Below are 115,343 nucleotides of genomic sequence, written 5' to 3' on the forward strand. Positions count from 1 at the left end.
CCAGCGCCAGTTCGCGGTCGCCGAAGCCATAGGCGTCGGCCGTACCGCTTTCGACCAATGGCAGCGCCTGGATCGCCTTCACCGCCGAGCGCGGAAACACCGGGCGGACCGTCTCGCCGATTTCGAGCAACGGCTTGCCGTCAGCATCGAACACGGCGACCGCGCCGCGATGGGCGCTTTCGACCACCGCGCCGCGCAAAACCTCGACCAGAACCGGATTTGACATGCTGCCTCCCGCACGCGCGCGCCCAGAGGGCGCCGCTTTAAATGCGGGCCGCTTCTACCTGATCCGGTCGAGAATGGAAACGTAGTTGGCAACGGCAGCGCCACCCATGTTGAAGATGCCGCCGAGCTTGGCGCCCGGCACCTGGATGCCGCCCGCCTCGCCGGTGAGCTGCATGGCGGTCAGCACATGCATCGACACGCCGGTGGCGCCGATCGGGTGGCCCTTGGATTTAAGGCCGCCGGAGGGGTTGACCGGCAGGCGGCCGTCCCTGGCCGTGGTGCCGTCCAGCGCCAGCTTCGCGCCTTCGCCTGGCTTGGCCAGCCCCATCGCCTCGTATTCGATCAGTTCGGCGATGGTGAAGCAGTCATGCGTCTCGACGAAGGAGAGGTCGTCGAGCGTCACGCCGGCCTTCTTCAGCGCCTGGTTCCAGGCCTGCTCGCAGCCCTCGAAGGCGAGGATGTCGCGCTTCGACATCGGCAGGAAATCCTGGACGTGCTCATTGGCGCGGAAGGTGACGGCGCGGCGCATCCTGAGCGCCGTCGCGGTGTCGGTGAGCACAAGCGCGGCGGCGCCGTCCGAAACCAGCGAGCAGTCGGTGCGCTTCAAGGGACCGGCGACGAACGGGTTCTTCTCGCTTTCCTGGCGGCAGAATTCAAAGCCGAAATCCTTGCGCATCTGCGCGTAAGGATTGTCGACGCCGTTCTTGTGGTTCTTGGCGGCGATCATGGCGAGCGCATCCGACTGGTCGCCATAGCGCTGGAAATAGGCCTGCGCGATCTTGCCGAAGACGCCGGCAAAGCCGGCGGGCGTGTCGCCATCCTCCGGCAGGTAGGAGGCCTTGAGCAGGTTTTTGCCGATCTCGGGGCCGGGCGTGGTGGTCATCTGCTCGGCGCCGACCACCAGCACAATGCGGGCCGCATTGGCGTCGATGGCGCGGATACCTTGCCTCACGGCGGCCGAACCGGTGGCGCAGGCGTTTTCGACGCGCGTCGCCGGCTTGAAGCGCAGCCGGTCGTCGGCCTGCAAAACCAGACTGGCGGTAAAATCCTGCGCGGAGAAGCCAGCGTTGAAATGGCCGAGCACGATCTCGTCGACATCGTCGGGACCAATCCCGGCATGGTCGAGCGCCTCGACGGCGACCTTGGTGATCAGGCCCTCGAGCGTCTCGCCCTCGAGCTTGCCGAAGCGCGAATGCGCCCAGCCGACGATGCATGCGGTCATTACAGCCTCCATTTGCCGCGCAGCCTGGCGTGTGGATCCTCAGGTGATGCCGGCCTGACCTGAACCTCCACACACGCTAGCACGTCCTGTCGCGGCATGAGATTCAATATTGTTCAACAGTGAACTTTTTTCCAGCCCAGGGGATGGGCCAGACCAACAGGATCGTTTGATGCCAGCATCGATTTTTTGTTGATTGATCCGTCAATAAAAAATAATCTTATATCGAGCCCGGATCCCAAAATGCCGAAAATCGGAATGGAACCCTTGCGCCGCAAGGCGCTCATCGATGCGACGATCTCGGCGATCGGCGAGCGCGGCTCGCTGGACGTGACGATGTCGGAGATCGCCGGCCGCGCCGGCGTGTCGTCGGCGCTGGCGCACCATTATTTCGGCGCCAAGGACGAGCTTCTGTTCGCGACGATGCGGCACATACTGTCGGAGCTCAACACCGACACCAGGCGTGCGCTGCGGGCCACCGGCACGGCGCGCCAGCGCGTCTCGGCCGTGGTCGCCGTCAGTTTCTCCGACGACCAGTTCCAGCCCGAGACCATCGCCGCATGGCTTGCCTTCTATGTCGAGGCGCAGAAGTCGTCGGCCTTGCGGCGCCTGCTCAAGATCTATGCGAGGCGACTGCATTCGAACCTGATGAGCGGGCTGACCGGCATCCTGTCCCGACGCGAAGCGGATCGCGTCGCCGAAGCGACGGCGGCGCTGATCGACGGGCTCTACATCCGTCGCGCGCTGAAAGACGGCGTGCCGGACGCGGCGACGGCCATCGCGCTCGTCGAAGACTATCTCGAAACCAAGCTCAGCGGACGGAGCCTGCCTTGACGAGCGGACGGCCCAATTTCCTGATCGTCATGGTCGATCAGCTCAACGGCACGCTGTTCCCCGACGGACCGGCGGAATTCCTGCATGTGCCGCATCTGAAGGCACTTGCCGCCCGCTCGGCGCGCTTTGCCAACAACTACACCGCCTCGCCGCTCTGCGCGCCCGGCCGCGCTTCGTTCATGAGCGGGCAGTTGCCGTCGCGCACCGGGGTCTACGACAACGCGGCGGAGTTCACGTCCTCGATCCCGACTTTTGCCCATCACCTGCGATCTGCCGGCTACTACACCTGCCTGTCTGGCAAGATGCATTTCGTCGGGCCGGACCAACTGCATGGCTTCGAGGAGCGGCTGACCACCGACATCTATCCGGCCGATTTCGGCTGGACGCCAGACTATCGCAAACCCGGCGAGCGCATCGACTGGTGGTATCACAATCTGGGCTCGGTGACCGGCGCGGGCGTCGCCGAGACCACCAACCAGATGGAGTATGACGACGAAGTCGTGTTCCTGGCCACGCAGAAGCTCTACCAGCTTTCGCGGGAGCAGGACGATGCGGACCGGCGGCCCTGGTGCCTGACCGTTTCGCTGTCGCACCCGCACGACCCGTACGTCGCGCGCAAGCAGTATTGGGACTTCTACGAGAATTGCCAGGCGCTGGACCCCGAAACCGGGTTCATCGCGCATGACGAGCAGGACGCGCATTCGCAGCGGCTCTACCACGCCAGCGACTATTCCGCTTTCGCGATCACAAGCGACCAGGTGCGCCGTTCGCGGCGCGGGTATTTCGCCAACATCTCCTATGTCGACGACAAGCTCGGCGAGCTGCTGGACGTCCTCGGCCGCACGCGCATGCTCGACGACACCGTCATCCTGTTCTGCTCGGACCATGGCGACATGCTCGGCGAGCGCGGGCTGTGGTTCAAGATGAGCTTCTTCGAGGGTTCGGCGCGCGTACCGCTGATGATCGCCGGCAAAGGCGTGCCGGCCGGGCTGATCGAGGCGCCGGTCTCCAATCTCGACGTGACGCCGACGCTGTGCGACCTCGCCGGCATCGACATGGGCGCCATCGCTCCGTGGACCGACGGCCAGTCGTTGCTGCCGCTCGCCAATGGCGGGCAGCGCACCGCGCCCGTGTTGATCGAGTATGCCGCCGAAGGCTCCTACGCGCCGCTGGTGGCGATCCGCGACGGCAAATACAAATTCGTCCATTGCGAACTCGACCCGCCGCAATTGTTCGACCTCGAAACCGATCCGCTCGAGCGTGACAACCTCGCCGACGACCTGGCCAACGCGGCGCTGGTCGCGGCGTTCATGGACAAGGTCCGGGCGCGCTGGGACATGGCCGCTTTCGACGCCGCCGTGCGCGAGAGCCAGGCGCGCCGCTGGGTGGTGTATCCGGCGCTGCGCAACGGCGCCTATTACCCCTGGGATTTCCAGCCGCTGCAGAAGGCGTCCGAGCGCTACATGCGCAACCACATGAACCTCGACAATCTCGAGGAGAGCAAACGGTATCCGCGAGGCGAATGATGACAACGCTCGTCCCCTCACTCGACCATCTCAAAATGGCCTATGCCCTCACCTCGGCCGCAACGCAGGTGACGCCATTGCTGGAGTCGACGGCGCTCGCCAGGGAGACGGGCGCGGCGCGTGTCTTCGTCAAGCCGGAATCGCTGCAATGGGCCGGCTCCTTCAAGGTGCGCGGTGCCTATTGGCGGCTGAAGCAGCTGTCGCCGGATGAGGCCAAGAAAGGCGTCGTCGCCTACTCGTCCGGCAATTTCGCGCAAGGGCTGGCCGCCGCCGGCCAGGCGCTCGGCATTCCCGTCACCATCGTGATGCCGATCGATGCGCCGGCCGCCAAGCGTGAGGCCACCGCCGGCTATGGCGCGCGCGTCGTGCTCACCGACCATGGCGATCGCGCACGCGAGGAAGTGGCGGCCGCCAGGGCGCGCGCGATCGCCGAGACCGAAGGACTCACGCTGCTGCATCCCTTCGACGATCCGGAGATCGTTGCCGGCCAGGCCGGCGCCGGGCTGGAGGCGCTCGACCAGTTGGCGGCGAAGAACGCGCATGCCGACCTGGTGTTCTGCTCCGTCGGCGGCGGCGGGCTGATCGGCGGCGTGTCGCTCGCTTTCCACTATCTGTCGCCCCAGACCGAAATCATCGCGGTCGAGCCGGAAGGCTTCAACGGCATGGGTTCCTCACTGGCGCACGGCGCCATCGAGACGATGCCGATCGGGCCGAAATCGATCTGCGACGGGCTTATGGCGAGGCAGCCCGGCGAAGCGCCATTCGCGGCGGTGCGCGCGGCCGGCGTGCGCGGCGTCACCGTCGACGATATCTCGGTGCGGCGCGCCATGAAGATCGCCTTCGAGCGGATGAAGCTGGTGCTGGAGCCGTCGGGCGCGGCGTCGCTGGCGGCGCTGCTTGGGGGAAAGGTGAACGTGGCGGGAAAAACCGTCCTTGTTGTGGCTACCGGCGGCAATGTCTCGCTCGCCGATTTCATCTCGCATATGAACGATGGGCGCATATGAACAATGCTTGAAGCGGACTTCGTGATCATCGGCTCCGGCTCCGCCGGCTCGGCCATGGCCTACAGGCTGTCGGAGGACGGCAAGCACTCGGTGATCGTCATCGAGTTCGGCGGCACCGATATCGGGCCGCTGATCCAGATGCCGTCGGCGCTGTCGATCCCGCTCAACATGAGCCTCTACGACTGGGGCTTTGCCAGCGAGCCGGAGCCGCATCTCGGCGGCCGCGTGCTCGCCACCCCGCGCGGCAAGGTGATCGGCGGCTCGTCCTCGATCAACGGCATGGTCTATGTGCGCGGCCATGCGCGCGACTTCGACCACTGGGCCGAACAGGGCGCAACCGGCTGGGGCTTCGCCGACGTGCTTCCCTACTTCAAGCGCATGGAGGATTCCGACGGCGGCGAGGATGGCTGGCGGGGCAAACGCGGCCCGCTGCATGTCCAACGCGGCACGCGCAGGAACCCGCTCTACGGCGCCTTCGTCGAGGCCGGCCGCCAGGCCGGTTTCGAGCTGACCGACGACTACAACGGTTCGAAGCAGGAAGGGTTCGGCCCGATGGAGCAGACCATTCTCGGCGGCCGCCGCTGGTCGGCGGCGAACGCCTATCTGAAGCCGGCTCTGAAACGCAAAAACGTCACCTTGGTCAAGGGCTTCGCTCGCCGCGTGGTGATCGAGAATCAACGCGCCATCGGGGTCGAGATCGAAGCTAACAAACAGATTCAAATCGTTAAGGCGCGACGTGAAGTGATCGTCGCGGCATCGTCAATCAATTCGCCGAAGATCCTGATGCTGTCGGGCATCGGCCCGGGCGCGCATCTGCAGGAAAACGGCATCCAGGTCGTTGCCGACCGGCCAGGCGTCGGCCGCAATCTGCAGGACCATATGGAACTCTACATCCAGCAGGAATCGACCAAGCCGATCACGCTGAATTCGGTGCTCAACCCCTTCTCCAAAGCGTTGATCGGCGCACAGTGGCTGTTCTTCAGGACCGGCCTCGGCGCCACCAACCATTTCGAGGCCGCGGCTTTCGTGCGCTCGCGGGCCGGCGTCGACTATCCGGACATCCAGTACCACTTCATTCCGGCGGCGGTGCGCTATGACGGCAAGGCGGCAGCGAAGTCGCACGGCTTCCAGGCGCATGTCGGGCCGATGCGCTCGAAGTCGCGCGGCTCGGTGACGCTGCGCTCGCCCGATGCGAAAGCGAAGCCGGTGATCCGCTTCAACTACATGTCGCATCCGGACGACTGGACGGAGTTCCGCCACTGCATCCGGCTGACGCGCGAGATCTTTGGGCAGAAGGCTTTCGACAGTTTCCGCGGCAAGGAGATCTCGCCCGGCAGTCATGTGCAGTCGGACGAGGATCTGGACGCCTTCATCAGGGATCACGCCGAGAGCGCCTATCATCCTTGCGGCACGTGCAAGATGGGCCGCGCCGACGATCTGACGAGCGTGGTCGATCCGGAATGCCGGGTGATCGGCGTCGAGGGCCTGCGCGTCGCCGACTCCTCGATCTTCCCGCGGGTGACCAACGGCAATCTCAACGCGCCCTCGATCATGACCGGCGAGAAGGCTTCAGATCACATCCTTGGGCGGATGCCGCTGGCGCCGTCCAACCAGGAACCATGGATCAATCCGCGCTGGCAGGCGGCGGATCGATAGGGCATTGTGAGGCTGGCGCCCTCCCGCCCAGCGACCATCAATGGAGAAGACCATGCGCGCCCAGCCCACGGCATCGCACTATGTCAACGGCCGCTACATCGAGGACGAGGGCGGCGCGCCGCTGCCTGTGATCTATCCGGCCACGGGCGAGACAATCGCCACGCTGCATTCCGCGACGCCGAACGTGCTGGAACTGGCGATCGAGGCCGCGCGCGCCGCACAACCGGCCTGGGCTCGGCTGAAGCCGGTCGAGCGCGGCCGCATCCTGCGCCGCGCCGCCGACATTCTTCGCGCCCGCAATGCCGATCTCGCGCGCATCGAGACGCTGGACACCGGCAAGGCTATCCAGGAGACGCTGGTGGCGGACGCGCCCTCGGCGGCGGATTGCCTGGAATATTTCGGCGGCGCGGTCGCCGCCTTCAACGGCGAGGCGGTCGATCTCGGCGGGCCTTTCGCCTACACGCGGCGCGAGGCGCTTGGCGTCTGCGTCGGCATCGGCGCCTGGAACTATCCGATCCAGATCGCCGGGTGGAAATCCGCCCCGGCGCTCGCCATGGGCAACGCCATGGTGTTCAAGCCCTCGGAGAACACGCCGCTGTCGGCGCTGGCGCTGGCCGAGATCTACTCGGAGGCCGGCCTGCCCGACGGTCTGTTCAACGTCGTGCAGGGCTATGGCGATGTCGGCGCCGGCCTCGTCGGCCACGATGTCGTCGCCAAGGTTTCTGTGACCGGCTCGGTGCCAACCGGACGCAAGGTGCTGTCGCTCGCCGGCTCGAAGATGAAGCACGCGACGATGGAGCTCGGCGGCAAGTCGCCGCTGATCGTCTTCGACGACGCCGATCTCGAAAACGCCATCGGCGGCGCCATGCTCGGCAACTTTTACTCGACCGGTCAAATCTGCTCCAACGGTACGCGTGTCTTCGTGCAGAAGGGCATCCACGACCGTTTCGTCGACCGTCTGGTAGAGCGTACCAAGAAGATCCGCATCGGTGACCCGCTCGATCCAGAAACGCAGATGGGGCCGCTGGTCAACAAGGCGCAGCAGGAGAAGGTCGTCTCCTACATCGCGACCGGCAGGCAAGACGGCGCTGCCCTCGCCTGCGGTGGTAGCGTGCCCTCGCTGCAGGGTTTTCAGGGCGGCTTCTTCGTCGAGCCGACGGTATTCACCGGCGTCACCGATACGATGCGCATCGCCCGCGAAGAGATCTTCGGGCCGGTGATGAGCGTGCTGAAGTTCGACAGCGAGGACGAGGTGATCGAGCGCGCCAACGACACCGAATTCGGGCTCGCCGCCGGGGTCTTCACCCGCGACCTGCCGCGCGCCCACCGCGTCATCGCCGAACTGCAGGCCGGCACCTGCTGGATCAACGCCTACAATCTGACGCCGGTGGAAATCCCCTTCGGTGGGGTGAAGCAGTCGGGCATCGGGCGGGAGAACTCGCTTGCGGCGCTGGCACTCTACTCGCAGCTGAAGGCGGTCTATGTCGAGACGGGGGACGTGGCGAGCCCGTATTGAGGGGCTGGCGCGAGGCACGCCTAATCTCCCCCCTTGAGGGGGAGATGTCGCCGAAGGCGACAGAGGGGGGTCGCCGCGCGTGGGGCGCTAGCCTTATCCTGTCGCAAAAGAAGGTCGCGTCCAGTCGAACCGACCCCCTCTGGCCTGCCGGCCATCTCCCCCTCGTGGGGGGAGATCGGCGGCTTCAGCCTCCCTCCCCGGCCGTTCCATCCAGATACTGCGTCAGCGCGCAGACGAGGTGGTAGAAAATGCTGGCCGGCACGTCGGTCGCCAGCGAGCGGCCGCGTTCGTCGATGCGGTCGATCCAGAGGCCGAGCGGCGCCGGGTCGATGTGCCAGCGGAACAGGCGGCCGACGCGCGCCTCGATCTCCGGCTTGAGGTCCGGCCCGCCCGTGCCGTCCAGCGCAATCGCCGCCTTGACCGCTTCGGCCTGCGGCCAGCTGCGCGACACCCGGTCGAGCGGCAGGCCTTGCCTGGAGACGGCGCCGTAGGACAGGCCGGTGGCGCGGTTGAGGCCGTTGGCGACGGCGGAGGCATAGAGCTTGCGGGCAAAGGCGGTGAGCTCGGTCTGGCCGCTGCGGCCGGCGAAATCGACGAGCAGCGAGGCCCATTCGAAATGATGGCCGGGCTCGGTCCAGCTGCCCTTCTCGCCGGCCACCGGCTTCCAGCCGTCGTCGAAATGTTCGCCGAGCGTCCAGCTTTCCGGATCGAAAAAGTGGCTGCGGAAGAGGTCGATGATCTGCGCCGCGCGGCGCAGATAGGCGCGCTCGCCGGTCGCCTGATGCCAGGCGAGGAAGGCTTCGAGCAGATGCATATGCGGGTTGGAGCGCCGCTCGCCTTCGCCGTCGGACGTTTCGAGGAAGCCGGTCATGCGGCTGTCCTCGAGATGGGCGTCGAGAAAAGCAAAGGTCTCCTCGCCGAGCCGGAGCGCGTCGGGATGACCCGATATATGGGCGTGCGCCAGCGCCAGAAGCACGCAGGAATGGTCGTAGGCGTCCTCGGCCGGGTCGGCGACCGAGCCGTCGATGTTGAGCGTGCGCACCCAGCCGCCCCTTGCGGTGCGGCCCTTGCCGGTCATGAAATCGATGCCATGGGCGATCAGCCGGTCGGCCGGGCCGGTCCAGCCGCGTTCCTTGGCCACCGCGAAAGCATAGACCTGGCGCGCCTGCGTGCGCATGCGCTTGGGCTTCATCAGCGGCGAGCCGTCGAAGCCGAGCGCCTCATGGAAGCCGCCATGACGCTCGTCGACGCCCGACGTCGACCACAGCGGCAGCGTCTCGTCGAACAGCCAGTGATGTACGCGCTGCCGCCAGGCGCCGCTTTCGATGACGCGGTCATGCGCCGGCGTGAAGCGGGTTTCCAGGCGACCCGACTTCTCCAGCTGCTCGACGATCTTCTTGACGTGCTGGCTGTGGCTGACCGGCGCCACGAAAGTGGCGTCGGCGGTCGAGACGATGGCGACGTCCTTCATGCCGATGGCCGAGAGCAGCCGGCCCTCGCCGCGAATGTAGGAATTCTCGCAATCGATGGCGACGACATCGCCGACGATGACGTTGCCTTGATTGTCGGAGGGCCCGACATCGAGCAGCGACTGCCAGGAGCCGAGATCGTTCCAGCGGAAGCCGGCCGGCACCATGGCGATGCCCTTGGCACGCTCCATGATGGCGTAGTCGATCGAGGTCGATGGGATGGCGGAATAGAGTTCCAGCGGCATATAGAGACCGGAAAGATCCGATGTCGCCGCCTTATAGGCGGCTTCGGTGGCCTGCCAGATATCAGGCGCGAAAGCCGCGAAGGCGTCGCGCATGGCGCCGGCGCGAAACAGGAAGATGCCGGTGTTCCAGTAGAAGGTTCCGGCTTCGAGATAGGTTTGCGCGGTGGCGAGGTCGGGCTTCTCGACGAAACGCGAGACATCGAACACACCGTCCCTGTCGGCGGCGACCTCTATATAGCCGTAGCCGGTCTCGGGCTGGGTCGGCTTGATGCCGAACACCACCAGGCGGCCGGCATGAGCCGCCACGGCCCCGGCTTCAACACTGCGCCAGAACTGCTCCGCGGTCGAAATCTCGTGATCGGACGGCACCACCAGCACCAGGCTGTCGCCGAATTCGGACAGCGTGCGCAATGTGGCGAGCGCGACGGCGGCCGCGGTGTTGCGTCCGGTCGGCTCGAACAGCGGGCCGCCGCCGGCAAGATCGAGGCCTGCGAGGTCGGCATGGACGCGCTCGGCGTGGCGCTCGGCGGCGATCAGGAAGATCGGCGTTTCGCCGGCCGGCCTTGCCGCCAGCCGGCGCAGGGTCTTGGCCAGCATCGAACCGTCGCCGGAAAAATCGTGGAACTGCTTGGGATTGTCCTCGCGCGACAGCGGCCAGAGCCGCGAGCCGACGCCGCCACTCATGACGAAACTGACAATGCGCTCGCTCATCCGGGTCTCGCAATCAGAAGTTGGTCGCATGGGTACGCACAGCTTTATGCACTGTTTACCCGATTCGAAATCCGCTCGGTCGCCAGATCGATGAACGCCTTGACCAGGGGCGACAGGTGGCGGCTGCTCGGATAGAGGACGTAAAGACCGCCGGCCGGCGTGGTGTGATCCCCAAGGACGCGGCGCAGCCGCCCCTCGCCGATCAGCGCGTCCGCCATTCCGTAGGGCAATTGAGCGATGCCGTAGCCGGCAATGGCGGCGGCGACGACAGCCTGCATCTCGTTGGCGGCGAAGCGCCCGGATACCGTGACCGTCTCCTGGCCTTGCGGCCCGTCCAGGACCCAGTGAGCGCCGGCTGCCGAGGGGCCGGCAATGACGCAGTGGTGATGAGCGAGATCCGCCGGCGCTTCCGGTGCTCCATGGCGCGCCAGATAGTCCGGGCTGGCGCAGAGATGCCTGTGCGTCGAGCCGAGCTTGCGGGCGATCAGCGTCGAATCCTGCAAGACGCCAGTGCGGAAGGCGAGATCGATCCCGTCCTCAACCAGGTTGAGCTTGTCGTCGGTCAGGCGAAGCTCGACCTTGGTCTTCGGATAGATCTCGAGAAACTCGACCACGGCGCGGTTGAGGAAATAGGCGCCGAAACCGACGGGCGCCGAGATACGGATCGTGCCCGATGGTTCCGCGCTCGCCTCGGCAAGGCGCAGATTGGCCTCTTCGATCGCCCGCAGTGCCTGGCTGCTCTGCTCGTAATAAAGGCGCCCAGCATCCGTCATGTTGAGGCTGCGGGTCGTGCGCTGCAGCAGGCGGACGCCGAACTCGCGCTCGAGCGCGGCAATGCGGCGGCTGACCGTCGTCTTTGGCATGGCAAGCAGGCGCGCGGCGGCGGTGAAGCTGCCGGTTTCCACAACGCGGGCAAAAACCGCGATGTCGTTGAGGTCGATCATTGTATCCAAGAGTGGGACAAAGTTTTCCAATTATAGGTGATTATGCATCAATGCCGCAAACCCTAACTTTGCTCCACGCAAACACGGAGCAAACAGATGACCATCAAAAGAGACATTCTGGTGACCGGCGCCACCGGCCAGCAAGGCGGCGCGGTCGCGCGCGCTCTTCTTGCCAAGGGCCACGGCGTCAAGGCGTTGACGCGCTCGCCGGACGGCAAGGCGGCGCGGCAACTGGCGACCGCCGGCGCCGAAATCGTGGCCGGCGATCTATCCGACGCCGCCTCCATCATCAAGGCTGCGAGCGGCGTCGACACCATGTTCCTGATGGGCACCATGACCGAGGCCGGCATGGAGGAAGAGACCCGCCAGGGTATCCTTGCCGCCGACGCGGCGAAGGCTGCCGGCGTCGGGCATCTCGTCTATTCGTCCGTCGCCGACGCCAACAAGAAAACCGGCATCCCGCATTTCGAAAGCAAATATCTGGTCGAGCGGCATATCGAGCGGCTCGGCATCCCCTATACGATCAGCGCCCCGGTCGCCTTCATGGAGAATTTCGTCGCCCCCTGGTCGATCGGCGCGCTGGCCCAGGGCACGCATGCTTTCGCGGTGCCCGCCAAGCGCAGGCTGCAGCTGGTCGCGCTGGCGGACATCGGCGCCTTCGTCGCGGCGCTGATCGAGCGTCGCGAACGGGTATTCGGCAAGCGCTTCGATTTCGCCGGAGATGAATTGTCCGGCGAAGAGCAGGCGAAAATCCTGTCGCAGGCCATCGGCCGCCCGATCGGCTACCAGGAGGTCCCGATCGCCATGGCCCGCCAGCAGAACGAGGATGCGGCGTTGATGTTCGAATGGTTCGACAGCGTCGGCTACGACGTCGACATCCCCGGCTTGCACAAGGAATTCCAGGAGGTGCGCTGGCACAGCTTTGCCGACTGGGCGCGCGCGTTCGACTGGAGCATGCTCGATCGGTCAGCCGCCTGATTGCGCTGGGTTTCGGCAAGCGGATCAGCCAGCCCATCGTGCTGGTCCGCTTGCCCTTTTCGCGCAGCGGATCGCTGAGCCAGCCCGAAGATTTCAACAGTCCGCGGCGAATGTGACGAAATGCGACAGACGTACTGCCATTGGCGCTTGCAGGATCGAAAAGCGGCGGCTATAAGCCCGCGGTCTGGTCACGGAGTGTAGCGCAGTCTGGTAGCGCACATCGTTCGGGACGATGGGGTCGCAGGTTCAAATCCTGCCACTCCGACCAGAAAAACAAGCACTTGGCTGCTTGTTGCCTCCCGCTCCCGAAATCACCCGTCTGCGCCGCAAATCGAGCGGAACGGCCTCTGGCCTTCCATTGTGCTCGACAACAGGCTCTCGCTTTGACCTAATGGCGCCCTACCCTGGTTCGACGGGCGTGCGGGACTGAGGAACGGCGAGAGCAGGTGAAAGTATGAAGTCCGCGCCGACGGCAGCACTCCTGTTTACTTTGATCACCGTGCTGCTCGTTGCGGTTGGCTGCTCCTCGAGGCTTGCCTCGATCGATTCGGACAAATACGACCGCATGAGCTGCCCGGAACTCAACGTCGCGCTCGGCGACACCGCCACCGGGATCTCGCAAACCGCCATCGCACGCGGCAAGGTCGCCAATACCAGCGTGCCGAACTGGCTGCTCGGCGGCGAGCGCGTGAAGACGGTCGTGGCCAACCGCGAAACGGCCAGGATCGAACGGATGCAGCAACAGCAGCAGGCGATCGTCGCGGCAAGAAAGCGGCAGTGCACGTCGTAGCGTTGTGCGGCTGGGCACAGGGCCGCTGCCTTACGCGCTCATCCGAAATCGCGCCGTATCGATCGCGGCGTTCATCAGCGTCTGGGTGTAGCCGGCCTGCGGATTGCTGAAGATGTCTTCCGTCGGCCCTTCCTCGACGATCTTGCCCTGCTTCATGACGATGATGTAGTCGGCCATGGCGCGGACCACGGCGAGGTCGTGGCTGATGAACAGGTAGGACAGTTCGTGGTCGGCCTGCAGCTTGCGCAGCAGCTCCACGATCTGCTTCTGCACCGAGCGGTCGAGCGCCGAGGTCGGCTCGTCAAGCACCACCAGCCTCGGCTTCAGGATCATGGCGCGGGCGATGGCGATGCGCTGGCGCTGGCCGCCCGAGAATTCGTGCGGATAGCGGTTGCGCGAATTGGGATCCAGCCCGACTTCGCGCAGCGCCTCGACCGCGCGCTGGTCGCGCTGCTTGCCGGTGAGCGACGGCTCGTGCACCAACAGCCCTTCGGTGATCACCTGGCCGACGGTCATGCGCGGCGACAGCGAGCCGAACGGATCCTGGAAGACGAGCTGCAATTGCCGCCTGAGTGGCCGCATCGCCTGGCGGTCGGCGTCGGAGATGTCGCGGTCGCCGAAGCGGATCAGGCCCTCGCTGGGCAACAGCCTGAGCAGCGCGCGGCCGAGCGTCGACTTGCCGGAACCGGATTCGCCGACGATACCGATCGTCTGGTTGCGTTTCAGGCGGATCGAGATGTTGTCGACGGCGCGCAGCATCAGCGGCTCGCCGGCGAGGAAGCCGCCGCCGATCCTGAACACCACCTCGACATTGCGGCCCTCGAGCAGCACCGGGGCACCGGCCGGCGGCGGCGCCTTGGAGCCGGTCGGCTCGGCCGCCAGCAGCATCTTGGTGTAGGCGTGCTGCGGGTTGGCGAAGAGCGCTTCGGCCTCGCCCTCCTCCACCACCTCGCCCTGGCGCATGACATAGACGCGGTCGGCGAAGCGCCTGACGATGCCGAGATCGTGGGTGATGAAGACGATGGCCATGCCGAGCTTGCGCTGCAATTCGGCGAGCAGCATCAGGATCTGCGCCTGGATGGTGACGTCGAGCGCCGTCGTCGGCTCGTCGGCGATCAGGATGTCGGGATCGTTGGCCAGCGCCATCGCGATCATGACGCGCTGGCGCTGGCCGCCGGACATTTCGTGCGGATAGGATTTCATCCTCCGTTCGGGATCGGGAATGTGCACGAGCCGCAAGAGCTTCAGCGCCTCCTCGCGCGCTTCCGCCGCGCCCAGCCCGCGATGCCTGCGGATCGGTTCGATCAGCTGGTTGCCGATCGAATAGAGCGGATCGAGCGAGGTCATCGGCTCCTGGAAGATCATGCTGATCTTGCGGCCGCGCACCTTGTTGAGCTCGCTCTTGCTCATCGTCAAAAGGTTGCGGCCGCGATAGTCGACGGCGCCTGTTGCCTCGCCGTTGGAGGCCAGCAGGCTCATCGCGGCCATCATGGTCTGGCTCTTGCCGGAGCCGGATTCGCCGACCACGGCGACGGTCTCGCCGGCCCTGACGTTGATGTTGATGCCCTTGACCGCCTCGACCGCACCGTCGAGGGTGCGGAAGCGGACGCGAAGGTCCCTGACGTCGAGGATCGTTTCGGCAGCGGCCATGTCAGCGGTCCTTCGGGTCGAGCGCGTCGCGCAGGCCGTCGCCGACGAAGTTCAGCGCGAACAGCGTCGAAACGAGGAAGAAGGCGGGGAACAGAAGCAGCCAGTTGGCGCTGCCGATGTTCTTGGCGCCGACCGAGATCAGCACGCCCCAGCTGGTCATCGGCTCCTGCACGCCGAGGCCGAGGAAGGACAGGAAGCTTTCCAGGATGATGACCTGCGGCACCAGCAGGGTCATGTAGATCACCACCGGGCCTAGCAAATTGGGGATGACGTGACGCATCAGGATGCCGCGCTGGCCGACACCCATGGCTTCGGCGGCCTGGACATATTCCTGCCTTCGGATCGACAGCGCCTGGCCGCGCACGATGCGTGCCATGTCGAGCCACAGCACGGCGCCCACCGCCAGGAACATCAGGACGAAGTTGCGGCCGAAGAACACCACCAGCATGATGACGAAGAAGATGAAGGGCAGCGAATAGAGCACGTCGACGATGCGCATCATCACCTCGTCGACCCGGCCGCCGGCAAAGCCGGCCGCGGCGCCGTAGAGCACGCCGATCACCACCGCCACGACGCCCGCCAGAAGGCCGATGGCCAGCGATATGCGCCCGGCCATCAGCGTGCGCGACAGCAGATCGCGGCCGGTGTTGTCGGTGCCGAAGTAGAAATATTGCTGCTTGATGGCGGCACTCATCGTCACTTCGAGCCCGTCGGGCGATTTGCTATCGATCTTTGTGTCGTCGAAGGCGTCGGACCGATCGAGATAGCGGATGTAGCGGTCGTCTATCGGCTTCTTCGACGTGACGGTCACGATGACGCGGCTACCGTCCTGGTGCCATTCATTGATGTCGACGCGCATGCGCTTGATGGCGTCGGTCAATGCGGTCTGGATCATGTCGGGCTTGGGGTATGCCGAGAAGCTCGGCGGCGTGCGCACATAGTCGCCGTAGATCGTGGTGTATTCGTGCGGCACCAGGGATGGACCAAACACGCTGATCAGCGCGATGAAGGCAAGATAATAGAGGCTGAACATGGCGGCGCGGTTGGCCTTGAGGCGCGCCCAGGCGTCGCCCCAGAGCGAGCGGCCAACGACTGCGGGGGCTGCGGCTGCGATATCAGTCATAGCGCACCCTCGGGTCGACGACAGCGTACATGACATCGACGATCAGGTTGAAGACGATGGTGAAGATGGCGATGACCACCACAGTTCCCATGACCAGCGTGTAGTCGCGGTTCAGGGCGGCATCGACGAAATAGCGGCCGACGCCCGGAATGGAAAAGATGGTCTCGACGATGACCGAGCCGGTGAGCAGCGCCGCCGCCGCCGGGCCGGTGAAGGAGACGATCGGCAGGATGGCGCCGCGCAGCGCGTGCTTGACCACCACCGACCAGTCGGACAGTCCGAGCGCGCGGGCGGTGCGGATGTGATGGGAGCGCAAGCTCTCGATCATCGAGCCGCGCATCAGCCGGGCGACGATCGCGATCTGCGGCAGCGCAAGCGTCAGCACCGGGCCGACCTTGTTGATCAGGGCGCCGTCGCCCCAGCCGCCGATCGGCAGGAGCTTCCAGGTCAGGCCGAACAGGAGCTGGATCACCGGCGCGATGACGAAAGTGGGAATTGTGCTGCCGGCCGTCGCCAGCGCGATCACGGCATAGTCGCCAAGCTTGTTCTGGTTGAGCGCGGCGACGGTGCCGAGCACGCCGCCGAGCAGCAAGGCCAGCAGCAGCGCCGAGGACCCGAGCTGGACCGAGATGGGCAGCCCCTTGGCGAACAGCTCGGTGACGGTGAAATCCGGCATGTTGTAGCTCGGGCCGAAATTGCCGCGCAAAAGGTTACCGAGATAGTGGGCATATTGCAGCCAGAGCGGATCGCCCAGGCCGAACTGAGCTTCGAGATTGGCCCTGATCTCAGGGCTCAGTCCCCGCTCCTGGTTGAACGGGCCGCCCGGCGCGACACGGATCAGGAAGAACGCCAGCGTCACGATGACGAATAGCGTCGGGATGGCGGTCAACAACCGCCGGAAGACATAACGCAGCATCGGCGCCCCGCTTCAGCCAGGGTGACGGCTCTCCAAACGAAGACCCGCAACGCCGGCATCTCTGATCTTCGCACCGGCATTGCCGAAAATCCAACCCGACTTTCGGCCCGGTACGACGACAGACCGCGGCCGCCGCTGCCCAAAATGGCAGCGGCGGCACGGCCAAGGTTTCTTGTCAGTCCTTGGAGATGAAGCGGGACGGATGGATGTCCATCACATTGTCGTCGAAGCCATGCAGCTTCGAGGAAACGATGTCGTGGAAGCTGTAATAGAGAAGCGGGATCTGGCCGACGTCGTCAACGAGGACGCGCTCCGCCGCGGCCAGCTCCTTCATGCGCTCCTCGGGCTTGCCGCCGGCGGCGGCTGCCTTGTCCATTGCGGCCTCATAGGCCGGGCTGTTGTAGTCGGAGTAGTTGTTGCCGCTCGCTTTGCGCGAGATGCCGAGGAAGGTTTCCGGATCCTTGTAGTCGGCGATCCAGGCGGCGCGGGCGACGTCATAGTTACCCTTCTGCTCGAGGAAGCCATAGTGGGTCTTGGTGTCGGTGTTGAGCAGCGTCACCTCCACGCCGAGCGGCTTCAGCTGCTCCTGGATGGCGACCGCCGTGTTCTTGTGGTTCTCCGAGGTGTTGTAGCGGATCTCCATCTTCAACGGATGCTCGGGCGTATAGCCGAGTTTCTCGAGGATCTTCTTGGCAGCGTCCTCGCGGTCGATCTGCGGCATGTCGGCGTATTTGGCCACTGCCGGCGTATAGCCCTCGATGCCCGGAGGCACCATCGAATAGCCGGGCAGCATCGAGTTCTGCCAGACTTTCTCGGCGAGGAAGTCGCGATCGATCGCCATCGAGATGGCGTTGCGCAGCTCGACATTGTCCCACGGCGCCTTGTCGGTCTTGATCGCGTAATAGTAGGTGCCGAGATATGGACCGACGCGGACCTGGTCGCCGAACTTGGTCTTGAGATCGGCAAGCTGTTCGGTCGGCAAGTCACCATAACTGTCGAGTTCGCCGGCCTCGAAGCGTTTCATCGCAGACGAGCGATCCTCGGTCGGGATGTAGTTGACGACGTCCATTTTGACGGTCCCGGCGTCCCAGAATTTCGGATTCTTGACCAGCTTGAGATGGTCGTTGGGCACCCATTCGGCCAGCGTATAGGCGCCGTTGGAAACCAGCTTGCCCGGCTTGATCCAGTCGGCGCCGAGCTTGTCTATGGACGCCTTGTTGACCGGATAGGTCGCCTGGTGGGTCAGCATCTCCAGGAAATAGGGCGTCGGCGCCTTCAGCGTCACTTCCAGCGTGTTGGCGTCCACCGCCTTCACGCCCATGTCCTCTGCCTTGCCCTTCTTGGTGTTGAAGTCCTCAGCGCCCTTCACCGGATAGAGCATCGAGGCGTATTCGGCAGCGGTGGCCGGGTCTTCCAGCCGACGGAACGAATAGACGAAGTCTTCCGCCGTCACCGGGCTGCCATCCGACCAGAGGCCGTCCTTGCGCAGCTTGAAGGTGTAGACAGTGCCGTCGTCGGACACGGTCCAGCTTTCCGCGGCGCCCGGGATGAGGTTCGTCTTCTGGTCATGCATGACCAGGCCCTGGAACATGTCGCGTATGATATCGGCTTCGTAGACCGTCGAGGTCTTGTGCGGATCGACGGTCTCCGCCTCGGCGGCGGATCCGCGGTTGTAAACGGTCTCGGCGAAAGCCGGCGTGTAGAAGGTGCCCGCGGCCAAGGCCATGGTCGTGGCGAACACCGTCGCCTTCAGCACATTTTTCAGCATGAAGTTCTCCCTGTCGGCGCGGCCCCTCAGCCACACCTATTACGTGTTGACGCCCCTGAACCAATTTTGGTCGTTTTTGGGCGTGCCACCGATCGCTTCCGGCGGCTGGTGGCAGGACACTAGACAGACAGATATCCGATTTCAACCGAGTCGTGCTGTGTGCACGCTTGACGCTAAGTTAGCGCGCAATCGCTAAAACAGCGGCGACTTAAGCAAAAACAGGACGTTCAACTTGCTGCACCTAGCGGTTGCTCCATCCGTTTTCTGTTTTTGCAGTGCGGATTTGGCATGCTCCGCACTATGCTGCAGGACCCAAAAAGCCGTGTTTCGTGGTCTCGTTTCCGGGCTGACGCCGTCGGGACAACGGCGGTCGAATTCGCCATGCTGGCGCCGCTTTTTATCCTGCTTCTGCTCGGCATGGTTGCATATGGCATCTATTTCGGAGCCAGCCATTCGGTCCAGCAGATCGCCGCCGACGCGGCGCGAACGGCGATAGCCGGGCTGAACCAGACCGAGCGGCAGGCCCTGGTCACCAATTTCATCAATCACGACGTCGCCGGCTATCCGTTCGTCGACCCGCACAAGCTGACGGTCGATGCCAAGGACAGCGCCATCGACGGCAGCCAGTTCGTCGTTTCGGTCAGCTACGACGCGCGCGAGCTGCCGATCTGGAACCTGCTGGACAGCCTGCCGATGCCATCGATGACGATCAAGCGCCAATCGACGATCCGCGTCGGGGGCATATGATGCGCGCCGCTGCCGCCGCGATGCTGCGATCGGGCAGCCGGCTGATCGCCGACAGGCGCGCCAACTTCGCCGTCATGGCGGCGCTGAGCGCGCCGGTCGCGCTGGCGCTGACAGCCTTCGCGGTTGACGAAGGCGCGCTGTTCAACGAGCGCCGCGCGGCACAGTCGATCGTCGATCTCGCGGCGATCACCGCCGCGGCCAACATCAACAATGCCGAGAAGGCGGTGCTGACCACGCTGAAGGACAACGGCTTCAACTCGGTCGCCGTCCAGAAGCAGGGGACGATCATCGAGCCGACGGCCAGCAAGGCGGTCGTCCAGGTGGTGCCCGGCCGCTATTCCGGCGTCAGCGCGATCGCCGCCGGAAGCCGTTTCGAGGCCGGCAAGCTGCCCTATAACGCCGTGCAGGTGTCGCTGAAGAAGAAGGGCACGCTCTATTTCGGCGCGATGATGATGAAGCCGCCGGTGATCGGAACGACGGCCACCGCCAGCGCCCAGGCGGAAGCCGCGTTCTCGGTCGGGTCGCGGCTCGCCAGCCTCAATGGCGGCGTGCTCAACGCGCTGCTCGGCGGCCTGCTCGGCACCAACATCTCGCTCAGCGTGATGGACTACAACGCGCTGATATCGGCCGATGTCGACGTGCTCTCCTTCACCGACGCGCTGGCAATGCAACTGCATCTGACGGGCGTGAGCTATTCGGACGTGCTGGCTTCGAAGGCCACCGTCGGCCAGATCGCCACAGCCATGGCCAATGTTCCGGGGCTTGACCGCACCTCCAAGCTGGCACTGCAGACGATGGCCGCCGGCGCCACCAACACGGTCAAGATCCCGCTCAGCCACCTCATCGATCTCGGCTCCGTCGGCAGCCTCGGCGTCGGCCAGAAGCCGGCGGGGCTTACCGTCGCGACGAGCGCCATGAGCATGGTGACGGCGGCGGCGGCACTTGCCAACGGCACCAACCAGGTACAGGTCAATCTCGGCGCCACCATACCGGGGCTGACCTCCACCACGCTCAGCATCGCCATCGGCGAGCCGCCGCAATCCTCGCCTTGGCTGAGAGTCGGCGAGGCCGGCACCGTGGTGCGCACCGCGCAGACCCGCATCAAGCTGAATGCCAGCGTCGGCATCGGCAGCGGCAACAATGGGAACGGCAACTCCGGCGTGAATTTGGGCGGCGGCATCAAGCTGCTCGCCGTCAACCTGCCGCTCAATGTCGAAGTGGCCTACGCCGAAGCGAAGCTCACCGAAGTTAGCTGCCCGACCGGGCGTCCCGACAGCCTGAAGGTCGCGATCGCGGCACAGCCCGGCGTCGTCGCCGCGCATCTCGCCGACACCAACGCCAGCGGCTTTGCCGATTTCACCAAGCCGCAATCGTTCAGCGACGCCGAAATCGCCGACGTCAGCGTCAAGCTTTTGCTGGTCAACCTCAGCCTGCTGCAGATCAACGGATCTTCGGCGTTCTCGGTTACCAACATGGCGCCGACGAACCTGACCTTCAACGCCACCGAAATCGCCGCCAAGACGATGAAGACCGTGTCGACGAAGAACCTGACGCAGTCGCTCTCCACCTCGCTGGACAACAACCTGTCGCTGTCGGTCAAGGCGCTCGGTGCCGGCCTCGACGTCACCGCCCTGCTCGGCACCGTGAAGCCGGCGGTGGTGACGGCGCTCAACGGCGTGACCGCGCCGGTCGACAGCCTGGTCTACAACGTGCTTGGTGCGCTCGGCGTTCATGTCGGCGAAGCCGATGTCCGGGTCACCGGCGGGACCTGCGGACGCTCGGTGCTGGTGCAGTAGTTAGGTCGTAGAGATAATCAAATTTGCCTCTTCAAAGAGATTCAGGCCATCGAAGTCGACGTATATGGTCTGGCCTTGCACATCTATTTGATCAAGCATCGCTGAAATCGCGCCAGCGTGTTCCTTAGACAAGGATATCAATACCTTTCCGTCTTGAATCCTCACTAAGTGCTCATTCTCAGTGACAATCTTGACCTGAAAGCCAGATATCCCACCCGAAAAATTTGCGTTGAATCCAGACGACATGTCGACAACATCGCGGAGCAACAATTTCGAAGACAGCTCTCGTACCTCACGAAGCGTGCACAACACAATTACGGATGGCGGTGGCTCCCCGAACGCGACTTCGTTCGTATATTCGATGAGCATCACCGAGCCTCGCTGGACATTGACGGGCTGGCCGTCAAGTTGGTTCGCCCCAGAAAGCAACCCAGCGGCGGCAGTGACAATGCGTCTTCGGCAATGACCGCGCCGGGGCCGAGATCGACCGCTTCAACAGGCCCCAGAGCCGGCGGCAAGGGCCAGACCGCCTGCTCGTCGGCGAAGTTGAAGACGCAGACCAGCCTCTCGCCCTCACCCTCGCGGACGAAGGCAAGAACATCGCCTTCGGCATCCAGGAAGCGGATGGAGCCGCTGACCAGCGCTGGGTGCCGCTTGCGCAAGGCAAGCATCGCCCGGTAGGCGGCAAGCACCGATCCCTCCTCGCCGTTCTGGACATTCACGGCGCGGGCGCGGTGGCTGGCCGGCAGCGGCAGCCAGGGCTTGCCCGTCGTGAAGCCGCCATTGTCGGCGCCGGCAGCCCAGGCCATCGGTGTGCGGCAGCCGTCCCTGCCCTTCACGCCCGGCCAGAAGCGGATGCCGAGAGGGTCGCGCAGATCCTCGAAGGTGAGTTCCGCTTCCTCCAGGCCGAGTTCCTCGCCCTGGTAGAGGCAGATCGAGCCGCGCAGGCAGGCGAGCAGCGCGATCGAGAATTTCGCCACCCTGTCCGGATCGCCGCCCGGCCGCGTCCAGCGGCTGACATGGCGCACGACATCGTGGTTGGAGAAGGCCCAGCAGACCCAGCCGTCGGCGACGGTGCCTTCGAAAGCCTCGACGCAGCCGCGTATGTGCGCCGCCGAGAATTGCGGCCCGAGCAGGTCGAATGTGTAGCACATCTGCAGCCTGTCGCCGCCGGAGGTGTAGGCGGCGAGCGTCTGCAGCGAGCGGTCCTCGTCACCGACCTCGCCGACCGCGGCGCGGTCCTGATACTCGTCGAGCAGCGCGCGGAAGCGGCGGAGGAAGTCGAGGTTCTCCGGCCGCGTCTTGTCGAACAGATGCTCCTGGAAGGCATAGGTGGTCGTGGCGCCGTTGGTGCCGGCGACACTTTCCGCCAGGGGCGGGTTGTCGCGCAGCCAGCGGTCATGGAAATAGTAGTTGACCGTATCGAGGCGAAAGCCGTCGACGCCGCGCTCCAGCCAGAAGCGCACCGTGTCCAGCACCGCGTCCTGAACCTCCGGATTGTGGAAGTTGAGGTCGGGCTGGGCGGCGAGGAAATTGTGCATGTAGTACTGCCGGCGGGTGGCATCCCACTCCCAGGCCGGCCCGCCGAACAGCGACAGCCAGTTGTTGGGCGCATTGCCGTCGGACCTGGCATCGGCCCAGACGTACCAGTCGGCCTTCGGGTTGTCGCGGCTGGCGCGGCTCTCGACGAACCATTCATGCTTGTCGGACGAGTGCGAGATCACCTGGTCGATGACGACCTTCAGGCCGAGCCGGTGCGCCTCGGCGACCAGCGCGTCGAAATCCTCGAGCGTGCCGAACATCGGATCGACATCGCGATAGTCCGATACGTCGTAGCCCATGTCGGCCATCGGCGACTTGAAAAATGGCGACAGCCAGATGGCGTCGACGCCGAGCGAGGCGACATGGGCGAGCCTGGCGGTGATGCCCTTGAGATCGCCGCTGCCGTCGCCCGTCGTGTCCTGGAAGGAGCGCGGGTAGATCTGGTAGATGACGCAGCCGCGCCACCAGTCGGCCCCCCGCTCCCCATTGCCCTCAGTCATCCCTTGTCCTTCCCGCTGCGTGCCCGGCCGCCGGCCTTGCGCTCGATCATGAATACCACCGTCCGTCCCGGCACCGGCCGCGACAGGTCGCCGCCGCCATCCGCCGCCTCGATGGCGGCATGCCAGCGGAACCCGGTCCGTTCCGGCAGCGTGAAGACGCATTGGCGGCGGTCGCCGTTGACGACGACGGCAAGGCGGCCATCGCCGGCGCCGCCGAGCACCATGGCGAGGCGGTGCCGCCGCGCGTCGTTCCAGTCGGCCTCGCCGAGCGGCGCGCCGGATTCGGTCAGCCATGCAACATCGGGCACGTCGGAGCCGGCCGGCGGCCGACCGCTCAGGAAGCGCGTATCCGAAAGCGCCGGCACGGCGCGGCGCAGCGCGCTGAGCGCTGCCGCGTACCGCTCCAGCGCCTGATCGCGGCCTGCCCAGTCGAGCCAGGTGATGGCATTATCCTGCGCATAGGCGTTGTTGTTGCCGTCTTGCGTGCGGCCGAACTCGTCGCCCGCCGTCAGCATGATCGTGCCGCGCGAGGCAAACAGCGTAGCAAGCAGCGCGCGCCGATCGCCGAGCCGCGCCTCGACGATCGAGGCATCGTCGGTCCCGCCCTCGACGCTATTGTTCCAGGACAGGTTGTCGCCGTGGCCGTCGCGATTCTGCTCGCCATTGGCCTCGTTGTGCTTTTCCTCATAGGCGACGAGGTCGGCCAGCGTCATGCCGTCATGCGCGGCGATGAAATTGACCGTGCGGCTCTTGTCCTGCGCTGCCCTGGCAAAGACGTCGGACGAGCCGGCGAGCCGCGTGGCCAGCGTGCCGAGCGTGCCGGCATCGCCGCGCCAGAAGCGCCTGACGTCGTCGCGGTAGCGGTCGTTCCATTCGAGGAAGGGTCGAGAAAAATTGCCGAGCTGATAGCCGCCCGGGCCGATGTCCCAGGGTTCGGCGATCAGCACCCGGTCGGCCAGCAGCGGATCGCCGGCGATGGCTTGAAGCAGCGGCGCTTGCGGGTCGAACGTGCCGTCGACGCGGCCGAGCACTGGCGCCAGGTCGAAGCGGAAACCGTCGACGCCGGCATGGCGGACGAAATGGCGCAGCGTGTCGAGCACCATTTCGCAGACGACCGGATGGTCGCAGGCGATGGTGTTGCCGGTGCCGGTGTCGTTGACCAGCCTGCCGTCCGGCTCGTGCCGGTAGTAGGCCTGCGCATCGAGGCCGCGCAGCGACAGCGTCGGACCGAAGCGGTCGCTCTCGCCTGTGTGGTTGAAAACGAGGTCGAGGATGGTGCCGATGCCGGCCTTTCGCAAGGCGGCAACCGTGTCGCGCAATTCGGCTAGGCCGCCCGGCGCCAGGCGCGGATCGAGCGCCATGAAGGTGACGGGATTGTAGCCCCAGGCGTTGTGGAGCCCGAGCGGCGGCAGATGCCGCTCGTCGATCGAGGCGGTGATCGGCATCAGTTCGACAGCGGAGACGCCGAGACGCCTCAGGTGCTCGATGATTGCCGGATGAGCGAGCGCCGCGACTGTGCCGCGCTGCGCTTCCGGCACGTCCGGGTGCAGTTTGGTGAAGGAACGGACGTTGAGCTCGTAGATGAGGCCGCCGGGCTGGAACAATGGCGGCTGGGGCGACAGCGGTTCCGGCATCGCGACCACGATCGCTTTGGGCATCAAGGCGGCGGTATCGGCACCTTCGTTGCGTTTGGCCGCGAGCCGCCAGTGGTATTGATAGGGACGATCGATCTCGATGGCGTAAGGATCGGTGAGCAGCTTGTCCGGGTCGAACCACAGGCCCTTGTCGGGGGCATATGGGCCATCCGCGCGAAAGCCATAGCGGGCGCCGGCTTTGATGTCTTGTACGAAGCCCTGAAACAGCACCCTGTCCTCTGTGAACTGGAGCGGCGTTCGCTCCAGTTCTACTCGCTGGATCTCGGTTGCTCCGGCCGGATCAAACACGGAAACCCAGCCGCGCGTTGCACTCTGCGAGGCAAAAACGAAGTGAACGCCCTTACGTAGAACGTTAAACGATAGCTTGGCGCCCAGATTGCTCACGCTTGCCAGCCTCGCGGCACGTTGCAAACGTCGGAGACTAGCCGAAGCCTCGGCGACGTCGTCATCCCAGGGCGAAGCAGGAGCGAAGCTCCGTCGCGGAGACCCTGGGATCCATGCCGTGGCCTCGACCGAAGGGCGCAGCGGAGCAGAATTCTAGACCGTGGCGTCGCCGCGACGTCACGGCATGGATCCTCGGGTCTGCGCCGCGTCGCTGCGCTCCTTGCTCCGCCCGTGGATGACGATGGAACGAGCGTATCTGCCAATCGCCAAGGTGGTCGATCCGGCCAGCACCCCTCGTCCGTCTCGGCGCTGCGCGCCGATCCACCGCCTGGGGGCGAGCCACGGGTCTCGCCCCGTCCTTCGGACCCCACAAGGGGAGAAGGAAAGGCGCGCCGCGCCAGCCTCAAGTAATCACGCTCGGTTTGTCGCGGCCGGTGTGGCTCTTGATGCCAGCGATGTCGTCCGCCGCGGCGATGAGGTCGGCGAGCGCTTCCTGGGTGTCGAGATCGTGCCTTGCCTGATCCGGCTCGTAGCGCTCGATATAGACGCGCAGCGTGGCGCCGGAGGTGCCGGTGCCGGAGAGGCGGAAGACGACGCGCGAGCCGCCCTCGAACAGGATCCTGATGCCCTGGTTCTTGCTCACCGAGCCGTCGACCGGATCGTGATAGGCGAAGTCGTCGGCGGTGGCGATCTTCAGGCCGCGCACGCTCGTGCCAGGCAGCGAGGCGAGCTTGGCGCGCAGTTCATCGACCAGCCTGTTGGCGCGGTCGGTGTCGACCTCCTCATAGTCGTGGCGCGAATAGTAGTTGCGGCCGTAAGTCGCCCAATGCTCGGTGACGATCTGCTTGGCGCTCTCGCCGCGCACGGCGAGGATGTTGAGCCAAAGAAGCACCGCCCACAGTCCGTCTTTCTCGCGCACGTGGTTGGAGCCGGTGCCGGCGCTTTCCTCGCCGCAGATCGTCGCCATGCCGGCGTCGAGCAGATTGCCGAAGAACTTCCAGCCGGTCGGCGTCTCGTAGATGCCGATGCCGAGCTTCTCGGCGACGCGGTCGGCGGCACCGCTGGTCGGCATCGAGCGGGCGATGCCCTTGAGGCCGTCCTTGTAGCCCGGCGCCAGATGCGCATTGGCGGCGAGCATCGCCACCGAATCCGACGGCGTGACGAAGATGCCCTTGCCGATGATCAGGTTGCGGTCGCCGTCGCCATCGGAGGCGGCGCCGAAATCCGGCGCGTCCGGGCCCATCATCTCGTCATAGAGATGCTTGGCGTGCACCAGGTTCGGATCCGGATGATGGCCGCCGAAGTCCGGCAGCGGCTTGAAGTTGCGGCAGGTGCCGCTCGGCGCGCCGAGCCGGCGCTCGAGGATCTCCTTGGCATAGGGGCCGGTCACCGCATGCATGGCATCGAAGCGCATGCGGAAGCCGTATTTGAAATTGGCGCGGATGGCATCGAAGTCGAAAAGGTTTTCCATCAGCTCGGCATAGTCGCTGACCGGATCGATCACCTCCACCGTCATGCCGCCAGCCTTGACCGTGCCGATTTTGTCGATGTCGATCGCGCCGATGTCGGCGATCTTGAAGCTCGAGATCGTCTTGGTCTTCTCGAAGATGGCGTCGGTGATCTTCTCCGGCGCCGGGCCGCCATTGCCGGCATTGTACTTGATGCCGAAATCCTCGTGCGGGCCGCCCGGATTGTGGCTGGCCGACAGGATGATGCCGCCGAAGGTCTTGTATTTGCGAATGATGTTGGAGGCGGCCGGCGTCGAGAGGATGCCGCCCTGCCCGACCATCACCTTGCCGAAGCCGTTGGCGGCAGCCATGTCGATGGCCTTCTGGATCACCTCGCGGTTGTAGAAGCGGCCGTCGCCGCCGATCACCAGCGTCTCGCCCTCGAACCCTTCCAGAGCGTCGAAGATCGACTGGATGAAGTTCTCCGCATAGTGCTCCTGCTGGAACACAGGCACCTTCTTGCGCAGGCCGGAGGTGCCGGGCTTCTGGTCAAGATAGGGTTTGGTGGCGACGGTCCGTATCATGATTCAGGCAACCCTTTTCGAAAGCAGCAGGCGATAGAGTTCGACATATTTCTCGGCGCTCCTGTCCCAGGAGACATCGGCCTTCATGCCCTGGCGCTGGATCGAGCTCCAAACGGCGGGATTGGCATGCGCGCTGACCAGCCGGTGGATGGCATGGACGAGCGCGCCGCCATTGTTCGGCGCGAACTGGAAGCCGGTCGCGACACCCGCCGATATCGCCGCTTCGTTGGCGTCGATGATGGTGTCGGCGAGCCCGCCGGTGCGGGCGACGACCGGCACGCACCCATAGCGCAGGCCGTAGAGCTGGGTCAGCCCGCAAGGCTCGAAACGCGACGGGATGACGATGGCGTCGCAGCCGCCCTGCATGATGTGCGAGAGCGCCTCGTCATAGCCGACGACGACGCCGATGCGGCCGCGATGGCGGGCGGCGGCGGCAAGCAGCGCGCCTTCGAGGCCGGCGTCGCCGGAGCCGAGGATGGCGAGGCGCGCCCCGGCCGCGACGATGCCGTCGACGACCGCAGCCAAAATGTCCATGCCCTTCTGCCAGGTCAGCCGGCTGACGACGCAGACGATCGGACTGTCGTCACTCTCGAGATTGAAACGGTCCTCCACCGCCTTGCGGTTCTTGGCCCGCGCAGCAAGCGTCTCGGCCGAATAATTGGCCACAAGATGCTTGTCGGTCTCGGGATTCCAGATGTCGACATCGATGCCGTTGACGATGCCGTGGAGATCGATGGCGCGCATGTTGATCAGCCCGTCGAGGCCCATCCCGAATTCCGGCGAGCGGATCTCCTGCGCGTAAGTAGGGCTCACCGTGGTGATCGCCCAGGCGGCCTGCAGGCCGGCCTTGAGATAGCCGACGCCGCCATAGTATTCGACGCCGTCGAGCGCCATCGCCACGCCCGGCAGGCCGAGTTCGCCGAAGATGCCGGCGCCGAACTGGCCCTGGAAGGCGAGGTTGTGCACGGTGATCAGCGACGGCACGCCGACCGCCTTGCCGTAGCGCATATAGGCAAGCGCCATCGCCGACTGCCAGTCATGGGCGTGCACGATGTCGGGCTGGTAGCCGGAGATGGCGCCGCCGGCGATGTCGCCGCCAACCTGGCTGAGTGCGGCGAAGCGTCGCCAATTGTCTGGCCAGTCGGCGCCGGTGGCATTGCCATAGGGGCCGCCCGGCCGGTCGAACAGATGCGGCGCGTCGAGCACGAAGAGGTCGAGTCCGGCGATCTGAACGGCATGGATGGAGGCTTTGCCACCCTGCAGCAGCGGATACTGGTAGACGGCCTTCTTTTTCTTGAAGGCGGCCATCACCTGAGGGTAGCCGGGGATGAGGGTGCGCATGGCGACGCCCTTGCCGGCCAGCGCGATCGGCAAAGCGCCGGTCACGTCGGCAAGCCCGCCGGTCTTGATCAGCGGGAAGATTTCGGGCGTGACCGACAGAACCTGCATGCGCTTAATGATCCCATCCTGTCTACAGTTTAAGCTTGTCGAGCATGTCCTGGGTGACGAGGCAAATGCCCTTCTCCGAGACGCGGAAGCGCTTGGCGTCGAGGGCGGCATCCTCGCCCACCACCAGCCCTTCCGGGATGCGCACGCCATGGTCGATGACGACGCGCTTCAGCCTGGCGTTACGGCCGACATGCACGTCCGGCAGCATGACGACTTCTTCGAGCGTCGAATAGGAATTGATGCGCGCGCCGGTGAAGATCAGGCTTTTCTTCAGCGAAGCACCGGAGACGATGCAGTCGCCCGAGACCAGCGAGGAAACCGCGGAGCCGCGCCTGCCATCCTCGTCATGCACGAATTTTGCCGGCGGCTTCAATTCGGCATAGGTCCAGATCGGCCAGTCGCGGTCGTAGAGGTCGAGTTCGGGCGTGACGTCGGTCAGGTCGATATTGGCCTCCCAATAGGCGTCGACCGTGCCGACGTCGCGCCAGTAGGCCTCGTTCTCGGCCGTCGAGCGCACGCAGGATTTGGCGAAGCGGTGCGCGATCGCCTTACCGTGCTGGACGACATAGGGGATGATGTCCTTGCCGAAGTCGCGGCTGGAGCCGGGCTCGGCGGCGTCGCGGCGCAGCTGCTCCATCAGGAATTTGGTCTTGAACACATAGATGCCCATCGAGGCCAGGGCGAAGTCCGGCTTGTCGGGGATGCCGGGCGGGTCGGCCGGCTTCTCGATGAAGGAGATGATGGTGTCCTTGGCATCGACATGCATGACGCCGAAGCCGGTCGCTTCCATGCGCGGCACTTCGAGGCAGCCGACGGTGACGTCGGCATTGGCGTCGACATGCTGGCGCAGCATCAGCTCGTAGTCCATCTTGTAGATGTGGTCGCCGGCCAGGATCACCATGTATTCGGGGCCGTAGGCCTCGATGATGTCGATGTTCTGGTAGACCGCATCGGCCGTGCCTTCATACCACTGCGTCTCGGAGACGCGCTGGCTGGCCGGCAGGATGTCGAAGCTCTCGTTTCGCTCGGGGCGCAGGAAGTTCCAGCCGCGCTGCAGGTGGCGGATCAGCGAATGCGCTTTGTACTGGGTGGCAACGCCGAGGCGGCGAATGCCGGAGTTCAGCGCATTGGACAGCGCGAAATCGATGATGCGCGTCTTGCCGCCGAAATAGACCGCGGGCTTGGCGCGGCGGTCGGTCAGTTCCTTGAGACGGCTGCCGCGCCCGCCGGCCAGCACGTAGGCCATGGCATCACGTGCCAGCGGCTGGGTTCTTTTCAAGTCTGCCATTTTTACCCTCCCAAATTACCAGTGTGCGGCATCGTTCAGTCCGGGACAAATTCAAGCATGATCGTCGACAGTGGCGGCAAAAGCATCGTCGCCGATACGCCTCCACCTTCCGCCCTGGCCTCGACCACGCCGCCATTGCCCTTGCCCGAACCGCCATAGGCCGAAGCGTCTGTGTTGATGATCTCGCGCCATTTGCCGGCCTTCGGCAGCGGCACGCGGTAATTTTCCCGCGGCACCGGCGTGAAGTTGGAGATGACGGCGATCGGATTGCCGTCTGGCGCGCTGCGCAGCCAGGCGAACACCGAATTCTCGCTGTCGTCGACGATCAGCCAGGAAAAGCCCTCCGGTTCACAGTCGCGCGCATGCAGCGCCGGACGCGAGCGGTAGAGATAATTGAGGTCGCGCACTGTCTGCCAGATACCGCGATGCGGAGCGTGGTCAAGCAAGTCCCAGTCTAGGGCCCGCGCCTCGCTCCATTCGCGGCGCTGGGCGAATTCCTGGCCCATGAACAGGAGCTTCTTGCCGGGGTAACCCCACATGAAGGCGTAATAGGCGCGCAAGGTCGCGAATTTCTGCCAGTCGTCGCCGGCCATCTTGCCCAGCAGCGTGCCCTTGCCGTGCACGACCTCGTCATGGGAGAGCGGCAGGACGAAGTTCTCGGAGAAGGCGTAGACAAGGCCGAAGGTGATGTCGTTGTGGTGATGCTTGCGGTAGATCGGCTCCTTGGAGAAATACTCCAGCGTGTCGTGCATGAAGCCCATGTTCCACTTGAAGCCGAAGCCCAGCCCGCCCTCATGCACCGGCCGCGACACTTTCGGCCATGAGGTCGATTCCTCGGCGATCGTCACCACGCCGGGATGGTGGCCGTAGACCTCCTTGTTCATCTTCTGCAGGAAGGCGACTGCCTCGAGGTTTTCGCGTCCGCCCTTCTCGTTGGGGATCCATTCGCCGGCCTTGCGCGAGTAGTCGAGGTAGAGCATCGAGGCCACCGCGTCGACGCGCAAACCGTCGACATGGTATTTCTCGGCCCAGAACAGCGCGTTGTTAACCAGGAACGACACCACCTCGCGGCGGCCGAAATTGTAGATCGCGGTGTTCCAGTCGGGGTGGAAGCCCTGGCGCGGATCCTCGTGCTCGTAGAGCGCGGTGCCGTCGAAGCGGGCGAGACCATGCGCGTCGACGGGAAAATGCGCCGGCACCCAGTCGAGGATGACGCCGATGCCGGCGCGATGCGCGCCGTCGACGAAACGGGCAAAGCCGTCGGGGTCGCCGAAACGGGCGGTCGGCGCGTAGAGGCCGGTGGTCTGGTAGCCCCAGGAGGGGTCGTAGGGGTGCTCGGAGATCGGCAGGAATTCGATATGGGTGAAGCCGCTGTCGGCGACGTAGGGGATCAGCCGCGCGGCGAGTTCGTCCCAGCTCAGGAACGTGCCGTCGTCGCGAAGCTGCCAGGAGCCGGCGTGGACCTCGTAGATCGAGATCGCCTCGCGCCTGGGGTCGGCACTGCGCCAGAACGTGCGGTGCGCCTCGTCGCCCCACTCATGCGCCATCGGCGGCGCCGTCACCGAGGCGGTGGCCGGGCGCAGTTCCGACTCGAAGGCGAACGGATCGGCCTTCAGCGGCAGCCGCACGCCGTCGGGGGCGATGATCTCGAACTTGTAGGGCTGGCCCGCGCCGATATCGGGGATGAACAGTTCCCAGATGCCGGTGTCGCGGCGGTCGCGCATCGTGTGTCGGCGCCCGTCCCATTCGTTGAATGCGCCGACCACCGAGACGCGCCGCGCATTGGGCGCCCAGACGGCGAAATGCACGCCGGTGGCGCCCTCATGGTCGATGACATGGGCGCCGAGCTTGTCGAAGAGCCTCAGATGCGAGCCCTCGGCGATATAGTAGTCGTCCAACGGGCCGAGCACCGGGCCGAAGGAATAGGGATCGGTCAGCCACCAGTCGCCGCCGGCATTCCTGGCATGATAGCGCAGCGGCTGACGCTTCCTGAGCGTGAGCTTGCCCTCGAAGAAACCCGCATCGTCGCGTCGCGACAGCTCGCCTGCCGCCTTGCCGCTCAGCGTGTAGGCGGTGACGAACTCGGCGTTCGGGACGAAGCAGCGGGCAACAAAACCCTTGCCGGCCTCATGCACGCCGAGAACCGCGAAGGGATCGCCATGCGTGCCGGCGACAATCGCCGCGACATCGCCGGCTGGCGCCAGTCCGTCCGGCCCGCTCGTCGCAGCGGTCGCGCGCGGCTTCCTCATCAGGCGGTCGCCCTCCCTGGGCACTCGTATTCAAATACTAGCGGAGGTTTGACTTCGACATCTGCATCGCCGACTGGTCCTGGATCGGTCGCAAGTGTCAAACTCACTCCACTAGGGGCCACGTTGTTCGTGACCTCATGCAATCATATCAGACGGGCACGTTCCAGATTTCTTTCGCATATTGGCGGATCGTGCGATCGGAAGAGAACCAGCCGACGCGAGCGACGTTGCGGATGGCGCGCGCGTACCAGTCGGGGCTGTTGCGCCAGACGGTATCGACGTCGCGCTGGGTGGCCGCGTAAGTGTCGAAGTCGGCCGCCACCATGAACCAGTCGCTGTTGTAGAGGCCGTCGATCAATGCGCGGTAGCGCTGCGGATCGTCAGGAGAGAAGACGCCCGAGGAGATGGCAGCGAGCGCCTGCGAAAGTTCCGGCGAGCCTTCGATCACCGCGCGCGGATTGTAGCCGTTGTTGCGCCGCTCGGCGACCTCGGCGGTGGTCAGGCCGAAGATGAAGATGTTGTCGTCGCCGACGCATTCCTTGATCTCGACATTGGCGCCGTCCAGCGTGCCGATGGTCAGCGCGCCGTTCAGCGCGAACTTCATGTTGCCGGTGCCGGAGGCTTCCATGCCGGCGGTCGAGATCTGCTCGGAAAGGTCCGCGGCCGGCATCAGCACTTCGGCCAGGCTGACATTGTAGTTCGGCACGAACACGACCTTGAGCAGGCCGCGCACCGCCGGATCGCGGTTGATGACCCTGGCGACGTCGTTGGCGAGTTTGATGATCAGCTTGGCGTTGTGGTAGCTCGGCGCCGCCTTGCCGCCGAAGAATTTTACGCGCGGCATCCAGTCGCGCTCGGGGTGCGAGCGGATCTGGTCGTAGAGCGCGACGGCTTCCAGGATGTTGAGCAGCTGGCGCTTGTATTCGTGGATGCGCTTGACCTGGATGTCGAACAGCGCCGAGGGGTCGAGCTTGATGCCGAGCCGGTCGGCGACCAGGTTGGCGAGTCTCGACTTGTTCGCCCGCTTCACCGCCGCGAACTTCTCGCGGAAGGTGGCGTCGCCGGCAAAGGCGTCGAGCCCCTTGATGGCGTCGATATCGTCCAGGAAGCGGTCGCCGATCGCCTCGCGGGCAAGCGCGGTGAGGCCGGGATTGCACTGGATCAGCCAGCGCCGCGGCGTGATGCCGTTGGTCTTGTTGTTGATGCGGTCGGGATAGAGCTTGTGGAGGTCGGCGAACACCGTCTCCTTCATCAGCTCGGTGTGCAGCGCCGAGACGCCGTTGATCGAATGCGAGCCGACGAAGGCCAGATTGCCCATGCGCACGCGGCGGTCGCCATTCTCCTGGATCAGCGAGATGCGGCTGATCTGCTCGCCCGAGAACTTGTTGGTGGCGCGCGCCTCCAGAAGCACCTCGGCATTGATGGCGTAGACGATCTGCATGTGGCGCGGCAGCAGCCGCTCGAACAGCGGCACCGGCCAGCTTTCCAGCGCCTCCGGCAGCAGCGTGTGGTTGGTGTAGCCGAAGGTGCGCTTGGTGATGTCCCAGGCCTGGTCGAAATCCATGCCGTGGACGTCCATCAGGAGCCGCATCAGTTCGGGCACGGCGATCGCCGGATGGGTGTCGTTGAGATGGATCGCCGCCTTGTCGGGCAGCGACTGCAGGTCGCCATATTGGCTGAGATGGCGCTGGACGATGTCCTGCAGCGAGGCGGTGGAGAAGAAATACTCCTGGCGCAGCCTGAGCTCCTGCCCGGCCATGTGGGAATCGGCGGGATAGAGCACGCGCGACAGGGCGTCGGCCTTGTTGCTTTCGGCCAGCGCGCCGATGTGGTCGCCAGCGTTGAACTTGTCGAGCAGGATCGGATCGATCGGCATGCCGGACCACAGCCGCAGCGTGTTGACGCGGTTGGCCCGCCAGCCGGCGACCGGCGTGTCGTAGGCGACCGCCAGCACATGCTCGGTCGGCTTCCAGACGTGGCGCTCGAGCCTGCCGTCCTTGGAGGTGATCGATTCCACCGAGCCGCCGAAGCCGACCTCGAAGGAGCGCTCGCGGCGCTCGAACTCCCAGGGATTGCCGTGGTCGAGCCAGGTTTCCGGCAGCTCCACCTGCCAGCCGTCATGGATCTCCTGGCGGAACATGCCGTTGGCGTAGCGGATGCCGTAGCCATGCGCCGGAATGCCGACGGTGGCCATGCTCTCCATGAAGCAGGCGGCGAGCCGGCCAAGACCGCCATTACCGAGCGCGGCATCGGGTTCGAGCCCGGCGATGAGATCGAGGTCGACGCCGAGCGAGCGCAGCGCCTCGCGCATGTTGTCCATCAGGCCGAGATTGGAGAATGCGTCGCGCATCAGGCGGCCGATGAGGAATTCCAGCGACAGGTAGTAGACGCGCTTTTCCTGCTGGGCGTAGGCCTCCTGCGTGGCCTGCATCCACTGATCGACGACGCGGTCGCGCACGACCTTGATCGATGCGGTGAGCCAGTCGTACTGGGTGGCGACGTTGGTGCCCTTGCCGACCCTGTATTTGAGGGCCAGCAAGACCTCGTCGGCGAGCGTCTTGGGGTCGGGGATTTCCAGGATGGGAGCTTCGGTCGTCATCGCGCTTGTCATGTCGCCTCTCGTGCGGTTGCCATGATCATACCGGCTTTCACGGTTCCTCCCACCCTACCCCAGTGCATTGCAGCATATATTCAATCGATTTAGGTCGACAGGCAACCGATTCATCTGCGGCAAATTACCCGTCGCGGCGAATCAGGCGGCCAGCGCGTCCTCCGGCGGCTTCTTGGCGCCGGTCATCAGGGCGACGGCATCCGACATGGAAATCTGCTTCGGATCGACGACGCACAGGCGCCGTCCGAGCCGGTGGATGTGGATGCGGTCGGCGACCTCGAACACATGCGGCATGTTGTGCGAGATGAGCACGATCGGCAGGCCGCGCTTCTTGACGTCGAGGATCAGTTCCAGCACGCGGCGGCTTTCCTTGACGCCGAGGGCGGCGGTCGGCTCGTCCATGATCACCACTTTCGAGCCGAAGGCGGCGGCGCGCGCCACCGCGACGCCCTGGCGCTGGCCGCCCGAGAGCGTTTCGACCGCCTGGCTGATGTTCTGGATGGTCATCAGGCCGAGTTCGGTGAGCTTGTCGCGGGCGCGCTTTTCCATCGCCGGACGGTCGAGCATGCGCAGCCAGCTGCCGAGCGGGCCAGGTTTGCGGATCTCGCGGCCGAGGAACATGTTGTCGGCGATCGACAGCGCCGGCGACAAAGCGAGGTTCTGGTAGACAGTCTCGATGCCGGCTTCTCGAGCCTCCATCGGCGACTTGAAGGCAACGGCTTTGCCTTCAAGCTTGATTTCCCCTTCGTCGGGCACCGCCGCGCCGGAAATCGCCTTGATGAGCGATGATTTGCCGGCGCCGTTGTCGCCGATCACCGCCAGGATTTCGCCCGGATAGAGGTCGAAATCGGCATTGTCGAGGGCGGTGACACGACCATAGCGCTTGGTGAGACCGCGCGCGGTGAGGATGGGTTCCTGGGTCATGATTATGCCGAAACCTTTCTGATCCATTGATCGACCGCCACGGCGCCGATGATCAGCACGCCGGTGAGCAGCACTTTCCATTGCGGATCGGCGCCCATCATGTTGAGACCCATCGAGACGACGCCGACGATCATGGCGCCGAACAACGTGCCGAGGATCGAGCCGCGGCCGCCGAAGAGCGAGATGCCGCCGATCACCGTCGCGGTGATGGCTTGCAGATTGTAGTCGGTGACGGCAGCCGACGGTGAGATCGAGCCGTTGCGGCCGATCGAGACCCAGGCCGCGAAAGCGGCGATCAGCCCGGCAAGGGCATAGACCGTGATCAGTACCTTCTTGGTCTGGATGCCCGACAGTTTCGCAGCCTCCTGATCGTCGCCGACGGCATAGACATGGCGGCCCCAGGCGGTGTGGTTGAGCACGTACCAAAGCACTCCCACCAGCACGACCGTGGCAATGACGCCGGCTGTCAGCACGGCGGAGCCGACCCTGAAGCTCATCGCGAACAGGTGCAGCAGCGGCGCCTGCGCATCGACATCGGCATCGCGGATCGTCTCATTGGCCGAATAGATGAAATTCGTGGCCATGACGATGTTCCAGGTGCCGAGCGTGACGATGAACGGCGGCAGCTTCATGTAGGCGACCAAAAGGCCGTTGAGCAGCCCGCAGGCGGCGCCGGCGGCAAGGCCGACGATAACGGCGAGGATGGTCGGCATACCGTAGGTGATGGCGCAGTTGCCCATGATGACGGCCGAAATCACCATGATCACGCCGATCGACAGGTCGATGCCGGCGGTCAGGATGACCAGCGTCTGGGCGGCGCCCAGAATACCGACGATGGCGATCTGCTGCAGGATCAGCGTCAGCGTGTAGGACGAAAAGAACCGTCCGCCGATGGCGATGCCGAAGATGATGATCGACAAGACCAGCACGATCAGCGGCACAGCGGCCGGCGTGGAGTGCAGGAAATGCTGGGCGCGCTTGACGAACGACTTGCCGTGCTCATCGAAGGCGGCGACGCTGGTGTCGCTGCTCGAGAGAACCTTCTCGAATTCCTGAATCTGAGACATATCTCCTCCCGTCTGCGCGGAGCTTCTCACGGCTCCCCGTCCCGTTCACGCATTCCGGTCTGTCGCCTGGATTGTCAGCGCCAACGAAAGCGCATCGTCCACCCGATGCGGCCGGGGATCAAGCCCCCAGCCGCAAGGTTTATGTGCCGGTCAGCCCAGCATCAGCCCCAGCACTTGGCGAGGCCTTCCTTGGTGTCGATCGACTTGACGCCGTTGGCCGGCTTGTCGGTGACGAGGTTGACGCCCGTATCGAAGAAGTTCTTGCCTTCGGTCGGCTTCGGCTTGGTGCCGTCCTTGGCGAAGGCGGCGATCGCCTCGATGCCGAGCGCGGCCATCTGCAGCGGATATTGCTGCGAGGTGGCGCCGATGACGCCTTCGGTTACCGACTTGACGCCGGGGCAGCCGCCGTCGACCGAGACGATCAGCACCTGCTTCTCGAGGCCAACTGCCTTGAGCGCCTGGTAGGCGCCGACGGCGGCCGGCTCGTTGATGGTGTGGATGACGTTGATGGTGTTGTCCTTCTGCAGGAGGTTCTCCATCGCCTTGCGGCCACCCTCTTCGTTGCCGTTGGTCACGTCATGGCCAACGATGCGCGGATCGTCCTCATCGCCGATCTTGTTGGGGTCCTTCACGTCGATGCCGTAGCCCATCATGAAGCCCTGGTCGCGCAGGACGTCCACGGTCGGCTGCGACGGGGTCAGGTCGAGGAAGCCGATCTTGGCGTCCTTGGCCTTGTCGCCAAGCGTCGCAGCGGCCCAGGCGCCGATCAGCTTGCCGGCTTCGAGGTTGTCCGTGGCGAAGGTCGCGTCGGCCGCATCGATCGGATCGAGCGGGGTGTCGAGCGCGATCACCAGCAGGCCGGCGTCACGCGCCTTCTTCACCGTCGGCACGATGCCCTTGGTGTCGGACGCGGTGATCAGAATACCCTTGGCACCGTCGGCGATGCAGCTTTCGATCGCCGCAACCTGGCTCTCGCTGTCGCCGTCGATCTTGCCGGCATAGGTCTTGAGGTCGACGCCAAGTTCCTTGGCCTTGGCGGTCGCGCCTTCCTTCATCTTGACGAAGAAGGGATTGGTGTCAGTCTTGGTGATCAGGCAGGCGCCGACGCCGGCGGCCGATGCCGTCGAGGCGAACGCCATCAGGCCCAACGCGGCGGCCGCGAACACGGTGGACTTCAGCAGTGCTTTCTTGGTCACGATTTTCCTCCCAGTGGAACCATTGCGGACGCCGGGCCACCCGACGTCTCAAGCGCATCCAACCATTTCTCCCAGCGTGGACACCCCCTCAAAAGACACCACTCCGAGACGGCTGTCAATAATTAAATCACTCTTATTTATTATTGACAGCCTTGCGTCGTTCACTCATTCTGCACGAAAAGCATTGAGGGGAAACGACGGAGGAAACAGGGTGGAGACCGGCATTGCGAGGCACGGTTCGCCCGAGGCGGCAGAGAGCCGCCTGCACCGCGGCACCAACCAGAGCGGCATGCGCGACCACAATGAGCGGCTTGTGCTGTCCCTGGTGCGCCAGCATGGCAGCCTCGCCAAATCCGACATAGCGCGCATGACCGGACTCTCGGCGCAGACCGTTTCGGTGATCATGCGCGAGCTGGAGGACGACAGGCTGCTGGTGCGCCAGGCGCCGCTGCGCGGAAGGATCGGCCAGCCCTCCATTCCCATGGCGCTCAACCCCGAAGGCGCTTTCTTCATCGGCCTCAAGATCGGCCGCCGCAGCGCCGAGCTGGTGCTGATCGACTTCCTCGGCAATGTGCGCTCGATGCTGCAGCACTCCTACCGCTATCCGGCGCCGCGCGAGACGGTGGAATTCGCGCTTTCCGGCATGACCAGGATGCGTGGCGAACTTACCCAGGCGCAGGACAAGCGCATTGCCGGGCTCGGCATCGCCATGCCGTTCGAATTGTGGAACTGGGCCGACACCGCCGGCGCGCCGCGCGAGATCATGGACGAGTGGCGCCATCGCGACATCCGCTCCGACATCCAGGCGCAGTGCGACTTCCCTGTCTACCTGCAGAACGACGCCACCTCGGCCTGCGGCGCCGAGCTCGTCTTCGGCCAGGCGGGCGGGGCGCGCGACTTCGTCTATTTCTACATCGGCGCCTTCGCCGGCGGCGGCATCGTGCTCAACGGCCGGCTGTTCGGCGGACCGACCGGCAATGCCGGCGCGCTCGGCTCGATGCCGGTGCCGGGGCCGGACGGCAAGCCGACGCAGCTCATCGACGTGGCGTCGATCGCCATGCTGGAGAAGGCGCTCAACGCGCGCGGCGTCGAGGCCTCGCATCTGTGGACGTCGCCCGAGGACTGGGGCGAGATCGGCCCCGAGCTCGACCTATGGATCGCCGGCGCCGCGCAGGCCCTCGCCTACGCCATCGTCGCGGCCTCCTCGGTCATCGATTTCGAGGCGGCGGTGATCGACGGCTGGATGCCGCTCTCGGTGCGCGGCCGTCTCGTCGACGCGGTGAGAGTGGCCATCGGCACGATCGACGGCGAAGGCCTGAAGTTGCCGGCGGTGCGCGAAGGAACCGTCGGCATCCACGCGCGGGCACTTGGCGGCGCCAGCTTGCCGCTGTCGGAGCGCTTCCTGATCGGCTCGACCACGATTTCCAGGAGCGCCTAAGCATGCTGATCGGCATCCCCTCGCTGCTCGGCCCGGAGCTTCTGGCAACGCTGCGCGCCATGGGCCATGGCGACGAGATCGCGCTTGTCGACGGCAACTACCCGGCCGAGCAGCAGGCGCATCGGCTGATCCGCGCCGACGGCCATCACATGGTTCCCGTGCTCGACGCGATATTGAGCGTGCTGCCGGTGGACGACGCCGTGCCGGAGGCGCTGTTTCGCGCCTCGGTCAAGGGCGATCCGGCGCTCGCCGATCCGGTCCACCATGAGATGGAAGCGGTATGCGCCAGGCGCGCGCCCGGCCACAAGGTGGTTGCGCTGGCCGGCGCCGATTTCTATGCACGGGTCAAGGCCGCGCATGCGATCGTCGCCACCAGCGAACCCCGGCTCTATGCCAACATCATCATCCGCAAGGGCGTGATCTATCCGCCGGAAAGCCAGACATCATGATCCTCTGCTGCGGCGAAGCCCTGATCGACATGCTGCCGCGCACGACGACCGAGGGCGAACCGGCCTTCGCGCCCTATGTCGGCGGCGCGGTTTTCAACACGGCGATCGCGCTCGGGCGGCTCGGCGCGCCGGCCGGCTTCTTTTCCGGCCTGTCGTCGGACCTGTTCGGCGGCCAGTTCCGCGAAGCGCTCGGCGCAAGCAAGGTCAGTTCCACCTATGCCCACACCTCGCCAAGGCCGACGACGCTCGCCTTCGTGCGGCTCACCAACGGCCAGGCGACCTACACTTTCTACGACGAGAACACCGCCGGGCGCATGCTCACCATCGAGGATCTGCCGAGCCTCGGCGCCGAGATCGAGGCGATGCTGTTCGGCGCCATCAGCCTGATCTCCGAGCCTGCCGGATCGGCCTATGAGGAGTTCATGCGGCGCGAGCACAACAGCCGCGTCATGATGCTCGACCCCAACATCCGGCCGAACTTCATCCCCGACAAGGCAAAGCACCTGCGGCGCATCCGCGAGATGATGGCGATGGCCGACATCGTGAAACTGTCGGACGAGGACCTCAACTGGTTTGACGAAGCCGGCTCGCATGAGGACGTCATCCGCAACTGGCTGGATCGCGGACCGAAGCTGATCGTCGTCACCCATGGCAGCGAGGGCGCGGTCGGCTACAGCAAGAGCCACAAGGTCACGGTGATGCCGCAGAAGGTGACGGTGGTCGACACGGTCGGCGCCGGCGACACCTTCAATGCCGGCATCCTCGCCTCGTTGCACGAACAGGGCCTGCTCACCAAGGCAGCGATCGGCGACCTGTCGGAAGACGCGATCCGCCAGGCGCTGGCGCTCGGCGCCAAGGCGGCGGCGGTGACGGTGTCGCGCGCCGGCGCCAATCCGCCCTGGCGCCACGAAATCGCCTGATCGGCCGTCCATCCGGCGGCAAAGCCGTTCAGCCGGCTGATCACTTTATGTTTCCATCGGCTGAAAAAGCGCGAGAAAAGGCACTGATTGCGCCTTGCAAAGGCCGGAATTCCGGCACCTTGCGGAAAAGCAGGAGTGATCGTCGGTAACAGGCTGCGACATCCGGACCGGTCGCCATGCCCGTGGCCCGGCTTTCTCGGATTGTCCAAGTCTGGTACCAGCGGCCCGTTAAGTTGTTGTTTCTGTGCGTGTCATGCCCCCGCCGCTTGCCATGGCGACACGCACCAACCCCTTGTTGAGGCAGACATGCAGTTCATCGATCTCGGCGCGCAGCGCGAACGTATCCGCGACCGGCTCAAAGCCGCGATCGACCGCGTTGTCGACGAAGGCCGCTATATCCTCGGGCCTCAGGTCACCGAATTCGAAAACAAGCTCGCGGCCTATGTCGGCACCAAGCATGTCGTGGCCTGCGCCAACGGCACCGACGCGCTGCTGCTGCCGCTGTTCGCCGCCGGCATCGGTCCGGGCGATGCGGTCTTCGTGCCGAGCTTCACCTTCGCAGCGACGGCCGAAGTGGTGGCGCTGGCCAAGGCCGAACCGGTGTTCGTCGATGTCGATCCCGACACCTACAACATCGACATCGCCAGCCTCGAGGCGGCGATCCAGTTGATCAAGAAGGAAGGCAGGCTGAAGCCGAAGGCGATCATCCCGGTCGACCTGTTCGGGCTCGCCGCCGACTACGAGGCGATCATGGCGATCGCCAAGCGCGAGGACCTGCTGGTGATCGAGGACGCCGCCCAGTCGATCGGCGGCTCGGCCGACGGCAAGTTCTGCGGTTCCTTCGGCCATGTCGGCTCGACCAGCTTCTATCCGGCAAAGCCGCTCGGCTGCTACGGCGACGGTGGCGCGATGTTCACCAATGACGACGCGATGGCCGACAAGCTGCGCTCCTTCGCCTTCCACGGCAAGGGCGAGACCCAGTACGACAACATCCGCGTCGGCATCAATTCGCGTCTCGACACGCTGCAGGCGGCGATCCTGATCGAGAAGCTCGCCATCCTCGAGGACGAGATGGTTGCCCGGCAAGCGGTCGCCGACCGCTACGCCTCGGGTCTCGGCGATATCCTCACGGCCTCGCGCAATCTGGGCCACGGCCGCTCGGCCTGGGCGCAATACGCCATCGAAACGCCGAAGCGCGACGGGCTGAAGGCGCATCTGACGGAGAAGGGCATCCCTTCCGTCATCTACTACGTGAAGCCGCTGCACGTGCAGCTTGCCTATCGCGACTATCCGCGCACGCCGACCGGCCTCGCCGTTTCGGAGGAACTGCCGAAGCGGATCCTCTGCCTGCCGATGCACCCCTATCTCAGCGAAACCGACCAGGATCGCATCATCGAGACGATCCGCAACTATATCGGCTCGAACTCGGCGCACGTCGCGGCGGCGTAGGCCCCTCTACTGCCTGTCCGGCTCGACTATTCGTCGTCGAGCAGGATGCGTTCGGCCGCACCTTGCATGTCGTCGTACTGACCGCTTTTCAGCGACCACAAGAACGCGCCCAACGCCGCCCCGCCAAGCAGGAGGGCCAGCGGAATAAGATAGACGAGACTGCTCATGCGCGCCCCACCACGGGCGGCAGTGGCTTTGGCATCTGGTCGGCAACCCAACCGCTGGCCACGTCGCGGCCGGCGATGCCGCGAAGCCGCAAGGCGTTCGCGACGACCAGGATCGACGACGCCGACATGGCCAGTGCGGCAAGCAGCGGCGTGACCTGCCCGGCGATCGCAAACGGAATGGCGATGGCGTTGTAGCCGATCGCGAGGACGAAATTCTGATGCACCAGCCGCGCCGCCTGCCGGGCGATATCGATCGCATCGGGAATGGCCAGCAGGCTCGGCCGGAGAAAGACAAGGTCGGCGGCATTGCGGCCGATATCGCCTGCGCTGGACGGCGCCATCGACACATGCGCGGCACTCAACGCCGGCGCATCGTTGAGACCATCGCCGACCATCATCACCTTGCGGCCCGTGGCGGCAAGCGCGGCGATGCGGGCAACCTTCTCCGCGGGCAGCAGTCGTGCCGACACCTCGCCTATGCCGAGTTGCCCACCGACGCGCAAGACCGTCCGCTCCTGGTCGCCCGACATGATGGCCACGGCAAATCCATCGCGCTTCAGAGCCTCGATCGAGCGCGCCGCATCCTGCCGCAGGCTGTCCTCAAAAATGAATGAAGCGAGCGGATGGCCGTCGCGTGAGAGCATGGTTGCGGCCGTGGCGCCGGATACCGCCCATTCGGCCCGGCCGAGCCGGTAGAGGTGCCGCCCGATCCGGCACTCGACCCCCAGTCCCGGATGCTCGGCAATTGCGACCGGCATCATTTGCAAACCGTCGTCGAAGGCCGCCAGAGCCCGCGACACGGGATGATTGGAGCGAGCCGCGATCGCACCGGCGATCGCCAGTGCGGATGGCTCGATCTGCGAGGCATTGGCCAAGCTCAGCCGCCCCGTCGTCAGCGTTCCCGTCTTGTCGAAGAGAACCGTGTCGATCTCCGCCAGCCGCTCCAGGGCCGAGCCGTCCTTGACCATGATACCGGCCTCGAACAGCCGCCTGGCCGCCACCGTGTGCACGATCGGCACCGCAAGCCCAAGCGCGCAGGGGCAAGTGATGATCAACACCGCGATGGCGACACTTATGGCGCCATGCCAGTCGCCGGTCGCGAGCATCCAGCCGAGAAAGGTGAAAAGCGCGGTCAGGTGAACTACCGGCGAATAGAGACGCGCGGCGCGATCGGCGATGCGCCTGTAACGCGAGCGGCCGCCATCGGCCGCTTCCATCAGCGCCACCATTTCGGCGAGTGAGGAATTGCCGGCATCGGAGGTGGCCGTCAGCGTCAGCGCGCCGTTGAGGTTGAGCGTCCCGGCGCGCAAGGACGATCCGGGCCCGACCGATTGAGCGGCGCTCTCGCCGCTGACCAGCGAGCAATCGACATCGGACCGGCCGCCGTGGACGATGCCGTCGACCAGGAGGCGCTCGCCGGGCGCTACCGCCAGCAGCATGCCCTCCTTGATCTGTCCGGCAGGCAGATACTCGCGCGTACCGTCCTCGCGTTCCACCGTCGCGCCGCGCGGCGTGAGCCGGATCAGGCTGCGCACGGCGCTGCGCGCCTTCTCGCGCATGACATGGTCGAGGCTGCGGCCGATGAGCAGGAAGAACAAAAGCGACACCGCCGCATCGAAATAGGCATAGGCGCCGCCGGCGGCGGTGTCGTAAAGGCTGAGCGCGAACGCCAGGATGACGCCAACGGAGATCGGCACCTCCATACTGGTCCTTCCCTGCCGCAGGGCCGACCACGCCGCCGCGAAAAACACGCGTCCGGAATAGATCAGCGCCGGAAAGGCCAGCACCGCTGAAATCCAGTGAAAGGCCTGGCGGGTCTGTGGCTCCGCGCCCGACCAGATCGATACCGACAACAGCATGATGTTCATCGAGGCAAAGCCGGCGACGGCGGTTGCCCGCAGCAGCCGCGAAAGCTCGGGGTCGACGGCCGCGTCCTCGTTGTCGAACAGATGCGCCGCGTAGCCTGTCGTCATCACCGTCTCGAAAATGGGGGGCGGCATCTCGCCCCGCCATTTCACCGACAGCCGCCTGGCGGACAGGTTGACGCGCGCCTGCTCTACACCCGGGACGCGGCGGAACGCCCCCTCGATCGCGGCGATGCAGCCAGCGCAGTGGACGCCGGGCACCGACAGATCGGTCTGGCGCAGGCCATCCGCAAGGTCGTGGCTGGCGAGCAGGATTTCATCGCGCGACGGAGGGCCGCCGAGTTCGGCCGCGGCTTCCGCTCCGGGCGCGCAGCAACTCATCTCATTGCCTTGTAGGCGTGCCACGTACCGTGACCGAGCACGGGAAAAACGACAACCAGGCCAAGCAGGCCGGTGGCGACGCTCAACAGGAAAAGCGCAAGCACGATCGAGCCCCAGGCGATCATCACGGGTATGTTGTTCCAGACCAGCGAAATGCTGGTGCCCATGGCCGTGAAGGCATCCGTCTCCTCGTCGAAAAGCATCGGCACGGAGAAGGTGCTGATGGCAAAGGCGAAAGCGGCGAAGACGCCGCCGGCCACGGATCCAACCAGGAGCATCGCCCATCCAGTAGGTGTCGTGAACAACATCGACGTGATGTGATCGAGACCCGGGAACGGCAGCAGGCCGAAGAACAGCGCGTAGATCAAGACCGCAGCCCGCATCCACACCAGCATAAGCAGGCATAGGATCGCCCCGGTGAACCAGACCTGCGCGCCGGATTTCGGCCGCACGAAGGTCATGCGCGAAAGCGAGACTGGCTGCCCTGCCGCGATCGCCCAGCTCTTTTCATAGAGGCCGATGGCGATCAGCGGCCCGACGACCATGAAGCCGGCGAGCGCGGGAAACAGGATATAGTCCAGGCCAAGCGCGAACAGTGTCCAGACGATCGCCAGCGAAACCATGAAAACCGCCGCGCCATAGACGAGGCTCGGGCCGGGGCTGACCATGAAATCCCGCCAGCCGGCTTTGAGCCAACCGACAGCGGTGCCGGCCGGCAGGTTGCGTCGGTTGCGCTCGATGTAGGGCCGCGAGGCGTCTGGGGCTTCGGTCATGGTCTTCTCTCTCAACACGCCGGCCTGGCCGGACGAAGGAGGGACGCCGTGTCTAAGGCGGGATCGAGCACGCATTCCGGCTGCGATTGGACGGCGACGTAGACAAGATGAACATTGGCGCCGATGAAGACGGCCAACAGCACCGCCACGACTGCAAACCACTTGAGCCGGGTGTTTGCCCGCCTTCGCGCCGATAGACCGGCAATCATGGCCGCCGTTCTCATTTGGCCTGCCCAAGCTGGCCGACATAGAGCGCGAGCAGCTTGATCTCCGCCGGCGTCAGCCGCGCGTTCCAGTTCGGCATGTGCCCCTGGCGGCCGGAATAGACCGTCGAATACACATCCTGGAGCGTGCCGCCGTAGATCCAATGGCTGTCGGTGAGGTCGGGCGCACCCTGCTCATGCATGCCCTTGGCGTCCTTGCCATGACACGCCACGCAGTTGCCGGCGAAAACCTCTCGGCCGGCCTCGATGCTTTCGGCCGACCCTGCGTCCGGCATCGACAGGGAGCGGACATAGGCGACGACGTCGGTGATCTTCTGACGATCGAGTATGCCGTCGCGGCCGAATGCCAGCATCTGCGAAACGCGGGTATCGTCATTGGTCGAATTGATGCCGATGCCGATCGTCTCGGCGATCTTCTCGGGTTCCCCGCCCCAAAGCCAAGACTTCGCCGTCAGATCCGGGAAGCCGGGCCCCCCAGTTGCCTTGATGCCGTGGCAAGCCGCGCAATTGTCCGAAAACAGCACGTGGCCGGCCTTCGTCACGTCCTGCATCAGCACCGGATCGGATTTGATCGCGGCGAAATCCAAGGCCTGGATCTTGTCCAGCCAAGCGGCGCGCTGAGCCTTCGCGGTTGCCACCTCCTGATCGACGATGCGACGCTGGTCGTTGCCGAGCAGGCCCTTCGTATAGGTCGAACCAAGCGGCCAGGCAGGCATCAGCAGCCAGTAGCCAAGGCAGAACAGCGCTCCGATGGCGAGAAAGAACAGCACCACCTTGGGAACCGGCGTGTTCAGTTCCTCAATGCCGTTCCATTCATGACCGGTCGTGGTGCGGCCGGTGACAGGGTCGCGTCGTCCTACATCCACGGCTTGTCGTCCTTGTCCAGAATGCTGCTTTTGGCGCGATCGAACCCGGCTCGATTGGACGGCCAGTAGGCATAAATCACCACCCCGGCGGACAGAGCGAGGAGATAGAAAAGGCCCCAGCTTTTGGAGATTGCGACCACCGCGTCATGCATGCTCATTCCCCCAGCGCCGTCTGGTCGGTCTTCCTGGCCGCATCGGTCAATCCGCCGAGGATCTGCAGATACGCGACTAGCGCGTCCATCTCCGTCAACTCGCCGGGATTGCCGTCGAAAGCCCTTACATGGGTCGCCTTGCCGTAACGCTCGGTGACGCCACGCGCCTTGTCACCATCCGGCGCGGACTGGCCATAGGCATCGATCGGCGCGTTGGCGACCATCTCGTCCGTGTAGGGCACGCCGACGGTCCGCAAGGCGGCCAGGTGCCTGCCGAGATCGTCAGTCTTCAAAGGCGTGCGCAGCAACCAGCGATAGGCCGGCATTATCGATTGCGGAACGACATCGCGTGGATTGTTGAGATGCGCCACCTGCCATGCATCCGAGTATTTCTCGCCGATGCGGGCTAGATCGGGCCCGGTGCGCTTCGACCCCCAGAGCATCGGGTGATCATATTTGGATTCGACCGCCAGCGAGTAAGGTCCGTAACGCTCGACCTCGTCGCGCAGCGACCGAATCATCTGGGAATGACAGGCGTAGCAGCCTTCACGCATGTAGATGTTGCGCCCGGCGACCTCGAGTGGCGTGTAGACGCGCATGTCGGGCGCCGCCTCGACCGTGGAGCCGATGGTGAAAAGCGGCGCGATTTCGACCAGGCCGCCGATCGAGGCGACGGCGATGATGGCCAGCATGAAGCGGATGGCGCTGCGTTCGAGTTTGCGATGGAGGTCAGCCACAGGTCATTCTCCAGGCAGTGCGGCAGGCCTGCCGAGCGGCAGGTCGACCTCGCCACCGGCCTCGACGCCACGCTCGAGGCGCGCCTGCCGGATGGTCATCAGCACATTGTAGGTTCCGACGATCGCGCCGAGCAGAAACAGCAGCCCGCCGAAGGTGCGCGCGATATAATAGGGATGCATCGCCTCGACCGTGTCGAGGAAGGAATAGGCGAGCGTTCCGTTCTCATTGTAGGTGCGCCACATCAGGCCCTGGATAATGCCCGAGTTCCACATCGAGAAGACGTAGACAATGGTGCCCGAGAGCGCGAGCCAGAAGTGCACCTCGACGAGTTTCGGCGAATAGATCGCCGGGCGCTTCCACATCCACGGGACCAAAGCGTAGATCGAGCCGAACGTGATCATCGCCACCCAACCCAGCGCGCCGCCGTGGACATGGCCGATTGTCCAGTCGGTGTAGTGGGAGAGCGAGTTGACGGCGCGAATCGCCATGAACGACCCTTCGAAGGTCGACAGGCCGTAGAAGACCGCCGCGACCATCATGAAGCGCAGCGTCGCGTCGTCGCGCACCTTGTGCCAGGCGCCGTTGAGCGTCGCCAGGGCGTTGCCGGCCGAGGCCCAGGACGGCACCAGCAAAACCAGCGAAAATGTCATGCCGAGTGTCTGCACCCATTGCGGCAGCGCCGTGTAGTGCAGGTGGTGCGACCCTGCCCACATATACATGAAGGTAATGCCCCAGAAGCTGATCAGCGAAAGCGGATAGGAGAAGATTGGCCGCCCGGCGCGCTTCGGCAGGTAGTAGTACATCATGCCGAGGAAGCCCGAGGTGAGGAAGAAGGCGACGGCGTTGTGGCCGTACCACCATTGCGTCATCGCATCCTGCACGCCGGAGAAGGCCGAGTAGCTCTTGGCGCTGCCGAAGGAGATCGGCACAGCCAGGTTGTTGACGATATGCAGGATCGCCACGACCAGGATGAAGGCCATGTAGTACCAGTTCGCCACATAGATGTGCGGTTCCTTGCGGCGGGCCAGGGTGCGGACAAAGATCAGGAAATAGACAATCCAGACAATCACCAGCCAGAGGTCGGCATACCATTCCGGTTCCGCATATTCCTTGGATTGGGTGATGCCCAGGAGATAGCCGCTGGCTGCAACGATGCAGAAGAGATTGTAGCCGATCAGCACGAACCAGGGGCTCAACTGGTCGGGCAGCCGGGCGCGCGACGTTCTCTGCAGGACGTGGAAGGAGGTGGCGATCAGGGCATTTCCACCGAAGCCGAAGATGACGCCGCTGGTGTGGACCGGCCGCAACCTGCCGAAGCTCGCCCAGGCGGCGTCGAAGGTCAGCTCCGGCCAGGCCAAAAGCGCCGCAACCCAAACGCCAACGAACATGGCGATGACAGCCCAGAACATGGTGAGGACAATGCCCACCTTGGTCGGATCGTCATAGTAGTGCTCGAGCAGGGACCGGTCCGGCGGCGGCGCATCCCATCTGGCGATGATGAAGCCGCTCAACGCCAGCGCGAGAAGGAGCACGGTGAAGCCCTGGACGCCAAAAGGCTCGCCACGACCCGCGGCGGCCATGGCAAGCCCGATCGCCGCCACGACGAGGCAGATGATAAGCCCAATCTGCCGTTCGGTGACAGTAAGCTTGGTCATGCGAGGTCTGCCTTTCGCGTGCATGAACGGCGGTGGTTGGCCCGCCTTATACGCGCTGGCAGAAGCTGTCTTTGCGCTAGCGCAAATTGGCCTGCCCTATTGCCCGGTTTGCACTTTGAAAGTCTGTGCTTTCGCGGCATTGTACAAAGTATGACCACTGCCGAAATGAGATGAGCGCCGGCCGCCAGGACGTCCACAATTCCAACGTTCCCGCACTGTGCCAAAGCTGCGAGGCGCGACACAACGGCATGTGCGGCGTGCTCAACGCGGATGAGCTGCTCGCCTTCGCCAAGCACACGAGAGTCGTCAGGCACGGCGCCGGCGAAGAACTGCTTTCCGAAGGCGCGTCGATCACGGCGTACAGCAATGTCATGCGCGGCGTGGTCAAGCTGATCAAGACGCTTGCCGATGGACGCCGGCAGATCGTCGGGTTGCAGTTCGCGCCGGACTTCGTCGGCAGGCTCTATGCCGACGAAAGCGCGGTCACCGCCGAAGCCGCCTCGGACGTCGAGCTTTGCCGCATATCGAAGCGTGCCCTGGAGCGCATGGTCGCCAGCAATCCGATGCTGGAGGGGCGGCTGCTCAAGCAAGCGCTGCGCGATGTCGACGAGGCGCGGGAATGGATGGTCGCGCTCGGCCGCAAGACTGCCTCGGAGAAGCTGGCAAGCTTCCTCGGCCAGATCGGCAGACATCTCGACCCCATGGTCGCGCAAGACGATCGGACGCTGGCCTTCGAACTGCCGCTTACACGGGCCGAGATCGCCGATTTCCTGGGATTGACCATCGGGACGGTCTCGCGCGAGCTGTCGAGGCTGAAACGCGACGGGATTATCGAGATCAGATCCCGCCGTCAGATCGAAATCATCGACAGGCAGCGCCTCCAGCAGCGGTCAGGCTGACCCGATCGCGGCCGCTCACACTGCCTTGGCTGCCTTCCCGCTCGCAATAAAGTGCGGATTCGCGAAATCGGCGTCGCTGGCCTGGTTGCGCTTGCCATAGGCGAGCGGCTGGCCGTCCAGCGTGCGCGTCATGCCGCCGGCTGCGCGCAATACCGCATCGCCCGCCGCGGTATCCCATTCCATGGTGCGGCCGAAGCGTGGATAGACGTCTGCCTCGGCGGCGGCGACGAGGCAGAATTTCAGCGACGAGCCGACCGAGACGATCTCGGCGGCACCGAGGTCGCGAATGAAGGCATCGGTTTCGGGCGTATTGTGCGAGCGGCTGGCGACGACGGCGAGCGGCGTCCCCCCTGCCCGCACGGCAATCGGCCGGCGGCCGGTGATGCGAAACTCGCCATCGACCTCGATCGCTTCCGCCCTGCCCGGTCGGCCCGAGAAGAAGCGCCCGGTGCAGGGCGCGAAGACGACACCGACTTCCGGCACGCCGTGACGAATGAGCGCGATGTTGACGGTGAAATCGGTGCGGCGGTTGACGAATTCCTTGGTGCCGTCGAGCGGATCGATGAGAAAGAAGACGCCGTCGAGATCGGGTGTCGCAATGCCGGCCGCCACCTCTTCCTCGGCCACGCAAGGGATGGCCGGATAAGCGGCGCGCAGGCCGGCGAGGATGATCTTCTCGCTCTCGCGGTCGGCTTCCGTCACCGGCGAGGAGTCGGACTTGCGGTCGACGGCGCAGCCTTCGTGAAAGACGCGCATGACCTCGCGCCCGGCTTCCAGCGCCAGGCGCTCGAACACGCCGAGTATTACCTCGTCGTCAGATGCCGCCGCCGCTGTCGTATTGGTCTTCGGCAATGTCGCGCTCGTTCAGCCAGAGTTCCAGGGCCTCTACCATCTCCTCGGCCGATCTGCCGAGCGTCTTGAGATGGATTTCGGGATTCTCCGGAGCTTCATAGGGTGAATCGACGCCGGTGAAATTCTTGATCTCGCCACTCAGCGCGCGCGCATAGAGGCCCTTCGGGTCGCGCCTGGCGCATTCCTCGAAGGGCGTGTCGACGAACACCTCGACGAACTCGCCATCGGCCATCAGTTCGCGCGCCACGCGCCGTTCGGCGGCGAAGGGCGAGATGAAGGAGACGATGACGATCAGGCCGGCATCGGCCATCAGGCGGGCGACCTCGGCGACGCGGCGGATGTTCTCGACGCGGTCGGCGTCGGTGAAGCCCAGATCGCGGTTGAGACCGTGGCGGACATTGTCGCCGTCGAGGATGTAGGTGTGGCGCCCGGAGGCGAACAGCTTCTTCTCGAACAGGTTGGCGATGGTCGACTTGCCAGAGCCGGAAAGGCCGGTGAACCAGAACACGGCCGGGCGCTGGTTCTTCAGGTCGGAACGGCCGCGCTTGCCGACATCGAGCGACTGCCAATGGATGTTTTCGGCGCGGCGCAGCGAATGCAGGATCATGCCGGCGCCGACCGTGGCATTGCTGATGCGGTCGATCAGGATGAAGGCGCCGGTGGTGCGGTTCTCGGCGAAATTGTCGAAGGCGATCGGCGAGCGCGTCGAGAGATTGCAGATGCCGACCTCGTTCATCTCCAGCGACTTCGCCGCCTCGTGGGCGAAGTCGTTGACGTTGACGCGGTACTTCAGCTCGGTGACGGTGGCGCTCACCTGGTCGGTTTCGGTGCGCAGGATGTAGGAGCGGCCGGGCAGCAGCGCATGCTCGTCGAACCAGACGATGTTGGCGGCGAACTGGTCGGCGACCTGCGGCCGCGACGCTGGCGCGACCAGAATGTTGCCGCGCGACACCTCGACCTCGTCGTCGAGGACGAGCGTGATCGCCTGGCCGGCGACCGCTTGGGCAAGGTCGCCGCCATGGGCGACGATGCGCTTGACGCGGGACGACTTGCCGGACTTGGCGACGACGACCTCGTCGCCCTGCGCAACCGAGCCGGAAGCGATGGTGCCGGCAAAACCGCGGAAATCGAGATTGGGCCGATTGACGTACTGCACCGGGAAACGGAACGGCTGCTCGACCGCGGCCTCGTCGACCGAAACGGTTTCCAAGTGCTCGATCAGTGTCGGCCCGGAATACCATTGCATGTTGGCGGAGCGGCTGGAGACATTGTCGCCATAGCGGGCCGACATCGGGATCGGCGCGATCGTCTGGAAGCCGAGATTGTGCGAGAACCGGCTGTAGTCCTCGACGATCTTGTCGAACACCGCCTGGTCGAAATCGACGAGGTCGATCTTGTTGACGGCCAGCACAATGTGGCGAATGCCGAGCAGCGAGGCGATGATCGAATGGCGCCTGGTCTGGCGCAGCACCCCCTGGCGCGCGTCGATCAGCACGATGGCGAGATCGGCGGTCGAGGCGCCGGTCGCCATGTTGCGCGTGTACTGCTCGTGGCCGGGCGTGTCGGCGACGATGAACTTGCGCTTCGGGGTGGCGAAGAAGCGGTAGGCGACGTCGATGGTGATGCCCTGCTCGCGCTCGGCTTCGAGCCCGTCGACCAGCAGCGCGAAATCAATGTCGTCGCCTGTCGTGCCGTGCTTGCGCGAATCGCGCTCCAGCGCGGCAAGCTGGTCTTCGAAGATCTGCTTGGTGTCCGACAGCAGACGCCCGATCAGCGTCGACTTGCCGTCGTCAACCGAGCCGCAAGTGAGGAAGCGAAGCAGCGACTTCTTTTCCTGCGCGGCCATGTATTCGCGGATCGAGTCGGTGGGGGCGAGGCTTTTGGCCATGATGTGGCGCATGCTCAAAAATACCCCTCGCGCTTCTTCTTTTCCATCGAGCCCGCTTCGTCGCGGTCGATGAGGCGGCCCTGGCGCTCCGAGGTGCGCGCCGTCAGCATCTCGCCGACGATGGCCTCCAGCGTGTCGGCATCGGACTCGATGGCGCCGGTTAGCGGATAGCAGCCCAGCGTGCGGAAGCGGACCAGCCGGTTTTCGACCGCCTCGCCGGGCCGCAGCTGCATGCGGTCGTCGTCCTTGAGGATCAGCATGCCGTCGCGCTCGACCACCGGCCGCTCCTTGGCGAAATACAGCGGCACGATCGGGATGTTTTCCTGCAGGATGTACTGCCAGATGTCGAGCTCGGTCCAGTTCGACAGCGGAAAGACGCGGATCGACTCGCCGGCGGCAATGCGGGTGTTGAAGATCTTCCACATTTCCGGCCGCTGGTTCTTCGGATCCCAGGAATGCTGGGCGTTGCGGAAGGAGAAGATGCGCTCCTTTGCGCGCGACTTCTCCTCGTCGCGGCGGGCGCCGCCGAAGGCGGCGTCGAAGCCGTATTTGTCGAGCGCCTGGCGCAGAGCCACCGTCTTCATCACATGGGTATGGGTGTTCGAGCCATGGTCGAACGGGTTGATGCCGTCGCGCACGCCGTCCTCGTTGACGTGCACCAGGAGGTCGAAGCCGAGTTTCTGCGCCATCTGGTCGCGAAAGGCGATCATCTCGCGGAACTTCCAGGTGGTGTCGACGTGCAGGAAGGGAAAAGGCGGCTTGGCCGGGAAGAAGGCCTTCATCGCCAGGTGCATCAGCACGGAAGAATCCTTGCCGACCGAATAGAGCATGACGGGCTTGGAGAAGGAGGCCGCCACCTCGCGGAAGATGTGGATGGATTCGGCCTCGAGCCGCTGCAGGTGCGTAAGGGCGATATTCATGGACTGTGAGCGTTCTCTCGTGCCATCCAGACCTTGCATCAACGGATCAGGCACCGTTTCGTAGAAACAGCCCGGTTCAAGCTTTGCTTCTGGACATTCGTGCCGGCGTTCTAGCAGATCGCGATTGCGGGGAACAATGCCAGACGCGCCCGCCAGACGGCCAATCCGGAATGAATTTTCCACGATCGGTGCGTATGTGGGAAAATCCTGCCCTACCGCCTGATGCATGACAAAGAACGGAGAAACTATTGCCTTTCGGGTGACCGCAGCCAGCCCGGCAGCGCGAGGTTCCCGCTCACGCGGATGCGGGCCGGGCTGCCGATTTGTGATGAGCCCTCCAGCGGCCGCACTATCGGGAATCGGACCCAGCCGCTATACCGGCCACAAATGCTACCCGCGCGCCGTGGCACCAGATAGGCTTCGAAGGTGATCGCGTCCGCCGTCGCGGACCAACACGGCGTCCCAACGACCCCCAGACATTGCGAAACAGAGCATTGAACCCGCTTTTATCCATCAGACGGCACCTCACGCCCGCGCAGATCAACGTCTACTTCTCGATCCTTTGCTTCTTTTGTCCGCCGGTGCTGGGTTCGGCCGTGAGTTTCGTGTTCAACGGCGGCGGCCTTTGGTCGGTGCTTCTGCTCGCCCTGAGGCGGCGGCGCTTCAATTTCGACCCGCCGATGCTCGCCATGACGGTCGCGATCTATGCCTATTGCGCGGCATATCTGCTGGCGTCGGTCGTCAACAACGCGCTCCGGGCCGATGCGCCGCATCTCCTGGCGCTGGTCACCTTCCTGCTCTTCCCGATCTCCTACTCGACCTGGAGCATCACCGCCAAGGCGACGCTTGCCCGCATCGTCGTGGTGGCCAGCATGGCGGCATGTTTCGGCGCCCTCGTGCTGGCCGTGGCGCAGTATTACTGGCTAGGCATGCGGGCCGAGGGCGGAGCCGGAAACGCCATCCCATTCGCCACGGTCACCTGCCTCGGCGTCATGATGTGTCTGGCCGGCGCGCTTTCAGGCATTGAGCGACCCAAGGGCCTGCTGCTCCTGGCGGCCGTGACCGGCATCATCGCGATCCTCTATTCGGGCACACGCATCATCTGGGTGGCCGTGCCGGTATCGGTCCTCGCCGTGCTTCTGATCAACCGGCGCAAGCTGGAGGAGGCAAGTCTCGTGCGTCTCTTGCTGATCGCCGCCGCGATGTCGCTGGTGATCGGCATTCTCGGTTTCCACATCGTGTCGGAACGTGCGGATTTCCTATTCAGCGACTGGGACGCGCTTGCCAAGGGCGACCATTCGACGGCGACGGGACTGCGCGTGGCCCTGTGGCAAATCGGGCTCGATGCGTTCCGGGACGCTCCGATTTTCGGCCATGGCATCGCCGCCAGCCAGGCGCTGATGAAACAAGGTTTTCACGACCAGTTCGGCATGGCCGCGGGCTTCAGCCATTTCCACAACGGTTTCCTGACCGCGCTGGTGCAGGCCGGCTTGGCCGGGGCCATCACGCTGGCGGCGATCTTCGTGGTCGCGGCGTGGAACGCGGCAAGGGTCCTGCGCGCCAGCGCCGATCCGCTGGAGCGCTTCGGCGCAACGATGGTCGCCGTCACGGTGATCGTCTACCTGATCGGCGGAATGACCGGCATCCTGCTCGGCCACGATATCCTTGATTCGACATTCATGGTCTTCGTGGTCGCCGGGACCTACCTCGCATCGGGACGCCAGCAGGAGCTGCCGCGGGAGCTGGCGGCGGCGGCTCCGGCCGCCTGACCACGGGGATGCGCAAACCCGGGGTAACGCCATGAAAGTGCTGGTCACAGGCGCGACGGGACTCGTCGGACGCCAGGTCGTGAATCGACTGCGCGATGCTGGGCTCGAGGTGCGGATCGCCTCGCGTCACCCGGAACGGCTGGGGCGGACAAGCGACGCGGTTCTGCTGCCCGGCTTCGATGCCCCGGCCGATGCGTTCCTGGCGGTGATGCAGGATGTGACGCATGTCGTTCACTGCGCGGCGCTGAACAATGACCGCGACGCCAGCGAGCACGACTATCTGGCGGTGAACGGAGCGCTGACTGGGCAGCTTGCGGGTGCCGCGGCGACGCTGGCAAGCGGACGCTTCCTCTACCTGTCGTCGATCCGGGCGGTGGTCGGTCCCGGCTTCAGCGGCACCATCGATGAGGAGACGCCCCCTGCCCCGCAAGACGCCTATGGCAGCTCGAAGCGCGAAGGCGAGATCAGGACGCTCGATGCCTATCGATCGGCCGGCCGTTCCGACGCCGCGGTGCTGCGCCTGCCGCCGGTTCATGGCGAGGGCATGAAGGGGAACCTGGCAACGCTGATGCGGCTCGCCGATACCGCCCTGCCGCTGCCGACAGGAGCCCTGACCGGGATCCGCTCGCTGATTTCGTCCGACGCGGTGGCCGGCGCGGTGCTGCAGCTTTTGACCAAGCCGGCGGCGCTTCAGCCCATTTATGTCGCCGGCGACCGCCCGCCCGCCACTATTTCCGAGATCGTCGCCGCCTTTCGGCGCGGCTTCGGCAGGCCGCCGCGCCTGCTTGCCGTGCCGGGAGCCCCCCTGCGCGCGGCGGCGAAGGTGCTTGGCAAAGGCAAGGCGTGGGACGCCCTGACGGCAAGTCAGATCTGCGATCCGTCGCTGCTTGTCTCGGAGGGATGGATTCCGCAAGCCGACACGCTGGACCAACTCACCGAACTGGCGCGGCGGCGCAAATCGGCCGCCGCTCACGCGCGATAGATCGTCCCTAGCAGTATTTTGAGATCGAGGCCGATCGAGGCCGTCCTGAGATATTCGGCATCGGTTTCCGCGCAGAGCCTCGGGTCCGACATGTCGATGCCGCGGATCTGGGCGAGGCCGGTGATGCCGGGAAGCGCCGACAGCACGCCGAGCGCCCGGCGACGCTCCACAAGTTCGGTCTGCGTGGGCAGGCACGGCCGCGGCCCGACCAGGCTCATTTCGCCCCTGAGCACGTTCCAGAGTTGCGGCAGCTCGTCGATCTTGGCCCGGCGCAATGCCTTGCCAACGGCGGTAATGGCCTGTGACGGCGCCTCATGCGTGGGCAAGGACGGCGTTCCCCGGTACATGGTCCGCAGCTTGTGGCAGCGAAAAAGCACGCCCCCTTGCCCGACCCTGATCTGCGAAAACAGAGCCGGGCCGGGTGACGACGCCTTGACCGCCAGCAAAGCGACAAGCAGCACGGGCGACGTCGCCACCAACATCGAGGCTGCGATCACCAGATCGAACGCTCGCTTGTGCCCTTTCATGGGTTAGAGCCTGTTTCATCTCGGTAGAATCGGGATGGGGCTCTATCTTTTTGTTTGAGCATAGCCCTTTCCAAAAACCGGAATCCGCTTGGGGCCATGCTCTAGATCCGGCGCCAGACAAATGCCAGATAGAGGCCAAGCGTCCCCGGTAGTGTCTGTCGGTAAACGCCGCTTCTGCGCAGAAGCCGCAAGCGGCGGGAGATACCGCCGTTCCGAGCCCTTATGAACAGGCCGAGGCAGGCCGCAGCGTCCTTGGTCAGTATGTCGCGGTTGACTGCGAGACCACCGAGATTGCTGTCGGTCCAGCTGGCGAATTCACCTCTGAACAGGCGCCCGAGCCTGGAGAGCCTTGCTTTCCAGGAAACATTGGCGCCGACCAGGTTTGCCGCGTGCTGGCGGTAGCGCACCAAGGGCCGCGGGTCGTAGCGGACCATGCCCCCGGCGGCGGTGACGATCAAGTAGGCCCACCAGTCGTGACTGACGAACTCCGTCTTTGCCGATGCCTTGGCCAACAGGTGACGGGCGGCGCGGTTGATCAGCATCGTGTTGCCGCCGGCAATGCTCTGCACCAGGGCGTTGCGAAATGATGGCGGGCGCCGGAACAGCGGCGAATAGCCTGCAGCACTCCCGGTTTCTGAGATCGTCGCGGTTCTCGAGCAGAACAGAAGAGGGGTTTCCGCGTCGAGCGATCGCATCCAGCGCAGCGCGCTCTCCAGCCGGTCAGGCTCCCAGATGTCATCCTGATCGCAAAAGGCGTAGTAGTCGGCGTCGATGCGTGGATCGACGATCATTGAGCGGAAATTGGCGGCGAAGCCCTTTTGGGGCCCCTTCACCAGGGTCAGGGAGCCCTTAGTCCAGCGAGGCCGCCAAGCCTCGACGAGGGCTTGCGTGCCATCGGTGGATCCATCGTCGGAAACCCACAGGTCGACGAGCGGATGCGACTGGGCGAGCAGGGACTGCAACTGCTCCTCAATGAAGGCCGCACCGTCCTTCGCGCCCAGCAGCACGGCCACACGCTGATCTTGTCTGGTCACGGGTCTAGAATCACCTAGGCTGCACAAATGGCTATCGGATCGGTTTCAATAGCCAATCATTGCCGCGCAGGACAGGTCTAACGAGTTTGTCCAACTATTTTCGGCAGTGCTTCCAGTCGCGCGCCAGCAACGGGCTTTTCCGCCTGATACAGTTCCGCCAGCACGGCAAGGGCGGCCGCCTTGTCCTGGTCCCGAATCGCCGCCTGCAGCGACGTCAACGCGGCCTGGATTCTCGGCCATTCCACGACGTCGGTCCTCAGGCCGAAAATCTTGGCGATGTCGAGCGTGACGATCTCTTCGTTCTCGCCCTGAAGGGTCTCGTGCAGCTTCTCGCCGGGCCTGATTCCGGTAAAGCGGATCGGAATGTCAGTGTAGGGGCTCTTGCCGGCCATACGGATCATGGTTTCGGCCACCTCGAGTATCGGCACCGGCTTGCCCATGTCCAGCATATAGATGGCATAGTCGTCCTTGCCCGGACGCTGTTCGGCATCGGCGGCAGACATGATGACGAGGTCGACGGCCTCGGCAACCGTCATGAAATAGCGGGTCATGCGCCGATCCGTGATGGTGACCGGGCCGCCTGCCTCGATCTGCGCCTGGAAGATGGTGGCGACCGAGCCAGTGGAGCCAAACACATTGCCGAAGCGCACGGCAATGAACTTGGTGCCGGGCCGGCGCCCGCCCTGCCCGGCCGCCTGCATTTCGTGGAGCGAGCTGACGATCTGCTCGGCCGCCCTTTTGGTGATGCCGAGCACCGAGCTCGGATCGACCGCCTTGTCGCTCGAGATCAGCAGGAACTGCGGAACCCCGCATTTGGCCGCGACTTCGGCGCAGGCAAGCGTGCCGAAAATATTGGTCTGAATCGCCGCTTCCCAGTTCTCCTCGAGCAGCGGCACATGCTTGAGCGCCGCCGCGTGGAAGATGATGGAAGGCTTGAACTCGCTGACGACGCGGGTCATCTGCCGCCGGTCGGTGACGTCGATGATGCGGCTCGTCAGCCGGGCATGGTCCTCTTCGTCGATCAGCTGATCGAGCTGGAAGATGCCGAACTCGGAAATATCGGCGACCAGCACGGCCTCGGCGCCGAGTTCCAGCGAACGCTTGACGAGGATGCGGCCGATGGAGCCGGCGCCGCCCGTCACCAGCACCCGCTTGCCGCTGACGAAGCTGCTGATGCGTCCGACGTCGGTGGCAACCGCCGAACGACGCATGATCGTTTCCATCTCGACGGCGTCGAGCACCAGCTTGCCGCCCTGCCCGAGCTCGGAGACGCCCGAGAACCGCACGACGGATATGCCGCTGTGGCGGGCGACGCGAACCAGTTCGGCGTATTCCTCGATCTCGCTTTCGGCGCCGTTGCCGAAAATCAGCATGTCGAGATTCTGCGTGCCTTTGGCGTATTCCTCCAGGACCTCGACCAGACTGGGGCGCACGGCCACCACGGGAACACCCTGGATGCGCGTGCCCAAAGGCGCTTCGGTGCCGATCGCCATGATGCCGGCGATGGAATATTCCGCCGGGTTCGCGGTGCGCGTGAACCTGATGAGGACGTCAGCCTCGCCCAGCCTGCCGACGAACAGCGCCTGCTTGACCAGCGGATTGTTCGAGCCGCGGCTCAATATCGCCCAGCTCGCTCCGTCACGGAGGAACCGGTAGTAGAGCCGGGGAGCAGAGATGATGGTGAAGGAGACGAGGAAAAAGACAATGAACTGGCGCTCGTTGAGGCCGATCACCGGCTGGAAGGTACGAAACGTCAGCGAGGCGAGATAGAGCAGGACAGTCAAAGTCGCGCAGCTCTTCAGGATGTTGAAGAAATCGGGCGTCGAGGCAAACCGCCACACTGTGTTGTAGAGCCCGCAATACCTGAACAGGAGATGGCTTAGAACGACGATGCTTGCCCAGCACGCCAGGCCCGTGGGCGACAGCGCCCCGAACGACAGACCAGACCGCGACAAAACCAGGCTGAGCGCCACCGCGATCAGGACCATGACGATGTCCTGAAGCATGATGATAGCGCGCCGTATCTTCGGCCGAAGTCCGGACACGGCTTCTACGTATGAGGTCATTGGGTAGTACTGAACTCCAGGCGCGAAGATAGTAACGCTAAAGTGGCGCCAGATCGATTGTCATCCGACACCGGCCACCTATCAAAGTGCCAAATCTTCAACCCGCCGCCTTCTATCGCATAGCGCGGAGTTGGGGGCTTCGCCAGATTTTTTTGGAAATGCACGTGGTTACCTGTCAATCTAGGCGATCCGGCGGGAGGCGCGCGCCGAGGCCGAGGCGCTTTAGATTGGAGTTGGATCGAATCCTATGCGCGACCCAACATTGCCGGAGAGATAGCTCGTCAATCTCAGATCCGCACCTGTTTACATGCCAAGGATGTTTCTTTGTCACGACCGGCTCTTACGCACTGTCGCCCGTCTATCCGGCGTCAGATCTTAGTAGCGACTTTAGATACCTGACCGGGTACATCACCCTCCACGAATGGCTGTTTTTTATCTGGATCGTTTCTTTTTGAGCCGCCTTCAACTGTTCGGCCACACTTTCAAGCTGGCTTTCCGCATCGTTGGCCCGAAGCGCTTCACTGTCGGCCTTTGCCATCAAATCAGCCTCGCGGGCTTTGGCGTTTGCCCTCAGATCAGCTTCACGGGCCGCGGCATCCGCCTTCTGCTCTTCGGCCAGACGCTGGAGGTCATTCAATTGCTCCGTCAGTTGCGCCCCTCTTGCAGCCGCTTCGGCGCGGTTCCTCTCCAACTCAGCCACCTGTTCGTCGGCAGCGCATCGCTGCTGCGCCAGCCGTTCGGCGGCCGCCTTTTCGCGAGCGGATATCTCGGCAAAGAACGCTGCTCCGAAAACCGGATTGAGGCTGTCGAAGGCGCCACGCACCGCATCAAGTCGCGACATCGCCGCGGCATCGGCCTGGTCTTCCTCAAGTACCTTCACTGCGCCGTAAACTTGCTTGATCCAATCATCGATCCTCGGGTCAGCTTCTAACTGACCTCGGCTCGCAGCATGGTGCTGATGCTTATCCGCAAAATGATTGGAAAGGGCTGCCGACCACTCCGCCTTGGGCAGAGGCCAGTCGATCTTCAGGGTGCTTGTGATCCCGTCGATCCCCTCGCGCCACTGATCAAACATGCCTTCATAGGATAGGAAAATCCGCGGCTGGCCCCGCGTCGCGTGCTCGGCCTCCAACGCATGGCGCAGCCAAAGAAGGGAACTGAAACCGACCGTGAATTCGTCACGCTTGGCCAGAGACGCGATCACCGCCAAGGGGTTGCGCCCGATCAGCACATAGCGAACGTCGATACGCATTTGCTTCATGACACCCATGTACAGCGGCACGAAACGAGATATTCGCGGCTCCTTGAGTACGAAGAGCGAGGCACTGCCATACTCTTCGTCAATCAGCCGAGCGATCTCGGCCTGGTAGAATTGCAGGCGCCCCGGAATAAGAACGTTGGGATCAAGGGATCTCCAATCATCCCACCGGCTGCCGAGCTCGGCCAGCATCCGATCATTAAGCTCCATCAGCCGTTGCGGCTCCCAGTGGCCTTCTTCGTTGGTTGGATTGGCGCCAAGCATGGTCTTCGGCAGCTCAGCACCAAGCAGGCTAATCGCCCTAGTCAGGGCGCTGGTGCCCGATCGATGCATGCCGATCACCATGATGCAGGTACGCTTCGCTGCTTTCGGCGCCGCTTCGGCGGCCTGCGGCGTCGCATCGTGCAAATTTCCGGATGATGGGTAGTTGCTCAAGTCGTCAATGCTCGCCCACGCCAAGCGTCAGGGTGGCCATCACGATGACAATTAGGAGCCGCATATTCGGCCGAAGTCCAGACACGACTTCTACGTATGAGGTCATGGATAGTACTGAACTCCAGGCGCGAAGTACGCTAGTGGCGCCAGATCGACTTCATCCGTCACCGGCCACCTGTTAGAGTGCCAAATCTTCAATCCCGCCGCCCCCTATCGCATAGCGCGGAGTCGGGGGCATCGCCAGAGGTTTTTTAGATGTGCGTGTGGTTAAGGCGCCACTTCCGGCTTGATCGTCCCGCGCGCAAGACGCGAGTACCTTCCAACTTCAGGCGCCTGGCAATGGGCTGTGCATTGTCCAATCAGTTCCCATTCTGGTCCCCATAAGCCCTCCCAATCAAAATGCTGGCAATGAGGCGTTCTCTGTCGAGACATTGCGGGTCCCGATCGAGTGTCCGATGGGCCTCATCGGCGAGCGGGGAATAGCTTTCGACGGCGGCCATTTTTCTCGCTCGGGCGGCGTGGTCGAGTTGAATTTCCAGTTCAATAGGTCCCGCCACGTTTGGAACCGCTGCGGAGCAAAGGTACTTTAGGCGAAGCGTGTAGGCTTAAGTGCCTTCGAGGGGGATACCGGAAGATCAACTAAGCCTCATCTACAACGCGGTTGATCTCATTCGCTTCAAACAACGCCCGCAACTGCCCGCACGGCCCGCGAGCGCCTCCTAGAGATTGGTCTCTCGCATTCGCGCCGGAGATGGTTTCACATCGTAAAGGAGCTGCATGGACGGCAGATTCGCCAGAACCAACGGCGCTTCTGATGATGTTGCAATCAAATACCGAAATTCTAGGGGGCAATGCCGCCTCTTTGACGAAACTGGGCGAGCAGGTCGGCTCGATCGAACTTGAAATTGCCAAGAGTCGCCAGATCGCGCTCGGTGAATCCAATTCGCACGCTGCCGCTGCTGAAAGCAGCCAAACCATGCTGCGCGCAATTGACAAAGAAGTTTCAGTCCTTGCAACTTTTGTGACCTCAACCGAAAGATCCTTCTTTGGGCTCGCAGGAGAGATTGAAATTGGTCGCGCGCGAATCGTCGGCTTCATCTGGGCGATCGGCAGAGGACGGGCGGCTTCGGCGGCGGTATGAGAAGTCCTAACCTCGCGCTCTCGGGAAGTGACTCTCGAAAACCCGAAGCCAGAACCGATAAATTGGCTTGGCGGTGTGAGAACCGAGGGAACACCAGCATGGCCGGAACTCGATCTACCCCTGTCCTGTCATGAGAGACTGACGTTTGCCCTGCGGCCGCTTTTCAAAGACGACAATACTGTCATAGACACAGATTGAGTCTGTTGCATGGGTGAAGGCGTTCGCCGGCAACGCGCCACGAGCGTGATGAGCGTTGATTTCGTCGAGCTTTCCCTTGGCAAATTCCATGAACGACCCCGGCTTGCGGAGCCCGCCGCCATAGTCCTCCCAATAGCTCGTATGCGTGTCCTCGACGAAGTAAACGCCGTTCGGCTGCACATGATGGTAGAGATGCTCAAATGTCGCGATGACATGGTCCATCATGTGACTGCCGTCATCGATGACGATGTCGATGGGACCATACTTCTCGACGATCCGATCGAGGAGTTGAGTGTCATCCTGGCTTCCAACGAAGACCTCCACCCCTTGCGACTCGTGCGCCTTGCATGCAGGATCGATATCGATTCCAATAATTCGCGCGCCCTCGCCGAAATAGGCTCGCCACATCTCAAGCGATCCTCCCTTGTAGACGCCGACTTCAACGACGACCGGCCTTCGATCTCTGAACCTTTCGAAGTGACGTTCATAAACCTCGAAATAGTGCAGCCATTTGTAGATCTCTTTGCCGTTGTTGTTCAAAAAGTACTGATGCAAGAACCCGCCCATCGTAGCCTCCTTGGCGTCGGACTTTGCCACCGCCAGTTGCTCTGATTGTGGCTGTCTCCTCCCCTTATCAACGAGGTTGGTCCTGAGCCGCGCAAAAACCGGCTCCCATTCGTTTGCAACCAGGCAAAGCGCTTCCCCAAGATTTGCCGCGATCTCGGTAAATTCCATGTTTGCAAAGCGTTCTTCCGCTTGGACAATCCACGAAGGATCGTATCTACGCTTGCCAAAGCCGGATACGACGGTGAGCCCAGTCCAAGGCGTTGCAATGGTAAACACGTCGAGATCAGTGCGAAGCGCCTTGAGTGCCGGAACCATTTTCCAGACATCGCCGGTGTGGAATTGCGTTGTCGGCGGAACCTTTTGCGTCGTGTCGTCCAGGGGAACAGTGTCGTGCACGAGCAAAACCGAGCCAATGTCGCAGTAGTGTTCGAGGTTCGCAAAATCGCGCAATGCCTGGTCGAAAGTGTGAAGACCGTCAATGAACCCTACACCCACCGGGCGGCCGGCTAGCAAGACATCCGCTCCGCCGCGATCAAAAAAGGCGTCACTCGTCTCAGGAAAAATGTGCGTTTCTGTGCTGAGTGCTACCGTGGCGCGTGGATTGGGATCGATCCCGATTGCAAGAGCCGGAGCCTTGATCTTGGAGAGCGATACGCCGTCACAGACGCCTATCTCCACCACGACCGCGGGTTCTAGCTCCGAGTAAAGACGCTCCAGCCAGTCGTAGTAGAAAGGCCCGGACATCCGTGTGTTGGCCAGGCCGACATGGGCCCCCACAGTATCAGGGTTGAGGTCTAATGCTTTGCGGTATTGGACTTCTGCCGTTTCGTTGTCGCCGATGGCAAAGTACGCATCACCGATCCCAGTAAAATAGGCGGCGTTTCGAACTGGATTGTGTCGGGCAAGAATGCCGGCAGAAGAAAGAAGTCGCGACGCCGCAAGCTCGGCTGGTGCATGCGTGCTTGCCATGCGAAGGATGTCTGCCGCCGTCTGGTAATGCCCCGACTGAAACTGACCCTTGGCCAACTCAACCAGCGTCGCCGCTGTCCGGTTCGTCGGCACGCGTTCTTCTGGGGGCTTCAACTGCGCCCTAAAGCCCGCGGCGGTGGCTGGAGCGACCCTGAATGGGTTTGCAATTGTCGCCCGGGCAAGGTGCGGCAGAAGCGATGAAGGCAGCGAGCCCACGAATGCCGAGGGGGTGTGAAAAGTAAACTCGCCTGTCCCCCTCAATGCATCCCTTTCAGCCTTCCAGACGATCCAGTTCTTGCGCTGCCGCTCGACGCTTGCGTTGGTGGACACCCCGCCATGCAGTTGGTGAAATGTAGCCTCTCCCAGAGTGAGGATGAGCTGTGCTTGCGACAGCTTCATCGCACGTTCGAGCGTGTCGAGGTTGACCAGGCCGCCGCCCGGACAGCTGAAGCGCTCGTCCATGCCGTCGATCGCCTGCCAACCCTCCCGGCTCATGAAGAGGACATTCGCTTCGTGTATCGGTGAGAACCACGGATCGACCGACGACTCATCCATCGTCCCGATCTCGAACAACCGATACCCATCTTCCGGCCATAGGATGGATTGCAAAAGCGAATCCTCGATGGCCTTTGTATAACCATTCGCAGGCGCATTGGCTTGGATATCGCTTCCAAGATACCAGCCAGGCGCAGCCACTACTGCCATCGGTGCCATGTCCAGGCCGATGCGCGCGAAATGCACCAAACCGGGCGTCACGATCCGCGCGCCGTCGATCATCACCCCGATCTTGTCGCCTTTGGCCTCCTGTATCCCGCGGTTGACGGCAGCCACAGGCGAGGGTGATGCGTCATCGATGCGCAGCAGGCGAAAATTCGGCCCATATTCCGCGACCAGACTCCCGCGAACGGCTGGTGATGATCCGTTGTCGACGACAATGATCTCGTAGTCGTCCGTCGTCACGCCTTGCTGATAGGGCGTTGCCAGCGAAAGCAGGGTCCGGGGCAGTTCTCGGGCGATGTTGTAAGCGACAACAACGATGGACACGTGATTCGGTTTCATCGCGATTCCATGGGTCAGCTGTGGGCAATCGGCTTTTGCCACCAACCGCCGGTCCAGTCTATCTCGTGTATCTTAGCTTTGATGCGGTTACGTGCGCGGTAATCCTCGACCGCCTGCAGGCATGGCAGATGCGCAAGATCGTCGATGATCGCAAAGCCGCCGGGCGACAGCCTTGGATAAAGCGCTTCAAGGCTGTCCATCGTCGACTCATACATATCGCCGTCCAGCCGGATGAGGGCGAATGGACCGGCTTTCAAGTCAGGCAAGGTATCCCCGAACAAGCCTTTGACGAAGATCACCTGATCGTCCAAAAGGTCATAGGCAGCAAAGTTGGATTCAACCTGAGCCTGATCAATCGCCAACTGGCGATATTCGTGTAGTCTGTCTCCCTGGTCGGCAGGAAAATTCTCGGCGTCCGGCGGCGGCAGACCGTCGAATGAGTCGGCGACATAAACCTTCCTGTCTTTTACCTCATTGGCGGCCAGTACTCCCCTCATGAGGATGCTGCAGCCACCGCGCCAAACGCCGGTCTCAATGAAATCCCCAGGCACGTTCTCATTAATGGCTCGCTGGACGAGGTCACGCACGTTCGTCAAACGTTTCACACCCGCCATAGAATGAGCAATTGTCGGCCAATCGCGACCCAGGAGGCGATCCTCGCGATTAAAGGGGGTCGACTCTCCCACCTTCGAGGGGTCAATCACCTGCGAACCGGAGCTGTAGATGGTATTGGCAATGATCTTGATGAGGAGATCTGTATAGAGACGGTTCACAATCGACCTTTCAAGCCACTTCGGTTTCGAATCGGAATATGCTGTTGCGGATATCCAGCCGAAGTGCAACTGAACAATCACTTTGCGACGGCCAACCAACAGCGCTGTGCAAGCCAGCCGCAACCCATTGCTAAACGGAGCCACCCCAATGCCAACCGCCGATCAAGCGATGGGCATGATCGAAACGCTCGACATTGCCGTTTTCCAGGTCAAGACTGAGACCACCCTCAGTGACCGCACGAGTTTCCTGCGGGTGCAGAACTTCGCTCGATCGGTGTTCGGCCGTTATGTTTACCTTGAGGTTGGCTCACATCTCGGCGGCAGCCTGTTCCCGCACCTGATCGATCCGGCCTGCGAAGTCGCGGTATCAGTCGATCCGCGGCCTGCGGCCCAGCCAGACGAGCGCGCCCAGGTCTTTCACTACCCAGAAAACTCGGCGGCCCGAATGGTCGCCATGCTCTCGGATTTGCTTCCGCCCGCTGCAATGGCCAAACTGACCACGATAGATAGTGACGTCTCCGATGTGCGTCCCGAGGCGATCGACCCCAAGGCCACGCTTGCGCTAATTGACGGAGAGCATACCGATAAGGCCTGTTTTTCGGACTTTGTCGGCGTTTTGCCACTCATGGAACCGAATTGCATCGTTTGCTTGCACGACGCCAACCTGATCGCCGACGCGATTGTCAATGCGGAGCGCTTTCTTGATCATCTCGGCACCACTCACGCGACTGTATTCCTTCCAGACACCGTAGCCGTGATGGGCCTCGGCAGGCTTGCGTCTGCAGTCCGGGATCAGCTCCAGCCCCACGCATTGGACCGGGAGACTTACCTGGACCGATCACAACGACAGCTATGGTCTCATATAGCCAGCGTGCACTCGCCCAAAATCCATGCCGAACTGGAGCGCCTGCGCTCTGACAATTCGCAGTTGGTCGACGAGATTGAACGCATGCGGAAGGCAAGCCTGGACGCGGAGGCCCGCGTGGCCGCCATGACCTCCAGCACGACCTGGCGCGCATCCGCCCCAGTACGAGCGATGGTCGATCGCATCAAACGTCGCTTCGCAAGTTAAAGTCGCGATGAGCGCAGTTGGAGCCGACAATGAAGCAAGTTGCCGGGGTGTGTCATGGACGAAATTTATTGAAACGCCGCACGTACCGCTCCGATCCAGCCCACTGCGGACGATGGATCGCCAAGCCGGAAAAGTCAGGACAGGTCACAAGCAGCCTTTCCGCCCCTACCCCAGCTCCCGGGCGCCCGACATGTCAGGTATACCGCCGCCGCTGGTGTGGATGCAGTCGGGCCCCTTGCACACTGCTGGAACGGCAGCCAGGAAACGCCGGTCGCATGAGGCGAACAGCATCGCGCCTGTCATCCATCATTGCACGCCAAAAACACCTGACAGGCACGCGCAGTGCTCTGACCAGCGCCTGGTTTTCGGCAACGGTGGGCCTCAAGCATGTGTCATCAACCAGCTCGTCGCCCTGCCGCCGCGGTCTGCGCGTCTCGTCGGATGACCGACCGCAGATCCGACGTCGTGATGTGCTTTGGATCGGCGGCGAACTTCGTCTGGTTGGCAAGGAACGGGAGATCGTACTGCATATCCCGATGTGCGCTTTGCGAATCGCTGGCAGCTTCACTACGACGCAGCGCCTTGCCATATGCGTGTCGCAATCGATGTGAAGAGGTCTCCGGCGGCTCCATCACAGCTATGAATCCCAGAAACAAAATGCGACACCATCAGCGATGATTGCAGTATTTAACGGCGCCGTCGACGACATCAGCAAGGCTATGAGATTGCACCGGGTGTGGATCGCGCTTGCCCACGAGGACATCGGCGACCAGCACAGACGCACGACGCTCGGCCCTCTTTGGCTCCTGGTCAACTACGTCGCGTTCGTAGGCACATTCGTTTTCGTGTTCCAGCCCGCCGGCAAGGATGCAGCGGGTTATGCTGCCTATGTCGCCATAGGCCTCCTGGTATGGTTCTACCTGATGGAAGTCATGTCCTTGAGCGTGTCGCTCTTTCAGCGCGAAGAGAGCTTCATCGAAGGCACGACGCTGCCTTTGTTTGTGTATGTGATGCGATTGGCATTGCAATCCTCGATAAGGGCGGGCTATGCGATCGCGGGATGCGTTGCCATTTTGCTTTTGAGCGGCCCTTCGATCGCCTCTCCGTGGCTATGGTCAGTTGCAGGACTGCTCCTGATACTGCTGGTCACGCCCGCAATGATCACCGTATTCGCGTTTCTCGGAGCTTTCTTTCCCGACAGCCAGTTCATTGTTGGCAATTTATTGCGGGTCGGCATGTTCTTCACACCCGTTTTCTGGGTGTATAACGGCCAAGAGGGTGTCCAGAAATACGCCTACCACTGGAATCCGTTCACTTATTTTCTGGAGATCGTCCGTTTGCCGATCATGAAGGGAGAATTTCCAGCTCATGCGTTCACTGTAACGATCGTCATGTCTTTGGCTACATGGATGATTGCATTGTTGCTGCTTGGTCGTTATCGCAGGCAAATCATCTTCATCATCTGAGTTTTCGATGGTTTCTATCAAGCTGGACAACGTAGGCCTTGTTTACAAACTGCACGAAAAGCTGACGCTTTCCGCGCCGGATCGGCGTGTGGGCAGGCCAGGCGGTAGAATCGAAGGCTCGGGCAGAAAGCAGTTCGTGCAGGCGCTCGACGGCGTCAGTTTCGAATTGAAGGCCGGCGACCGGCTGGGGCTGGTTGGCCCGAACGGTGCCGGCAAGACTACCCTTCTCAAGGTGCTCTACGGCATCTACGAGCCATCCGCCGGAAACGTGGCGATAGAAGGAAAAGTCGACGCTCTGTTCAACATCAACATAGGCTTTCGTCGCGAGGCCACCGGTCGCAGGAACATCGTTTTGCGTGGACTGATCAGCGGGTGGACGGAAGCCGAGATCGAAGAGAAGATGGAGGACATCATTGCTTTCAGCGAGCTCGGGGATTTCATCGATTTGCCATTCAAGGCTTACAGCCAAGGGATGGCCGCGCGACTGGCCTTTTCGGCGGCGACCGCGCTCGATCCCGAGATTCTGTTGATGGACGAGTGGATAGGCGCCGGCGATGCCTCTTTCCAGGAGAAGGCCAAGAGGCGCATGGACGAACTTGCGGAAAGGGCCGGCATTATCGTTCTGGCGAGTCATAGCGAAGGCCTTATCCAAAGCGTATGCACCAAGAGACTGACGCTAAGAAGTGGTCGGGTGGAATCCCTAACGATGGAGCCGGCCAAGCGTGCTGGGACAGTCGCAAGACCCTAGGCTCATGGCGCTCTTCGTGAGCAACGGCGCGCAGGGCCTGTTGCGGTGACGGTAGAATCCCAATATTTGTGCCACTTCTTTCCAGTACTCTGTTACGCCCACAATGCAAGATTTTCGCTACGTTAGCGGCTGCTGAACTTACAGACTCGCGAACGTGCCAGATGAATTACGCTAGACTCTTGAGTTGTTGATGACGAAGCCAAATGCCGTTCCGATGAATGATCTGAAGCGCCTATATCAGCGCTACGAGGTCAAAATCGACCGCGAAGTAGCCAGCACGCTGCGTTCCGGGTGGTGGCTCAACGGAAGCACGGGAAGAAGATTCGCCGCGAACTTTGCGGAGTTTGTAGGGGTGTCGGACTGTGTCCTTGTGGCCAACGGAACGGACGCCCTTGAGCTCGCCCTGGCCTCAGTCGCCAGACTCGGCGATACACGCGGCCGCGAAGTGATCATGACGGCCAACGCTGGGGGATATGCCAGCTGCGCCTGCTGGCACAACGATCTCATTCCGCATTATGTTGACATCGAACCGGCCAGCCAGCTCGTAAGTGTTGCAGTCAGTGCAGGAAGCAGTCTGCGCAGATACCGCTGCAATCGTCGTTACACACCTTTATGGCGGTGTCGTCGATGTCCGGGCCATCAGAGCTGGACTTGCACTGGCTGGCCTCTCACACATTCCGATCGTCGAGGATTGCGCTCAGGCGCACGGGGCCCGTATCGGCGGCAATATGGCCGGGTCACTTGGAGATATCGCTACTTTCAGCTTTTACCCGACCAAGAATCTCGGCGCGATGGGTGACGGCGGCGCGGTCCTCACCTCTGATCCTGCACTCGCCGGACAAGTGCGACAGTTGCAACAGTATGGCTGGACTTCAAAGTATCATGTCGGCATCCCGGGAGGGCGAAATTCCCGCATGGACGAGGTCCAGGCCGCGATACTGGATGTATTGCTCCCTGATGTGGACAATCGCAATGAACAACGCCGCGCCATCCTGGACCGATACAAGTCCGTCGCCAGGCGCCGGGTGAAATTCTTGAACGGAGGCGACGGCGCTGTCGCCCACCTCGCCGTGGCCCTCTGTGACGATCGGGATGCATTCAGAGCGTTCATGAAAGAGCGTGGCGTGGATACCGAAATTCACTACCCTGTGCTGGATTGCGACCAGGTCGGCTGGGCGGACTTGCCGATGAAAGGAATTGAGAACCTCCCTGTATCAAGAGCCAGCGTGGGCCGACTCTGTTCCGTCCCTTGCTATCCCGACATGACGAATAACGAGATAGAGCAGGTGTGCCTGGCCCTCGGCGAATGGGAGGCAATGTGACAACACGCTCGATCGTTTTCCCGATTTATCGAAATCAGGCGAACATCCCCTCCCTTCTGCAAGCGATCGCTAATTTCCATTCCATGTATCAAGGCGACATCGAGTTTGTCTTCGTCGTCGACGGGTCGCCGGATGAATCGGGCGCCCTGCTGGTCACCGAGTTGAAGAACTCCGCCTATGTCTACAAGATCATCTTCCACAGCCGCAATTTCGGCTCCTTCACCGCCATTAGAACCGGCCTCGAACATGCTTCAGGCAATCAGGTTGCCGCGATGGCCGCCGATCTGCAGGAACCGCCGGAACTCATCGTCGAGTTCTTTTCGATACTGGAGAAAGACGGGGCGGATGTCGTCTTTGGCCGCAGGGTCGGGCGCGATGATCCGCCCCTGACCCGTTTTCTGTCCAAGGCCTTCTGGGCTGCCTACCGCAAGCTGGTCCTGCCCAGCATGCCGAGTGGCGGGGTCGATATTTTCGCCTGCAATCGCCAGGTGCTGGAATCGATCCTGTCGATTGAAGAGCCGAACAGTTCGCTTGTTGTGCAGCTGTTCTGGGTGGGATTCAGGCGAGAATTCGTAGCCTATCGCCGCCGCGAGCGAGAACATGGAAAGAGCGCCTGGAGCATGGCACGCAGGTTCCGCTACATGATGGACAGCATATTCTCGTTTTCCGACTTTCCGATCGTTCTGACGCTCTGGGCGGGCATTGTCGGTTGCGCACTAAGCTTGATATTCGCATTCGTCACCGTGGTTGCCCGATTGCTTGGCAAGATCGACCCTGCCGGCTACACGACGCTGGTGCTGCTGATCACCGGTTTCGGATCGGCCAGCCTTGCGGTGCAGGGCATTCTTGGCTGCTACCTTTGGCGCGCTGTTGAAAACACCAAATCGCGCCCGCTCAGAATCATAAGCCGCGTCGTCGATGGAACATCCAAATGACGGACAGACCGTTCTTTGTTCATGACCGTGGCATTTGCGAGACTTCGCACGTCGGCGAAGGAACCCGCATCTGGGCGTTTGCCCACGTCCTACCCGGCGCCGTGGTCGGCTCGAATTGCAACATTTGCGACCATGTTTTCATCGAGAATGATGTGATCATCGGCGATGAAGTGACCATAAAGTGCGGTGTCCAATTGTGGGACGGCCTTCGCTTGGGCAATCGCGTCTTTGTCGGCCCGAATGCGACGTTCACCAACGATCGCTTCCCCCGTTCGAAGGAATACCCCGAAACGTTTCTGCTGACGACCGTCGAGGATGGCGCGTCGATCGGCGCCAACGCGACGATTCTGCCGGGCATAACCATCGGCCGTCAGGCTATGATCGGCGCCGGCGCGGTGGTGACCAAGAACGTCCCCGCCAATGCCGTGGTGGTTGGAAATCCAGCCATCATCATCGGCTATCAGACCGGCCCGCAAGTGGAACCGGTGGTGACACAAGCGATCCCCAATGCAGCTGGCGACAGAATGCCACTTGGCGTTGGCGATTGCGAGCTCTGGCGGCTGCCGCATTTCAGCGACCTGCGCGGCGAGCTTGCTCCGCTCGAGTTCGGCTCGAACCTGCCCTTCAGGCCGGCGCGCACGTTCCTGGTCTATGGGGTCCCTTCCGACAAGGTCAGGGGGGAACATGCGCATCGCCAGTGTCATCAGTTCTTGATCGCGGCCCATGGCCGGCTTTCGGTGGTCGTCGATGACGGTCATGACAGAAAAGAGGTGTCGTTGTCTGATCCGTCGATCGGCCTTCATCTACCCCCGGGAATTTGGGGCATTCAGTACAAGTTCCAGCCCGATACTGTCCTGTTGGTCATGGCTTCACATCCGTATGATGCAGCCGACTACATCAGAGACTATTCGGATTTCCTCGCTGTGGTCGGGCGGGATGGCAGCTGATCGCATCGGCGCGGATGCCATCCGCTTTCTTGTCGCCGGCGGCCTGAACACCGCGCTGACCAGCCTTGTCTATTTCGCCGGCCTCACCGTACTCCCATCGGCCCTTTCCTACGCGATTGCCTGGCTGGCGGGCCTAGCGTTTGCGATGGTGTTCTATCCCGACCGCGTATTTCCCGGCGGTCGTACCGGCATTGCCGACAGGCTGGCCATCGGCGGCTCGATCGCTGTCGTGTTTGTGATCGGATTGACTACCCTTCAGTTTCTCGAAGGCATTCTGCAAAACACCGTTGTCGCGTTCTTCATGACCCTTGCCACGACGACCGTCCTCAACTTCCTGATTTCTCGATGGATACTCCGCAGACCATGCTGACGCGAACAAGCACCATCCGACCGGCAATTAATCTCTTCGCGATCTTTGCCGTGATGTATTTCTCTGAACTGACTTCCTTCCAACTATCGATTGATGAGGAGGTCGCAGCCTTCAGAACGGAGGCCTCGATCTGGATTATCCAAGGGCGCTGGGGCGCCTACCTCATCGAGACATTTATCCTTCCTAATCCCATCATACCTTTCCTCACACCAGGCATCTTTGGCCTGGGCTGTGTTGGTGCCTACCTCCTTGTCATGGACATCATCGACAAGCACGAGCTCTCCGCGGCGGAGTACGCATGTTTTGCGCTTTTCTGCGGCTTCCCGACATGGTTCTTCATGGTCGAGTTTTACTCGAATATTGCCACGATCGGGATCGGTCTTTTCGCGATGGCTCTTTCGGTTTGGCTCGTTAGCAAAGGGGACAATTCGGTCCTCAGCCTGCGTTTCTTATGCGCAATAGTCGCCGGCAGCTTCGCGGTTTCGACTTATCAGAGTTTTGCGCCTGGAATACTTGTACTGGGCATCGCGGTTTCCGTTCTTCGGGCGCGATCTGACGCCAGCAAATCATTTCCTACGGACCTGTTTCGGATGGGAGTCCTCCTGGTCGGCGCTACGCTGCTCTACAAACTCGGCGACGTTATCTTTAGGTCATTTGTCACCGGGAGAAACGAGTATTTCGAATCTCTTTTCCAACTGAGCTTTCTGTTTCAACATCCGGCGACTGTCATTGGGCGCGTGTTGAACGCTGTAAAAGGCGTGTACGGCCTCGACTTTGCCACCTATGGTGCTGCGCTATGGGCGATTCCGCCACTGCTCGCGCTGGGTGGCTTGGCCGTTTTTAAGGACACCGCCCGTCCAAGACTGCTGTTGACGGCAGCAGCCTTCGCTTCGTTACTCGTTCCCTTCGGTTTTCATTTCCTCGCCGCCGGAAACATGCCCACCCGAAGTCTGGCTGGAGCGCCGATCGCGGTGTGGCTTTTTGCCTATGTAGCTGTGACGAGCAAAAATCCCAGGATTCAGGTCCCGTCGGCGATATTGCTGGCGGTGGCGCTTTTCCAGATCCAGGTCATCCAGAATTCTCGCCAGGCATCCAACTACCTACTCGACAAGCACGATACTCTTCTTGCCGTCTCGATCTACAACCGATTGTCGACGACACCGGGGTATGACGCAAAACGCACATATGCCATCAGCGTTTTCGGCTCGCAGCCATTTGCGACCACATATCCAAGAACGCCCGGCTCAACGGTGGGATACTCCTTCTTCGAATGGGACGGCGGCAATTCCTGGCGGATTGCCTACTACATGAAACTGCTGGGTTATTCCAATTTGAACGGCGCAACGCCGGATCAAGTCGACCGAACAATTATCCGTCTTTCAACGATGCCGGTTTGGCCTGCTCCCGGCAGTGTGGAAATCAAGGACGACATCGCGCTGATAAGGCTCGGCGAGACACCTAGCTACCCAAATCAGCAAGCCCTCGAAAGGGCGGCTAACCGTTGAAGCCACCGCAACTGGTTCCCTCACGGAAGTCCTTCAGCGAGGGATGGCGCAGCTTCTCCTCGCCTCGCCGGTTCAAAGAACTAACGCATTTCATTAGCTTTAGCTTTCGCCAGATGTTTAGTCCCGGCATTTGCTGAAGCGGATTGAGTTTGAAGGTTCCGGTTGTGACGCCCACGCCTTGCAATGAACTCGTAGGGCGTGAGACCCTTGAGGGTCTTGAGCCTGCGGGCGAAGTTGTAGGCGGCGACGAAGTCGGCGAGATGGGTGCGGAGTTGGTCGTGGCTTCGTAGTAGAAGCGCTTGACGGTGGCGTCCTTGATAGTCCGGTTCATTCTCTCGACCTGGCCGTTAGTCCACGGATGCCTGGCCTTGGTCGTGCGGTGCTCGATGTCGTTCCTGGCGCAGGCGTATTCGAAGGCGTGAGCGCGGAATATCTCGCCACTTGCGATTGCCTCTTTGATCAGCGGCACCGCCGAGCCACCGGCATAGGGGGTGGTGAACTGGATGCCATTGTCGGTAAGCACGGTATGGATCTTGTAGGGCACGGCCGCGATTAACCGCACTAGAAAGTCTCTTGATACGGCTGTGGGGGCCTTCTCGTGCAACTCGACGAAGGCGAACTCGAGGGTGCGGTCGATAGCGACGAACATCTGCGGCTTGCCCTGCTCGGTCCTGACCTAGGCAATGTCGATGTGGAAGTAGCCGATCGGGTAGCTCTTGAATTTCCTCTTCGCCGGTTTGTCGCCCTCGACATCCGGGAGCCGGCCGATGCCATGGCGCTGCAGGCAGCGATGCAATGAAGATCGCGTCAGGTGCGGGATGGGCGCTTGAAGCGCATAGAGGCAGTCGTCGAGCGGCAGCAGCGTGTAGCGGCGGAAAGCAACAATGACCGCCTCTTCCTCAATCGAGAGCACCGTCGAACTCGGTTCCTTCGGACCGTCGGTAGATCGGCGACCGAAGCTGGCCTCTTCCACTTCGCAACCGTCTTCTAGTTGATCCCGATGGCGCTTGGCCAGCGTCCTCAGCCTCTCTTGACTATGCTGTATCGCTCGACGGACCGCCTCTGTCGTTGTGGCGCTCCCATGCAGAACTTGCCCATAGCGCATCTTTTGATTCGGAAGACAATGATGCTCCATCAAAGCCCGGGATCAAACATCTAGCAGCGCTTGTCCGGCGTCACGGCGCGGTTTGTGAACTGAAGGTTGCGATCAGGGCGGCCGGCATCCCGGCATGGCTGGCAATAGAGCACCTTGATCAGATCCCAGTGCATGCAGCCATCGTCTACGCCCAGGCGCCGGAAGCGCCGCCACGTCGAGCACGACATGTTGAATGCAAGGCATGCAATTTATGTTTACAAGGCGCTCTGTGAACAGCAGCAGGTGGCAACCAAAATGACTTTCGAGCAAATTGCAACCCTTTATTCAGACTACGCTAATAGAGCGGTCAGCACCGAACTTCACCCAAACGATGTAATGTACAACACTGGTCCGTCACATTACTTCAACGTCGGGAAGTCGGGCGTGCAGGCCATTCTCACAGGCCTCTCGCTTTCGTGGCGCAGCCAGGTGATGACGGTTCTCGACTTGCCTTGCGGCCACGGCCGCGTTGGCCGGCACCTTAGGCAGCTCTTTCCCAATGCCGAGCTTTTCTATTGCGACATTGATGCCGAAGGGGCTGACTTTTGCGCCCGAGCGTTTGGCGGGAAAGCCATACACTCAAAGGCTGACCTGCTGCAGGTTGATCTGCCAAAAAAACTCGACATGATCTGGGTCGGGTCGCTCTTCACTCACGTCGACAAGCGGCGAACGGATGCATGGCTGCACTACCTTGCCGACCATCTGAGCGATCACGGCGTTCTTGTCGCCACCTTCCATGGCTATTTCACTGGGAAAAATACCAAGTTTCACGGCGGCGTGGATGAGGCGCGAGTTCGCCGAGAGTTCGAGACAACCGGCTTCGGCTATTCGCGATACACCACCCTTGCCGGCGTGGAGGACTATGGCCTATCGCTGTCGAAGCCGTCCGCTGTTCTCGACATCGCCGACACAATTCCCGGCGTGCGCGCCTCGTACATCGAGCGCGGATGGGCAAACAATCACGATGTCTTGGTGATCAACAAGAATGATCGGTTGGCTACCCTTGGCTGATCTGACCTTGCCCCTGTAGTCTAATCCGGTTTGAAGTTCGTTCTGGCCCATCGAAGAGGACCAGGACATGAAGCGCAGCCGCTTTTCTGAAGAGCAGATCATCGGAATTCTGAAGGAGCATGAGGCCGGGGTCTCGGTCGTCGATCTGTGTCGGAAGCACGGCGTCAGTGATGCTTCGATCTACAACTGGAAGGCCCGCTTCGGCGGGATGGATGTTTCCGAGGCTCGGCGACTGAAGGCGCTGGAGGACGAGAACACGCGGTTGAAGCGGCTTCTGGCCGACGCCATGCTCGACAATGCCGCGTTGAAGGATCTCGTGGGAAAGAAATGGTGACGCCCGCGGCCAAGCGGAAAGCTGTCGCTCGCCTGAAGGAAGGCTTCGGGATGAGCGAACGGCGGGCGTGTAAAGCCATCGGCGGTTGCCGCATGACGGTTCGCTACGAGACCAGCAGGCCCGACGACCGCGAGCTTCGCGCACGGATGAAGGCGATCGCGCAGGAGCGTCGCCGGTTCGGCTACCGGCGCCTGCTCGTGATGCTGAGGCGGGAGGGCCTGGTCGTGAACCACAAGAAGCTGTTCCGCCTCTATCGGGAGGAGAAGCTCGCCGTTCGCCGACGTGGCGGCCGCAAGCGGGCGATCGGGACCAGGGCGCCGATGCTTGTGCCGCTGAGGCCCGACGAGCGCTGGTCGCTCGACTTCGTATCGGACCAGCTCACCGACGGCCGTCGCTTGCGCATCCTGGCCGTCGTCGACGATTGCACGAGAGAGTGCCTGGTACTCATCGTTGATACATCTCTCTCGGGCATGCGGGTTGCCCGCGAACTGGACCGGCTCATCACCGAGCGTGGCCGGCCGAGGATGATCGTCAGCGACAATGGCAGCGAGTTCACCTCGAACGCCATCCTCGCCTGGGCGGATCAGAACCGCGTCGAATGGCATTACATTGCGCCCGGCAAGCCGATGCAGAACGGCTTCATCGAGAGCTTCAATGGCCGACTGCGCGATGAACTACTCAACGAGACGCTGTTTACCTCGCAGGCTCAGGCGCGCGTAGCCATCGCCCTGTGGCGCGCCGACTACAACACCGCGCGGACGCACTCCCAAATCGCCTGGCAGACACCGGCCGAGTTCGCCAGCACCTTCAATCCGCGACGGTCGCTCGCGCTGCGCTATGCCAAAGGCTCCGCGCCAGCGCCCGTCGCTTCACCCGCCCAGCAGGGCAAAACCCACGCCGGAAACGAACTCAAAACTGGATAAAAACTGGGGGCAACGTCAGATCGCACGCGCTACTGACTGAAGGCGACTTGGCCACTGTGAAAAAACACTGGCGGGCCTGGTGACACCGGCCCATACCTAGTCTAGTTGATCGACCGTTGCTAACAAGGCCTCGGCGATCCGGAGGAAGTATGCAACACACATTGCCGTACCTGGCAGAGGCGGAGCATATCGCGGCCAAAACTGGGAGCCCTGAACAGGCCCTCGCCGCGCTCAGAAAGCTAAGCCTCGACGACTTCGGGCTGTTCGTAATTTCCTTGCCGAACAAAGAATACCCAGCGCTCTCGAAGATACTGCCGCGCATGGCCAGCCCAGAAATACAGACCACCTGGACGGGTGCAAGTGGCGTTGAACTCCTGAAGCAGACCCTTGCCTTCACGCGGATCGTTGAGAGCTGCGCCGTTCGCCATACTCAAAAGCCGCTTCACGGCTCCACGATCCTCGACTTCGGATGCGGCTACGGGCGCATCATGCGGATGATGTACTTCCGGATCGCCTCTGGGGCGTCGACGCATGGGAAAATTCGCTCATGACCTGCAAAGAGGCCGGCATGCTTGGTCATTTTGTGCAGTCCGAGCGAGTGCCCGAAAGGCTGCCGGTCGGCGATACTAAATTTGATCTCGCCTTTGCTTTCTCTGTGTTCACCCATCTTGCCCCGAGCGCCGCCGACGCCTGCCTGCTGGCCATGAGAGGTCATCTGCGGGACGGAGCTTTGTTTATTCTGACGATTCGCCCAGTCGAATTCTGGCCGTTCATTGATCAAGTTCGGAAAACAAACGTCCAAGCAAAACTGGTGAAGGAGCACCAAACCACCGGGATCGCCTACCTGCCTCACAACGGCATTGAAGGCGAGACATACGGCGACACGTCCCTCACCTTCGATTTTTTCAGGAAGGATGGGTGGAAGATGCTCGGCTATGAGCAGTCGATATTCGATGTTTTCCAGACGTCCGTGATACTGCAGGCCGCCTAGTTGCCATCGGAAACGAGCGTTGCCCATTTGCCGGACGTCGCCGCTTAAGGATCGCTGTGCTCTCGCTTAGAGAGTCAGACCCGAGCGAGGCGAAGAGATGGGCGAAACAAAAGACAAAGACGGGATTCAGATCGGCCACTTCGACGCTATGGCCGAGATGAGCGATTAGTTCACCTCGCGAAAATCCTGCAGCGAGGCATGGCGCAAGTCTTCCTCGCCCCGTAAATGGTCGGCAGAGGCACCTGTCTGCCCTTGGCCGGTCCACCGACTTGGCCACAAACAAGAGCCACCGACGGATCGACGAATTGGTCGCGCATGAGGGCAAGATGATCCGGCATCATCAAGTCATCATCCGGAGAGAAGGCCATTAATTCCCCTCGTGACGATCGAAGGGCCAAATGACGATTCGCATGCCCAAAGTGCGGTGCCTTGGGGAAACTAAACCAACGAACGCGTGGGTCAGAAAGCCCAGGAAGAGCTAGAACCGCATGTTTTCCGTAGCCGCCCCACACTTGAGGGCCGCAGGGCGCGGGGCTGCCGACGGATGCCCTTGAAGAGGCGCTCGTTTTCCTACGCCGGCTCGGCTCGGACGACTTCGGCCTCTATATGATTTCCTTGCCGAACAAGGACTATCCCGGCTTGTCGCATCTCCTGCCGGCGGTGGCCAGCGGCGAAATGCGGGAGACTTGGACCGCCGGGGCATTCCAGATGGAGTCATTTTTCAGACCATCTAGCGAAACGTTCCAAAACATCAGGCCCTATCTGGCTAAGAATAGCCAATCCGCGTGAGGTCAGCTCGGCATCCGTCATCTCAAGATATGATATCTGGTTTACTTCCGGGCACCAATGTCGATCCAAAAACTGTGCCGGCTCAGGGATATCAGAGAAGTCGGAGAGAATCTGTACATTCTCTTCCCGAAACCGTTTTGCGATACTCCGGGCCGTCAGGAGGTCGAGCATGGGAACGTTGGCGCGTTTGTACTCGTCGGGTAGCACTGTCAGCAACCATCTTTCAAGTTCGACGTCGTGATACCCCGAGAAGAGATCCCGCGCGCGCTTGGCCATCAGGTGGAGGAGAGAATAATCGATCCCTTCGTTCGCCCTCAAATCTAGAGGGGAGATGCTGCTCCCGATCAAACCAAAGAAGTCCGGGACGACACCACCTCCGACAAGAGTCGGGCCGAGCGGCCTCACAATGACCCGAGCTCGTGGTAGTGCTGCGCGCCACGCGTTTAGCGATTCCAGACAATTCGGCATTCCGGTTGTCAAGCAACGCTCAACGAAAGCTCGAAGGCTGGTGGCATCCTTCATGTACCACTGCTTCCACGCGCTTGGTATCCATTGGAATTGCGGGCGCATGTAAATGACGACGATCGTATCGATCTCGCAATCAATTCCCGATAAGAGTCGCGGTTTCTTCGGAGATTCAAGATTTTCTGCAGAAAGTACTGCGACAGACGGCGCAACTCTTTTGATTTCCCGACCGAGCCGCTCGGTCAATACCTCGTCTCTCTCGCAGGCCTCTTCGACCAACCATTGCGGGATCCCAGGCTGATCGAACGTCAGATCACCGCCAATCTTGCGAATTCCATCCTGTTCAAGCGCCGCCGAATAAACATGCAATGCTTCTTGAATGGCGCTACTTCCAGTCTTTCCAAAGCCGGCATGGATCACTAATTTCATGTTCATGTGTCTTTCAGAGGAAGCGCGGATCGCCATCGAGTTCAACCAGGTTCAGTACGACGCCTACGGGCCCCTCTTAGCCGCTTAACCCCTACATAAGAAGCCCCTGTGGCGGCGCGGGCACAGCCTTGATGAGTTCGCTGCTAGACGCGGGACCCAAGTCGCCCAATTAAACCTTGACTTATCGCAAGTGATATCCCTTGGGTGCTCAGGCCCGACATAGGAAGCCGCGCGGAGGCGTGTGGCTCAGCCATTGCCCGCTGTCGCGAACTGCCCCGGAATTGGGCTTTGGCTCTGCCGCCAGCGATACGTGAGGGCGACGCCCTCATCAAGCGTATGAACCGGGCGCCAGCCGAGATCGCGTTGGATCTTCTGTATATCGAGAACGTTTCGGCGGACATCGACTCCACGGGCCGGCGCGTAGACAAGTTCCGCCGGAATGCGAAGAATGGCGGATATTTTGGTCGCCAGTTCGATTACGCTTGTGCCCACGCCGGAGCCAACATTGTAGACTTCCCCAGCGCTTCCACGAAGGCCGAGCAAGATCAATGCCTGCGTGACGTCGTCGATATAGACGTAGTCGCGGATATTTTGGCCATCGCCCCAGATCTCCACCGGCGTTCGGCTGGCTATCCTGTCGAACAGGGCCGCAATCAGCCCTTGGCCTTTCGCCGCCGACTGATATGGGCCAAATGGGTTCGAAATCCGCGCGATTACACTGTCGACCCCGTGCAGGGATCGATAGAGATTGAAATATCGCTCGATTGCGAGTTTGACCGTTCCGTAGGATGAGATTGGCACATTCGCGTGCTCCTCAGATATTTGTGCCGCGTCGGTCTGACCATAGACGGTGCCTCCTGACGAGGAAAAAACCCATCGACAGTCCACGCCCTTGGTCGCCTCCAACAAACCTACGGTGGCCATCAGATTGGCCTCGATCTCAGCGACGGCCATGTCGGTTGCTGCCGTCGGGCGTGCGGAACTGGCCAAGTGAAAGACTATGGAGCCCTCCATCGCGGCGAGAAGTTGGCGGGGCGGGGTGGCTAGATCGCCAAGAATAATGATGCTCCCCCTAGGCCAATGCTCGGACGCATAACGGGCAAAGCAAACAAGCTCAAAGCCTTGCTCCGCCATGGTGCGTGCGAGGTTGATCCCGATAAAGCCTGAAGCTCCTAGGATAACCGCCTTCCTACGCACGCTGGCGTGCTGCGGGCGCTCCTGTGTCATGCCGCATCCGAACCTTTGACGCCGAGATAGGTGCGAACGTGCTCTAGCCAGGCATCAGCCTTCCTGCGCGTTTCGGCGGAAACTAACGCAAGTGAGCGTGCCACTTCCTGCGCCCGCCGTACCTCGCTCAGATGCGTCTCCGCCATTTCGGACTGTGTGACGCTCTGCGCGTGTCGTCGGTGCCAGTTGAGCTGCTTCGCGCTGAATCGCATCTTTCCCTGTATCAATACTCTGAGATAAACGAGCCAATCTCCTGCTACGCGAAAGCTGAACAACTCGTCGCCGATTTCGGCAATCGCTTTGCTGATCGCAACTCGACGGAAAACAGCTGCACTGACGTTCGGAATCGTGTTTTTTATGCTCATCGCCTCGCTGATCTCGGCTTGGCCATTCTTGGTATAATCGGACAACCAATCGTCAGAGATGTCACGGGTGTAGTCGATATAGCTTTCTGCGAGCACGCGGCCTTTACCGTCCAACTGCCCAGATTGGCTATACGCAAGCACAAGGGACGGATCAGCGAAGGCGGGCACCAGCTCTTCGAGAAAGCCAGGCTCGGCGAAATCATCGGCTTCCGCGATCCAGACCAGATCGCCACGGCTACGACCGACGCCCTTCGCCCATTGACGAAAGACCGATCCCGAATTCCGGCTGCTGATGGACAGTTCCACATCCAATTCACTGTGCTCAGCGCGGAAGCTGTTGATAATTTCAACACTTCTATCCGTCGAGGCGTCGTCCAGCACGATAAGTTCATAGATCGGATAACTTTGGGTCGCGATACTCCTTAGCCGTTGCAACAGGTGGTTCGCGTAGTTGTAGTTCGGAACGACCACCGATATGCGCTGGAACCCTGTAGCGTGATGAAGAAGGTCCATCAGATATTGCCGCATTGATCCAACCGTAACGAGGTCGTGTTGGACAGGACCGTCCAAAATCCCGCTTAGCTGAATGGCAAAATCTTCAACGTCGAGCTTCTTCGCGAGCCTACCTCCACTATCAAGGATGAAATCGGCTGCGCCGGTTGCATCCTGAAAGGCCACGACCGGAACGCCGACTTCCGCGGCTTCTAGAACGACATTCGGAAACGGATCCTCGCGTGACGTCAATGCGTATGCAGACGCTCCGGCGTAGTATGCCATTGGGTCTTGGACAAATCCGACGAACTTGACGCTATCCTTCAGCTTCTTCTGAGCAAGAAGCGTTTCAATCGTTTCCTTCATCCCCTGGTCGAAATGACCAATCCAAATGAACGCTGTACCGGGATGCGAGCTAAGAACTTTTTCTGCCACTTCGATGAAAAGGTCCGGCCCCTTTCGGTGATCCACGAAGGCTACGGCAAGAACATAGCGGGTGCCCGGCGCAAAGCCATGCTGATCACAAATAAGACGACGTGCTTCCTCGGACTGGCCTTTGAACGGGTTTCTCCGCACGAGGCCCTGAGGACGGATCAATGCTTGCCTGAGCGGTTCGCCGAGGAAGCTCTCGAATCCGGATTGAACGATAGACGCTGCAAAAACGATTTTGTCGGCGTGTTCGGCGATGGCGAGGGCGTGCCTGTTCAGACTGTAGGACTCCAAGACTCCAGGCAGTTCGTGAACTAGAGAAACCGTGCGGAAGCCAGCTTCCTTTAAGACCGGAACCATCAAGCCAGATACCGTGGTGTTTACAATAGCGACCTCGGCACCAGCATTCCGTATCGCCTCCAATTTTCGGCGCACCAATTCCACTGGCTCGCTGTCGAGAGCCACGCGGTGCAGCGACGCAACCTCGGCAAAGCGCGAAAGCATAGGGCCATCGCCGAGGACGATCATATCTACATCATATTGCAGCTCCCCAAATTCCCGGGCCATCGCCAGAGCGAGCAATTGTGCACCATGGGGATGGGCATCGTGGGACACGATTGCTATCCGGGGCTTGGGCTTTCCGTTCGCCGCCTCCAAGGAGTCGCGGGTCGCTTGCAGGTAAGCATGGCCGTTTGCGCTATCGGGCTCCAGATGAGCGCCTTCCGCCCACTCGTTCCAGGCATTGACGAAGACCAGCCGCTCGGATGGTTCGTCGACATGGGTCAGCGCGTCCTCAATGGCGTTATCCAGCCATCTGCGGTAGAGCGCGGGGGTGTTGTTGATGAACACAGTGCCGCCGCCCTTACGGCGTGCCGAGTTGTCCCAGCCGGGGCAAACCGAGCGGAAGAGCTTGTACTTGCGGGGCGGATAGTTCTCGCTGCGCTGCAGAAAAACCGACCAATCATAGACAGTCGTGGCAAAATCCTGGCGCAGCGGCGCCACAGTGTGCGTGACGTTTGGCGGCGCGGAATTGTTTGGCGGAAATTCCACGGCGGCATCGAACCCGTAACGTTTGGGTGGCACCGATTCGAAGGATTGGGTGTAGGCGAGAAAAATCTCGCCAATACCGTTCGCCCGGCACCATGTCCGCCAACGGCGCGCTGTCTTGGCTGCCGCCGGAAGCAGGCTTGGGCGGTAGACAAGCAGCAGCGGCTTGCCGTCGATTCGGATGTAGCGAGGGTCGCGAAGATAAGGCGCAACCTCGGCTATGAAGGCTAGGTCGTCCCGGGGTGAGTGGTCCTGGGCAATGAGTATCTCCTGGTCCATCCCATCCCAGCGACGCGACCAGTTCTCGTTGGCCCAGCAGAGGCAGAACGGCATGTCGAGGCTCTTGTCCTCGAGCCAGTTTTCGAGCGGCTTTTCCAATAGCCTCTTGCCGCCGAACCAATAAAAATAGAAGCAGAAGGCCTCCACTCCATAGAGTTTTGCCAGCTCGATTTGGCGGCGCTGCACGGCGGTGTCGCGCAGATCATAGTAGCCAAGCGCATCCGGTACATGCGGCTGGTGGTGGCCGACAAATTGCGGCTGGGCGGACCTGACATTGGTCCATTCTGTGAAGCCATGCCCCCACCATTCATCGTTTTCGGGGATCGGGTGGAACTGCGGCAGGTAGAACGCGACGACGCGCACCGGCTTCTGAAGCAGCGGCGGCGCTTCGAGACGCGGCACATAGACAGGTTCAGGAGCAAAGCCCGGGCCAGAGGTGGCCGACCTATACGATGCCGCTCCGTTGTCGCCCAAGGGTGCGTTGGGCGCCTCCAAGCTTCTCCAGGCACGGTAGGCATTCGTAACGCCAAACAGCGAAGGGAAGGTTGAAAACGCCGCTCTCTTCAGCTTCCGCTTGGCGTTGATCGGCAGCGGCAGATTGTGCCAACAGGCGTAAGCGGCGCGAGCCGCGAAACGGCAAAACTTGATGGGTGAATTGCCGATCGCGCGAACACGGCTCCCAATTGCGCGCAAAGGCCTGGTCAGTCGCCATGACGTGCTGGCGTAGACGGCATCAAGAATACCATGCAACCGGATTTCCTCGGAGCGCGCATTGTCGCGATCGGCAAGGAGCGTGCTGGCGTCCACATGCACCGTCGACAGTTCCGCTTGCAAAGCGTGTATCTCTTCTGCCCTCGCAGCGAGTTGGGCTCTTGCGCGTGCGATTTCGCCGGAGCGGCTCTCGACCTCTCTGCGCGACTTGGCGACTTCTTCGAGGAGCGCCTGCGTCTGCATTTCGCGATGCTCGCCCTGTTCCCTGTGGCCCGCGATCTCCTCTTCCATCGTCATCGACTGTAACGACCACGGATTTCCAGCTTGGCTGGCAGCGTTCAGCACCGTACCATCAAGTCGAAGGATGCTTTGCTCGACGGCCGCGACCTCCCCGGCTACATGGCGCCGCCCCAGGACGTTCTCCTGGGACGGCCGTTTAGTTATGATGCAAAGAGAGTTCAGGAACTCTATGGAATGGATGGACGCAAGCGAAGGCTCATCGAATGCGATCCCGTACCGATTGGCGAATGCTGCAAGTGCATCCGTTCGACGGTGATCCAGTCCCCAATGCTCGTGATTTACCAAGTCCAGCAATCGCTTGAAAAACGATATCGAGGAAAGCGGATCGTAGAGGCCACCTTCGAAATCCTGCCAGTAGCTGGTATGCAAATCCTCGATAACGAATATCCCACCGTCTAAGAGGTGAGGAAAATAACGCGCGAATGTCCGTATGACGTCGGAAGATATATGCGACCCATCGTCTATGATCACGTCGAATGTCTCGGATCGTGCAACAATACTACTCTGGATCTCTTCCGAGTTAGCATCCCCGACGACAACGTCTATCCTCTTGTCGTCGAAACGCAGCAGACCGCAATTCTGGTTGATATCGCAGCCGAGAATAATTTCCGCCTTTGGAAAATACTTTCCCCATATCTCAAGTGAGCCGCCATTCTGGATACCGATTTCGAGGATCCGAACCGGCTTGCTTCGATATTTCGAAAAAAAACGGTCATATTCACTCAGGTAGATCGACCATTTGTCCGACACCTTGCCGTCATGGGCATCATAGAGCCGGCGAAGCGACCGTGTACGGGTATTGGTAGCTTCCGCTTTCGGAACGCTGTTCTTCGCTGGGGTCGTTGGTTCGTTCATCGTTGAAGGCTGTCCTTGATTGGCGCCGAACCGCTTCGAGGTAGCCCCGACAAGCGATCCGTAGCACTGTCTCTCGATCGACGCCCTAAGTTCCGACTATTCCCTACGAGGTGGGCAACCACTATCTCCGCCGACGCCCTCCACTTCGGCGCCGTCCACCCGAACGCGACCGCGAATTTTGCCGTCGATAGCCGCGAATTGGCTGGGCGGCGCGCCTTTGTCGGATAGTCTCTGGTCGCGATTTCGCGCACCCCAGCATGCGGGCCACCCAACGCCTTGCTTATTTCCAGGATATGACGGGCGAAGCCGCTCCAGGTGGTCTCGCCGGTTCCCGCCAGATGGTAGATGCCGAACGAAACAAAGTCCTTGTCGCCGTGCAGAACTGCCGCCACATGCAAGATCGCATCAGCGATATCGAGCGCAGACGTCGGGGTTCCCCACTGGTCGGCCACCACCGCGATCTCGTCGCGGTCGCCAGCCAGCCTCAGCATCGTCTTGACGAAGTTCCTGCCGAAGGGGCTGTAGACCCAGGCCGTGCGCAGGATCAGGTGGCGTGGATTGGCTGCCGCCACCGCTACTTCTCCGGCGAGCTTGGAGGCGCCGTAGACGCCGAGCGGCGCTGGCGCATCGGTCTCCACATAGGCGCCGTCCTTGGTGCCGTCGAAGACATAGTCGGTCGAAAGGTGGATAACCGGAACGCCAAGCCGCGCTGCCGCCTCTGCGACCGTGCCGGCGCCTTCGGCATTCACAGCAAAAGCCAGGTCGGGCTCGTCCTCGGCCTGGTCGACGGCGGTGTAGGCAGCTGCAGAAACGATGATATCGGGCCGCGATGCTTCGAGCGCCTTGAACACCGTGTCGGGCCGCGCAAGGTCGAGTTGCGGCCGGCCAACGGCAACGACTTCCATGTCGCTCCGTCCTTGCGCCGCCTCCAGCAGGCTCGCGGCGATCTGGCCCTCGCGTCCGGTGACAGCGATCCTCACGACGCGCCCTTCCTGTCTTCCACCGCGGCCTGGCCCAGCCGCTCACCGGCATAGCGCTGCTCGCGAATCGGCCCCCACCACCATTTGTTGTCGAGGAACCAGTCGACAGTCCTTGCCAGGCCGCTGTCGAAATTCTCCTTTGGCGACCAGCCAAGATCGCGGCCGATCTTGGAGGCGTCGATGGCATAGCGGCGGTCGTGGCCGGGGCGGTCGGTGACGAAGGAGATCAGGTCGCGGTAGCGCTTGCCGCCAGCGCGCGGCCTTCGCAGGTCGAGAAGATCGCAAATGGTCTCGACGACGCTCAGATTGGTGCGCTCGGAATTGCCACCAACATTGTAGCTCTGGCCCGGTTGCCCCTTTGTCGCGACAAGCTCGAGCGCGCGTGCGTGATCCTCGACGAACAGCCAGTCGCGCACATTGGCGCCGGCGCCGTAGACCGGCAGCGGCTTTTCGTCGAGCGCGTTCAGGATGACCAGCGGAATGAGCTTTTCGGGAAAGTGATAGGGCCCGTAATTGTTCGAGCAGTTGGAAAGCACGACCGGCAGGCCATAGGTCTCGTGCCAGGCGCGCACCAGATGGTCCGAGGCCGCCTTGGAGGCGGAGTATGGCGAGGACGGCGCATAGGGCGTCTCCTCAATGAACATGCCACCGTCGAAGGGAAGATCACCGAACACCTCGTCGGTCGAGACATGATGGAAGCGGAAGCGGGTCTTGCGGTCCTCCGGCAGGCCGCGCCAGTATTCCAAGGTCGTATTCAGCATTCGGTAGGTGCCGACGATGTTGGTCTCGATGAAGGTGCCCGGCCCGTCGATCGAGCGGTCGACATGGCTCTCGGCTGCCAGGTTCATGACGATGTCGATGTCGTCGCGACGCAATATGTCGAGCACCGCCTTCTCGTCGCAAATGTCAGCCTGCTCGAACCTGTAGTTGTGTGCATTCTCGATCGGCCGCAGCGAGGCGAGGTTGCCGGCATAGGTCAGCTTGTCGAGATTGGTCACGCGACAGGCCGGATTGGCGCACAAATGCCGGCATACGGCCGAGCCGATGAAGCCGGCACCGCCAGTCACCAGGAAATTCACGCGGCCCTCCTCACGAAACCCTCTCATGCGAACACCTCCGCCATGCCAAGGACCGGCGCGCTGAGATCCTTTTCCGAAAGCTGGAACCCGCCTGATATCGCAGGCCATTCGATGCCGATGGCCGGGTCGTCGTAACGGATCGACCGGTCGTGCTCGGGCGAATAGGTGTCGGTGACCTTGTACAGAACCTCGGTGTCGGGCTCGAGCGTGACGAAGCCGTGCGCGAAGCCTTTCGGCACCAGGATCTGGTTGCCCTTCTCGGCCGATATTTCGAGGGCGACCCATTGCCCGAAGCTCTTGGAGCCGCGACGGATATCGACCGCAACGTCGAGGATGCTGCCGCGGACCACGCGCAGCAGCTTGTCCTGGGCACGCGGCGGTAGCTGGTAGTGCAGCCCCCTCACCACGCCCGCTGCGGCGGAATAGGAGTGATTATCCTGCACGAAGCGCAGGTCGATGCCGGCCTCCGCAAAGCGCTCGGCATTGTAGGTTTCGATGAAGAAGCCGCGTGCGTCGCCGTGCCGCTTCGGCACGATCTCCACAACGTCGTCGAGGCCGAGCGGCCTGATTTCAAGCACCCTGGTCCTCCGTCAGATCCATGACCCGCTTGCGAAGATAGGCGGCATATTCGTTCTTTCCGAGGCGCATGGCGCGCTCCAGAACCTTGTCGGCGGCAAGCCAGCCCTGCTCGAAGGCGATCTCTTCCGGGCAGGCGACCTTTATGCCCTGGCGGTGTTCGATGGTACGCACGAAGGATGCGGCTTCATGCAGGCTGTCATGCGTGCCGGTATCGAGCCAGGCATAGCCGCGGCCGAGCTGATGGACCTGCAGTTGCCCGCGCCCAAGATAGACATTGTTGACCGCCGTGATCTCGAGCTCGCCGCGCGCGGAGGGCCTGATCGTCGAGGCGATGTCGATGACCTCGTTATCATAGAAATAAAGGCCGGTGACGGCCCAGTTGGACTTCGGCTTCTGCGGCTTCTCTTCGATCGTCAAGGCAGTGCCGCTGACCCTGTCAAAGGATACCACGCCGTAGCGCTCAGGATCGTCGACATGATAGGCGAACACGGACGCACCGCTTTCGCGCGCCGCCGCCGTGCGGCAAAGCTGCGACAAGCCTTCGCCGAAATAGATGTTGTCGCCGAGGATCATCGACACGCTGTCCTTGCCGATGAACTCGCGGCCGATGATGAACGCCTCGGCAAGACCATTGGGGTGGGGCTGTTCGGCGTAGGACAGCTCCAGCCCGAATTCCGAGCCGTCGCCCAGCAACTCCCGGAACACCGGCAAGTCGCGCGGAGTTGAAATGATCAGAATCTGGCGAATTCCCGAAAGCATCAGCACGCTCAGCGGGTAATAGATCATCGGCTTGTCGTAAATCGGGAGTATTTGCTTAGAGACGGCTAATGTTAGCGGATAGAGACGAGTGCCGCTGCCTCCTGCAAGGATAATTCCTTTCAACAAGCTCTCCCTTGAAAACCGAGGCCCCCGCCCTGACAACAAGTTGCCCGTGCTTAGGTTTCAAGCAATGGCTTGTCAATCTTCCCGCTCGGGCAGCGTCCAGGATCATCCCCGTTTGTCCTGATCGGTTAGTGGACAGTATCGGTCAAGCTGCAGCGGAAATGGTCGCCAGAGCAGATTGCCGGCTGGCTCAAGCGCACCTACCCAGGGGAGCCGCATAATCAGGTGTCGCACGAAACGATCTATCGCAGCCTGTCCATTCGGGCACGTGGAGTGCTGAAAAAGGAACCGCTGGAGCATCTTAGAGCCAGGCGCACGATCCGCCGTTCCCCGCACGCCAGCATGAAGCGGAGTCGGCTGGGCCAGATCAAGGATGCAATCTCCATCAGCGAACGGCCCGCCACCGTCGAAGATCGAGCAGTTCCCGGCCACTGGGAGGACGACCTCATCTCCGGGTCCAAGAACAGCAACGTGGCGACGCTGGTCGAGCGTCACTCGCGCTGTGTGACGCTGATCAAGGTCGCCAATAAAGATACCGAAAGCGTCGTCTCAGTCCTAATCAAGCAGTCGCAGAAATTGCCGGAGAGCTCTATCAATCGCTGACATGGGACCGAGGCAAAGAGCTTGCCGACCACCAGCGGCTGACAATGGCCACGGACGTCGAGGTCTACTTCTGCGATCCTCGATCGCCTTGGCAGCGCGGCTCGAATGAAAACACCGACCGACTGCTGCGCCAATATCTGCCACGTGGCACCGACCTATCCCTGCACAGCCAGGCAAAGCTCAGCGCCATCGCGCGGCAGCTCAACGGACGCCCCAGAAAGACCTTGCTCTATTAGACCCCAGCGGAGAAGTTCGCTGAGTGTGTTGCAGCGATCGGTTGAACCCGCCGCCCCAAAGCGGCCATTCGCTGCGAACGATGTCTATTGAGCTGGGGGGCGAAAACCGTGCCTCCAAACCCGCCGCCCGGCAACACCTCTGAAGGACGAGCGTCTGCGCGGGAACAATGATAGTCGCCGCCATCGAATAGCGAAGGGCGCCCATACCAGGCCTCGATTGCCTTGCACAGCGTCATCTCTGCTGAGCGAGGTATGGAAGATCCGGGAAATCTCGAATGGCGCTACAAAGGTCAGGTTTGGCAGAGCACATCTGAAGCAACATCTCACCGGCCCGACCGCTCGCTTGCAGCAAGCAACGAGGCAAACATGTGCGCATAGTTTTCGGCCAGCTCTCCCCAATCCCACTCTCGGATCGTCTCGATCATGCGGGCGGCCATCTGCGACCCCAGCGACGGCGTGTCCCGCAACAGGGCGAGCTTGTTCGCGAGCCCCTCCGCAGTTCCATCGAAGAACAGCCCGTTGTCGCCATCCCGAATCAGCTCGGGCATGTTTCCCACACGGGTCGTTACCAAGGGGACACCGCACGCCGCCGCCTCCAAGCAAGGATTGGGAGTGCCTTCGCTGCGACTGGCGCAGACATAAACGTCGAGACCCCGATAGAAGTCGAGCATTTCGTCATGGCTGCGCCAGCGTTGCTCCCGAACCGCAGTCAGTAGTCGCACGCCCGGCACGGCAGCGACCGCGGGCTCGATGACGTCGTGGAAGCCCCGATGCGCCGGACCATGGTTGCTCAGACTTCCCGCCCATCCAACGCGGAGCTCGCCAGCCCGGGGTTGCTCTTGTGGGGGACAAAAGAATGTCGTGTCGACCCCATTGGGCGTGTAGTGGACCGGAACACGCAGTAGAGGACCGTATTCGTGCTCGAGCTGCCGATTATTGACAAACACAGCGCGCGCCAGCCGGTGCAGGGTGGCGAGCCCCGGCTCGCGGAATTCGCCCTCGAGCTCTCTGTGGCTGCAGATCCCGATGAGCAGCCTGTCAGACCGCCGGGCGAGGGCCGATTCCGGCAGGGGCAGTTTCGAGATTTGGAGCCAATAGAAGATGAGCACGATGTCCGCCGCGTTCACGTCGGACTCAGTCACATCATGCTGAAATCGTTCGACGATCTCGAACCTTCTTTCCAGCACGCGCCGGAGATTTTGGGTCTTGCGATCGATCGCCCAGCCGGGTCGGTCCGCGATCGCCAGGATGCGGGGGAGGTGTACATCGCTCACGGGGCGTACCGCTCAAGCCAGTGCGCCGACCATGGATTGGCCTCGTTCAGATCGTCGTCCGTCGCAGTGGCGCGCATCTGGCTGGCGTCCGGCAGCCGGATATCCTCTGATCGCAAGCGAGGTCGCCATCCGTGCCAACCAAGACCATTGACCTCCTCGCTCAGGTACCGGCGGCCAGCATACTTGCGCGCGGCGTGCTCTGCACTCAGGAACAGATAATGCTTCATGCGAAAACGCTCGGGGTAGAGCGTCACCGGCCCCCCGAAGCGTACGCGATGGCCGCCTGACCACGCAATCTCCATGGGGCCGTCCTGTTTCTTGTACGCACGGACGCAGTGTGGGGAGGTCGGCCGGAACGGGTAGTAGGTCCGCAGCGTGTATTGATAATTGGGATTGTCGTGATTGGGGGCTTCCCTGGTAGGAATGAACGTGAACTCGGAAGACTCGATCGCGTTGCAGCCGAGTGCGTCGGCTGCCGCAATGGCGGAGACCAACGATGAGTACGAAGTCGGCGGAAGGTGGATCTCGTCAGCGTCAACATGCATGAACCAGTCTGCTTCGAGCGACTGAAATAGTTCCTCTTTGCGACGAAGAAGGTGCTCCCAGCAATACCAGCCGTTATGCGGGATACTTTCGAATCCTATCAATCCAGCCCCGCAGTAGCGCTGGGCAATCTCAAGCGTTCGGTCCGTCGACTGATTGTCGCAGACGTAGACCTGCACGCCTTGACGAAAGAGGTTCTCAAGACATTCGGCGATGAACCGTTCTTCGTTCCGTGTTGTAAGGACCGCGACGACTCGCGGGGAATTCCTATCACGCGCAGCATTCGCAATGTGAGTGTTGAGATCGACCAAATCCCTCAATCCTTTGTCGTATGCTTCCGGATGTCATTCTGGCCGATCAACTGATAGGGCGCAATGAACTTGGCCGGAATGACGGTCTAAAGACTCACAGCGGCCATGCCAAGGCGCTATCACTCTCTCACCTGAAGTGCAACGCGCGCTCATAGCGGTCCCCGTCGCGATCGCAAGTCTCAGGAACAGCGCGTTCGGAAACAGGCAAAACGGCCCCTTATGGCGCCTCCACGCCTTGCTGTTTCTGTCGCAGCCTCCGCATCCGACAATCACATCCTGGCTCATCACATTCCGTTTCGGGAAGGAGCAAACCGCTCCTACCTTTCTTCACTGCGCAACCGCAATAGGGCATCGGATTCCCATCAAACGGCAGCGCATTCCTGGACAATTCGATCCCGCGAAACGACAATCGGATCCCGCGCAATGCACAACGGATTTCCCTGTTAGATCGCCGCCGACCTCTGACTTTGCCGGATACTTGGTCGAATTTCCCTGATCTGAAGCAGGGAAATTTCCCCTAAATTATCTAAAATTGCACGATAATATCGCTGCCTCGTTCCACGCATCAGGCACCTCGCGGGAATTCCCGCTTTTTTGCCTGTTGTCTGGAATATCAAACGGAGACTGGTTCGCCAGTGACTGCTCGGTTCAGGCGCGATGTCCTCGTGTTCTGGAAGTTCGGGCTGGCGATGGATACCACTATTGCTGGATCCTCGGCCTGTGCATCCTTGGCGGCCTCGCGTTGGAGAGGATGACACCGCAAGGATTGTTGCGCCGGGTCCAGTCGTCGGCCCTCAAACTTCTCAGTGCCCTCCGGCGTCGGCGGCGGCAGGACCCGCTCGGCCAAGCGCGGATCGGCAAAAATATCGGGCCTTTTCTCGCCCGGATCGGGAACGGCCCGACACCATGACGCCGGCATCGATTGGCGAAGGACTTGATGCCACAGCCGGCCGTGAAGGCCAGCACACATTCGAAGAAATGTATTGTCAAGAGAAGCATGCAGCCCGCCAACGCGCATTTCAGTTGACCGCTGTCTCTCAGAGCGGAGAAACGCGCCGCGCGTCCTGGCGGGCGCGCTTGCACGAAACAGTGCATAGGAGTTGGCTCTCGATTGCTGTTGCCCACAAAGGATGCGAAAAACTTCTCAAAAGACGAAAAGAAGCTTCTCGGGGGGAGTTGTGCCGAAAGTATTTTTGTCGATACAGGGGCTGCGCGGAATTGCTGCGCTGCTCGTCGTCGTGCATCACTACTACGCCACCTATGGTTCGATCCACAAACTGGCCGGCGGCGATCTGCCGTGGCTTCTCTCATATGGAAACTTGGCGGTTTTCGGCGCCGTTGGCGTGCCGATTTTCTTTGTGATCTCTGGATTGGTCATTGGTTTGCAGCGGTTTGAAACGGGAGCTGCGGGCATATATGACTTCATGGCTAAGCGGTTGGCACGCATTGCTCCCCTCTACTGGGTGATGACCCTCGCCTATGTTTGTTGGGCTTCACAATTGTGGACATGGCCGCAATTAGGCCGCTCACTGCTGTTCGTCGAGAGGCCTGTCACAGGCGAGCTTCCTGCGCTGGGGGTCGGCTGGACTCTTGAATACGAAATGTTCTTTTACATGGCATTCGCGGTCGCGGTGGTTTCCGGCATAGTTGGTACCAGGGCAAGGGGCGCGGCCATTCTGATCTCTGTCTTCGCGCTGATGGTTTACGTGAACTTATCGACCGATGCGGCGGTCTTCGGCTTTTCCGGAGCTCCGGTTATCTTGGAGTTCTGTGGCGGCTTAATCATCGCATCGACCATCCAGAACCGCGCCGTGACGCGGCTATGGCTGCCCTATCTCGTTGTCGCCCTGGCGATACTATTCCTTTCGACTACAGCCTTCGTCGGTGAGTCGCGAAACGTCATTTTTTCCATGTGGGGAGCCGGGGCCTTCTGCCTCGTGTTTGGGCTTGCCGCCGCAGAGGTCGAAGGTCGGGTCTTCATGCGTGGCCGCGCGTTTCAAATGCTAGGTACCGCGAGCTATGCGATCTACCTTGTGCATCTCGTCCTCCAGGGGAGCTTGTTAAAATGGCCGATCTGGTACTGGCGTTGGGACGAAATCATCGAGCCGCATCTCGGGCTTGTGCTCATGGTCTCGTTCGCTGCCTCCTGCGGACTAGTCGTCCACTACGGCTTCGAAGTTTGGGCCAACGCTTGGTTTCGGCGCTGGCTTTTACAATGGTCGCCGACGCGTCTTCAGCTCAGTCATCCTCAAATTGCCGATGGCGATGGTCCGCGTATCCGCGCTGTCGCACAGGAACCGAGCTGACACGCTGTTCTCGTGGCGCTGAGTGCGCCTACTTCCGCACGATCCAATCCAGCAAGTCTGGACCGATCGTCTGTGCGCCGGTGAAGTCGCTGACCATTTGCGCCGCAATTTCCGCCATCGAACTTCAGGGAATTCCGTCTTCAATGACCGATTTGTGGAAGGTGGCTCGTAGGATTTCGCGATCGAACGCCGACACCTTGGGCCGGACATTTCTGCTTCCCGGAAGCACAGCCATCACTTGATCCGGGTCACGGTGGCGCTGGCGCGTTGGCGCGTGCTTCGCAGCAATATGGGCCGCGAGTTGCTTTTCAGCCTCTGCAAAGTCAGATCGAGCGCAGCCAGTGCTATATCGCCTTCCGCCATCTTCGATGTACCAGCGGCCCGCTGCATGAGCGACCCGTCTTTTTTTCCGGTATTCGTCCCGCCAGACAAGGCGAGCTCCTTTGCTAGGGCGCGACATAGGCGTCGCATTTCCTCGATCGCCGCCACGGTCGTATATTCCTTGTTGGCGATTATTTCTGTGGTAAGGCGACCACGGCCGCGCTCTTTGCGGAGCCCTTTGACCGTCATCCGGAAAAGCAAGCTTGGCAGCAGAGTCTAGTCGCAAGGGCGCGTCGATGTCGAAGTCGGAAAACTTTGGCGCGATATCTCTCTCGCCATATAGTCTGATTCAGTGATGATCTTGATCTTGCATAGGCGAGCCGACGCTGTCGATCGAGAGACGTTTTTCAGCTCACAGCAATCGCTTTTGGCCCTAGTCCGACACCAGACTAAAAACTTGTCGGTGGTCACTTCAAAAAAGCGCGCATAAGTCATATTGTCCTTTTATTTTCAATATGATAGCCATAGTCTCCGTAAACAGCCGCACCCCGGTTTAACACTCTTTAAATCACATAAATTTCGGTGGAAAAAAGCCGGCGGGATCTCCGCCGGCTAGCTATCATGTCGGTAGGGTCGAGGCTGGATATGTCAGGGTCGCTTCGGCAGCAGCGACCAGACGGCCGGCACCAGGGCCGCGGCCAATGCCACCTTTATCAGGTCGCCGACGATGAAGGGCACGACACCGAACTGCCAGGATTTTTCGGCGCCGATCAGCATTGCCAGCCAGGCAAAGCCCATGGCCATCATGACGACTTCGCCGACCAGCATGGCATTGAAGAGCTTGACCGGATGACGGTCCCAACCACGGTCGGCGGCCCAGCCGACGATCGCAGCCATGACGACGAAGCCGGCCAGATAGCCGCCGGTGGAGCCGAGCATATAGGCGACGCCGATGCCCTTTTCCGGCGTGCCCTGGAAGACCGGAAAGCCCATGGCGCCCTCGGCCATGTAGAGAAGCAGCGTGGCGACGCCGAGGCGCAGGCCGAACGCCGACGCGATCAGCAGCACGGCCAGCGTCTGCAGCGAGATGTCGACCGGGCCGAGCACAACCTTGGTCTTGGCCGACAAGATGAGCAGCAGCGTCCCGACGATCGCCAGAAAAAGCTGCGTCGCCAGCCGCGCCGCGCCCTTTTCGGGCAGTGCCAGAGAAACAAGCGGACGCATCGTTGCTGCAAGTGCCATGGTATTCCTCATTCCGGACGGCCGCCGAAATGCGGCTTCGCTTTTTCCTATATTGGCTTCCGTGTTATGCGGCAATCGCTTTTGCCGTCTCACTGAACGGAGCTTCGCGTCGCCTCATGGCCCTCAAATTCGACACACGCTTCGATCCCGCCTACGGCCAGGCGGTGACGGTCGCCCCGGACGTGCAACGCGTCACCGCCGGGAATCCCGGTCCTTTCACCTTCCACGGGACCAACAGCTACGTGATAGGCCGCGAAACGCTGGCGGTGATCGATCCGGGTCCGGACGATGACGCGCATCTGCAGGCCCTGATCGAAACTATCGGCGGCAGGCCGGTCAGCCATATCCTCGTCAGCCATACCCATCGCGACCATTCCCCGCTGGCGGCGCGGCTGAAGGAGCGCACCGGCGCGACCGTGCTTGCCGAAGGCCCGCACCGCCCGGCCCGGCCGCTGCGAATCGGCGAGGTCAATCCGCTCGACGCCAGCGCGGACATGGCTTTCATCCCGGACGTCGCGCTCGCCGACGGCGCGCTGGTCCATGGCGACGGATGGACGATCAGGACGGTGCTGACGCCCGGCCATGCCGCCAACCACGCCGCGTTCGCGCTCGAAGGGACGGGCATCCTTTTTTCCGCCGACCATGTCATGGCCTGGGCGACCTCGATCGTCGCGCCGCCGGACGGCGCCATGGCCGACTACATGAGTTCGCTCGACAGGCTGATCGAGCGCGACGACCGGCTGCTGTTGCCCGGCCATGGCGGGCCGGTGACCAAGCCGCGCAGCTTCATGCGCGGGCTGAAGACGCATCGCAAGATGCGCGAACGGGCGATCCTGGAACGCATCCGCGGCGGCGACCGGACAATCAAAGAGATGGTGGCGACGATCTATCGCGACACCGACCCGCGCCTGCACGGCGCCGCCGGCCTGTCGGTGCTTGCGCATCTGGAGGACCTGGTAGCGCGCGGCCTCGTCGCCACCGACGGCGACGCGGCCATCGACGGCATTTTCACGCCGGCGGCATGACCATCATTCGGCCGGCGCGGGCCCGACCTGGCCGGCGACCTCCTGGTCGAGTTCGCCAAGGAAATCGACGATGCGGCCGGCATTGTCGCCGAGGTCGTAGCGGCCATAGCGAGAGGCCGAGCGCATGTCGACCACGACCGTATCGCCGTCATCGGCGATGCGGATCGCGACATCGGCGGGCAAGCCGAGCACGAAACTCCTGGCCAGCGCGTTGATCGTCACCTCGCTTTGCCCGTCGGTTTCGGGATACGGCCCCTGAAGCTGCCAGTCGCGGCGGTCGAGCACGGTTTCGACCGCGTCGACGACGGTCTCGAACGGCAGGTTGTAGCTGCGGCCGGTGACCAGCGGATAGGCATCGCCCTGCAGCCGCTGCTCGCCGGGCGTGGGTGGCGACAGCACGTTCATGTCCGCCGTCCGGTCCGATGTGTCGAGCACCGGCGGATCGTCGAGATCGGTCGAAATGTCCCTCAGCGGCGGCGAGGTCGTCGCCCAGTAGGCGGCGACGCCGAAGGGGGCAAGCACCAGAAGCGCCAGCAGCGCGCCGACCGACAGGTCGCGTCCACCGCGATCGCCGAAATTCCACAGCCTCGACAGGGCGAAGCCGGCAAACAGCAGGGCGAAGGCGGCAAGCAGCGCGACGATCGCCAGCACCCAGAGGAATACAGGCGTTTCGACGAGGTCGAGCTGATGGCCGACAAGCACTGTCAAGAGCAGGACCAGCGAAAAGGCCGCTGTCCGCCGCGACCAGCCGGCGGCGCTCGACGTCTGCCGTTCAGCAACAACAACCATATCCGCCGCACCAACCCGAACGATCTTCAGAGCCTCTGACGGCTGCCAGAAGCCTCAAAAACGCCCATCCCGTCAATCCGTTGGCAAGCGATAATCCCTGAACTGCTCACGCAAGGTGATTTTCTGGATCTTGCCGGTGGCGGTGTGGGGAATTTCGCCGACGAAGGCGACGTCGTCGGGCATCCACCATTTGGCCACCTTGCCGCTCATGAAGGTCAGGATGTCGGCCTTGCTCGGCTCCTTGCCCGGCTTGCGCACGACGACCAGCAGCGGCCGCTCGCCCCATTTCGAATGCGGAACGCCTATTGCCGCCGCCTCGGCGACATCGGGGTGCCCGACGGCGAGGTTCTCAAGGTCGATGGTCGAGATCCATTCGCCGCCCGACTTGATGACGTCCTTGGCGCGGTCGGTGATCTGCATGTAGCCACCGGGATCGATATGGGCGACGTCGCCGGTGTCGAACCAGCCCTCGGCGTCGAACTGTTCGGAACCAACACCGCCATAATAGGCGCGCGCGATGGCCGGGCCGCGCACCTTCAGCCGCCCGAAGGTCTTGCCGTCCCAGGGCATCGCATTGTTCTCGTCGTCGGTCACCTTCATCTCGACGCCGAAGGGCGGATAGCCCTGCTTGCCCTGGATATCGAGCCGCGCCTCGCCCTCCAGCACGGCATATTCCGGCTTCATGGTGCAAAGCGTGCCGAGCGGCGACATTTCGGTCATGCCCCAGGCATGGATGACATGGACGTCGTAGTTGTCCTGGAATTTCTGGGTTATGGCGCGCGGACAGGACGAGCCGCCGATGACCACCTTCTGCAGATGGGGAAGTTTGCTGCCGGTCTCCTCCAGATATTGCAGCAGCATCATCCACACCGTCGGCACGGCGGCGCTGAAGGTGACCTTCTCGGTATCGAGCAGCTCATAGATCGAGGCGCCGTCCATCTTGCAGCCCGGCATCACCAGCTTGGCGCCGATCATCGGCGCGCTCTGGCCAAGGCCCCAGGCATTGGCATGGAACATCGGCACGACCGGAAGGATGACGTCGCGGGCCGAAATGCCCATGGCGTCGGGCATGGCCGCGATCATGGCGTGCAGCACGTTGGAACGGTGGCTGTAGAGCACGCCCTTGGGATCGCCCGTCGTGCCCGAGGTGTAGCACATGCCGGCGGCAGTGTTCTCGTCGAACGTCTTCCAGGCGAAGGCGCCATCGGCTTCGGCGAGCCACTCCTCGTAGGCAACCGCGTTCGGCAGCGCCGTCTGAGGCATATGCGCCTGGTCGGTCAGCACGATGATCTTGTTCAGCGATTTGACCGCGCCGGCGATCTTTTCCAGGACCGGCACGAAGGTCAGGTCGACGAAGATCGCCTTGTCCTCGGCGTTGCTCATGATCCAGGCGATCTGTTCGGGAAAGAGGCGCGGATTGAGCGTGTGATAGACCGCGCCGATGCCCATGATGCCGTACCAGGCCTCGATGTGGCGCGCCGTGTTCCAGGCAAGCGTGGCGATGCGGTCGCCGAGCCTGAAGCCGTCGCGCTCCAGCCGCTGCGCGACCTTCAACGCCCGATGATGGACCTCGGCATAGGTGGTGCGCACGATCGGTCCCTCGATCGAGCGCGATACGATCTCGCGTCCGCCATGCTGCCGCTCGGCATTGTCGATCAGCTTGTGGCAAAGCAGCGGCCATTCCTGCATCAGTCCAAGCATTTGTTCCTCCCCTGCGCTTTGGCGATCCTTTTTGCGGCATTGTGGGACGAACCGGCGGATTGTCCAGCCGTAAGCGCTGAAAGCGTTGCATTCCTTGAAGACCCTGCGCAAACCGCCACAATCCGGCCATCGTCCGCGTTAAGTTTCGTTAATGGGCTGGGTGCGCGATTGGCGAATGAAAGAGGTTCGCATGGACACGCAGCTCGACGACAAGGCGCCGGAAGACCTGGAACTCGAAAACTCGCTTGCCGAAAGTCTGGCCAATCTGGCGCCGGACACCAGGACGGTCTCCGAAGATGAATTCGTCGAGGTTGTGGGCGGCGCCCTGGAGGCGGTCGGCGGCACGCTGCTGTTCAAGATGTGCGTCCAGAACGACGGCGAAGACCAGCACGTTGCGGCTGCCTGTGTCGGAGACGGCGGCAATCGACAATTCCTGCTGCTCACCCTGCCGGCCGTCGGCGGCGCGCTGAAGGTCGAGACCGCATCGAGGAGCACCAATCCGGTGGCCGGCATCGCCGCCGCCTATGCCGGGCTGATGGACGTGTTCCAGACGGCTGCCTGACGATTTTCTCGACGGCTCGCCCTGAACGCCGCCCCGGCGTGATTTCGTTTGGGCTTGCGCCGGCTGCCTGCACGACACACCTATTGCGGGCGACCTCTCAATCGGACAAGGACAGCCCGCCAATGGACCAGATCGCCAACCCCGCCCCCGGCTTCCAGCGCAATCCCGGCAAAGTCATCACTGTCGAGTCCTTTAGCGGCACCGTCACCGTGCGCGCCGGCGAAACGGTCATCGCTTCCTCGACAAGGGCAAAGCTCCTGTCGGAGCCGCCCTATCCTGCGGTCTTCTACATTCCTTTCGACGACATCGATTTCAGCCAGTTGGCCAAGACCGGTCACTCGACGCACTGCCCTTATAAGGGCGATGCCAGCTATTGGAGCGCGCTGCCGGCCGGCGAGACCGGCAAGGATGCGATGTGGGCCTATGAGCGGCCCTTCGACGAGATGACGGAGATCCGCAATCACGGCGCCTTCTATCCGAGCAAGGTGACGATCGAGGCCACGCCGGACTGACATGCTGCCTTGCCGGACGGGACGAGGCCAAAGCGTGGCCTGACCGATCAGTCGGTGGTGCCGTCGTTGCCAACGCCGTCGGCATCGTCGAGCCGCACCAAGGTCAGACCTTTTGCCTTCAGCGCCAGCAGGCCCTGGACCACGCCTTCGCCGGCGGCATGGGTCGGCTGGTTGATGTGGGCGATGATGACGTCGCCATCCTTGGCGGCGGCGATGCGGCGGGCGGTTTCCCTGGCCCCCAGAAGCGAGCCGCCATCGCCGTTGATCGAGAAGCCCGCGACCTTGAAGCCGAGCTTGCGGATCGTGGCGATGGCCGACGGGCTGTATTCGGCGGTGGCGCCACGAAACCATCTCGGCGCCGGCTCGCCGGTGCCTGTGAGTGCCGCGGCACCCGATTCGACCTCGGTCAGCACCGCTTCCGGGCTGCCGGCACTGCGGATGCCATAGATCTTGCGCGGCGTGTCGACCGCCGGGATATGGCGGCCGCCATGATTCTCCAGCTCGAACAGATCCGGATGGGCGCGCATGATCTCGACGGCGGCGGCGTTGCGCTTCAGCCAGATGCCGGTGACGAAAATGGTGGCCGGGATGCGGTTGTCGACGAGCGCCGAGAGGATGCGGGTGTCGGTCTGGCCGCCGCAGGCGTCGAGCGTCAGCGCGACGCGGCCGCTGCCGCCTGCCTGCGGTTTCAGATGCAGCGTCGGCTCGACAAGCGGCGCGGCGCCGGCCGTGGACACGGCGCAAACCGACAGCGCAATCGCGCAAAGATGTTTCCGCAAGAGACGCATGATCGATTTCCGGGCCGGTGGTCGAAGCAGGATGGTTGCAATATCCAGCCAAAAGACCCGCATCAAGGCGAAAATCGGGACGGCGCCCGTGCGAAGAACGCAGTCACGAGAATTTGCTTCAGGCGTAGCGCGAGAGCGCGTTTGCCGTTTGCTTTTCGGTGCGCGCAAGGATCTCGCGCACGGCGTCGGTTACAGGTCCGACTTCCAGGCGCCAGACGCAGCACGCCTTGCTCGGGTCGGTCGGCTTGCAGAAGTCGCTTGCCACGCATTCGCAAGGCATGGAGGGCTGCAGCGCGATGCTCGCCACGCCGACCGGCCCCCAGCGGATCGGATTGGTCAGCCCGTAGAGGCCGACGACAGGGGTGCCCGCTGCCGCCGCCATATGCATCGGACCGCTCTCATTGCCGAGGAAAAGCCGCGCCTCCTTCAGCAGCGCCAACAGCGTTTCGAGCGAAAGCGCACCGACAAAGTTGACGACCGGCGAGGCTGTCCTCGCGGCAATCTCGTCGGCCGCTTTGTGCTCGTCCGGGCCACCGACGAGCACGAAATCCAGCCCGGTCTCGCGCGCAATCTCGTCGATGACGGCGGCGAAGCGCTCCGGCTGCCAGCGCCGACCGAGAAAACTCGCCCCGGCATGCACCGCGACAAAACCGCTTCGCCTGAGATGGTATTTGTCCAGCAAGGCGAGCGCCCGCGCCATTTCCACAGCCAATGGGCGGATCGACGGCGCTCTCGCGCGCAGGTCGACGCCAAGCGCCTCGAGCGGCGAAAGGTATCGGTAGAGATAGTGCCGCTCACCGAAGCCGAACGGCCTGGCCCGGACGTTGGCCGGCTGACGCTCGTGCCAGCGCAAGGGCCTTTCGGACGGATGGTAGCCGACCCTGGCCGGGGCGTTGACGAGGCTGCTGATGATGCGTGAGGTCTTCGAATCGGTCAGGTCGATCGTCATGTCGAAGCGGTGCCGGCGCAGCCTGCGCACCATCGAATACAGCTCGCGCCCTCGCTGCAGCGGCGATCCGCGCATCATGGCGCGGCGGAACGTGACGACATCGGAAGCGATGCCGTGGGCGGTGAGGAAGCTGGCGAAACGTGCCTCGCAAAGGAACACGATCCCGACGCCGGGATAGCCGAGCTGGAGGTTCCTGGCCAGCGCCGAGGCGAGAACGAGATCGCCGATGAACTTCGTCTGTAAAATGAGGATCGAGCGGAAGGGAGCGGGGGAAATCTGCAACATCTGTCTCGGGCGCCGGGGGGATCGGAGACCCTGGAGACTGGGCGGAAACGATGTCGAGAATGGGGGCCGCCACGCGCACGTTCGCGTGACTTTGCTTACAAAACCGTAAGGCGGCGAGCCCACCGGCATGCCGATCGGCTAGCCGGAGCATTCCCTGGCAAGCCAGGGAATGCTCCGCCCGGGATTGTGGTTTTGTCGCGGATTCCGGTCGGAAATCCGTGCGACACCGCGACCGAAAAGATCAGTCGCGTTTTGCTGATGTCTTTGCCACCTTCACCGCGGCCTGCGCCGCGGCCAGTCTGGCGATCGGCACGCGGTAGGGCGAGCACGACACATAGTCGAGGCCGACCTCCTCGCAGAAGCGGATCGACGACGGATCGCCGCCATGCTCACCGCAAATGCCGAGCTTGATCCCGGGCCGCGTCGCCCTGCCCTTTTCGGCCGCGATGCGCACCAATTCGCCGACGCCCTCTATGTCGAGCGACACGAACGGATCCTGCTCGATGATGCCCTTCTGCCGGTAGGTCTCCAGAAAGGAGGCCGCATCGTCGCGCGAAATGCCGAAAGTGGTCTGGGTAAGATCGTTGGTGCCGAAGGAGAAGAACTCGGCCGCCTCGGCGATGACATGGGCGCGGATGGCCGCGCGGGGGAGCTCGATCATCGTACCCGTCAGGTAGTCGATCTTCGTGCCGGTTTCCTGCATGACGCTGGCGGCGACCGCGTCGATGCGCGCCTTGACGTAGTCGAGCTCCTTCACGATGCCGACCAGCGGCACCATGATCTCCGGCACCACCAGCGCGCCGGCCTTGTGGCCGGCCTCGACGGCCGCCTCGAAAATGGCGCGCGCCTGCATCTCGGCGATCTCGGGATAGGAAACCGCAAGACGGCAGCCGCGATGGCCGAGCATCGGATTGAATTCGTGCAGGGCCTCGGTGCGCTGCCGGAGCTTGTCGGGCGACACATTCATGGCGGCGGCGACCTCGGCGATCTCCGCCTCGGTCTTGGGCAGGAATTCGTGCAGCGGCGGATCGAGCAGCCGGATCGTCACTGGCAGGCCGGCCATGATCTCGAACAGTTCGAGAAAATCCGAACGCTGCATCGGCAGGAGCTTGGCAAGCGCGGCGCGCCGGTCCTTTTCGGTATCGGCCAGGATCATCTCGCGCATGGCGACGATGCGGTCGCCATCGAAGAACATGTGCTCAGTGCGGCAAAGCCCGATGCCCTCGGCGCCGAAGGAGCGCGCCATGCGCGCATCGAGCGGCGTTTCGGCATTGGTGCGCACCTTCATGCGGCGAGCGGCGTCGGCCCATTCCATGATGGCGGCGAAATCGCCCGACAATTCCGGCTGCAGCATGGCCACCGCGCCCTTCAGCACCTGGCCGTTGGCGCCGTCGATGGTGATGACGTCGCCCTTGCGGAAGGTCTGCCCCATCGAGATCAGCGTCCCGGCCTTGTAGTCGACGCGCAGCGAGCCGGCGCCGGACACGCAGGGCTTGCCCATGCCGCGCGCCACCACCGCGGCATGGCTGGTCATGCCGCCGCGCGTGGTGAGGATGCCTTCGGCGGCGTGCATGCCGTGGATGTCCTCGGGGCTGGTCTCGATGCGCACCAGGATCACCTTGCGGCCTTGCGCCTTGGCGTCCTCGGCATCGCCCGAGGAAAAGACGATCTCGCCGGTGGCGGCGCCCGGCGAGGCAGGCAGGCCGACGCCGATGACGTCGCGGGCGGCCTTGGGGTCGATGGTCGGGTGCAAGAGCTGGTCGAGCGAGGCGGGATCGATGCGGGCGACCGCTTCCTCCCTGGTGATCAGCCCGTCCCTCGCCATCTCGACGGCGATCTTCAGCGCCGCCTTGGCGGTGCGCTTGCCGGACCTGGTCTGCAGCATCCAAAGCTTGCCGCGCTCGATGGTGAATTCGAGATCCTGCATGTCGCGGTAGTGCTTTTCCAGGCTGTCGGAAATGTCGACGAAAGCCTGGAAGGCTTCCGGCATCAGCTTCTGCAGCGACGGCTTGTCGGAGCCGGCGGCGATGCGCGCCGCCTCGGTGATGTTCTGCGGCGTGCGGATGCCGGCGACGACGTCCTCGCCCTGGGCGTTGACCAGGAACTCGCCATAGAGTTGTTTTTCGCCGGTCGACGGGTTGCGGGTGAAGGCGACGCCGGTGGCGGACGTGTCGCCCATGTTGCCGAACACCATGGCCTGGACATTGACCGCCGTGCCCCAGCTCTCGGGGATGTCGTGCAGGCGCCGATAGGTGATGGCGCGGTTGTTCATCCAGGAAGAGAACACCGCTCCGATCGCGCCCCAGAGCTGTTCTTTCGGATCCTGCGGAAACGGCTTGCCCAGTTCCTCCTCGACCTTGGCCTTGTAAAGCGTGATCACGCCCTGCCATTCGAGTGCCGTCACCTCGGTGTCGAGCTCATGGCCGAGGTTCGCCTTCTCGTCCTCCAGGATCTCCTCGAAAACCTCATGGTCGAGACCCATGACGACGTCGGAATACATCTGGATGAAGCGGCGGTAGCTGTCATAGGCAAAGCGGGCATCGCCGGAATCGGTGGCCAGCGCCTCGACCGTCTCGTCGTTGAGACCGAGATTGAGAACGGTGTCCATCATGCCCGGCATGGAAGCGCGGGCGCCTGAGCGGACCGACACCAGGAGCAGCTTCGCCGGATCGCCGAAACGGCGGCCGGTCAGCCGGCCGATATGATCGAGCGCTACCGCGACATCCGCCTCGAGCTCGGACGGATAGGTGCGGCCGTTGGCGTAATAGGCGTTGCAGACCTCGGTGGTGATGGTGAAGCCCGGCGGCACCGGCAGCCCGAGGCTGCACATCTCGGCCAGGTTGGCACCCTTGCCGCCGAGGAGATTGCGGTCGCCGGCACGGCCTTCTGCAGCGCCATCGCCGAAGGTATAAACCCACTTGGTCATGCTCGCCCTCCAACGGTCGCAGATTGCAGGTTGGCGAAGCCTGTGGCCTTGGCTCCGCCCTGTCCGAATCGAGCGATATGATGCTGCACTGCGAAAGGCAAGGCGTCGGCAAAGCCGGCCGGCCGCTACAATCGATTAAGGAAAACCGCTAAAATCGATTAACTAAAAGCTGCGTCAAAAAGACCGAATGATTCCGAGGCCACCAGAATGGATGCAACGAGAGTATCCGGAGAGCGCCATGCAACCTGTCATAGGTCTCATCATCAGGAATACATTGCAAAATGCAGAGCCGCTAAAATTCCGCGCGATAGATCCAGGCGCTGCCGAAATCGAGCGGCCAGGATTTCGGTCAACCACGTCAGCAGACGTGCCCGTATGATTTTTTGTTGACAGCGAACCCCACTCCAATATTACCGGCCTAACTTTCCAAACAGAAAAAGCGAATGATGAAATTCGGGTCGAGCGGCGTCCGAGGTTTGGCCTCGGAATTGGTTGGGAAGCCCAGCGGACTCTATACCGCGGCGTTCGCCTGGCGCCTGGCTTCAAGCGGCTTGCAGTCGAGCGGCCCGGTCTTTGTCGGCCGCGACAAGCGCGACAGCAGCCCCGCGATTGCCGACAATTGCATGGCGGCACTGGCCGCGAGCGGATTCCAACCGATCGATTGCGGCGTCATCCCCACCCCGGCCCTTGCCCTTTATGCCCAAAAGCATGGCGCGGCCGCCCTGATGGTGACCGGCTCCCATATTCCCGCCGACCGCAACGGCATCAAATTCTATCGCCCGAATGGCGAGATCGACAAAGCGGACGAGGCTGCGATAACGCAGTATGTCGCCGAAAGGTCAAACGTGTACGATCCGCCGGCGCCTGCCGAAACGGCCTGGCCATCGCATCACGATGAAGCCGTTGCCGGCTACCTAGAGCGCGCCAACGGCATTTTGGGGCCGGATTCGCTATCCGGAATGAGAATCGGCGTCTACCAGCACAGTTCGGTCGCGGCGGAATTGCTGGTGCAGGTCCTTCGGTCTTTCGGCGCCGAGGCAGTTCCTGTCGGAAAGAGCCAAACCTTCGTGCCCGTCGATACCGAAGCCGTGGATGCAGGCACGCTTGCGAAGCTGAAGGGCTGGGCCCGCGAATTCGCGCTCGACGCCATCGTGTCGACGGACGCCGACGCCGACCGCCCGCTTGTCGCCGACGGGAACGGTGATCTGTTCCGGGGCGACCTGATCGGGCTGGTTACGGCTCTTTTCGTCGCGGCGGATACGGTGGTGACGCCCGTGACCTCCAATTCGGGCATTTCAGATGCCCTGGGTTTCGAGGTGAGGAGAACGAAGGTCGGGTCCCCCTTCGTCATCGCCGGCATGGAAGCGGCGTACCGCGATGGCACGGTCGTCATCGGCTTCGAGGCCAATGGCGGCGTTCTCCTGGGGTCGAATTGCCAGTTGAATGGAAAGACGTTGCCCGCGTTGCCGACGCGGGACTCGCTCCTCCCGATCCTGGCCGTGCTTGGCACCGTCGCATCTACGAAAAGACCACTGTCGCGCTTGCGCGAGCTTTGGCACCTTCCATTCTGCGCCAGCGAGCGCCTCGAGAACTTCCCGCTCGAGAGCTCGCGCAAATTGATGACCGAGCTCGCTGGCCCGGATGCGCTGCAGCAGTTCCTGGCCCCGTTCGGTACCGTCGCCGAAATCGATGAAACCGACGGCCTCAGGGCGCGGATGGATAGCGGTGAGATCATCCATTTGCGGCCGTCCGGAAATGCGCCGGAATTGCGCTGCTATTCGGAGGCCGCGACCTATCACAGGGCGACTGCGATCGTGGCGCTGACGCTGGAGAAGGCGCGGGCATTCGCATCCACCGGCCCAGAGGTCGCCTCATGAAAGTCGTTCCGGTCATCATCAGCGGCGGAGCCGGCTCGCGCCTGTGGCCCGCCTCGCGGCAGTCGCACCCCAAACCCTTCCTCAAGGTGGCGGACGGGCATTCGCTGATCCAGCACACCGCCTTGCGCGCCGCCTCGATCAAGGACGTCGTCGAGCTTGTCACCGTGACGTCGCGGGAGCACCTCTTCCTGACGACGGACGATTTCGACGAACTCGACCCCGTCGTTGCGCAGCGCACCTTCCTGCTCGAGCCGAAGGGGCGCGATACCGCCGCCGCGGTGGTCGCGGCCGCGATCCACGTCAGGACAACGCAAGGCCCCGAGGCCATTCTGTGCATTTTCCCTGCGGACCACATGATTGGAAACGTGGCGGCCATGGCCAGGGCCATCGAACATGCCGGGCAAGGACGCATCGCGACGCTGGGGATAAACCCAACCAGACCGGACACGGCCTTCGGCTATATCGAGGCGGACGGCGAAAAGGTCGCCCGCTTCGTCGAGAAGCCGGATCTGGAGACCGCCAGGGCCTATGTCGCGTCCGGGCGCTTTTCCTGGAACGCCGGCATCTTCTGTTTCCAAGCACGGGTCATGCTCGAAGAAATGGCCAAGCATTGTCCCGCGGTGATCGAGGCCGTTCTCGCCAGCTATGAGGACAGCGGATCAGCCGGGGCGAAGGCTTTGCGAACATCGAACTCTCGGCGGAGCATTTCGCCGTGGCGCCGCGCATTTCACTCGACCATGCGGTGATGGAAAAGGCGCAAAACCTGGCCGTCGTTCCCTGCGACATGGAATGGAACGACATCGGATCGTGGAACGCGATGGCCGAACTGGTCGCCCCCGACCAGAGCGGCAATCGAATTCGCGGCGACGTTCGCATGGTCGACACCGCGGGCAGCTACGTCAGCTCCGACAAACGCCTTATCGGCACGGTCGGCGTCAGCGACCTGGTGATCGTCGATTCCCCGGACGCATTGCTGGTGGCAGCCCGCGACCGCGTCCAGGACGTCAAGAAACTGTTCGAATCCCTCAAGGCTTCCGGACATGAAGCGCATTTGCTTCACAGCACCGTGCACCGGCCGTGGGGCACCTACACGGTTCTGGAGGAAGGCGAGCGCTTCAAGATAAAACGCATCGAGGTGAAGCCTGGCCGGCGGTTGAGCCTGCAGATGCACCACCATCGCTCGGAGCACTGGGTCGTGGTCAGCGGCTCGGCAAAGATCTTCAATGGCGACGAGGAGCTGTTCCTGGCGACCAACCAGTCGACCTACATCCCGTGCGGCCACAAGCATCGGCTCGAGAACCCGGGCAAGATCGACCTGGTGATCATCGAAGTCCAGAGCGGCGATTATCTCGGCGAGGATGACATCGTGCGGTTCGACGACGTATGCGGTCGCACCTGACAATTCATTGGCTCGCAGGGTTGGCGGGCAAAAACTACACACACAGGGGCTGGGACGGGGCAAACATCAGACACACCGAGAGCATTGATGACAAAGACAGCATTGATAACCGGCATCACCGGACAGGACGGCGCCTATCTGGCGGAACTCCTGCTGGCAAAGGGGTATTAGGTCCACGGACTTGCGCGGCGATCGAGCACGGCCGACGTCAACACGACGCGCCTGAAATGGCTTGGCATCGAGAAAGACGTCAGGATCGTCGACTGCCCGGACGGACTTGCGGGACGAAGCTCGGCGTTATAGAACATAACAAGAACATAGCAAGGAGTTGCGCCATGAAACTGACCGGGAAGCTCGACTATCTGGAACTGCCGGCGACCGGCGGCACGCTGGATAGCGTGAAAGCCTTCTACAGCGCCGCGCTCGGCTGGTCCTTCACCGACTACGGGCCGACCTATTCGGCCTTTGCCGAGGGGCTGGACGGTGGTTTCCAGGCCGATGCCGGCGAAGCCGCCGCGAAGCCGCTGCCGGTGCTCTATTCGGAGGCGCTGGAGGAAACGCTTGCGGCGGTCGAGAATGCCGGCGGCGCCATCGTCAAGCCGATCTTCTCGTTTCCAGGCGGACGACGCTTCCATTTCACCGATCCGGCCGGCAACGAGCTGGCCGTCTGGGGCGAATAGACGCAAACTGACCGGTCCTCGGGCCGCCCCTCGGACAGGCGCGCCGGTCAGTCGACGGCGAAACATGCGGCAAGATTACCTTGGATGAGACCTGTCCGAGCATTGAGCTTTGCGCCGGCTCGTCCTATAAGGCCGCGCGCAACGGCACGTTGCGGCTGTTGGGGCGTCGCCAAGTGGTAAGGCATCGGTTTTTGGTACCGACATTCCCAGGTTCGAATCCTGGCGCCCCAGCCAACAAACCCTTAACTGATTGTTCTAGCTCACTTTCTTCACCGAAAGGAAGCACCGAACACCCCCTTGCTACAATTGACTGCTACAAATCAGGGCGGGGACGTCGGCTACTCAACGTGGTTCGACGAGACGGCGTGTTTCATTTCCGGCGAGTCGTACCCTCGCCGCTGCGATCTCGGATTGGACGTTCTGAACTGGTCCGGAGCCTATCCACAAATGCCGTGGCCTCTGCCAGAATGCGCGCTGATTTGCTCTATAGACATTCTGAAGGACTTTTCGCGGCCGCCGCCTCCATGCTCTCATCCGATGAAATTTCCCGGCTGGTGAAAGACTTTTATCAGCTCACCCTGACCATTGACGATCATCGCCGGCTATTCCCGGACCAGCCGTGGTCCGAGGAGGACCACCGAGCGCGATCGGACTACCTCGATCAAACGCTGGTCGAGCAGCGGGACGCTCTGCGGAAGAATGATTTCGAGAAAGCCAATCCAGCAACACAAGTGGTGATGGCTCGCAGCAATGTGGCCGAAGGCGACCTCCGTCCGGGCGAGTACAATCAGATCCGCCAAGCGATCTTGCGGGCCAGTATCGACATTATAAGTGAGCTACGGGCACGCCAGGATGGCGACTTCAATCACGACCCGCGAGACAGATTGCTCAAAGATGCGCTTAGTGGACCGACCGACGCGTCAGAGCGACTGAGCAAGGCCTCTGCCCTCTCGGTCGTAGCGCCCTCTCCGCCTCCGCCAAGCGGCGGACCAAATTTCTCGGAAATTGCAGAGGCCTTCCGCTCGGATCAGGTCGTAACTAAGATCTGGGACCAGCAGACGGCGGGACAGGCACGCGCAACATACCGCCTATTCGTCGAGATTTGCGGCGACCGTCCGCTCAACGCTTTCACGCGCGCCGATGCCGACGAATTTCGCAAGAAGGTCCAAAGGCTGCCCTGGGACTATTCCAAGGCCCCCGCCTATCGCGGGCGCACGGTCGAAGAGATTTTGACGGTTGCCGCGGCGCAGGCTCGAACAAGAGAAGTCCAGCTGATAACCCAGCGCACCGTGAAGCGACATTTCTCCGCTCTGAGCGGGCTTTGGCAATCAGCGCTGTCTGCCGGGGCAGTGGGTCAAAACATCTTCAGCGGTTTTCGCTTCGGATCAACAAAAAGGGCTTCCGAGCAGCGCGACGCGTGGACCTTGCCAGAGCTGAAAGTTCTCTTCCAGTCGCCAATTTATACCGGCTGCAAATCCGAACTGCGCCGTGCCGACCCAGGGTCTCTGATATTGAAAGACGAAAAATACTGGCTGCCGCTAATAGCACTTTTCTCCGGAATGCGGCAGGAGGAGATCGCCCAACTCCATGTCGAAGATGTCAAGGTTGCTGATGGAATCACCTTCTTTGACATCAACGATAGACCGCCAAGGATGCTTAAGAATGCAAACGCGGCCCGCCAGGTGCCACTCCACTCGACGCTCATCAAAATCGGCTTCCTTGATTATGTCGAGCACTGCCGGAAGGGCCGCCAGACCAGACTGTTCCCGAACTTGAAACCTGGCGGCGCCGATAGTCGACTTGGCCATTCATTCTCAAAATGGTTCACCCGATATCGCCGGGACATCGGCGTCTACCGTAAAGGCCTAGACTTCCATAGCTTCCGTCACACGGCCAGCACTTTGATGCATCAAGCCGGCGTCGAACGAGCTGTCCTTGATCACGTTACTGGCCATTCGACGCCGGGCGAGACCAGCCGTTACGTTAAGGCGTCGGCCTTGGCCCAACTTCAGTTGGCTATCGATACGATCGATATTGGTTTTGATCTGCCAGGGTTGCTTGAAGCCGGGCCCAACGTGAAGGCGTTTGTCCGTCCGCAGCTGAAATACCGGAAACAAAGGCGCCGGCCGCCGAAAAACCACGAGGCTGGTTGATTAGCAGTTCGATTACTCGGAGGCCGCCAAGGATCAAACCAGCCCCTGCCAGAGATCGTGCCTAGCCCTTTGGAGGCGTAATCCAATATCCAAAAACAAAGCCCACCGCACTATAGGCCCATCTCAGCGTATCAACTGGGTATTTGCCGTGAAGGATCACGTAAAGCGCGGACCCTAAGACGGCGACAGAAACCAAAATCGCCATTATTTGGGCAAGCGTGAAATGAGGTCTCGTGAGATGAGAATATTGGTTGGCGATGGTTCCGAGCATTCCGATCAAGACAATAGCCAAAAAAGGATCGTCCACTGCTTTCTCCCCCGCTAATATTAGGAGGAAATTATAAGACCCTGTGTCCGACCGCAATCCGGTCCTTCAGGATAAATTCGCCGGCCCTTCAAGCCTTTCCAGCCCATTTGTCTTATAGAGTGCGTGCGCTGAGAGCACGCCCGAAAGGAAAAGCACTGCCCAAAATGGACAACAATGAAAGCGCCAGACACCTTATTTCGCCGTTGATCGACCACCATGCCATCTCGTCGATCTGCGTAACTGATTCCCATGTCAGCCAGATATTGTCGGATGTAGAATTATCTGACTCCATAGGCGATGGAAAATTCATCGAACTACGCCTACGGCTGATTGATTTCTACACCGTAATATACACCGAATTCGATCAAGCCTACAAAATTGGCCGCAGCGAACTCTTGGGGAGTATTGATGCCGTACGCAACGCGATTCGAGCTCTCTTGAGCAAATTCGAGGAGGAAACACCCTTCGCCACAGCTCTACGCGCCGCCGAACTCGGGCTTCTCGCACGTCAGGGAATCGACAAGAATCGGTTGAGACTTCCTCTCGCCTTGTCGGATCTTGTTCCCGCTCTAGAGAGCATCGACGCGGTTGCTAAGTACCTCAGCGAGGAACAGGATCGCTTCGACAAACTTAGCCCATCGGAAAAGATTCGTTGGCGATTCGACGGAGCCAGCCGTTTGGAGCGAACCGCTCACGAACAGCTCTATCCATACCTGCGCAACCGCCAGGACGATAAGCCGGAGCACTACGCTATCCGTATGATCGCCGATATCTACACATGGCTCTACGACCGAGAATTCGGGGTTACCACAGTGCCTGACGGCCGCCCTGGGAGTGAATACGGCCTGCAGTACAAGGGGCCGGCGATCCGATTCGCATGCTCGATCGTCAACCGTCTCGGTCTTCGACGTGTTTTCGGCGTCGACGAGCCCACCCAATCAGCCGACGGCTCGGAGAGCCAAACCCGCTGGAAGCGGGGTAAGGCTGCGGATGTCAGGCTCGCTAACAAGATCGGGCAGCTCTGGACGAATGACAAGCGACGGAACAGACCAAAGCCTCGCCGTGGGTGGCCAGACGACAACCCCCGCAATTGACCAAAACCTGTCGAGGCGGCTGGAGGATGCTCGATGCCCTCAAGCTCCTTGGGAAGTGCACCCATTCAAGGCGTCGCGACCCGCCTAGGCTGAAACCTAGCGGGCGCAGGCCAAGATGAGCCGTGTTTCCCGAACGGCATGCTGTAAGCCCATCGCGTCGGTGTGATCCTTCCCCCAAAATTCAGCTAGCTCGTTCCATAGTTCCGCGTAGTCTCTGCTGCTGGCTGTCGCCCGCATCTCCAACTGATTCACCAATTGCAACAGCGTCGCGAGGTGAGGACGCCAAGACGGCGCGGGCGCGCGCTCGAGATTTCGGTCGGCCAAGTTGACAAGGACCGCTCTCATCCGATCCAGCGCGAGTTCCGGCTCTGCCTTCTGCAAGATTGATAGATGACCCAAAGCTAGCGGCTCGACCTCTCGAAACATCGACACCCAGTCGGCCAACGCATCGGTTCGCCAATCCAGATCCAGTGCCCGAGCTGCGTCTCTCTCGGTGAAGGCCTTGTCCTTGACGACCGCAAACACCGCTTGTGCAAGGAGGCCTGGTAATCCCGCACCCTTCTCGACAACTAGGTCGACGACACCGGCACCAAGGCCACCGAGGTCCTCCGGCGCACAAAAACGCGACGCAAGCCTGGTCGCGGCCTCATCCTCCAGTCGAGACAAACGATGAACCTCGCACCGAGAAACGCCGGTGGCGCTGAGTGCCTTCATGTCGCGGCCGCAGACGATAAAGAGGGTGTCCTGGTCACTTTCCTCGATCGTCTTCAAGAGGGTGTCGATCAAGCGACCTGCCCGTTCGGGGTTTTGAATAATGACGGTTCGGCGCTTGGCGAATGATCGAAAGCGAATGCGCTTCAACCAATCTCGTACCGAGGACGGATCGGCGCCGTGTACGGCGCCATCAAGCTGGACCAGGCTAAAACTGCCGTTGTCGAACGAACTGCAGGCCTCGCATTTGCCGCATGGTGAACGGGATTCTTGAGGGTACCCTTCGCAGAGAAACGCCCGTGCGTAGGCGAGAGCCAACGTCTCCTTGCCCACGCCGTCAGGTCCAAACAGATAAAGTGGCGAGTGTCTGCCTGCGGCGAACCGCTTCTTTACGGCATCTACAACCACTCGATGACCAACGATGTCATCCAAGGAGTGAGCACGTTTTCTGGGTTTTGCGTCTCCGCTGAATTCATCAATGGGGACGATCGGTGCTGAACTTCGGTCGCACAGGATTGCACGCAGCCGCTGGATCCAACCAGGTTCGTTTGCTTCTCCTTTCCCAAGGTATTCTGTGAGCGCATGACAAAGGCTCAGCTCTGCTTCAAGCCCGTCACCTTCTTGAACAACTCGGCTCGCATCGGAAATGTTTCG

Annotated in this window: 91 protein-coding genes, 2 tRNA genes and 4 pseudogenes (2 of these 97 running past the window's edge); 43 read left to right on the forward strand and 54 right to left on the reverse strand. The window is 62.3% G+C overall.

From position 1 onward, the window contains the following. A protein-coding gene (locus EN857_RS05690; RefSeq protein ID WP_127311124.1) for an asparaginase crosses the window boundary here: on the reverse strand, positions 1-226 show its 5' portion. It extends 779 nt beyond the left edge of the window; only the first 226 of its 1,005 coding nucleotides appear in the window; its start codon is at positions 224-226; the stop codon falls past the left edge of the window. A 54-nt stretch (positions 227-280) separates the two neighbouring features. Continuing rightward, positions 281-1,447: an acetyl-CoA acetyltransferase gene (locus tag EN857_RS05695; protein ID WP_127393554.1), complete on the reverse strand. Its 1,167-nt coding sequence runs from the start codon at positions 1,445-1,447 to the stop codon at positions 281-283. 240 nt (positions 1,448-1,687) lie between these two features. On the opposite strand from EN857_RS05695, the gene betI reads away from it, so the two are divergent. The 5 genes from betI to betB are packed head-to-tail and all read left to right on the forward strand — an operon-like array spanning position 1,688 to position 7,980. Beyond that, on the forward strand, positions 1,688-2,278 hold the full coding sequence (betI, locus tag EN857_RS05700) for a transcriptional regulator BetI (RefSeq protein WP_127311123.1): 591 nt from the start codon (positions 1,688-1,690) through the stop codon (positions 2,276-2,278). Next, positions 2,275-3,804, forward strand: coding sequence for a choline-sulfatase (betC, locus tag EN857_RS05705; RefSeq protein WP_127311122.1), 1,530 nt, complete (start codon positions 2,275-2,277; stop codon positions 3,802-3,804). The genes betI and betC overlap by 4 nt, the downstream gene beginning before the upstream one ends. Next, positions 3,801-4,808 carry a threonine/serine dehydratase gene (locus EN857_RS05710; RefSeq protein WP_127287131.1) on the forward strand — a complete coding sequence of 336 codons (1,008 nt, stop codon included), beginning with the start codon at positions 3,801-3,803 and terminating at the stop codon, positions 4,806-4,808. The genes betC and EN857_RS05710 overlap by 4 nt, the downstream gene beginning before the upstream one ends. Before the next feature lie 3 nt (positions 4,809-4,811). After that, on the forward strand, positions 4,812-6,464 hold the full coding sequence (gene betA, locus EN857_RS05715) for a choline dehydrogenase (RefSeq protein WP_127287132.1): 1,653 nt from the start codon (positions 4,812-4,814) through the stop codon (positions 6,462-6,464). 52 nt (positions 6,465-6,516) lie between these two features. Then, positions 6,517-7,980 carry a betaine-aldehyde dehydrogenase gene (betB, locus tag EN857_RS05720; protein WP_128275880.1) on the forward strand — a complete coding sequence of 488 codons (1,464 nt, stop codon included), beginning with the start codon at positions 6,517-6,519 and terminating at the stop codon, positions 7,978-7,980. A gap of 184 nt (positions 7,981-8,164) precedes the next feature. On the opposite strand, the gene EN857_RS05725 is transcribed toward betB, so the two are convergent. Further along, positions 8,165-10,405, reverse strand: a complete 2,241-nt coding sequence (locus tag EN857_RS05725; protein WP_128346578.1) for an AGE family epimerase/isomerase — start codon at positions 10,403-10,405, stop codon at positions 8,165-8,167. 44 nt (positions 10,406-10,449) lie between these two features. Continuing rightward, positions 10,450-11,349, reverse strand: a complete 900-nt coding sequence (locus EN857_RS05730) for a LysR family transcriptional regulator (protein ID WP_127393022.1) — start codon at positions 11,347-11,349, stop codon at positions 10,450-10,452. 96 nt (positions 11,350-11,445) lie between these two features. On the opposite strand from EN857_RS05730, the gene EN857_RS05735 reads away from it, so the two are divergent. The 3 genes from EN857_RS05735 (at position 11,446) to EN857_RS05745 (ending at position 13,117) form a co-directional block, all read left to right on the forward strand. Beyond that, positions 11,446-12,327: an NmrA/HSCARG family protein gene (locus tag EN857_RS05735; protein WP_127286547.1), complete on the forward strand. Its 882-nt coding sequence runs from the start codon at positions 11,446-11,448 to the stop codon at positions 12,325-12,327. 191 nt (positions 12,328-12,518) lie between these two features. Next, positions 12,519-12,595 (forward strand) — tRNA-Pro (locus tag EN857_RS05740). A 186-nt stretch (positions 12,596-12,781) separates the two neighbouring features. Beyond that, on the forward strand, positions 12,782-13,117 hold the full coding sequence (locus EN857_RS05745) for a hypothetical protein (RefSeq protein WP_127286548.1): 336 nt from the start codon (positions 12,782-12,784) through the stop codon (positions 13,115-13,117). Between the two features lie 30 nt (positions 13,118-13,147). Here EN857_RS05745 and EN857_RS05750 read toward each other — a convergent pair whose 3' ends face one another. The 4 genes from EN857_RS05750 to EN857_RS05765 all read right to left on the reverse strand — a co-directional run bounded on the left by EN857_RS05750 (position 13,148) and on the right by EN857_RS05765 (position 18,574). Continuing rightward, on the reverse strand, positions 13,148-14,767 hold the full coding sequence (locus EN857_RS05750; RefSeq protein WP_127393021.1) for an ABC transporter ATP-binding protein: 1,620 nt from the start codon (positions 14,765-14,767) through the stop codon (positions 13,148-13,150). A gap of 1 nt (position 14,768) precedes the next feature. After that, a complete protein-coding gene (locus tag EN857_RS05755; protein WP_127393020.1) occupies positions 14,769-15,890 on the reverse strand; it encodes an ABC transporter permease subunit in 1,122 nt (373 codons plus the stop codon). Further along, positions 15,883-16,806, reverse strand: a complete 924-nt coding sequence (locus tag EN857_RS05760) for an ABC transporter permease subunit (protein WP_127393019.1) — start codon at positions 16,804-16,806, stop codon at positions 15,883-15,885. The genes EN857_RS05755 and EN857_RS05760 overlap by 8 nt, the downstream gene beginning before the upstream one ends. A 175-nt stretch (positions 16,807-16,981) precedes the next feature. Beyond that, complete coding sequence (locus tag EN857_RS05765) at positions 16,982-18,574, reverse strand: peptide ABC transporter substrate-binding protein (RefSeq protein WP_127311216.1); 1,593 nt, start codon at positions 18,572-18,574, stop codon at positions 16,982-16,984. A gap of 381 nt (positions 18,575-18,955) precedes the next feature. Here EN857_RS05765 and EN857_RS05770 point away from each other — a divergent pair, with 381 nt between their 5' ends. Further along, positions 18,956-19,321, forward strand: coding sequence for a TadE/TadG family type IV pilus assembly protein (locus tag EN857_RS05770; protein ID WP_245478389.1), 366 nt, complete (start codon positions 18,956-18,958; stop codon positions 19,319-19,321). Continuing rightward, positions 19,321-21,117: a TadG family pilus assembly protein gene (locus EN857_RS05775; protein WP_245511266.1), complete on the forward strand. Its 1,797-nt coding sequence runs from the start codon at positions 19,321-19,323 to the stop codon at positions 21,115-21,117. The genes EN857_RS05770 and EN857_RS05775 overlap by 1 nt, the downstream gene beginning before the upstream one ends. Here the strand turns inward: EN857_RS05775 and EN857_RS05780 are convergent, their stop codons facing one another. From EN857_RS05780 to EN857_RS05830, 11 genes are all read right to left on the reverse strand, one after another. After that, on the reverse strand, positions 21,118-21,489 hold the full coding sequence (locus EN857_RS05780) for a hypothetical protein (protein WP_127394041.1): 372 nt from the start codon (positions 21,487-21,489) through the stop codon (positions 21,118-21,120). Further along, positions 21,486-23,159 carry an alpha-glucosidase family protein gene (locus EN857_RS05785; RefSeq protein ID WP_128346492.1) on the reverse strand — a complete coding sequence of 558 codons (1,674 nt, stop codon included), beginning with the start codon at positions 23,157-23,159 and terminating at the stop codon, positions 21,486-21,488. The genes EN857_RS05780 and EN857_RS05785 overlap by 4 nt, the downstream gene beginning before the upstream one ends. Continuing rightward, complete coding sequence (glgX, locus tag EN857_RS05790) at positions 23,156-25,189, reverse strand: glycogen debranching protein GlgX (RefSeq protein ID WP_128346495.1); 2,034 nt, start codon at positions 25,187-25,189, stop codon at positions 23,156-23,158. The genes EN857_RS05785 and glgX overlap by 4 nt, the downstream gene beginning before the upstream one ends. A gap of 412 nt (positions 25,190-25,601) precedes the next feature. Further along, the gene (locus tag EN857_RS05795; protein WP_135858086.1) at positions 25,602-27,230 is read right to left on the reverse strand and encodes an alpha-D-glucose phosphate-specific phosphoglucomutase; all 1,629 of its coding nucleotides are present in this window, start codon (positions 27,228-27,230) and stop codon (positions 25,602-25,604) included. 3 nt (positions 27,231-27,233) lie between these two features. After that, entirely contained in the window at positions 27,234-28,679 is a 1,446-nt protein-coding gene (glgA, locus tag EN857_RS05800; RefSeq protein ID WP_127393441.1) for a glycogen synthase GlgA, read from the reverse strand. Between the two features lie 22 nt (positions 28,680-28,701). Further along, entirely contained in the window at positions 28,702-29,967 is a 1,266-nt protein-coding gene (gene glgC / locus EN857_RS05805) for a glucose-1-phosphate adenylyltransferase (RefSeq protein WP_127285589.1), read from the reverse strand. 35 nt (positions 29,968-30,002) lie between these two features. Next, on the reverse strand, positions 30,003-32,216 hold the full coding sequence (gene glgB, locus EN857_RS05810) for a 1,4-alpha-glucan branching protein GlgB (RefSeq protein ID WP_127393676.1): 2,214 nt from the start codon (positions 32,214-32,216) through the stop codon (positions 30,003-30,005). 148 nt (positions 32,217-32,364) lie between these two features. Further along, entirely contained in the window at positions 32,365-34,827 is a 2,463-nt protein-coding gene (locus EN857_RS05815; RefSeq protein ID WP_135858089.1) for a glycogen/starch/alpha-glucan phosphorylase, read from the reverse strand. Positions 34,828-34,968: 141 nt separating this feature from the next. Then, positions 34,969-35,751, reverse strand: a complete 783-nt coding sequence (locus EN857_RS05820) for an ATP-binding cassette domain-containing protein (protein WP_187331199.1) — start codon at positions 35,749-35,751, stop codon at positions 34,969-34,971. Positions 35,752-35,753: 2 nt separating this feature from the next. Then, positions 35,754-36,818, reverse strand: coding sequence for an ABC transporter permease (locus EN857_RS05825; RefSeq protein ID WP_127283842.1), 1,065 nt, complete (start codon positions 36,816-36,818; stop codon positions 35,754-35,756). A 161-nt stretch (positions 36,819-36,979) separates the two neighbouring features. Continuing rightward, positions 36,980-37,996 (reverse strand): sugar ABC transporter substrate-binding protein, encoded by a 1,017-nt coding sequence (locus EN857_RS05830; protein ID WP_187331253.1) that lies wholly within the window; start codon positions 37,994-37,996, stop codon positions 36,980-36,982. A 229-nt stretch (positions 37,997-38,225) separates the two neighbouring features. Here EN857_RS05830 and EN857_RS05835 point away from each other — a divergent pair, with 229 nt between their 5' ends. The 4 genes from EN857_RS05835 to EN857_RS05850 all read left to right on the forward strand — a co-directional run bounded on the left by EN857_RS05835 (position 38,226) and on the right by EN857_RS05850 (position 42,270). Continuing rightward, on the forward strand, positions 38,226-39,452 hold the full coding sequence (locus EN857_RS05835) for an ROK family transcriptional regulator (protein WP_127283840.1): 1,227 nt from the start codon (positions 38,226-38,228) through the stop codon (positions 39,450-39,452). 2 nt (positions 39,453-39,454) lie between these two features. Then, positions 39,455-39,901 (forward strand): RbsD/FucU domain-containing protein, encoded by a 447-nt coding sequence (locus EN857_RS05840; RefSeq protein ID WP_127283839.1) that lies wholly within the window; start codon positions 39,455-39,457, stop codon positions 39,899-39,901. Next, positions 39,898-40,821 (forward strand): carbohydrate kinase, encoded by a 924-nt coding sequence (locus EN857_RS05845; protein WP_127283838.1) that lies wholly within the window; start codon positions 39,898-39,900, stop codon positions 40,819-40,821. Before EN857_RS05840 ends, EN857_RS05845 begins: the two co-directional genes overlap by 4 nt. Positions 40,822-41,127: 306 nt before the next feature. Beyond that, on the forward strand, positions 41,128-42,270 hold the full coding sequence (locus EN857_RS05850; protein ID WP_127391548.1) for a DegT/DnrJ/EryC1/StrS aminotransferase family protein: 1,143 nt from the start codon (positions 41,128-41,130) through the stop codon (positions 42,268-42,270). A 26-nt stretch (positions 42,271-42,296) separates the two neighbouring features. Here EN857_RS05850 and ccoS read toward each other — a convergent pair whose 3' ends face one another. The 7 genes from ccoS to ccoN all read right to left on the reverse strand — a co-directional run bounded on the left by ccoS (position 42,297) and on the right by ccoN (position 49,091). Next, positions 42,297-42,437 carry a cbb3-type cytochrome oxidase assembly protein CcoS gene (gene ccoS / locus EN857_RS05855; RefSeq protein ID WP_127283836.1) on the reverse strand — a complete coding sequence of 47 codons (141 nt, stop codon included), beginning with the start codon at positions 42,435-42,437 and terminating at the stop codon, positions 42,297-42,299. Next, a complete protein-coding gene (locus EN857_RS05860; RefSeq protein WP_127391549.1) occupies positions 42,434-44,683 on the reverse strand; it encodes a heavy metal translocating P-type ATPase in 2,250 nt (749 codons plus the stop codon). Before EN857_RS05860 ends, ccoS begins: the two co-directional genes overlap by 4 nt. Beyond that, positions 44,680-45,456 carry a DUF2189 domain-containing protein gene (locus EN857_RS05865; protein ID WP_127391550.1) on the reverse strand — a complete coding sequence of 259 codons (777 nt, stop codon included), beginning with the start codon at positions 45,454-45,456 and terminating at the stop codon, positions 44,680-44,682. Before EN857_RS05865 ends, EN857_RS05860 begins: the two co-directional genes overlap by 4 nt. A gap of 220 nt (positions 45,457-45,676) precedes the next feature. Beyond that, on the reverse strand, positions 45,677-46,546 hold the full coding sequence (ccoP, locus tag EN857_RS05875) for a cytochrome-c oxidase, cbb3-type subunit III (RefSeq protein WP_127310519.1): 870 nt from the start codon (positions 46,544-46,546) through the stop codon (positions 45,677-45,679). Then, positions 46,537-46,704 carry a cbb3-type cytochrome c oxidase subunit 3 gene (locus EN857_RS05880; protein WP_127310520.1) on the reverse strand — a complete coding sequence of 56 codons (168 nt, stop codon included), beginning with the start codon at positions 46,702-46,704 and terminating at the stop codon, positions 46,537-46,539. The genes ccoP and EN857_RS05880 overlap by 10 nt, the downstream gene beginning before the upstream one ends. Then, positions 46,701-47,435, reverse strand: coding sequence for a cytochrome-c oxidase, cbb3-type subunit II (gene ccoO / locus EN857_RS05885; protein WP_135858092.1), 735 nt, complete (start codon positions 47,433-47,435; stop codon positions 46,701-46,703). The genes EN857_RS05880 and ccoO overlap by 4 nt, the downstream gene beginning before the upstream one ends. A 3-nt stretch (positions 47,436-47,438) precedes the next feature. Beyond that, on the reverse strand, positions 47,439-49,091 hold the full coding sequence (ccoN, locus tag EN857_RS05890) for a cytochrome-c oxidase, cbb3-type subunit I (protein WP_187331200.1): 1,653 nt from the start codon (positions 49,089-49,091) through the stop codon (positions 47,439-47,441). Between the two features lie 170 nt (positions 49,092-49,261). Here ccoN and EN857_RS05895 point away from each other — a divergent pair, with 170 nt between their 5' ends. Further along, entirely contained in the window at positions 49,262-49,990 is a 729-nt protein-coding gene (locus EN857_RS05895; protein WP_127391553.1) for a Crp/Fnr family transcriptional regulator, read from the forward strand. A gap of 15 nt (positions 49,991-50,005) precedes the next feature. Here the strand turns inward: EN857_RS05895 and cysQ are convergent, their stop codons facing one another. The 3 genes from cysQ to cysD are packed head-to-tail and all read right to left on the reverse strand — an operon-like array spanning position 50,006 to position 53,650. Next, on the reverse strand, positions 50,006-50,794 hold the full coding sequence (gene cysQ / locus EN857_RS05900) for a 3'(2'),5'-bisphosphate nucleotidase CysQ (protein WP_187331254.1): 789 nt from the start codon (positions 50,792-50,794) through the stop codon (positions 50,006-50,008). A 10-nt stretch (positions 50,795-50,804) separates the two neighbouring features. Further along, positions 50,805-52,742: a sulfate adenylyltransferase subunit CysN gene (gene cysN, locus EN857_RS05905; protein ID WP_187331201.1), complete on the reverse strand. Its 1,938-nt coding sequence runs from the start codon at positions 52,740-52,742 to the stop codon at positions 50,805-50,807. Between the two features lie 2 nt (positions 52,743-52,744). Beyond that, on the reverse strand, positions 52,745-53,650 hold the full coding sequence (cysD, locus tag EN857_RS05910; protein WP_127283826.1) for a sulfate adenylyltransferase subunit CysD: 906 nt from the start codon (positions 53,648-53,650) through the stop codon (positions 52,745-52,747). A gap of 494 nt (positions 53,651-54,144) precedes the next feature. Between cysD and EN857_RS05915 the strand changes: the two genes are divergently transcribed. Continuing rightward, positions 54,145-55,419, forward strand: a complete 1,275-nt coding sequence (locus EN857_RS05915; RefSeq protein ID WP_127283825.1) for an O-antigen ligase — start codon at positions 54,145-54,147, stop codon at positions 55,417-55,419. Positions 55,420-55,450: 31 nt separating this feature from the next. Beyond that, positions 55,451-56,401 carry an NAD-dependent epimerase/dehydratase family protein gene (locus EN857_RS05920; protein ID WP_135858096.1) on the forward strand — a complete coding sequence of 317 codons (951 nt, stop codon included), beginning with the start codon at positions 55,451-55,453 and terminating at the stop codon, positions 56,399-56,401. Here EN857_RS05920 and EN857_RS05925 read toward each other — a convergent pair. From EN857_RS05925 to EN857_RS05940, 4 genes are all read right to left on the reverse strand, one after another. After that, positions 56,389-56,928, reverse strand: a complete 540-nt coding sequence (locus tag EN857_RS05925) for a sugar transferase (protein WP_127310934.1) — start codon at positions 56,926-56,928, stop codon at positions 56,389-56,391. The two genes, EN857_RS05920 and EN857_RS05925, sit on opposite strands and share 13 nt — an antisense overlap. 101 nt (positions 56,929-57,029) lie before the next feature. Beyond that, positions 57,030-57,941 carry a glycosyltransferase family 2 protein gene (locus tag EN857_RS05930; protein WP_245478364.1) on the reverse strand — a complete coding sequence of 304 codons (912 nt, stop codon included), beginning with the start codon at positions 57,939-57,941 and terminating at the stop codon, positions 57,030-57,032. Between the two features lie 98 nt (positions 57,942-58,039). After that, entirely contained in the window at positions 58,040-60,028 is a 1,989-nt protein-coding gene (locus EN857_RS05935) for a nucleoside-diphosphate sugar epimerase/dehydratase (protein WP_187331202.1), read from the reverse strand. A 358-nt stretch (positions 60,029-60,386) separates the two neighbouring features. Further along, positions 60,387-61,721 (reverse strand): sulfotransferase domain-containing protein, encoded by a 1,335-nt coding sequence (locus EN857_RS05940; protein WP_127391636.1) that lies wholly within the window; start codon positions 61,719-61,721, stop codon positions 60,387-60,389. 814 nt (positions 61,722-62,535) lie between these two features. Between EN857_RS05940 and EN857_RS05950 the strand changes: the two genes are divergently transcribed. After that, complete coding sequence (locus EN857_RS05950; RefSeq protein ID WP_127391635.1) at positions 62,536-62,862, forward strand: hypothetical protein; 327 nt, start codon at positions 62,536-62,538, stop codon at positions 62,860-62,862. Positions 62,863-62,976: 114 nt separating this feature from the next. Here the strand turns inward: EN857_RS05950 and EN857_RS05955 are convergent, their stop codons facing one another. Then, on the reverse strand, positions 62,977-65,697 hold the full coding sequence (locus tag EN857_RS05955) for a class I SAM-dependent methyltransferase (RefSeq protein ID WP_127310555.1): 2,721 nt from the start codon (positions 65,695-65,697) through the stop codon (positions 62,977-62,979). Beyond that, positions 65,670-66,428 carry a TylF/MycF/NovP-related O-methyltransferase gene (locus EN857_RS05960; RefSeq protein WP_127310558.1) on the reverse strand — a complete coding sequence of 253 codons (759 nt, stop codon included), beginning with the start codon at positions 66,426-66,428 and terminating at the stop codon, positions 65,670-65,672. Before EN857_RS05960 ends, EN857_RS05955 begins: the two co-directional genes overlap by 28 nt. A gap of 148 nt (positions 66,429-66,576) precedes the next feature. Between EN857_RS05960 and EN857_RS05965 the strand changes: the two genes are divergently transcribed. The 9 genes from EN857_RS05965 (at position 66,577) to EN857_RS06010 (ending at position 74,793) form a co-directional block, all read left to right on the forward strand. Then, a complete protein-coding gene (locus tag EN857_RS05965) occupies positions 66,577-67,500 on the forward strand; it encodes a class I SAM-dependent methyltransferase (RefSeq protein WP_127310554.1) in 924 nt (307 codons plus the stop codon). Positions 67,501-67,775: 275 nt separating this feature from the next. After that, on the forward strand, positions 67,776-68,111 hold the full coding sequence (locus tag EN857_RS05970) for a hypothetical protein (protein WP_127310553.1): 336 nt from the start codon (positions 67,776-67,778) through the stop codon (positions 68,109-68,111). A gap of 63 nt (positions 68,112-68,174) precedes the next feature. After that, entirely contained in the window at positions 68,175-68,966 is a 792-nt protein-coding gene (locus tag EN857_RS05975) for an ABC transporter permease (protein WP_127310552.1), read from the forward strand. A gap of 7 nt (positions 68,967-68,973) precedes the next feature. Then, positions 68,974-69,714: an ABC transporter ATP-binding protein gene (locus EN857_RS05980; RefSeq protein ID WP_127310551.1), complete on the forward strand. Its 741-nt coding sequence runs from the start codon at positions 68,974-68,976 to the stop codon at positions 69,712-69,714. A gap of 560 nt (positions 69,715-70,274) precedes the next feature. Next, positions 70,275-71,036, forward strand: coding sequence for a DegT/DnrJ/EryC1/StrS family aminotransferase (locus tag EN857_RS05990; protein ID WP_189521631.1), 762 nt, complete (start codon positions 70,275-70,277; stop codon positions 71,034-71,036). Then, positions 71,033-71,971 carry a glycosyltransferase family 2 protein gene (locus EN857_RS05995; protein ID WP_210212306.1) on the forward strand — a complete coding sequence of 313 codons (939 nt, stop codon included), beginning with the start codon at positions 71,033-71,035 and terminating at the stop codon, positions 71,969-71,971. Before EN857_RS05990 ends, EN857_RS05995 begins: the two co-directional genes overlap by 4 nt. Further along, positions 71,968-72,918, forward strand: coding sequence for a WxcM-like domain-containing protein (locus EN857_RS06000; protein ID WP_127310548.1), 951 nt, complete (start codon positions 71,968-71,970; stop codon positions 72,916-72,918). Before EN857_RS05995 ends, EN857_RS06000 begins: the two co-directional genes overlap by 4 nt. Beyond that, positions 72,908-73,288 carry a GtrA family protein gene (locus EN857_RS06005; protein ID WP_127391634.1) on the forward strand — a complete coding sequence of 127 codons (381 nt, stop codon included), beginning with the start codon at positions 72,908-72,910 and terminating at the stop codon, positions 73,286-73,288. The genes EN857_RS06000 and EN857_RS06005 overlap by 11 nt, the downstream gene beginning before the upstream one ends. Beyond that, positions 73,264-74,793, forward strand: a complete 1,530-nt coding sequence (locus tag EN857_RS06010; protein WP_128346380.1) for a glucosyltransferase domain-containing protein — start codon at positions 73,264-73,266, stop codon at positions 74,791-74,793. The genes EN857_RS06005 and EN857_RS06010 overlap by 25 nt, the downstream gene beginning before the upstream one ends. An 80-nt stretch (positions 74,794-74,873) precedes the next feature. On the opposite strand, the pseudogene EN857_RS06015 reads toward EN857_RS06010, so the two are convergent. Beyond that, positions 74,874-75,898 (reverse strand): annotated as a pseudogene (locus tag EN857_RS06015) (IS481 family transposase). Between the two features lie 216 nt (positions 75,899-76,114). On the opposite strand from EN857_RS06015, the gene EN857_RS06020 reads away from it, so the two are divergent. The 4 genes from EN857_RS06020 (at position 76,115) to EN857_RS06035 (ending at position 79,187) form a co-directional block, all read left to right on the forward strand. Beyond that, a complete protein-coding gene (locus tag EN857_RS06020; RefSeq protein WP_187331203.1) occupies positions 76,115-76,939 on the forward strand; it encodes a class I SAM-dependent methyltransferase in 825 nt (274 codons plus the stop codon). Positions 76,940-77,006: 67 nt separating this feature from the next. Then, positions 77,007-78,196 (forward strand): IS3 family transposase gene (locus tag EN857_RS06025; RefSeq protein WP_127391629.1). Its coding sequence is split into 2 segments (ribosomal slippage): positions 77,007-77,256 and positions 77,256-78,196, totalling 1,191 coding nucleotides; the frame shifts between segments, so codons are not numbered across the junction. 149 nt (positions 78,197-78,345) lie between these two features. Next, entirely contained in the window at positions 78,346-78,747 is a 402-nt protein-coding gene (locus tag EN857_RS06030) for a hypothetical protein (protein ID WP_135858104.1), read from the forward strand. Next, on the forward strand, positions 78,744-79,187 hold the full coding sequence (locus EN857_RS06035; RefSeq protein ID WP_189521632.1) for a class I SAM-dependent methyltransferase: 444 nt from the start codon (positions 78,744-78,746) through the stop codon (positions 79,185-79,187). Before EN857_RS06030 ends, EN857_RS06035 begins: the two co-directional genes overlap by 4 nt. Positions 79,188-79,901: 714 nt before the next feature. Here EN857_RS06035 and EN857_RS06045 read toward each other — a convergent pair. From EN857_RS06045 to rfbA, 7 genes are all read right to left on the reverse strand, one after another. Then, positions 79,902-80,876, reverse strand: coding sequence for a hypothetical protein (locus EN857_RS06045; RefSeq protein ID WP_127309979.1), 975 nt, complete (start codon positions 80,874-80,876; stop codon positions 79,902-79,904). A gap of 240 nt (positions 80,877-81,116) precedes the next feature. Continuing rightward, complete coding sequence (locus tag EN857_RS06050; RefSeq protein WP_127309980.1) at positions 81,117-82,097, reverse strand: NAD-dependent epimerase/dehydratase family protein; 981 nt, start codon at positions 82,095-82,097, stop codon at positions 81,117-81,119. Continuing rightward, positions 82,094-86,575, reverse strand: coding sequence for a glycoside hydrolase family 99-like domain-containing protein (locus EN857_RS06055; RefSeq protein WP_135858108.1), 4,482 nt, complete (start codon positions 86,573-86,575; stop codon positions 82,094-82,096). The genes EN857_RS06050 and EN857_RS06055 overlap by 4 nt, the downstream gene beginning before the upstream one ends. After that, the gene (gene rfbD / locus EN857_RS06060) at positions 86,572-87,555 is read right to left on the reverse strand and encodes a dTDP-4-dehydrorhamnose reductase (protein WP_127391630.1); all 984 of its coding nucleotides are present in this window, start codon (positions 87,553-87,555) and stop codon (positions 86,572-86,574) included. The genes EN857_RS06055 and rfbD overlap by 4 nt, the downstream gene beginning before the upstream one ends. Further along, positions 87,552-88,634, reverse strand: coding sequence for a dTDP-glucose 4,6-dehydratase (gene rfbB / locus EN857_RS06065; RefSeq protein WP_135858206.1), 1,083 nt, complete (start codon positions 88,632-88,634; stop codon positions 87,552-87,554). The genes rfbD and rfbB overlap by 4 nt, the downstream gene beginning before the upstream one ends. A 23-nt stretch (positions 88,635-88,657) precedes the next feature. Continuing rightward, positions 88,658-89,212, reverse strand: coding sequence for a dTDP-4-dehydrorhamnose 3,5-epimerase (gene rfbC, locus EN857_RS06070; protein ID WP_127309983.1), 555 nt, complete (start codon positions 89,210-89,212; stop codon positions 88,658-88,660). Continuing rightward, on the reverse strand, positions 89,205-90,095 hold the full coding sequence (rfbA, locus tag EN857_RS06075; protein ID WP_127391631.1) for a glucose-1-phosphate thymidylyltransferase RfbA: 891 nt from the start codon (positions 90,093-90,095) through the stop codon (positions 89,205-89,207). The genes rfbC and rfbA overlap by 8 nt, the downstream gene beginning before the upstream one ends. Before the next feature lie 177 nt (positions 90,096-90,272). Between rfbA and EN857_RS35505 the strand changes: the two are divergent. Continuing rightward, positions 90,273-90,934 (forward strand): annotated as a pseudogene (locus tag EN857_RS35505) (IS30 family transposase). Positions 90,935-91,257: 323 nt separating this feature from the next. On the opposite strand, the gene EN857_RS06085 reads toward EN857_RS35505, so the two are convergent. Both EN857_RS06085 and EN857_RS06090 read right to left on the reverse strand, forming a co-directional pair. After that, positions 91,258-92,208, reverse strand: a complete 951-nt coding sequence (locus EN857_RS06085; protein WP_128346306.1) for a glycosyltransferase family 4 protein — start codon at positions 92,206-92,208, stop codon at positions 91,258-91,260. After that, positions 92,205-93,062 (reverse strand): glycosyltransferase, encoded by an 858-nt coding sequence (locus tag EN857_RS06090; protein WP_245493352.1) that lies wholly within the window; start codon positions 93,060-93,062, stop codon positions 92,205-92,207. Before EN857_RS06090 ends, EN857_RS06085 begins: the two co-directional genes overlap by 4 nt. A gap of 1,178 nt (positions 93,063-94,240) precedes the next feature. Between EN857_RS06090 and EN857_RS06095 the strand changes: the two genes are divergently transcribed. Then, positions 94,241-95,368: an acyltransferase gene (locus EN857_RS06095; RefSeq protein ID WP_187331204.1), complete on the forward strand. Its 1,128-nt coding sequence runs from the start codon at positions 94,241-94,243 to the stop codon at positions 95,366-95,368. 234 nt (positions 95,369-95,602) lie between these two features. Here the strand turns inward: EN857_RS06095 and EN857_RS06100 are convergent, their stop codons facing one another. Both EN857_RS06100 and EN857_RS06105 read right to left on the reverse strand, forming a co-directional pair. Next, the gene (locus EN857_RS06100; RefSeq protein ID WP_127310387.1) at positions 95,603-95,938 is read right to left on the reverse strand and encodes an excisionase; all 336 of its coding nucleotides are present in this window, start codon (positions 95,936-95,938) and stop codon (positions 95,603-95,605) included. A 399-nt stretch (positions 95,939-96,337) separates the two neighbouring features. Further along, entirely contained in the window at positions 96,338-96,931 is a 594-nt protein-coding gene (locus EN857_RS06105) for a biotin transporter BioY (RefSeq protein WP_135858110.1), read from the reverse strand. A 116-nt stretch (positions 96,932-97,047) separates the two neighbouring features. Between EN857_RS06105 and EN857_RS06110 the strand changes: the two genes are divergently transcribed. Continuing rightward, positions 97,048-97,956 carry an MBL fold metallo-hydrolase gene (locus EN857_RS06110; RefSeq protein ID WP_127393295.1) on the forward strand — a complete coding sequence of 303 codons (909 nt, stop codon included), beginning with the start codon at positions 97,048-97,050 and terminating at the stop codon, positions 97,954-97,956. Between the two features lie 3 nt (positions 97,957-97,959). On the opposite strand, the gene EN857_RS06115 is transcribed toward EN857_RS06110, so the two are convergent. Both EN857_RS06115 and EN857_RS06120 read right to left on the reverse strand, forming a co-directional pair. Next, the gene (locus EN857_RS06115; RefSeq protein WP_135858113.1) at positions 97,960-98,745 is read right to left on the reverse strand and encodes a DUF1499 domain-containing protein; all 786 of its coding nucleotides are present in this window, start codon (positions 98,743-98,745) and stop codon (positions 97,960-97,962) included. Between the two features lie 72 nt (positions 98,746-98,817). Continuing rightward, a complete protein-coding gene (locus EN857_RS06120; protein WP_128346981.1) occupies positions 98,818-100,446 on the reverse strand; it encodes a fatty-acid--CoA ligase in 1,629 nt (542 codons plus the stop codon). A 190-nt stretch (positions 100,447-100,636) separates the two neighbouring features. On the opposite strand from EN857_RS06120, the gene EN857_RS06125 reads away from it, so the two are divergent. Together EN857_RS06125 and EN857_RS06130 are read left to right on the forward strand one after the other, a co-directional pair. Next, positions 100,637-101,008, forward strand: coding sequence for a hypothetical protein (locus EN857_RS06125; protein WP_127393254.1), 372 nt, complete (start codon positions 100,637-100,639; stop codon positions 101,006-101,008). A gap of 122 nt (positions 101,009-101,130) precedes the next feature. After that, complete coding sequence (locus tag EN857_RS06130) at positions 101,131-101,520, forward strand: DUF427 domain-containing protein (RefSeq protein ID WP_127393253.1); 390 nt, start codon at positions 101,131-101,133, stop codon at positions 101,518-101,520. Between the two features lie 47 nt (positions 101,521-101,567). On the opposite strand, the gene EN857_RS06135 is transcribed toward EN857_RS06130, so the two are convergent. The 3 genes from EN857_RS06135 to ppdK form a co-directional block, all read right to left on the reverse strand. Then, positions 101,568-102,308, reverse strand: a complete 741-nt coding sequence (locus EN857_RS06135) for a polysaccharide deacetylase family protein (RefSeq protein ID WP_127393252.1) — start codon at positions 102,306-102,308, stop codon at positions 101,568-101,570. 118 nt (positions 102,309-102,426) lie between these two features. Continuing rightward, a complete protein-coding gene (locus EN857_RS06140) occupies positions 102,427-103,542 on the reverse strand; it encodes a glycosyltransferase family 9 protein (RefSeq protein ID WP_128346062.1) in 1,116 nt (371 codons plus the stop codon). Between the two features lie 241 nt (positions 103,543-103,783). Then, positions 103,784-106,468 carry a pyruvate, phosphate dikinase gene (ppdK, locus tag EN857_RS06145; protein ID WP_135858116.1) on the reverse strand — a complete coding sequence of 895 codons (2,685 nt, stop codon included), beginning with the start codon at positions 106,466-106,468 and terminating at the stop codon, positions 103,784-103,786. Positions 106,469-106,914: 446 nt separating this feature from the next. Here ppdK and EN857_RS06150 point away from each other — a divergent pair, with 446 nt between their 5' ends. From EN857_RS06150 to EN857_RS06175, 6 genes and pseudogenes are all read left to right on the forward strand, one after another. Then, positions 106,915-108,345, forward strand: a complete 1,431-nt coding sequence (locus tag EN857_RS06150) for a phosphomannomutase (protein ID WP_127284016.1) — start codon at positions 106,915-106,917, stop codon at positions 108,343-108,345. Further along, positions 108,342-109,744, forward strand: a pseudogene (locus EN857_RS36290) (mannose-1-phosphate guanylyltransferase/mannose-6-phosphate isomerase). Before EN857_RS06150 ends, EN857_RS36290 begins: the two are co-directional and overlap by 4 nt. 87 nt (positions 109,745-109,831) lie before the next feature. After that, positions 109,832-109,978, forward strand: a pseudogene (locus EN857_RS06160) (GDP-mannose 4,6-dehydratase); the annotation flags it as partial. Between the two features lie 101 nt (positions 109,979-110,079). After that, positions 110,080-110,424, forward strand: a complete 345-nt coding sequence (locus EN857_RS06165) for a VOC family protein (protein ID WP_127284010.1) — start codon at positions 110,080-110,082, stop codon at positions 110,422-110,424. Positions 110,425-110,583: 159 nt separating this feature from the next. Next, positions 110,584-110,658 (forward strand) — tRNA-Gln (locus EN857_RS06170). 113 nt (positions 110,659-110,771) lie between these two features. Then, positions 110,772-112,577 (forward strand): site-specific integrase, encoded by a 1,806-nt coding sequence (locus EN857_RS06175; protein ID WP_348630766.1) that lies wholly within the window; start codon positions 110,772-110,774, stop codon positions 112,575-112,577. 61 nt (positions 112,578-112,638) lie between these two features. Here EN857_RS06175 and EN857_RS06180 read toward each other — a convergent pair whose 3' ends face one another. Further along, on the reverse strand, positions 112,639-112,884 hold the full coding sequence (locus tag EN857_RS06180) for a hypothetical protein (protein WP_135858117.1): 246 nt from the start codon (positions 112,882-112,884) through the stop codon (positions 112,639-112,641). Between the two features lie 164 nt (positions 112,885-113,048). Here EN857_RS06180 and EN857_RS06185 point away from each other — a divergent pair, with 164 nt between their 5' ends. Continuing rightward, on the forward strand, positions 113,049-113,978 hold the full coding sequence (locus tag EN857_RS06185) for a hypothetical protein (protein WP_135858119.1): 930 nt from the start codon (positions 113,049-113,051) through the stop codon (positions 113,976-113,978). A 96-nt stretch (positions 113,979-114,074) separates the two neighbouring features. Here EN857_RS06185 and EN857_RS06190 read toward each other — a convergent pair whose 3' ends face one another. Continuing rightward, on the reverse strand, positions 114,075-115,343 hold the 3' portion of the coding sequence (locus EN857_RS06190; RefSeq protein ID WP_135858122.1) for a hypothetical protein. Its footprint extends 984 nt past the window's final position; only the last 1,269 of its 2,253 coding nucleotides appear in the window; its start codon lies beyond the right edge, outside the window; its stop codon occupies positions 114,075-114,077.

It is taken from the genome of Mesorhizobium sp. M4B.F.Ca.ET.214.01.1.1 (assembly GCF_004791545.1).
In the GTDB taxonomy this organism is placed as follows: domain Bacteria; phylum Pseudomonadota; class Alphaproteobacteria; order Rhizobiales; family Rhizobiaceae; genus Mesorhizobium; species Mesorhizobium abyssinicae.

What these genes read in the sequence shown, in the direction of transcription:
- EN857_RS05815 (WP_135858089.1), bottom strand. Translation starts at nt 34,827, where the DNA reads ATGACAAGCGCGATGACGACCGAAGCTCCCATCCTGGAAATCCCCGAC.
- EN857_RS06120 (WP_128346981.1), bottom strand. Translation starts at nt 100,446, where the DNA reads ATGCTTGGACTGATGCAGGAATGGCCGCTGCTTTGCCACAAGCTGATC.
- EN857_RS05765 (WP_127311216.1), bottom strand. Translation starts at nt 18,574, where the DNA reads ATGCTGAAAAATGTGCTGAAGGCGACGGTGTTCGCCACGACCATGGCC.
- EN857_RS05865 (WP_127391550.1), bottom strand. Translation starts at nt 45,456, where the DNA reads ATGACCGAAGCCCCAGACGCCTCGCGGCCCTACATCGAGCGCAACCGA.
- EN857_RS05950 (WP_127391635.1), top strand. Translation starts at nt 62,536, where the DNA reads ATGATGTTGCAATCAAATACCGAAATTCTAGGGGGCAATGCCGCCTCT.
- betA (WP_127287132.1), top strand. Translation starts at nt 4,812, where the DNA reads ATGCTTGAAGCGGACTTCGTGATCATCGGCTCCGGCTCCGCCGGCTCG.
- EN857_RS05745 (WP_127286548.1), top strand. Translation starts at nt 12,782, where the DNA reads ATGAAGTCCGCGCCGACGGCAGCACTCCTGTTTACTTTGATCACCGTG.
- EN857_RS05770 (WP_245478389.1), top strand. Translation starts at nt 18,956, where the DNA reads ATGCTGGCGCCGCTTTTTATCCTGCTTCTGCTCGGCATGGTTGCATAT.
- EN857_RS05975 (WP_127310552.1), top strand. Translation starts at nt 68,175, where the DNA reads ATGATTGCAGTATTTAACGGCGCCGTCGACGACATCAGCAAGGCTATG.
- EN857_RS05895 (WP_127391553.1), top strand. Translation starts at nt 49,262, where the DNA reads ATGAGCGCCGGCCGCCAGGACGTCCACAATTCCAACGTTCCCGCACTG.
- EN857_RS05735 (WP_127286547.1), top strand. Translation starts at nt 11,446, where the DNA reads ATGACCATCAAAAGAGACATTCTGGTGACCGGCGCCACCGGCCAGCAA.
- betI (WP_127311123.1), top strand. Translation starts at nt 1,688, where the DNA reads ATGCCGAAAATCGGAATGGAACCCTTGCGCCGCAAGGCGCTCATCGAT.
- EN857_RS06030 (WP_135858104.1), top strand. Translation starts at nt 78,346, where the DNA reads ATGCAACACACATTGCCGTACCTGGCAGAGGCGGAGCATATCGCGGCC.
- EN857_RS06110 (WP_127393295.1), top strand. Translation starts at nt 97,048, where the DNA reads ATGGCCCTCAAATTCGACACACGCTTCGATCCCGCCTACGGCCAGGCG.
- EN857_RS06005 (WP_127391634.1), top strand. Translation starts at nt 72,908, where the DNA reads ATGGCAGCTGATCGCATCGGCGCGGATGCCATCCGCTTTCTTGTCGCC.
- EN857_RS05935 (WP_187331202.1), bottom strand. Translation starts at nt 60,028, where the DNA reads ATGACCTCATACGTAGAAGCCGTGTCCGGACTTCGGCCGAAGATACGG.
- EN857_RS06010 (WP_128346380.1), top strand. Translation starts at nt 73,264, where the DNA reads ATGGATACTCCGCAGACCATGCTGACGCGAACAAGCACCATCCGACCG.
- EN857_RS05980 (WP_127310551.1), top strand. Translation starts at nt 68,974, where the DNA reads ATGGTTTCTATCAAGCTGGACAACGTAGGCCTTGTTTACAAACTGCAC.
- EN857_RS06115 (WP_135858113.1), bottom strand. Translation starts at nt 98,745, where the DNA reads ATGGTTGTTGTTGCTGAACGGCAGACGTCGAGCGCCGCCGGCTGGTCG.
- EN857_RS06055 (WP_135858108.1), bottom strand. Translation starts at nt 86,575, where the DNA reads ATGAACGAACCAACGACCCCAGCGAAGAACAGCGTTCCGAAAGCGGAA.
- EN857_RS05845 (WP_127283838.1), top strand. Translation starts at nt 39,898, where the DNA reads ATGATCCTCTGCTGCGGCGAAGCCCTGATCGACATGCTGCCGCGCACG.
- betB (WP_128275880.1), top strand. Translation starts at nt 6,517, where the DNA reads ATGCGCGCCCAGCCCACGGCATCGCACTATGTCAACGGCCGCTACATC.
- EN857_RS05760 (WP_127393019.1), bottom strand. Translation starts at nt 16,806, where the DNA reads ATGCTGCGTTATGTCTTCCGGCGGTTGTTGACCGCCATCCCGACGCTA.
- EN857_RS05925 (WP_127310934.1), bottom strand. Translation starts at nt 56,928, where the DNA reads ATGAAAGGGCACAAGCGAGCGTTCGATCTGGTGATCGCAGCCTCGATG.
- EN857_RS05920 (WP_135858096.1), top strand. Translation starts at nt 55,451, where the DNA reads ATGAAAGTGCTGGTCACAGGCGCGACGGGACTCGTCGGACGCCAGGTC.
- EN857_RS05730 (WP_127393022.1), bottom strand. Translation starts at nt 11,349, where the DNA reads ATGATCGACCTCAACGACATCGCGGTTTTTGCCCGCGTTGTGGAAACC.
- EN857_RS05775 (WP_245511266.1), top strand. Translation starts at nt 19,321, where the DNA reads ATGCGCGCCGCTGCCGCCGCGATGCTGCGATCGGGCAGCCGGCTGATC.
- EN857_RS05755 (WP_127393020.1), bottom strand. Translation starts at nt 15,890, where the DNA reads ATGACTGATATCGCAGCCGCAGCCCCCGCAGTCGTTGGCCGCTCGCTC.
- EN857_RS05840 (WP_127283839.1), top strand. Translation starts at nt 39,455, where the DNA reads ATGCTGATCGGCATCCCCTCGCTGCTCGGCCCGGAGCTTCTGGCAACG.
- EN857_RS05795 (WP_135858086.1), bottom strand. Translation starts at nt 27,230, where the DNA reads ATGATACGGACCGTCGCCACCAAACCCTATCTTGACCAGAAGCCCGGC.
- EN857_RS06050 (WP_127309980.1), bottom strand. Translation starts at nt 82,097, where the DNA reads ATGACACAGGAGCGCCCGCAGCACGCCAGCGTGCGTAGGAAGGCGGTT.
- glgB (WP_127393676.1), bottom strand. Translation starts at nt 32,216, where the DNA reads ATGAGGAAGCCGCGCGCGACCGCTGCGACGAGCGGGCCGGACGGACTG.
- glgC (WP_127285589.1), bottom strand. Translation starts at nt 29,967, where the DNA reads ATGGCAGACTTGAAAAGAACCCAGCCGCTGGCACGTGATGCCATGGCC.
- EN857_RS06035 (WP_189521632.1), top strand. Translation starts at nt 78,744, where the DNA reads ATGACCTGCAAAGAGGCCGGCATGCTTGGTCATTTTGTGCAGTCCGAG.
- EN857_RS05850 (WP_127391548.1), top strand. Translation starts at nt 41,128, where the DNA reads ATGCAGTTCATCGATCTCGGCGCGCAGCGCGAACGTATCCGCGACCGG.
- EN857_RS06165 (WP_127284010.1), top strand. Translation starts at nt 110,080, where the DNA reads ATGAAACTGACCGGGAAGCTCGACTATCTGGAACTGCCGGCGACCGGC.
- EN857_RS05970 (WP_127310553.1), top strand. Translation starts at nt 67,776, where the DNA reads ATGAGGCGAACAGCATCGCGCCTGTCATCCATCATTGCACGCCAAAAA.
- ccoS (WP_127283836.1), bottom strand. Translation starts at nt 42,437, where the DNA reads ATGAGCAGTCTCGTCTATCTTATTCCGCTGGCCCTCCTGCTTGGCGGG.
- EN857_RS05820 (WP_187331199.1), bottom strand. Translation starts at nt 35,751, where the DNA reads ATGACCCAGGAACCCATCCTCACCGCGCGCGGTCTCACCAAGCGCTAT.
- cysD (WP_127283826.1), bottom strand. Translation starts at nt 53,650, where the DNA reads ATGAATATCGCCCTTACGCACCTGCAGCGGCTCGAGGCCGAATCCATC.
- EN857_RS06140 (WP_128346062.1), bottom strand. Translation starts at nt 103,542, where the DNA reads ATGTTGCAGATTTCCCCCGCTCCCTTCCGCTCGATCCTCATTTTACAG.
- EN857_RS05785 (WP_128346492.1), bottom strand. Translation starts at nt 23,159, where the DNA reads ATGACTGAGGGCAATGGGGAGCGGGGGGCCGACTGGTGGCGCGGCTGC.
- glgA (WP_127393441.1), bottom strand. Translation starts at nt 28,679, where the DNA reads ATGCAGGTTCTGTCGGTCACGCCCGAAATCTTCCCGCTGATCAAGACC.
- EN857_RS05965 (WP_127310554.1), top strand. Translation starts at nt 66,577, where the DNA reads ATGCCAACCGCCGATCAAGCGATGGGCATGATCGAAACGCTCGACATT.
- EN857_RS05825 (WP_127283842.1), bottom strand. Translation starts at nt 36,818, where the DNA reads ATGTCTCAGATTCAGGAATTCGAGAAGGTTCTCTCGAGCAGCGACACC.
- cysN (WP_187331201.1), bottom strand. Translation starts at nt 52,742, where the DNA reads ATGCGCCACATCATGGCCAAAAGCCTCGCCCCCACCGACTCGATCCGC.
- EN857_RS06105 (WP_135858110.1), bottom strand. Translation starts at nt 96,931, where the DNA reads ATGGCACTTGCAGCAACGATGCGTCCGCTTGTTTCTCTGGCACTGCCC.
- EN857_RS05695 (WP_127393554.1), bottom strand. Translation starts at nt 1,447, where the DNA reads ATGACCGCATGCATCGTCGGCTGGGCGCATTCGCGCTTCGGCAAGCTC.
- EN857_RS06135 (WP_127393252.1), bottom strand. Translation starts at nt 102,308, where the DNA reads ATGCGTCTCTTGCGGAAACATCTTTGCGCGATTGCGCTGTCGGTTTGC.
- EN857_RS06150 (WP_127284016.1), top strand. Translation starts at nt 106,915, where the DNA reads ATGAAATTCGGGTCGAGCGGCGTCCGAGGTTTGGCCTCGGAATTGGTT.
- ppdK (WP_135858116.1), bottom strand. Translation starts at nt 106,468, where the DNA reads ATGACCAAGTGGGTTTATACCTTCGGCGATGGCGCTGCAGAAGGCCGT.
- EN857_RS06045 (WP_127309979.1), bottom strand. Translation starts at nt 80,876, where the DNA reads ATGAACATGAAATTAGTGATCCATGCCGGCTTTGGAAAGACTGGAAGT.
- EN857_RS05860 (WP_127391549.1), bottom strand. Translation starts at nt 44,683, where the DNA reads ATGAGTTGCTGCGCGCCCGGAGCGGAAGCCGCGGCCGAACTCGGCGGC.
- EN857_RS05750 (WP_127393021.1), bottom strand. Translation starts at nt 14,767, where the DNA reads ATGGCCGCTGCCGAAACGATCCTCGACGTCAGGGACCTTCGCGTCCGC.
- EN857_RS06125 (WP_127393254.1), top strand. Translation starts at nt 100,637, where the DNA reads ATGGACACGCAGCTCGACGACAAGGCGCCGGAAGACCTGGAACTCGAA.
- EN857_RS06130 (WP_127393253.1), top strand. Translation starts at nt 101,131, where the DNA reads ATGGACCAGATCGCCAACCCCGCCCCCGGCTTCCAGCGCAATCCCGGC.
- EN857_RS06020 (WP_187331203.1), top strand. Translation starts at nt 76,115, where the DNA reads ATGTTGAATGCAAGGCATGCAATTTATGTTTACAAGGCGCTCTGTGAA.
- ccoN (WP_187331200.1), bottom strand. Translation starts at nt 49,091, where the DNA reads ATGACCAAGCTTACTGTCACCGAACGGCAGATTGGGCTTATCATCTGC.
- EN857_RS06000 (WP_127310548.1), top strand. Translation starts at nt 71,968, where the DNA reads ATGACGGACAGACCGTTCTTTGTTCATGACCGTGGCATTTGCGAGACT.
- EN857_RS06185 (WP_135858119.1), top strand. Translation starts at nt 113,049, where the DNA reads ATGGACAACAATGAAAGCGCCAGACACCTTATTTCGCCGTTGATCGAC.
- EN857_RS06100 (WP_127310387.1), bottom strand. Translation starts at nt 95,938, where the DNA reads ATGACGGTCAAAGGGCTCCGCAAAGAGCGCGGCCGTGGTCGCCTTACC.
- EN857_RS05725 (WP_128346578.1), bottom strand. Translation starts at nt 10,405, where the DNA reads ATGAGCGAGCGCATTGTCAGTTTCGTCATGAGTGGCGGCGTCGGCTCG.
- EN857_RS05880 (WP_127310520.1), bottom strand. Translation starts at nt 46,704, where the DNA reads ATGAGCATGCATGACGCGGTGGTCGCAATCTCCAAAAGCTGGGGCCTT.
- EN857_RS05710 (WP_127287131.1), top strand. Translation starts at nt 3,801, where the DNA reads ATGATGACAACGCTCGTCCCCTCACTCGACCATCTCAAAATGGCCTAT.